Below are 115,343 nucleotides of genomic sequence, written 5' to 3' on the forward strand. Positions count from 1 at the left end.
TCCTCGATCTCTTCGAGCTCCTTCAGCCGGTGCAGGACCTGTTCCTGGCGCAGCACCGGCGCCTCGTCCCGGACGGCCTCGTCCGCGGTCTCACGCGTCACCACGGCCCGGTACCGGGGATCGGTACGCACCAGTTCGCGGTGGCCGCCGACCGCCGCGACGGTGTCGCCGTGGAGGAACACCACCCGGTCGGCGCGGTCCAGCAGCAGCGGAGAGGAGGTGAACACCACGGTGGTGCGGCCCTCCCGCAGCCCCCGCACACCCTCGGCGATCCGGGCCTCGGTGTGCGAGTCGACGGCCGAGGTCGGCTCGTCCAGGACCAGCACCTCCGGGTCCGCAACCAGCGACCGGGCCAGCGCGAGCCGCTGGCGCTGCCCGCCCGACAGGGACCGCCCGCGCTCCGTGATCCGGGCGTCCATGGGGTCGTCGGCGCCGAGCGAGCCCTGCACCAGTGCCGCCAGCACGTCCCCGCACCGCGCGGCGTCCAGCGCCTGGCGCGGGCCGACGGCACCGGACGCGGGCACGTCGAGCAGTTCGCGCAGGGTGCCGGAGAGCAGCACCGGGTCCTTGTCCTGCACCAGGACGGCGCCGCGGGCACGGTCCAGGGACAGCTCGTCGAGGGGGACCCCGCCGAGCAGCACCGGGGTGCCCCGCTCCGAGGCGTGTCCGCCCAGGCGCTCGGCCAGCCGTCCCGCCGCGTCCGGATCCCCGCAGACCACGGCGGTGAGCAGGCCCGCGGGGGCGAGCAGCCCGGTCGCCGGGTCGTACAGGTCACCCGCCGGGGCGGCCTCGCCGACCCGTGACCCCGTGGTGTCCGTGGCCCGCTCCAGCGACAGCACGCGCGCGGCCCGCCGTGCCGAGGGCCGCGAGAAGGAGTACGCCATCGCGATCTCCTCGAAGTGCCGGATCGGGTAGGTGAGCAGCATGACCGAGCTGTAGACGGTGACCAGTTCACCGACGGAGATCAGGCCGTCACCGGCCAGGCGGACGCCGTACCAGACGACCGTGATCAGCAGCAGGCCCGGCAGCAGCACCTGGATCGCGGCGATCAGCGACCACATCCGCGCGCTGCGCACGGCGGCGTGGCGCACCTCCTGGGAGGCCCGGCGGTAGCGGTCGAGGAACAGGTCCTCGCCGCCGATGCCGCGCAGCACGCGCAGCCCGGCGACGGTGTCGGAGGCGAGCTCGGTGGCCCGTCCGGCCTTCTCGCGCTGGACGTCCGCCCGCCGGGTGGCGCGGGGCAGCAGCGGCAGCACCGCGATCGCCAGCACGGGCAGCCCCACGGCGACGACGACACCGAGCGCCGGCTGGTAGACGACCAGGCCGGCGCAGACCAGCACGATCGTGACCGCCGCCGCGGTGAACCGGGACAGCGCCTCGACGAACCAGCCGATCTTCTCGACGTCGCCGGTGGAGACGGCGACGACCTCACCCGCGGCCACCCGGCGGGTCAGTGCCGAGCCCAGGGTCGCCGCCTTGCGGCCGAGCAACTGCTGCACGCGGGCGGCGGCGGTGATCCAGTTGGTCACGGCGGACCGGTGCAGGAAGGTGTCACCGACCGCGTTGCCCACGCAGGCCAGCGCCAGCAGACCGCCGGCCAGGGCGAGCCGCCCGCCGGAGCGGTCGACCGCGGCCTGCACGGCGACACCGACGGCGAACGGCAGCGAGGCGACGGAGACGAAGTGCAGCAGCCCCCACGCCAGCGAGGTGAGCTGCCCGGACAGCTGGTTGCGGAAGAGCCACCACAGGAATCGGGGGCCCGAGCGGGCGTCGGGCACCCCCGGGTCGGAGAACGGAAGGTCTTGGATCTGCATGGCGTCCCAGTGGCTCGGGTCAGGGGGCGGCGGGGGAGGGAGGAACCGGAGGATGAACGGCGCCGGTGAAGGGGTTCACGGGCAGGTCCGCTCGCCGTCCGTGGACGGCGAGCAGCAAACCGTGACAGGTTGACGCCGCCACGCACGGCGAGGCAAACGGTTTTCCACGCCACCGCACACAACCGGCAGCCCCCGGCCCGGACGTCACCGCACGGGCATCACGCGGACGCTCCACGGCACGGCGGGGCGGTCCTCCCGTCGATCAGGGTGTCCAGCAACTCGCCCAGTGCCTCGCGCTGTTCCCCGCCCAGCGGGGCCAGGATCTCCTCCGCCGCCGCCCTGCGCGCCGCGCGCAGTTCCCGCAGCGCCGCGCACCCGTCGTCGGTGAGCTCGATCCGGATGACGCGCCGATTGGCCGGATCCGGCACCCGCCGCACCTTGCCGCTCGCCTCCAGCCCGTCGACCAGCGTGGTGACGGCCCGCGGAACCACCTCCAGCCGCTCGGCCAGATCCGCCATCCGCGGCGGTGAGCCGTAGTGCCCCAGCGTGCGCAGCAGCCGGGACTGCGCCGGGGTGACACCGAGCTCTCGCCGCTCCAGATGGCGCTTCTGGATGCGATGCACCCGGCGGGTGAACCGAAGCAACTGCTCGGCCAGCCGGCCGTCGGGATCGGGGGCGGTCATGTCGGGAACATTATCAGGACGTCGTTCATTGTGAATATAGGTAACAATGAGCTAGGTTCCGCTCGACCCGGGGTACCTCCTCCGGGCGTCCGTCCCGAAGGAGACCATGCACCCCGATCACCGACCGGAGTGGATCCCGCCCGCCGACACCGACAAGCAACCCCGGCAGGTGCGGCGCGTCCTGAGCCTCTTCCGTCCCTACAGGGGCCGCCTCGCGGTCGTCGGCCTGCTCGTCGGCGCCGCCTCGCTGGTCTCGGTCGCCACACCGTTCCTGCTGAAGGCGATCCTCGACGTCGCCCTCCCCGAGGGCCGTACCGGGCTGCTCAGCCTGCTCGCGCTCGGCATGATCCTCAGCGCGGTCCTCACCAGCGTCTTCGGCGTGCTCCAGACCCTGATCTCCACCACCGTCGGACAGCGCGTCATGCACGACCTGCGCACCGCCGTCTACGGGCGGCTCCAGCGCATGTCGCTCGCCTTCTTCACCCGCACCCGCACCGGTGAGGTCCAGTCCCGCATCGCCAACGACATCGGCGGCATGCAGGCCACCGTGACCTCCACGGCGACCTCCCTGGTCTCCAACCTCACCAGCGTGGTCGCCACCGTCGTCGCGATGCTCGTGCTGGACTGGCGGCTGACGGTCGTGTCGCTGGTGCTGCTGCCGGTCTTCGTCTGGATCAGCCGCCGCGTCGGCAACGAACGCAAGAGGATCACCACCCAGCGCCAGAAGCAGATGGCCGCGATGGCCGCCACGGTCACCGAGTCCCTCTCCGTCAGCGGCATCCTGCTCGGCCGCACCATGGGCCGCTCCGACTCCCTCACCCACACCTTCGCGGAGGAGTCCGAACGGCTGGTGGACCTGGAGGTGCGGTCCAGCATGGCCGGCCGCTGGCGCATGGCCGTCATCACGATCGTCATGGCGGCCATGCCGGCGGTCATCTACTGGACGGCCGGCATCGCCCTGCGGACCGGGGGCCCGGAGGTCTCCATCGGGACCATCGTCGCCTTCGTCTCGCTCCAGCAGGGCCTGTTCCGCCCGGCCGTGAGCCTGCTGTCCACCGGCGTCCAGATCCAGACCTCGCTCGCGCTGTTCCAGCGCATCTTCGAATACCTGGACCTCCCCGTCGACATCACCGAGCGGGAGGACCCGGTGCACCTCGACCGGATCAAGGGCGAGGTCCGCTTCGAGAACGTCACCTTCGGCTACGACGGCAAGGGCGGCCCCGTCCTGGACGGCATCGACATCGCCGTCCCCGCGGGCGGCAGCCTCGCCGTCGTCGGACCGACCGGCGCCGGCAAGTCGACGCTCGGCCACCTGGTGCCGCGGCTGTACGACGTCACGGGCGGCAGGGTCACCATCGACGGGGTCGACGTCCGCGACCTCGACTTCGACACGCTGGCCCGCGCGGTCGGCGTCGTCTCCCAGGAGACCTACCTCTTCCACGCCTCGGTCGCGCAGAACCTGCGCTTCGCCAAGCCGGACGCCACCGACGACGAACTGTACGCGGCGGCCGAGGCGGCCCAGATCCACGACCACATCGCCTCCCTGCCGGACGGGTACGACACGGTGGTCGGCGAGCGCGGCCACCGGTTCTCCGGCGGCGAGAAGCAGCGCCTGGCGATCGCCCGTACCATCCTGCGCGATCCGCCGGTCCTCGTCCTCGACGAGGCCACCAGCGCCCTGGACACCCGGACCGAGGCCGCTGTCCAGCGGGCCGTCGACGCGCTGTCGGCCGACCGGACCACCATCACCATCGCCCACCGGCTGTCCACCGTGCGCGGCGCCGACCAGATCGTGGTCCTCGACTCCGGCCGCGCGGTCGAACGCGGCACGCACGCGGAGCTGCTGGGGCGCGACGGGCGCTACGCGGCCCTCGTCCGCCGGGACGCCCGACTGGAGCCGACAAAATGAAGATATGCCGGGTTTGTGACGTTCTGCGGGTTACCGTGCCCGCATGCAGACCAACACTCCGTCACGGAGCACGATCCGACTGACGCGCCGGGGCCGGTTCGCCCTCGCGACACTCGGGGCCGTCGTGGCCGGCACCGCCGTGGCGGTGCCGCTGCTGATCATGGACGGCGACGAGGAGAAGCGCCCGACGACCCTGATCGTCCCGGAGGGCTGGCGGGCGAGCCAGGTGTACGCCGCTATCGACAAGACCCTCGACCTGCCCGCGGGCACCACGAAGAAGTCCCTCGCCAAGGCGGACCTCAAGCTCCCGAACGAGGCCGAGGGCAACCCGGAGGGCTACCTCTTCCCGGCCACCTATCCGCTGCGGGAGGAACCCACCCCGCAGAAACTGCTGGCGCGGATGGTCGATGCGGCCAACAAGAAGTTCAACGGAGCCCCGATCGCCGCCGGCGCCCAGCGCAACGCGATGAACGTCTACCAGGCGGTCACCGTCGCGAGCATCGTCCAGGCCGAGGCGGCCACCAGGGCCGACATGGGGAAGGTGGCCCGGGTGATCTTCAACCGCCTGGAGCGGGGGATGCCGCTCCAGATGGACTCGACGGTCAACTACGCCCTGAACCGCACGACGCCGGACACGACGAAGGCCGACATCGAGGTGGACAGTCCCTACAACTCCTACCGGCGCATGGGGCTGCCGCCGACCCCCATCGACAACCCCGGTGAGGAAGCGGTGCGCGCCGCGATCAGCCCCACCCCGGGCGACTGGCTCTACTTCGTCACCGTCAAGCCCGGCGACACCCGCTTCACCGCCGATCCAGCGGAACACGAGCGCAACGTGGCCGAGTTCGACGCCCAGCGGAAGAAGGCGGAGGAAGCCGCGAGGAAGTGAGCCTCCCGCTCCGTCAGGCCGCGGCCGGCTCGTCCCGTGCGAGCAGCCGCCCGATGTCCCGTACCGCCGCGCGGCCCGCCCGGTTGGCGCCGATGGTGCTCGCCGAGGGGCCGTAGCCGACCAGGTGGACGCGCGGGTCCGCGACCGCCCGCGTGCCCTCGACCCGTATTCCGCCGCCGGGCTCCCGCAGCCGCAACGGGGCGAGGTGGTCGACGGCGGGCCGGAAGCCGGTGGCCCACAGGATGACGTCGGCCGCCACCCGCCGCCCGTCCGCCCACTCCACACCGTCCGGCGTGATCCGCTCGAACATCGGCCGGCGGTCGAGCACGCCGTCCGCGAGACCCCGCCGGATCGCGTCGTTGAGCGGCAGCCCCGTCACCGAGACGACACTGCGTGGCGGCAGCCCCTGCCGCACCCGCTCCTCGACCAGCGCCACGGCCGCCCGCCCGGCCTCCTCGTCGAAGGGGCCCTCACGGAAGACGGGGGGCCGCCGGGTCACCCACGTCGTGGCCGCCGCGTACGGGGCGATCTCCAGCAGGTGCTGGGTGCCTGAGGCGCCGCCGCCGGCCACGACCACCCGCTGCCCGGCGAACGCCTCTGGACCCGGGTACCGCGCGGTGTGCAACTGCCGTCCCCGGAAGGACTCCTGACCCGGGTAGCGCGGCAGGAACGGCCGGTCCCACGTGCCGGTGGCGTTGATCAGAGCCCGCGTCGCCCAGGTGCCGGCCGAGGACTCCACCAGCAGCCGCCCCCCGGTCCCCTCCCGCACCGCCCGCACGTCCACCGGCCGCCGCACCCGCAGACCGAAGGTCCGCTCGTAGCGGGCGAAGTACTCGCTGATCACCCCGGAGGAGGCCCGCGCCGGATCGGCACCGGTGAGTTCCATGCCGGGCAGCGCGTGCATCCCGTGCACCTTGCCGTACGTCAGCGAGGGCCAGCGGAACTGCCAGGCGCCGCCGGGCCCCGGGGAATGGTCCAGCACCACGAAGTCGCGGTCCGGCTCCCATCCGGTCCGCCGCAGGTGGTAGGCGCTCGACAGCCCGGCCTGCCCCGCCCCGATGACGACCACCTCGACCTCGCGCACATTGTTCACGCTTCTACCAACGCGCCGGAGGTCGTGGATCTTCCCGTCGCTCCCGCGCACCACCCGCCCCGTCGGCCAGGATGGGGGCATGTCCGATGCCTTCACCACCCGAGTCCTGAACGTCACCACCGGTTCCAGCGAGCGGATCGTCGACCTCACCGGCGACTGCGAGTCCTTCCTGCGGGAGGCGGCGGCCGGCCGCGACGGTCTGCTGAACGTCTTCGTGCCGCACGCCACGGCCGGGATCGCCGTCATCGAGACCGGCGCCGGCAGCGACGACGACCTGCTGGCCGCCCTGCACACACTGCTGCCCGCCGACGACCGCTGGCAGCACCGGCACGGCAGCCCCGGCCACGGCCGCGACCACGTCCTGCCCGCCCTCGTACCACCCCACGCGACCCTCCCGGTGGTCGGCGGACAGCTGGAACTGGGCACCTGGCAGTCGGTGTGCCTGGTCGACACGAACGTCTCGAACCACGACCGTCAGGTGCGGTTGTCGTTCCTCGGGTAGCCCTACGGCTTCCGTCACTGCATGAGTGGTTCCGGACGAGCCGAATGAGCGGGTGCGCCCACGCCGGCGGCCTCACTGGACGGATGGACCGGTTGGCGGACCCGGGCGTGGGCAGGCGGTGCGTCAGCCGCCACCGGGTGGTGTCCTGGTTCGTCGCCTTCCCTGTCCGATGGTCTCCTCGCGAAATGCGTTCCAGGTCCGGCTCGATCGCGTCGTCCTCGAGTGTCAGGAACACATGGTTGAAGAGAGGGGCGAGCGGCTCACGGATTCGTTCGCCGTTCGCCTGTGAGGTCCGCTGGTTCTCCCACCAGCCGCGTGCGAACTCAGGAGCGGCGCACGTGTCTTGTGTGAGTGCGTCGAGAAGCGCCGGCAACCGTGCTGCCGCGCTGTCCGAGGCGACTTCCTCGGGCCGGGGCCAGGCCCGGTTCCGCGGGGAGGGGCGGCAGCGGCGGCAGGCAGACCCGGGTGGCTTCCGGTGGACGCGCCGAACTGGCCGGACAGATCGGTACGCAGAAGGTCCGCCGTCCCCAGGGGCACGACAACGGCCGCGATCCGGCGGGTCAACGCCGCGTCGAGCTCAGCCCCCACAGGGACAGGGGTGATCGTCTTACCGCGCGGCCACACTCGCGAGAAGGCGCCGTCCGCGCCAGCACGCGCGAAACGGCGATCGACGGTTCTTGACCTTCCGGTCGAGTCCTCCTCGGAGCGCGAGCAGCACAAGAAAGTTGATGGTGAGGGGCAGGGGATCCTGCGATGCGGATGTGCCGCCGCCCGGGCGTGTACCTGCCCGACCGTTGTCAGTGCCGAGGTCTAACGTGATCGGTAACTGCTCATGAGGTCCCCGTGCAACGGGTGACGGGGGAGGAACAGCGCCATGCACCAGGACAGTGCCGACGAGGACCGGTTCGAGATGCCCGCCGCCTGGCTGCGGGCCCTGCCCGTGCTCCGGGCCGCCGCGAAGCCGGCCGAGGACGCGGTGGAGAGGGCCGCTCGCCGCTACGCGCAGGAGGCGGCCTGGTTCGAGGAGATGTTCTCCTCCTCCGGCAGTGACCCGGAGCTGGTGAAGGAGGGCCGGGCCCACCGGGAGGGCAGTCCCTCTCCGCTCGGAGCCGCCGTGGAGATCGCCGTCGGCTGGCACTACACGATGGCGGACGTGCTCGTCGACGCCTGCGTGACCGAACACGGCCTGCCGTTCGCCGCCCGTGCCGTCGTGGAGCTGGGAGGTGTCAACCCCCATTACATGCAGGCAGGTTCCCGACGGTACGATGCGGCGCTGCGGAGAGTGACCGGTTACCAGACCTACCACGTGTGGGAGACCGCCGCCCGTGTCCGGGACCTGCTCGCGGCGGTCGACGAGGAGACCCGACGGCGGACCGTCGAGGCCCTCGCCGGCCTCCGGGACAGCGCCGAGCGCCGCATCGTGGTCTCCTACCTGGTACCCGAGGAGCATGCCTGGGTGGACGAGTGCTGCGACGGCCCGATACCGAACGACTCCGTCCTGCGGCGCATGCTCCTTCTCTCCCTGTACCGGCCGGAGCAGATCGCCCGCATCGGCGAAGGAGCACGACTCGGCTGGAACGGCTGGAACCTCCAACTGCTCGCCACCCTCGCGAACCGGCTCGGTCCCGCCGTCGGGTCCCTTCTGGAGGACGCGTTCGACGGAGCCTACGGATCCGACGGACACCGGAACGTCGCGGGCTGGGCCGCCGAACTGCCCACCGACGACGCCTTCCGCCTGCTGCTGGAGAAGGGCGGCGACCGCAACGTCCGCCCCGCCCTGCTCGACGCCATGAACCGCTACCCGCGGCGGGCCCTGCGGCTGCTCTCCGGCGCCGCGGCGGGCGACAGCGAACACGCGTCCCTCTCCCGGATGCTGCTGCCCCTGCACGTGGTGACCCACCCGGAGCTCACGACGGAGACGTTGCCCGCCCTGCCCGAGGCGTCCGCAGCCGTCGTCGCCCCGCTGCTGAAGCGGGGCGAACGGGACGCACAAGCGCCTGCGGAGGCGCTCCCCGCCCTGCTGGTCGCCCCGCCGTGGACCCGGAAGCGCACCAGCCGCAAGGCCCGGGTGGCCCGCGACGTCCCCGGGGCGCCGCAGGCCGAGGTGGCCTGGAGGCCCGGGGAGCAGGAGGCCTGGGCGGCCACCGTCGTCGCCGAAACCCCCTGGTGGCGCGAGCACGACTGGTCCCGCGAGATCCGGCAGATGCAGCAGGGGACGTGGCGGGGCAACATCCACGCCGCCCGCCTCTTCGTCATCGGCCCCGAGGACGTCGTACGCCCACTGCTCGACGCCTTCGCCCCCGAGCACGTCTGGGACACCGAGAGCCACCTCAGGCCCGTCGCCGCCCGCCACGGCCTGCACGCCCTGCCGATGCTGAGCCGGCTCGCCGCCCGCTACCCGGCCACCGCCTGCGGCCTGCTGCTGCCCTACCGCAGCGTCGGGGTGGCCCGGCAGATGGCCGAGTGGCTGGTGCGCCGCCAGTCGCTGAGGCCCACGGTTCTCACCTGGCTCCGCCGCCACGGCCGGGCCGCGGCCGCCTTCCTCGTTCCCGACGCCGTCGGCCCGGCGGGCATGCCCCGCACCCACGCCGAACACGCCCTGAGGCAACTCGCCGCAGAGGTGGGCGCCGAGGCCGTGCGGGAGATCGCCGCCGGCTGCGGCGCCGAGGCCGAGGAGATCGTCACCGACCTCCTCGCCGGCGATCCGCTGGAGGCCGCCCTCCCGGCGAGGATGCCGGCCCCCTGCACCTGGGCCGACCCCGCCCTGTTCCCGCAGATCCGGCTCACCGGCGGCCGCGGCGCCCTGCCCGCCGACGCCGTCCGTCACGTGACGACCATGCTGCAGATCTCCAAGCCCGGTGACGTCTACCCCGGCCTCGCCACCGTCACCGAGCACTGCGACGCCGGCTCCCTCGCCGAGTTCGCCTGGGCCCTCTTCGAGACGTGGCGGTTCCACGGCATGCCGGCCAAGGACAGCTGGACCCTGCACGCCCTCGGCCTCCTCGGCGACGACGAGACCGTCCGCCGTCTCACCCCCCTCGTGCGTGCCTGGCCCGGTGAGAACGCCCACCACCGGGCCGTCGAGGGCCTCACCGTCCTCGCTGCGATCGGCACCGACACCGCCCTGCGCCATCTGCACGGCATCTCCCAGCGTGTGCCGTTCAAGGCCCTCAAGAAGCGGGCCCGGGAGAGGATCGACGAGGTCGCCGAAGGACTCGGCCTCACCACCGACCAGCTCGCCGACCGGCTGGTCCCCGACCTCGGCCTCGCCGACGACGGCAGCACCGTCATCGACTACGGTCCGCGCCGCTTCACCGTCACCTTCGACGAACAGCTCCGTCCCTGTGTCCGCGACGAGACCGGCAAGCTCCGCAAGGCCCTGCCGGCCCCGGGCGCCAAGGACGACCCGGAACTCGCCCCCGCCGAGCGCAGGCGGTTCGCCGCCCTCAAGAAGGAGGTCCGAACCATTGCCTCCGACCAGCTGCGCCGCCTGGAGGCCGCCATGGTCACCGGCCGCTCCTGGACCGCCGCCGAGTTCCGCGAACTGCTCGTCGAACACCCCCTTCTGCGCCACTTGGTGCGCCGCCTGGTCTGGCTCGGCGACGGCGACGGCATGGCGACCGCGTTCCGTGTCGCCGAGGACCTCACCCTCGCCGACGTCCACGACGACGCGTGGACCCTCCCCGCCGACGCCACCGTGCGCCTCGCCCACCCCCTCCATCTGGGAGACGAACTCGAGGCCTGGGCCGACCTCTTCGCCGACTACGAGATCCTCCAGCCCTTCCCACAGCTCGGGCGCCCCGTGCACGCCTTCACCGACGCGGAGGCCACCGGCCACCGGCTGACCCGCTTCGAGGGCGTCACCGTCCCCGTCGGCAAACTCCTCGGCCTCACCAAACGCGGCTGGGAACGCGGTACGCCAGAGGACAACGGCGTGGAACGCTGGTTCTCCCGCCCGATCACCCGCGACCGCCACCTCGTCATCGCCCTCGACGACGGCATCGCCGTCGGCATGGTCGACGCGTTCCCCGACCAGACCCTCAAGACCATATGGATCGACGTCGCCCCCGGTGACTACTGGGGCAGCCACACCTACCCGCACCGCCTCGGCGAGATCGACCCCGTCACCGCCTCCGAGATCCTCGCCGACCTGACCGACATCACCGCCAAGTGAGCCCCGCCATGACCACAGTGAGCGACCCGCACCCGCCCCGCCTGCAGCGCCCGCCCGCAGAAGTGCGCCACGCCGACGAACTCGCCGAGCTGCGTGCCGGGGACACCGGCCCGCGGCCGCCCGGCTGGCAGCTCAGCCTCCGTGCCGCCCTCCGCTTCGTGGTCGGAGACCGCGACGCCGGCATCAGCCGCAAGTTCGTCGGCAGCCCCTCGCTCGTCGAACGGGCCCTGGTGACCCTGGCCACCAACCGGGGCCTGATGCTCGTCGGCGAACCCGGCACTGCCAAGTCGCTGCTCTCCGAGCTCATCGCGGCAGCCGTCAGCGGCACCTCCACGCTCACTGTGCAGGGCGGCGCGGCCACCACCGAGGACCAGATCAAGTACTCCTGGAATTATGCCCTGCTGGTCTCCGAAGGCCCCTCCCGCCGCTCCCTGGTGCCCGCCCCCATGCTCCGCGGCATGGCCGAGGGACGCATCGTCCGCTTCGAGGAGATCACCCGCTGCCCCCTCGAGGTCCAGGACTGCCTGCTCTCCCTGCTCTCCGAACGCGTCGTCGCCATCCCCGAACTCGACGGCGACGACGGCATGGTCTTCGCCCGCCAGGGCTTCAACGTCATCGCCACCGCCAACACCCGCGACCGCGGCGTCAACGAGATGAGCGCCGCACTCAAACGCCGTTTCACCTTCGAGACGGTCTTCCCGATACCCGACCTCGACACCGAACTCGCCCTCGTCGAAGCCGAGTCCGCCGCACTGCTCCGCGAGTCCGGAGTCGAGCGGGCACCCGACCGGGACGTCCTCGAGGTACTGGTCGGTACCTTCCGCGAACTGCGCGGCGCACCCGGCCAGGGCGACCGGCCCTCCGCGGTGATGAGCACCGCCGAAGCCGTCTCCACGGCCCACGCCGTCGGCCTGCGCGGCTGGTTCCTGCGCGGCGAGGCCGGCAACGCCGCCGACATCGTCTCCTGTCTCGCCGGCACCGCCGCCAAGGACAGCCCCGAGGACCTCGCCCGCCTGCGCCGCTTCCTCGAACAACAGGCCCGCCTGCGCCGAGGCCCCCAGTGGCAGGCCCTCCACGAGGCCCGGCACCTGCTGGACCAACGGTGAGCACCGCCCGCGTCACCTTCCTGGGGGTGCGCCACCACTCACCGGCCTGCGCCGGCCTGGTCCGCCGCACGATCCGCGAACTGCGCCCCGCACACGTCCTGGTCGAGGGCCCCGCCGACATGAACGACCGGATCGGCGAACTGCTCCTCGGACACGAACTGCCCATCGCCGTCTTCAGCCACTACCGCGACACCGAACGGATCGCCACCTCCTGGGCCCCGCTGTGCGCGTACTCCCCGGAATGGGTGGCACTCACCGAGGGCCGTACCGCGGGCGCCGAGGTCCGGTTCATCGACCTGCCCGCCTGGCACCGCGCCTTCACCGACCGTCCCGACGGCGCGGCCAACCGCTACGCCGACGCCGAGGCCCGCTACAGCCGTGCCACCGAACGGCTCCGCGCCCGTTACCGGGTCGACACCGTGGACGCCCTGTGGGACCGCGTCTTCGAGATCGCCGATCCGGGCGGCCTGCAGGACCGCCTGGACGCCTACTTCGCCCTGGTGCGCGGCGACACCGAGGCCGACGACGGGGACCGCGCCCGCGAGCGGTACATGGCCTCCTGGGTCCGTGCCGCAATCGCACACGCCGGCGGCCGGCCGGTCCTGGTGGTGACCGGCGGCTTCCACCAGCCCGCCCTGCGCGCCCTCACCGCCGCCCCCGGCACGTCTCCGGGCGCGGAACCCGCCGCATGGCCCCCGGTGCCCGTCCCGCCCGACGGGGCCGCGGGCGGCAGCTTCCTGGTGCCCTATTCCTTCCGCCAGATGGACGCCTTCGCCGGCTACCAGTCCGGCATGCCGTCCCCCGGCTACTACCAGCACCTGTGGGACGAAGGCCCCGACGCGGCCGCGAAAACCCTCCATCGCACCGTCGTGGAACGGCTCCGCGCCCGCCGCCTCCCCGTCTCCACCGCCGCCCTGATCTCCGCCCACACCCTCACCGAAGGCCTCGCCGCCCTCCGCGGACACCCTCGCCCCGCCCGCGTCGACGTCCTGGACGGCCTCGCCGCCGCACTGATCACCGACGACCTCGACCAGCCGCTCCCCTGGAACACCGACGGCCCCCTGAGGCCCGGCGCCCACCCCGCCGTCGTCGAAACGGTCGTCGTCTGTACCGGCGACCGCACCGGCCGCCTCCACCCCGGCACCCCGCTGCCACCCCTGGTCCACCACGTGACTGCCGAGGAGATCCGCCTCGGCCTCGACGGCGACCGCACCCTCGACCTCGACCTCACCCACCCCCGAGGGCTCGAACGCAGCCGCTTCCTCCACCAGCTGCGCATCCTCGGCATCCCCGGCCACACGCGCCTCACCGGCCCCGACCACGGAGCCGACCTCCGCGACCACGAAACCTGGGAGCCCCGCCCCCGCACCGGCCGCGACGCCGCACTGACCGAGGCCGGCGCCTACGGAGCCCGCCCCGACGAGGCCGCCACAGCCCTCCTCGCCCGCCGCCTCCGCGACACCGGTACGGCCGCCGACGCCGGGACCACCGCCGCCCTCCTTTTCGACGCCGTCCTCTGCGGAGCCGGAACCCTCTCCCGCGACCTCCTGGACGGCCTCGCCCACCGGATCCTCACCACCGCCGACCCCGGCCCCCTCGGGCGGGCCCTCGCCGTGGTCCTGGGCCTCTGGCGCCATGACCGCGTCTTCGGTACCGCCCGCGACCCGCTGCTCGGCACCGTCCTCGACCACGCCGTCGGCCGGCTCTTCTACCTGGTAGAGGGCCTCCACGGCGGCCCGCCCGGCGTCGACGTCCCCCGCCTGCGCGCCCTGACCGCCGCCCGCGACGCCCTCCTCCACGCCGCACCCGCCCTCACTCTCACCCCGGAAACCGCCGCCGCAACCGCCGCCCGCATCGCCCGCGACCGGCACGCACCCGCCGACCTGCGCGGCGCCGCCCTCGGCCTGTGCCGCGCCCTCGGAGCCCTGGCCGAACCCGCCGGCGAGGCCGGAGCGTTCGCCGTCGCGGCCGACCCCGCCGCCCTCGGCGACTGGCTGGCCGGCCTGCTCGCGCTCGCCCGCGAAGAAGTCCTGCGGCCCGCCCCGAAGGGCGAACAGTCCCTGCTCGACACCCTGGACGGCGTCGTCACCACCATGACCGACGACGTCTTCCTCCACGCCCTGCCCGCCCTGCGTCAGGCCTTCGCCTTCTTCCCGCCCCGTGAACGCGAACGCGTCGCGCAACTCCTCCTCGACCGCCGGAACCTGCACGGCTCCGCCCGCACCCTGCTGCGCACCACCGCCGCCCCGCTGCTCCTCGCCCGTGCCGCGGCCCTCGAGGAACACACCGGCCTCCTGCTCGACCGGCACGCCCTCGGAGCACCCCGATGACCCCCGACGACCCCCGCGCGGGACTGGAACGCTGGCGGCTGATCCTCGGCGCCCCCGCCGAACGCCGCACCGGCGGCCTCGACGGCCCGGACGCCGCCCGCGACACCGCCCTCCAGTGGCTCTACGGCCGCGACGACGACCTCGCCCGCCGTGGTGAACGCCGCGGCACCGCCGGCGGCCGGGAGGGCGGCGACGGCCCCTCCACGCTCACCGTCGTCGACTGGCTCGACGACATCCACCGTCTCTTCCCCCGGGAGACGGTCGAACGCCTCGAACGCGACGCCGTGGAGACCTACGGCATCGACGAGATCGTCACCGATCCCGACGTCCTCCTCCGCGTAGAGCCCAGCACCAGCCTGCTGCGGGCCGTGCTGCGCACCAAACACCTGATGAACCCGCAGATCCTGGCCGCCGCCCGGCGCATCGTCGAAGCCGTCGTGCGCGACCTGACCGAGCGGCTGAGACCGGAGATCCGGCGCGCCCTCACCGGAGCCCGATCCCGCCGCCCCAGCCGAACCCCCCGCGCCCGGGACTTCGACTTCAGGGCCACGATCCGCGCCAACCTCGCCCACTACCGGCCCGAGGACCGCCGCATCCTCATCGAGCAGCCGCACTTCCACTCCCGCACCCGCCGCCACATCGAGCAGTGGCAGCTGATCCTCCTCGTCGACCAGTCCGGCTCCATGACCGGATCCGTGATCCACTCCGCCGTCACCGCTGCCTGCCTATGGGGCCTGCCCGGACTGCGCACCCACTTGGTCGCTTTCGACACGCAGGTCGTCGACCTCACCTCCGACGTCACCGACCCCGTCGAACTCCTGATGAAGGTCCAGCTCGGCGGTGGCACCGACATCGCCCGCGCCGTCGACTACTCCGCCGGCCTCGTCGACAACCCGCGCCGCACGATCGTCGCCCTGATCACCGACTTCTACGAGGGCGGCGACGCCCACCGCCTGACCCGCACCGTCCGCGACCTGACCGGACAGGGCGTCACCGTCCTCGGCCTCGCCGCCCTCGACGAGGAGGCCGCCCCCTCCTACGACCGCAACCTGGCCGGCCGCCTCGCCGGGGCCGGCGCACACATCGGCGCCATGACCCCCGGCCACCTGGCCGAATTCGTCGCCGAGAGAATGGCCCACGGAGGACGAACGGCATGACCCGCACCGACCTGCTCGCCCTCACCCCCGACACCCTCGCCGCCCTCGCCAACCGCGGCCTGGTCAAACGCGCCGCCAAGAACCTCGACGCCGGAGCAGGCCCCGACCTGGACGTCACCGGCGACCACACCGTGCACGGCTGCTTTCCCGACGGCACCGAGACCCGACTGCCGCCCGGCGCCACCCTGCAGGACGCCCACTGCAGCTGCGAGGCCACCGGAGTCTGCCGCCACCGCATCGCCCTCGTCCTCGCCTACCAGCGCACCGCGACCGCATCGGACACCCCGCCGCCTCTCACCGACTGGTCCCCCGGAAGCATCGACGACGCCGCCCTGGCCGAGGCCTTCGGCCGTCCCGCCCTCACCGCAGCCCGCCGCACCCGCGACCGCGGCTACCAGGCGGTCCTCCACCGCCCCACCCCCGCCGACCCCGTTCCCGCCGTCGAACTTCCCGCCTGCACCGTCCGCTTCCCGGTGCCCCACCGCCCCGGCTTCGCCGTCACCGACGCCGCCGAGCCGCTGCGCGGCGCGACGGTCGTCCTCGCCGTCTGGGCCTTCCGAGCCGCCGACACCGAGGGCGACGACCGAGTCACCGTCGGAGGAAGGGAAGGAACCCCGGACAACGGCGACAGCGCCCACCGCGCAGCCCTGGACCTCGTCGACGAACTCCTCGTCGAAGGCGTTCCTCAGGCCGGCCCCGTCCTGGACGGAACCCTCCGCCGTGCCGGCGCCGCCCTCACGGCCGCCGGCCGCCACTGGCCCGCCGCGGCCCTCGAGGGGATACGCCACCAGCTCGCCGAGCACGCGGTCCGCGGCGCCCGCCACGACCGCGAGACCCACGCCCTGCTCCTCGCCGAACTCCACGCCCGCCACCGCGCCGCCCTCACCGACCCCGCGGCCGTCCTCGGCACTGCCGAGACGGCCCGCACAGCGTTGCGCCGAGTCCGCCTCGTCTCCCTCGGCTGCCACGTCGACGGCTCCGCCCGCGACCGCACCGCCGACGTCTTCTTCGCCCACCCCGATGCCGGTATCGTCCTCGTTCTGCACAAACGCTGGGAGCTGCCCGACGGTCAGGCGCCCACCGGCCACGACCTCGGCTCCCGCAGGATCCTCGGTACAAACCTGCGCACCCTTGCCGCCGCCAACGTGGTCAGCGAGGCCACCTCCCGCACAGCCGGCCGCGCCGTGGAGATCTCCCGCGGCCGGATCGCCACCACGTCCGTCACTCCTGTCGGCACCGCCTGGGACGACCTGCCGCCCGGGCTGCTGGTCACCGACCTCGCCGCACAGTTCCCCGCCCCCGGTACCGTCCCTCCCCGTCTCGTCCGCCCTCGGGTGGAGGCCGAGTCCATGCGCGTCCTCGCCGTCGCGGAGGCCGGACCCGTGCGGTACGACCCGTCGGCTCAGCGCCTCGAAGCCGTCCTCCACGACCCGGCCGGCAACGAGGCCCTGCTGAGCACCGCGCACAACCCCCACTGCCCCGGCGCCCTGGACGCCCTGGCCGACGCCCTCGCCTCCGGCACCGCCGACCGGATCAGCGGTTCCCTCCGCCATGACCGGGGCAGGGTCCTCCTCGCCCCTCTCGCCGTCCGCACCTCCCGCGGCGTCCTCGTCCCCGACCTCGCCCCGGGCGACGGCGACACCGCCCTCCCCGTCGCCCTGCATCCCCCGGACGACCCCCTCACCACCGCCCTGGAACGGGCCCTCGCAGCCCTCGCCGAGGCCGCCCACCATGGCCTGAAGAACCTGACTGCCAGCGACCACGACATCCTCGAATCAGCAGCCGCCCTCCTGCACCGAACCGGTTTCCGCACCACCGCGGACAAGGTCTCCGCTGTGACAACCACCCTCCGCACCCACGGCCCGGCCCCCGCCACTTCCCACTGGCACACCGCCGTCATCCGCCTCGCCACAACCCTGGAACTCCACCGGACCGGCCCGTATGCGTGGTCGTGACGGGACATGATGGTGCGGTGCGTTCACGTTGAGCCCCAGCATCTTGTGCACGTCATCCTCGACCAGCTCTCGGTTCGGTGGGACAGGCCGGGTCCACGTGGGGCGTTCGCGGGGCGGGCGGCTGGTGGCGCCGACGCGGAGGCCGTCCAAAGGGTATGCGAGTGCTCAAGAGCGGCGGGCCCCGCGAGGACCGAGGGTCGCGACCAGCCTCTCTTCAGGGAGGCCGGCTGTTCTCGGGGTTGCCTTGCGGGAGGTTGGCGGACACGAACGTCTCGACCTCTGTCGAACCCTGGCCGGTTCATTGGGAATCACTGCACGCTTTCGGACAATCCGGCATCGACAGTGAGTGACAGAATGGATTATTCCGCCCATCGGGGCAAGCGAATCACGCATTGATGGGCGCATTTGTCCCTGGTGGGTGACGGGGCTGATTCGGGCACGTTTGCGCATGGCGTTCGTGGATAGTGCCAGCGGGATTGGTACTTCTCGTGGCAAATTGCGAGGCCTCGGCGGCCGCCGGGGCCGCCGTGTCTGTCTTCCCGCGTGGGGCGTCCCTGTCTCTTGTGTCAAGGAGCAGCGCGGTTGTTCTGTCGTGATTCAGGCGGCTGGGGGAATGGCGTGGGGCTGGAAGCAGGTGCCGTCGCGGAGCGTCGCGAAGAGCACGTAGGTACGGCGGGGGGCAGGACGCGTCGGGGCGTGCTTGTGCCGTCTCTCCTCGGCTTTCTCCCGCTCGCGGCGGGCCCTGGATGCCGGATTGCCGGGGACCGATGCCCGAGGTCCGTCACCGTCGCGGGGGAACGGTGGACGGCGCGGCCCGCGTTCTGTGAGCCGGCCGCATGACCCCGCGGGAGGGGGGTCTGCGCTTCCAGGTGCTGGGGTCGGTCGCGGTGCGTTGCGGTGATTCACCTGTCCGTCTGCCTGGCACCGTGGCACGCCGCGTGCTCACCGCGCTGATGCTGTCCCCCGGAGAAGTGCTCAGCACCCCCCGCCTCGCCAAGGCCGTCTGGGGCTCGTGCTGTCCGGCGACCGCCTCCAATCAGGTGCGCAAGGCGGTCGCCCAACTCCGCCAGTCGATACCGGGCGCGGGTGCGCACCTGCTGACAGACGGTCCGAACTACCGGCTGAGCGTCGGTCCGGCCGAGTCCGACCTGGTGGAGTTCAACCAGCGCCGCCTGCGGGTCCGCAAGCTCGCGGAGGGCGGAGCAGGTGAGGCCCAGCTCATCCAGGAACTTCAGACGGCCCTGTCCCTCTTCCGCGGTCCCGTCGCGGCCGACATCGTCGACGGCGACGAGGTGGAGAACGGCCTGATTCGCGCGGCCGCTCGGGTGGTGGAAGAGCGGCGGCTCGCGGTCCAGAAGGAACTGATCTCGCTGCGGCTGCACTCGTCGCCACCGGCGCTGGTGATAGAGGACCTCCGGGACCTCGTGGCGCAGCACCCGCTCGCGGAGGACCTGCGTGCACAGCTCATGCTCGCGCTGTCCCTCTCGGGGAGGCAGGCCGACGCGCTCGCCGAGTACGCCGAGATCCGCACCCTGCTCCGCGACGAACTGGGCATCGACCCCGATCACTCGCTGGCCCAGGTGCACGAAGCGGTGCTGTGCGGTGACGCGCTCGCCTTCCTGCGCTCCGGAGCCCCGCCCCGCGATTACGCACAGCCCCTCGCCACTGAGCTTGACGCGGGTAGATGTCACATGGCACCGCGGGTTCGGAAGGCACGCGTCCAGGCGACCTGCACCCTGCCCCACGGGCTGACCGACTTCGTCGGCCGCCGGGAGGAGGTGGACACCCTGCTGCGGACCGCCAGGGCGGGCTCCCGGGGCCCGGGGCCGCTGTTGATCTGCGTCGACGGCATGGGCGGCATCGGCAAGACGGCTCTCGCCCTGCACGCGGCCCACCAGCTGGCCCAGGACTGCCCGGACGGCCAGTTCTACGTCGACCTGCACGGGTTCAGTCCGTGCGAGCGGCCCCGCGAACCCGCCGAGGTGCTTCAGGTGCTGCTGGGCTCACTGGGGATCGAGGCGAAGCACATCCCGGCGGACCTGGACAACCAGGTGGCCCTGTGGCGCGCCCGGCTGGCCGGTTCCAAGGTGCTGCTGCTGCTCGACAACGCCGCGAGCGAGGCGCAGATCGTGCCGCTGCTGCCGCCGGGCAACGGTTCCCTCACCCTCATCACCAGCCGCCGTCGCCTCTACGGCCTCGACGGCACCGAGCCCTGTCCGGTCTCCCGGATGGGCGCGGGCGACTCCCGGGAACTCCTCGAACGGCTGCTGGGGAGAGAACTGGAGTTCGAGGCGACGGAACGGCTCGTCGCCTACTGCGGGGGGCTCCCGCTGGCACTGCGCCTGGCCGCCGCCAAACTGCGCAGCCGCCCCACCTGGACGCTGTCCCATCTGGTGGAGCGCCTGGGCGACACGCGCCGACGTGCCGTCGAACTCCAGGCGGGCGACCGGAGCGTCCGGTCGGTGCTCCAGCTCTCCTTGGACGCGCTGACCGAGGGGCAGCACCACGCCCTGTGCGTGATGGCCCTGGTGCCGGACGCGAGCATGGACCTGTACGAGGCGGCTGCCCTCCTCGGCACCGGTCCGGCCGAAGCCGAGCTGCTGCTGGAGGGCCTGCTCGACGTGAACCTCCTCGAACAGCCGCACATCGGCCGCTACGCCCTGCACGGGCTGGTGGCCGGTGTCACGACGGGCACGGGGGAGTTCGAGCGGCTCCTGCGCGGCGGCGGGCGACGCTCCGCGCTCCGGCGACTGCTCGCCCACCACCTGGCGGTCACCTCCCGAAGCCGCCATCTGCTCGAACGGCCTGACGACGGATCCGGTGCCGGGCCCGACGCCGTCCCCCACCTCCCCGAGATCAACAGCCGCAAGGAGGCGACGGGGATCTGCGAGCGGGAGCTGCCCGCGATGGTGGAGGTGCTGTGCGCTTCCGGGCACGAGGAGTTCTTCGGCCCGGCCGCGCAGCTCGCGCGCAACCTGCGGTTCGTCCTGTCGCCGGAGGGCGGCGGCTGCGAAGAAGAGGAGAGGGGCGGGGAGTACGACGGCGGGGCCACCGGTTCCCGGGAGGCCGAGGGGTACCGCAGGGCGCTGCTCGGTCTGGCAGCCGCCTGCCGGGGCATCGGCCTGCTGGAGCAGAGCGCGACGCTGACCGCCACGGCGATGAGCCCGGCCGGGGCCCGGGGCGTTCGTAACGGGAAGCACGTGCCGTAGCCGGGGCCGTCCGGTCCGCGCGGGTGCGGTGCGAGGTCCCGCGCGGGCGGCTCTCGGGGCTGGGCCCGTGCGGGCAGCCAGAGGGGCAGCGGTGCGGCCGGAGGCGGCAGGGCAGGAGAACGGCCGGGTCCGGGGCGTGGACGACCCCACGGTCGCGGAAGGGGCGGGAGTCAGGGTGCGGACGCCACCCGAGACCGCTCGGCCGGCTCGAACCTCACCGGAATACTGCGGTAGGCCCGGAAGGTGACGCTGGGCCGCCGCTCCACGACTCCCGCCGCGGCCGGCGTGGCCGGTGCGTGCGCCAGCCACCGCAGCACGGCGCGCCCCTCCACCTGGGCCAGTGCCGCGCCCAGGCAGTGGTGCACACCGCCGCCGAAACTGACGTGCGGATTGGGGTCACGGGTGATGTCGAGCCGCCCGGGGTCGGCGAACCGGGCCGGGTCATGGTTGGCGGACCCCAGCAGCAGCACCAGGATGCGTCCCGCGCGCACGGTACGGCCGTCGATCTCCACTGCTTCCTTCACGTAGCGCGCTGTGGCCTGGATCGGCGCGTCGTACCGCAGGAACTCCTCGACGGCCGGGACCGCCAGTTCCGGCCGTTCCCGCAACAGGGCCAATTGCTGTGGATGTTCCAGCAGCGCGGAGAAGATCGTGGAGATCAGGTTCGTGGTGGTCTCGAAGCCCGCGAAGAACAGGAACACCACGTTGTCGACGAGCGTCTCCCGGTCGAAGCCGGGATGCGTGCGCTGGGCGGCCAGCAGATTGCTGATCAGGTCGTCGGCGGGCCGCTTCGCCCGCTCGTCGACCAGCGCCGAGACGCAGTCGCGCAGCCAGGTCACCGCGTTGTGCGCCGCCGCCCGCTCCTCCACGGGCACGTACAGGGCGAACGCCTTGGCCAGCTCCACCGCGTGCGGCCGCACCGCGTTCCGGTCCACCTCCGGAATGCCGATGAGCTCGCAGACCACGGTGACCGGCAACGGGAAGGCCAGGTCGCCGACCATGTCCAGCACTCCGCTCCGGCCCGCCCGGTCCTGGGCCTCGGCCATCAGCCGGTCCACCTGGGCGGCGACGTACTCCTCGAGCCTGCGCATCAGCCTCGGGCTGAACGAGCGCTGCATGATGCCCCGCAGGAAGGTGTGCGCGGGCGCGTCCTGGTCCAGCACGATCCGCTTCAGGAACTCGTTCGCGGGCCCTGCCCCGGTGGAGAACTCGTGGTACTCCGGCGGGTACTCGTGCCCGAGCCGCCGGTCCTTGAGCAGCCGGCTGACGTCCTGGTGGTGCGACACCACCCACTGGCCGGCCGCGCCGCGGGCCAGCCGGCCGGCCGCACGGAGAGCGGCGTACACCGGGTAGGGGTCCGCGACCACGGCGGGATCGCGGGAGTCGAACTTGACGGGCAGCTCTCGCATGCGGGCCGGCACCTCCTGTGGCGTGCGTGCGGTGTCCGGTGAGCCTGACAGCCCGGGGGCGGGTGCGGAGGAACCTGTCGCCAGTCCTTCACCGCCGTCCGGCGCCCCGCACCGGGCTCGCAGACTGGACGGGCCAGGCAACCACCGGACCCGAGCCGCGCACCCGAGGGTGCCGGGAGGTGACGCAGCGTTGAACACCGTGCTGAACATGCCGCGCTTCCTGCTGGACGACGCGCGCGCCATGCGCGACCCCTACCCGGTCTACCGCCGCCTGCGCGAGTACGGTCCGGTCTGCCGGGGCGGTCCGGGGCAGTGGGTGTTCCCGCGGCACGAGGAGGTCTCCGCACTGCTGCGCGACCCCCGGCTCGGCCGGGAGTTCCCCGAGGAGTACCAGGCGGTGTCGGTGGGCGAGGGGCCGGCCAACGACTACCTGCGGCGCATCGTCGTCGACCGCGACCCGCCCGGCCACACCCGGCTGCGCCGGCTGCTCGTCAAGTCGCTCAGTCCGGCGATGGTGCGCGGGCTGCGCGAGCCCATCGCCCGGCTCGTCGACGGCTTGCTGGACCGGTTCGCCGACGAGCGCCGCTTCGACCTCGTCGCCGACCTGGCCGTGCCCGTGCCGATGACGGTGATGAGCGAGCTGCTGGACATCCCCCGCCCCGACCGGGCCGACATCGCCCGCCTCTCCACCTCGCTCGCCCAGGCCTTCGCGGTGTTCATCCCGCCGGAGAAGCAGCGCGAGGCGCATGGGGCCGTGGTCGAGCTGCGCGACTACATGGCCCAGCTGGTCCGTGAGCGCAGGCGCCGGCCCGGTGAGGACCTGCTGTCGCGGATGCTTGCCGCGGTCAAGGACGGCGAGGAACCGCTGACCGACGAGGAGATCATCGACAACGCGCTGTTCGTCTACTATTCGGGCTTCGAGACGACCACCAACGCCATCGCCACCGGCGGCGACCTCCTCGTGCGGCAGCCGCACACCCAGAGGCAGTTGCGGGAGGCCCCGGGCCTCGTCGGCAGCGCGCTGGAGGAGTTCATGCGCTACGACGCGCCCATCCACGCCACTACCCGGATGGCCCTGGAGCCGATCGAGATCGCGGGTCTGACGGTCCGCAAAGGACGCGTGGTGGTGCTGCTGCTCGCCTCCGCGAACCACGACGAGCGGGTGTTCCGCGACCCGGAACGGGCCGACTTGACGAGGTCGCCCAACCCGCACCTGAGTTTCGGCGGGGGAGTGCACCACTGCCTCGGCGCGGCGCTGGCCAGGGTGGAAGGGGCGGTGGTCTTCGAGCGGCTGGTCGCCCGGTTCGCGGACATCGAGTCGGCGGGCGAGGGCGAGTGGGAGCCCAGCGCGGGCGGCTTCCGCTTCCCCTACTGGGCCCACCGCAGCGTGCCGGTGGCGGTGCGGCCCGTCTGAGCCCGGTGGGGCAGGGAGCCCGCCGGCGCGGCGATCGCGGTCACCACGAGACCCGCACCGGCGGCCCATCGTCCGCGCAGGGACGGGAAGCCGGTGGCGGCCGGGGCGAAGACGGAGTCCGTCCGGCGGGCCCGGCGAGCACCGCCCGAGACCGGCCGCACCGCGAACGTGCCCCGCCCACGGCCGGGTTCGAGGACGACCTCGGCGTCGTCGAAACCCAGCCAGCACCCCATCGCGGGATACCAGACCTTGTAGTACGCCTCCTTGGCGCTGAAGAGGACCCGGCACCACGGCACGTCGGGCCAGGTCGCGCCCAGCTCGGCGAGATGGGCCCGCTCGGCCGCCGAGGTCACCTGCGCCAGCACCCGGGAGGGCAGCGGCGCGCACGGCTCGGCGTCGATGCCCACACCGCCGGCGTCCCGGGAACGTGCCACCGCCGCCGCCCGGTAACCCCGGCAGTGCGTCATGGAGCCGACCGTCCCGGCCGGCCACCGGGGCGCCCCGTCGGTGCCGCGCACCAGTGCGGCGGGCGGGACGCCCAGTTCGGTCAGACAGGCGCGCGCCACCCGCCGGACGGTGGTGTACTCCGCGCGGCGCGCGGGCAGCACATCGGCCACCTGCCGCCGTTCCGCCTCGTAGAGCGCGGGGCCGGTCAGCTCCCAGGTGCTCTCCAGGGCCGCCGCGTACGCGGGCAGCAGCGTCCGGATCACACCGGGGACGGCTGTCGTGCGGGCGGTGCCGAAGGCTCCCGTCGTACGGGCCGTACAGGGGTGCTCCGCCTCACCGGCCGCGCCGGAGAACTCCGTCCCACGGGTCAACGGGATGCCGCCGTCGCCCGCAGCGCCACCTTGTCGATCTTGCCGACCGGAGTGCGCGGCAGCACCGGCAGCTCGCGCACCTCGTCGGGCAGCTTGAACGCGGCCAGTCCCTTGCCCGCCAGGTACCGCTTGATCTCCATCAGCGAGGGTGTCTGCCCGGCCCCGCCGCTCGGGACCACGAACGCGAGGACGCCCTCGCCGAGTTCAGCGTCCGGCCGGGCCACCACCGCGGCGTCGTCGATGGCCTCGTGGCCGCGCAGGTGTCCCTCGATCTCGTCGGCCGACACCTTCTCGCCGCCCCGGTTGATCACGTCCTTGGCGCGGCCCACGATCACCAGGTTGCCCTCAGGGGTGAGCCTGGCCAGGTCACCGGTGCGGAAGAAGCCGTCGGGGGTGAACGAGGTGCGGTTCGCCTCCGGTGCGTTCCAGTAGCCGTTGATCGTGTACGGGCCGCGGGTGACCAGCTCGCCCACAGCGCCCGTCGGAACCTCGCGCAACTGCTCGTCGACGAGGCGCAGTTCGTCGAACTCCGACAGCGGGCGGCCCTCGGTTCCGTGCACCACTTCTTCCGGGTCGTCCAGGCGCGTGTACGTCAGCAGGCCCTCGCCGATGCCGAACCAGTTCGTGATGCGGCAGCCGAGCGCCGACTGCGCGCGCCCGGCGGCCTGCTCGTCGAACTTGGAACTGCCCACCTGGAGGACGACCCCCTTCATGTCCACCGGCCGTTTCGCGGCGACCTTCGACCACAGCGCCGCGAGGGCGGGCACCACGGTGGTGTGGGTGACGCCCTCCCGCTCGATCAGCGGGAACACCTCGTCGGGGGAGGGGCTCGCGGCCAGGACCGCCGTGCCGCCCACCAGCAGTGCGCCGAGCACTCCGGGGCATCCCAGGGCGGCGTTGTGCGCCGCCGGGTTGGCCGCCAGGTACACGCTCTCCGCGCCGAACTCCAGGGCCTGTGCGCAGGCGGCGATGTTGAAGAGGTAGTCGTCGTGCGTCCGCGGTATCAGCTTGGGCTTGCCGGTGCTGCCGCCGCTGAGCAGCAGGAACGCCACGCCCGAGGGATCGACCTCGGGCAGCGGCCCGCCGCCGGCGCCCTGGGCGCGGACCCGGGACAACGGGGTGAGGTCCTCGCTGTCGCCCGCCACGATCACCGTGCGGACGCCGGGCAGGGACGCGGCGTGCCGGGCGAGGGTGCGGTAGTCGAATCCCTGGAACCGGCCGGTGGTCACGTAACCGACCGCGCCGGAAGCCTCGATCAGGTGCCGTACCTCGCTCTCCCGGTGTCCCGGCAGCGCGAACACCGGGATGACGCCGGCCCGGAACAGTCCCACCGTGACGGTGAGGAACTCCACGACGTTCGGCAGCTGGACCATGACCCGGTCCCCGGGGTTCACGCCCCGGGCCAGCAGTCCGCGCGCGATGTCGTCGGCCTCGGCGCGCACCTCGCCGTGCGTGATGCGGCGTGTGCGGTCCACGGCCGCGGTTCGGCCGGGGAAGGCCAGTGCCGTCTCCGTCAGCGCGTTGCCCAGCGGCACTCCCCGCCAGATCCCGGCGGCCCGGTAGCGGGCGGCGTCCTCGTCGCTCCACGGCGTGAACTCATCCATGGCAGCCAGTGTTCCGGCCCGCCGCGCCGCGCCGGCCGGGACGAACAGAGCCGTGAAAGAGACGAAGGGCGCCACCGCGATCGCTCCTATCGTCACCAGCGTCGCCGACGAGATCCCGGCCCCCGGGACGCCCCGCCTAGGAGTGATGGATGAGTCGCCCCCGTACGCTGAACTGGCTCGACGCACCTCGCGACGACAGCGGTGTGGAGATGTTCGACGAGGCATCGCACACCTACCGGCCCTACACCGAACTCGCCGACGCCGCGCTCCGGATCGCGGGCGGGCTGATCGCGCGGGGCGTGCCCCGCGGGGCGGTGGTGCCGTTGCTGTGCTCGACCGGCCCCGACCTCGTCGCCGCCTTCTACGGGGTGCAGGCCGCCGGATGCGTGGTGAGCGTGCTGGCACCCCCCAACCGGATGTCGGGTGAGGCCGCCCGTGCCCACGTCCGCGCCGTCGTCGCCGCGGTGGACGCCGGCGCCGTGCTGGTCGACGCCGCCCACCACGACTACACCGTGGACGTCCTGGCCGAGACCGGGCCGGGTGCCCGGGTCCTGCTCCTGGAGGAGCTCGTCGCGGGCGATCCCGGCCGGCGGGACCCCGCCGATCAGGCTCTCGTCCAGTTCACCTCCGGCAGCTCGGGCCGCCCGCGCGGAGTGCGGATCAGCCACGCCGCACTCGACGCCAACACCGCCGCGATCCGTGCCTGGGAGCGGGCGGGGCGCGACGACTCCTGGTGTTCCTGGCTGCCGATGCACCACGACATGGGGCTCATCGGCTGCCTGGTGGTGCCCGTCTCCGGCAACAACCGGCTGGCGGTGTGCAGGCCCGAGACCTTCCTGCGCCATCCGCTGTCGTACCTCACCCGTTTCGACGCCCACCGGGTCGAGCAGCCCGCCACGATCACCGCTACCCCGGCGTTCGGCCTGCAGCGCATCGTGGACAAGATCGGCCAGGCCGACCTGGAGGGCGCCGACTTCTCCGGCACCCGGGCGGTGATCGTCGGGGCCGAACGCATCGACCCCGCGCTGGTGGCCCGCTTCACGGAATTGATGCGCCCGCACGGCCTGTCCCCGCACACCCTCACCCCCGCCTACGGGCTGGCCGAGAGCACCCTCGCCGTCACCGGAGTGCCCGTCGAGGAGGTGCCGCGCGCCGTCCTCGTGCACCGGGACGAGCTGCGGGTCGGAGCGAAGGTGAGTGTCGCGGACGGACGCGCGGACCGGGCGACGATCCAGGTGATGAGCTGCGGCCGCGCACTGGACGGCCTGACGGTGCGGGTCGTCGGCGAGGACGGGGAGCCGCTGCCCGAGGGCCACGTCGGCGAACTCGCTGTCTCGGGCTCCTCGTTGGCCGAGGGTTACCTCGCGGACGGCTCCGCCGAGGGCACCGCCTTCGTGGACGGGTGGCTCCTCACCCGCGACGTCGCCTTCCAGCTGGCGGGTGAGTTCTACGTGCTGGGCAGGCTCGGCGACAGCGTCAAGGTCCACGCCCGCTCGCTCTTCGCCGAGGACGTGGAGCTGATGCTCGGCAGGGCCGGACTCAACCTGAGCAGGGTCTGCGTCGTGCTCGGCGAGGCGGACGGTCGCCCGCACGCCGTGGCCGTGCTGGAAGGACTCGACACCCGGGCCGCCGAGGTGGCGGAGGACGTGCTCGCCGCGGCCTGCCCCGGCACCCGCCGGCACGTGGCCCGGGTGCCCCGGGGCGCGATCCCCCGTACCAGCAGCGGCAAGAGCCGCCGCCGTCAGCTCTGGCAGCGCCTCAGCCAGGAGCGCGTCTTCGACGCGGTGTCCGCCGCGACCGACGGCCCCGCCTGACCGGCCCCCGCACGCCCCTGCCCGACCGGCCCCAGAACAGGAGACCACATGTCCTACTCCAGTGAAGAGGTGCGCGAGACCGTGCTCGCGATCATCGAGCAACTCGCCCCCGAGCGGGAGCGGTTCGAGGCGGGCACGGACATGCGTCTGGTCGAGGACCTGGGGTTCCACTCCCTGGCCCTGCTGGAGATGGCGTTCGCGATCGAGGACGACTTCGATCTGCCGCCGATCGACGAGCAGACCGGACGTGCCATCCGGACCACCGAACAGGTCGTCGGCTACGTCCTGAGCCAGGTCGAGGTCCGGACGCCGTCGTGATCGCCCCCCACTCACCCGAGCACGACGACGTCACGAAGGAATGAAGGAGCTACGATGACCGAGGCGATCTTCCTCTCGGGCCTCACCAAGCGATTCGGCGAGCAGACCGCGCTCGACCGGGTGTCGCTGCGGATACCGGCCGGCACCGTGGTGGGCCTGCTCGGCCCCAACGGAGCGGGCAAGACCACCCTCATCAACTGCCTGACCACGCTGCTGCAGCCCGACGGCGGCACCATCCGCGTCCTGGGCCACGACTCCGCCGCCGACCCGTCCCTGGTGCGCGCCAACATCGCCGTCACCGGGCAGTTCGCCGCCCTCGATGAACAGATCAGCCCGCGCGAGAACCTGGTGTTCTTCGGCCGGCTCCTCGGCCTCGGCAGGGGCGAGGCCCAGCAGCGGGCGGGGGAGATGCTGGAGCGGTTCGAGCTGGGCGAAGCGGCGTACACCCCCGTCGGGTACCTCTCCGGCGGCATGCGCCGCCGCCTCGACCTCGCGGTGAGCCTAGTGGTCCCGCGGCCGGTGCTGGTGCTGGACGAACCGACCACCGGCCTTGATCCGCGCAGCCGCAAACTCCTGTGGGACATGGTCAGGGCCGAGGCCGCACGGGGGGTCGCCGTCCTGCTCACCACGCAGTACCTGGAGGAGGCCGACCAGCTCGCCGAGCGCATCGTCGTCATCGACAAGGGCCGGGTCCTCGCGGACGGCTCCTCGGACGAGCTCAAGCTCGACGTGGGCGGCCTCATGTGCCGCCTCACCCTGACCGACGCCGCCGGCACCGCGGCGGCCCGCCGGGCCCTCGACGACCTCCCCGGCGTGACGGCCGAGGGCGACAAGGTCGCCGTGCCCGTGGCACGCCCCGAGGACGTCGGCGCGGTGCTCAGCCGGCTGGACGGCAAGGGACTGCGGGTCGCCGACATCGAGGTCACCAAGCCGACGCTCGACGAGGTCTTCTTCGCCCTCACCGAGCCGATGGAGAAGGAGGCCGCCCGATGAGCACCACACCCGGCGTCGTGGCGGCGCCCGGCGCCCCGGCGCCCCCGGGCCGCCCGGCCGGCTGGCAGCACGACTTCCAGGTCCTCTTCGACCGGTTGCGGGGACGTTCGTTCTCCCGGGGCGGCCTGGTGGCCACCGTGGCGCAGCCGCTGCTCTTCTTCGGCATCTTCTACTGCACCTTCGCCGGAATGCTGGACGAGCGGGGCATCGAGTTCGGCCGCTTCGTCACTCCCACCGTCCTGGTCCAGGCCCTGATGTTCGTGGCCATCGGGAGCGCCACCGACCTGGCCGCCGACCGTTCCAGCGGCGTCTTCTCCCGCCTGCTGACCAGCCCGGTCGACATGCGCGCGATGAGCCTGGCGCATCTGGCCGTGGTGGCGCTGCAAGGTCTCCTGTCCAGTGTCGCCATCGTGCTCGCCGGGCATCTGGCGGGCTTCCGCTTCGACCACGGAGTGCTCGCCGCACTGGGCTTCGTGCTGTTCGCCGCGGCGTTCACCGTGGCCCTGTCGCTGGCCACGGCCACCATAGCGCTGCGCCTGCGCAACCTGGAGGCGCTCAGCGCGGTGCTCCACCTGCCGTACCTGCCGCTGCTGGTGCTCTCCACCGGCTTCGTCGAGGCGGACCTCTTCCCCGGCTGGCTCCAGCCGGCCGTCACGGCCTCCCCGGTGTCCGGAGTGATCGACGCGCTGCGCGCCCTGTCGACCGCCGAACTCACCTGGGGCGCGACCCTGCCCGGCCTCGCGTGGGTGGTGGGTCTCCTCGCCCTCTTCTCCTGGACCACGACCGTCGCCTTCAGGAAGGTGGCCATCCGATGACCGTGCAGCCGCCGGAGACGGCGGCACCGCCGGTGCCGCCGTCCTCCTCGCCCGACCCGGCCACCCTGGCCGGAGCCTCCGTCGTCATCGCCGGACGGGTGCTCCGCCAGTTCGTCCGGAACCGGATGATGATCATCGTCACCGTCGCCTTCCCGCTGCTTCAGCTCTTCATGCTGCTGGCCGCCTTCAGCGTGCTGGTGAGCGACACCCAGGACGTCGACTACGTGCGGCGCCTCGCCCCGCTGATCGTGCTCACCACGGCGTTCTCCTCGGTTCTCACCACGGCGATCGCCCTGTGGAGCGACATCCGCAGCGGGGTGTTCAACCGGCTGCGGGCGATGCCGCTGGACATGCGGGCGTACGTCCTCGGGCGGATCGGCGGCGACTTCGTACGGATCATGGGGGTGGCCGTCCTGGTCACGCTCGTCGCCCACACGGTCGGCTTCCGGTTCTCCCGGGGGCCGCTGGCGGTGCTCGGCTTCTTCGGGATCGTGGCGCTGTTCGGGATGATGTGCAGCGCGCTGGCCGTCGCCGTCGCCCTCGTCGCCCAGCACCCCGGCGTCATCGTGCGCTACGTCCAGATGCCCACGCTGGTGCTGACGCTGATGTCCAGCGGTTACGTACCGCTGGAGGCGTTCCCGGGCTGGATCCGGCCGGCGGTGAGCGTCAACCCGGTCTCGCTGGCGGCCGACGCACTGGCCGGACTCTCCCACCAGGGCGCGCTGACCGCACCGGTGCTCGGGACGGCCGCCTGGACCGTGGGCGTCACGGTGGTGTGCACGGCCGTCGCCACGCGCCGTTTCGCGATGCTCGTGAAGCGCGGCTGACCGTGGCGGACATCGTCGTACTGGGCGGGGGAGTGGCCGGTCTCGGGCTCGCGGTCTTCGCCGCCCGCCGCGGACACCGGGTGACGCTCGTCGAACGGGACGGCCCGCCCCCCGAGGGCGGGGCCCACATTGAGGTGGCCGACTGGGAGCGGCGCGGCGTGCCGCACGCCCGTCAGGGGCACGCCCTGCTGGGGCTGGGCATCGGGGTGCTGCGCGAGGAGTGCCCCGAGGCGCTGGCGGAGCTGACCGGCCGCGGTGCGGTCGCCGTGCCCCTGGAGACGGGCGGGGACGACCTCGGCCTGCTCAGCCGCCGGCTGGTCTTCGAGGCCGCGCTGCGCCGCCGTGCCGCTGCCGACCCCTCGGTCACGCTGCTGCACGACAGGGTCACCGGCCTGCTGAGCGCCGGAACGCCGCACGGTGTTCCCCATGTGCACGGGGTACGCCTCGCGGGGGGCGGCGACCTGGTCGCCGACGTGGTGCTGGACGCCACGGGCCGCAGGTCCTCGGTGGCCGCCTGGCTCACCGCGATCGGTGGCGCCCCGCCCCGGGAGACGGTCCAGTCGTGCGGATTCTCCTATATCGCCCAGGAGTTCGCGCTGGACGCGGGCGGTCGGTTCCCGTCGTTACGGGCCCCGGTGGTGCACGAACTCGACTTCGCCACCGTGCTGGCCTTCCCCGGCGACAACGGCCGCTTCCACCTGTCGACCGCCATCTCCTCCCACGACCCCGTACGGACCCGGCTGCTGGACCGCCCGGTCTACCTGCGGTTCCTGGCCAGCGTGGCCCGGGCGCGCGACTGGCTCGACGGAGCGACGCCGGTCGGCGGCCCGATGCCGATGGCCGGTCTGGAGAACCGCCGCCGGTCACTGGTCGCGGACGGAGCCCCGCTGGTCACCGGTTACGCGATGGTGGGCGACGCCTGCGTACAGACCAACCCCACCTTCGGACGCGGCGTGTCCCTCGCCCTGGCACACGCCAGGACCGTCGCCGACCGACTCGGCCGCCTCGACCAGGACCCGGCGCGCTGGGCCGTGGAAACTCACGAGGCCACCGAACAGTGCCTGGGGCTGTGGTTCGAGCAGCAGGTCGCCACCGACGCCGCCCGGCTCGCCGAACTCGCGGGTGGAGCGCACGACGACTCGCTGACCGCCCGCGTCCTCACCGCCCTCGCCGTCCTGCGCGAGGAGGACGCGCACGTGCGTGTCGCCGCCGAACGCGTCTACCACATGCTGCTCACCCCGGCCGAGCTGATGCGGGACCGCAAGGTGGCCCGCAGGGTGCTCGCGTTCCTGCGCGAGCACCCCGATCTCCGGCGCGAGCACGTCGGACCCAACCGTCAGGACTTCGAGCGCCTGGTCACCGGCTGAGCGCCCACAGAAGGGAACACCATGAAAGTCACCCTGCCCACGGACGTCACGCTGAGCTACGACATCTACGGCCCGGAGGACGGTCCCGTGGTCGTGCTCGTGCCCGGACAGCACCAGGCTTCCTTGTTCGAGACCATGCAGGTGCCGCAGCTGACGAAGGCCGGGTACCGCGTCGTCACCTTCGACCTGCGCGGTGTCCACCCCTCCGAGGAGACCCCTCCGCCGTACACGGTGGAACTGCTCGGGCAGGACCTGGCCGCACTCAACGAGGCGCTGGGGCTGGGCCCCTGTACCTACATCGGCTACTCGGTGGGCGCGATGATCCTGCTGGAACTGGCGATGAAACGCCCCGAGCTGATCGAGCGCGCCGCGCTCATCGGGGTCCCGTGGAAGCCCGGCAAGCTGCAGCAGGCCATTCAGGCCGAGGCGGTGGACCGGCTGAAGAACGGGCACAAGGTGCCGGCCCTGCTGGAGGGGACCTTCCGGGCGATGTACCTGTTCGGGCCGAGGGCGCTCAACCGCGACCAGTTCATCGCGCCCTACCTGGACGGGCTGGCGGGCCTCGCGGAGTCGGGCGGGCACGGCGCCATCGGGCACGCCGAGGCGAGCACCGCCTTCCGGCCCAGTGACGAGGAAGTGGCCGCGGTGCGGGTGCCGTTGCTCGTCGTGGGCATGGAACACGACATCGTCGCGCCTCGGCACCTGTCGCGGGAGCTGGCGGATCTGATCCCCACCGCCGAGTACACCGAGATACGCAATTGCGGGCACGCCTCCCTGCTGGAGAAGCCCACCGAGGTCAACGCGCTGGTCGCCGACTACCTGCGCTCGGGCAAGGTCGGTACCCCGCGCGGCTCGCGCCGGCTCTCCGAGGAGCGGACGGAGGAGAGCTGATCCTCCCGCGACGCGACGGCTCCCGGCCTCCGTGAGGCCGGGAGCCGTCGTCGTACCGCCTTACGGCCGGGCGGTGAGCCGGTACAGCCGGTGGAACGGGTGCCCCACGTCGATCACCCGGGTGTCCAGGCCGGCCTCGGCGGCGTACCCGCGCACGGTGTCCGGCCGCATCACCGTGCCCGTGGCCGCGCTCGGCGTCCGGCTCATCCCGACCGGCAGGCAGTGCAGCACGCTGACCGCGTAATGGAAGCGCTCGCTGTCCGGCGCCGACGGGGTGAAGCGCTCGCCGACGGAGGGCTCCATCAGCAGCACCGCACCCCCGGGCGCCATCAGCCGGCGGCAGGCCCGGAGCACGTCCACCGGCGCCGACATGTCGTGCAGGGCGTCGAACACGCACACCAGGGTGTGTCCTTCCGACCCGGGCCCTCCGGCCTCACCGGCGTCCCCGGCGCGGAAGCGGACCCGGTCGCTCAGACCCTCCGCGGGATCGGCGGCGGCGAGGTTCGCCTCGGCGTCCCTGATCGACGCCTCGTCCAGGTCGATCCCGTACACCTCGGCGTCGGGGAACATCCGGGCCAGCGCCAGCGTGGAGAGGCCGGAACCACACGCCACGTCGGCGATGCTGCTGCCCGGCACCCGCAGCCGGGCGTCGATGTCGGGCAGGTGGCGGCTGATCCAGCCGGGCAGGTGGTGCTCGAAGACACCGCGGTTCAGGCCCGCCTGCCCCCCGCGCAGGGCCTCGCCGTAGGCCGCGTACGGAAGGCCCCGGCGACCGCGGTAGGCGTCCACCAGCTGCGGCAGCACGGCCGCCATGCCGCCGATGGGCATCACGACCAGCGGGGCGATCCAGTTCGGGCTGCCGGCGTCGAGCAGCGCTTCCGCGTGGGCGGGCGGCAGCGCGAAACGCCGGGTCTCCGGCTGTGCGTCGGGTGCGTCGACGGTCAGCACACCGGCACAGGTCTGCTGTTCCAGCCACTCCCGGACCATCCGGGCGTCGAGGCCGCTCTCCTTCGCGACCTGTGCGGCCGTGGCGGGGCCGATGCGGCGCAGGGCTTCGTACAGGCCCAGTTCCAGCCCCAAGTAGCAGGTCATCAGTTCGGCCGCGGCGAGCCCGGCGCCGAAGAGCCGCACGGAGAACGCCTGCGTGGAGTCCGCCGCGGGCGTGGCCGGCTTGTCCCGCCCGGCGGGCGGCACGCCGGGTCCGGGAAGGGCGGAGGAGGGGGTGCGGAAGACGGGCGCCATGGCGGTCAGTGGTGGGCGAGGACGTTGACGACGTTGCCGTCGTGGTCCCGGTAGAAGAAGCGCCGTACGCCCCACTCCTCGTCCTCGGGTCCGTACAGGATCTCCAGGCCGGCGGCGCGGGCTCCCGCGAGTGCCGCGTCCAGGTCCTCCACCTCGAGGGAGGCCACCGGGTTCACCGGCCCGGTGGGGTCCTTGGTGATCAGGCTGACCTGCACGGAGTGGTCGGCCGGCGGAGCGAGGGTGACGATCCAGCCGTGATTCATGATCACTTCCATTCCGGTGACCCGGACGTGGGCTTGCACTGCGGAATCGAGCTCGCTCACCGTGAGCAGCGGCATCGCGCGGAGTACAGACATGTGCGCCAGCGTAACCAGCGCACCCCGCGGCCCCGGGGGCCTTTCCGCCCTCTTTCACCCCTGCGTCGCGGACCCTTCGGCCGCCGTACGTTCTCCTCGCATCGGCCTCCTTGCGCGCGAGGGCGCGCAGGCCGAACTCGCCACTGCCGAAGGAGGACTGACGTGGGACTCGTCACCGCGACCGGTACGGCCATCCCGGAATCCAGGCTCGCGGAGCTGGGTGAGGCGATCAGGGGCCGGATCATCACCGCGCAGGACGCCGACTATGACGAGCGCAAGCAGATCTGGAACGGCTACTTCCAGAAGAACCCCGGGGCGATCGTCCAGGTGGACGGCGCTTCCGACGTCGTCAGGGCCGTCAACTTCGCGCGGGAGAACGACATCGAGCTGGCCGTCAAGGGCGGCGGTCACTGCTTCGCCGGCACCGGCACCATCGAGGGCGGGCTGCTGCTCGACACCTCCCGCCTGCGCGGCATACGGGTCGACCCGGCCGAGCGCCGTCTGGTCGTCCAGCCCGGCCTGGAGCAGGGCGACGTCGACGCCGAGACCACCGGCTTCGGGCTCGCCGTCACCGGCTCCCAGGAGTCGTACATCGGCATCGGCGGCCTCACGCTGGGCGGTGGCCTCGGCTGGCTCGCCCGCTACCGGGGGCTGCTCGTGGACAACCTGGTCTCCGCTGACATCGTGCTCGCCAGCGGCGAGCTGGTGACCACCACCGCCCAGGACCACCCCGACCTGTTCTGGGCGATCCGGGGCGGCGGCGGCAACTACGGCGTGGCCACCCGCTTCGAGTTCAACCTGCACCCGCAGGGCGACTGCATGGCGGGGCTGCTCGCCTTCCCCATCGACCAGACGGTGGACGTGGCCCGGCGGCTCGACGAGTTCAACCGGACCGCCCCCGACGAGCTGACCACCTCCTTCGCCTTCCTCACCGCTCCGGGCGGCGCACCGGCGATCGGCCTGGGCTTCGTGCACGCGGCCCCCGACGACTCCACCGAGGACCTGATCGGCCGGATGCGCGGCCTCGGCACCGGCGCGCTCCTCGACCACTGCGGGTTGATGCCGTACGTGGCCGTGCAGCGGATGCTCGACGAGAACACCGTCGCCGGTCACCGGTACTACCCGCGTTCGTTCCTGCTGCCCGAACTGCGTGACGAGCCGCTGCGGATCCTCGCCGACGGGTTCGTCAACGCCCCGTCCGAACGGAGCCTGGTCGGCGGCGGCCTGATGGGCGGTGTCATGTCGAACGTACCGGCCTCCGAGACCCCCTTCCCGCACCGCGAGGGCTACCTGACCAGCATCCTCACCTCCTGGACCGATCCGGCCAAGGACGAGGAGGCCGTCGAGTGGACCGAGAAGGTGTACGCCGAACTCCTGCCCTACACCACCGGCGCGGTCTACGCCAACCACCTGGGCGCGGACTCCGCCGAGCGCATCGAGGACGCCTACGGCTCCAACTACGAGCGGCTGACCCGGATCAAGGCGGTCTACGACCCCGAGAACTTCTTCCACACGAACAACAACATCAAGCCGGCGAGCTGAGCCCGGCGGGCCCGCCCGCGGGGCGGGTGGGCCCCCTCCGCACTCCGTACGACGGCGCCCGGACCCCTGCACGAGGTCCGGGCGCCGTCACGTGCGCGCGGATCCGGTCAGCCGGCCCGCCGGATGACGCTCACGCCCTCGCGCACGGTGAGCACGCTCTGCCGCACCCGGGGGTCGGCCGCGACGTGCGCGTTGAACGCGCGCATCGCGACGGTGTCGGGCTGCTGGTCCCGCTCGTTGGCGACGCCGCCGAACTGGAGGACGTTGTCGGCCAGGAGCAGTCCGTGCGGGGACAGCTTCGGCAGCACCGCCTCGTAGTAGTCGATGTAGCCGGGCTTGTCGGCGTCGACGAAAACCAGGTCGAAGGGGCCGGGCAGGTTCCCGACCGACGTCAGGGCCGGCCCCTCCCAGAGGCGGATGCGCTCCGCCCAGGGGGAGGCCGCGAAGTGCTTGCGCGCGATCGAGGCGTGCAGCGGGCTCAGTTCACAGGTGTGGAGCTCGGCGTCCTCCGGCATCGCCTGGGCCATGCAGAGCGCGGAGTAGCCGGTGAAGGTGCCGATCTCCAGGATGCGGCGGGGCCGCAGGGCGAACACCACGGAGGCCAGGAACTCCCCCTCCAGACTCCCCACCATCATGGCCGGCAGGTCCGTCTCGGCCTCGGTGTCGGCGACCAGGGCGGCCAGCCAGGACGGCGCGGGGGAGGAGACCTCCTCGGCGTACTTCTCCACGACCGGTCGTACGATCATCCTCGGTTCCTTCCCGCGGGGTCGGTGTGGGCGTGCCGGTCGTGGCCGTGCAGCCGTCGGGCCAGCCAGTGCGTCAGCTCCTCGCGGGCGGGCCCGCGCAGGTAGAAATGGCCGCCCGGGAACGCGGTCAGCTCGGTCTGCGCCGAGGTGGCCTGCGCCCAGGCCGCCGCGTCCTCCGCGTCGACCTCGGGGTCCCCGGTGCCGTAACAGACGCTCACCGGTACCGAGAGGTCGCGGCCGGTCCCGGGACGGTAGGTGCCCACCAGGCGGTAGTCCGCGCGGAGCATCGGCAGCATCATCTCGCGCAGGCCCGGCAGCTGGAGCAGCCGTGCGTCGGTGCCGCCGAGCCGGCACACGTCGGTCCACAGCTGCTCGTCGTCCAGGTGCTTGTCGTCCGGGCGCTGCCGGGCCGGCCCCGGACGACCGGAGACGACCAGCCGCTCCGGGAGCGCCTCGCCCGCCGTGCCGAGCATCCGGGTGACCTCGTGCGCGACGGAGGCGCCCATGCTGTGCCCGAAGAACCACACGGGCTTGTCGTCCAGCTGGGTCAGCGCCTTGGCCAGCGGCTCCACGAGGCCGGGCATGTCGGTGCAGCAGGGCTCGCCCATGCGGTCCTCCCGGCCGGGGTACTGCACCACCATGCCCTCGACGTCCTCGGGCAGGTCGCGCACCAGCGGGCGGTAGAAGCTCGCCGCCCCGCCGCCGTGCGGGAAGAACACGAGGCGCCGCACGGCTTCGGGCCGGGGGAAGTAGCCGCGCAGCCACGGGTTGGGGACATCGGTGCTCACGGGACCTCCAGCAGATCCGAGGCGGCGAGGAGTTCCGGCGGCGCCTTCGGGTGGCGCAGTCGTACCGGCCCGCAGGCTTCGCTCACACGCATCGCCAGCTTCGCCAGGGCCACGTGGTACTGCACGTGCCCCCGGCTGTCGGCGCCCGACCGGACCTCGTCCCAGGTCGCGGCGACGGCCCGTGCCGTGGCCTGCGGCCACAGTTCGCGCAGCACCTCGCTGTACGAGGCACCCTGCGCCGGACCCAGGTGTTCCACGCTCGGCACCCGCAGGTGCGGGGCGGCGGAGTCGCCGAAGCGCACCAGTTCCTTCATGTCGCCCGGCATGTGCGGGCGCATGCTCCACTGCACCGGGCCGTGCGTGTTGACCAGGGTGAGGTGCCCCCCGTCCGTGCCCAGGGTGATGCGGTGGAAGAGGTGGCTGTAGTTGTCCGGGTCGGAGGGCACCAGCTCGTTCTGGAGCCGGAAGGACATCGGAACGCCGGCGAAGCGGCCGGTGAGGCTCCGGTACGGTGCCTCCGGCGCCTGAGGGGGTGCCCCGTCGACGCCGTGCGGGCGGATCGACCCCAGCGCCCGGCCCAGGATGTCGAAGACCGTGTAGAGCACCTGGAAGGCGCAGGTCACGTCGAGGAACAGCGGCTGCTGCCGGGCCACCAGACCGCGGGCGGCGCCGATGAACCGGCGCACCGGCTCCACGTGCGGATAGTGGGTGTTCAGCCGGAACACCACCCCCGACTCGGTGGCAGCGCGCAGGCACGCCACCAATTCGTCGGGGTGCAGAGGGTGTTCCTGCAGCACGTGCACGCCGCGGCGCATCAGCGCCTGGGAGAGCCGGGGCCCGGGGCCGCCGTTCATCACCCCGCCGACGACCACACAGGCCAGGTCGACGTCGTCGGGCACCTCCTCGACCGTGGACCACAGCGGTACGCCGTGGTGTGCGGCGCAGGCGCGGCTGCGGGCACTGCCGGACGCGAGGATCCCGGCCAGCTCGAAGCCGAAGTCCGGCCGCTCGAAGGCCGCCAGGTAGGCGCGGCCGAAGCCGGTGCCGGCCACCAGGACGCGCGGGCGGGTCACAGCTCGCCCTCCTCCATGGCACGGGCCGCGAGGATCGGCCGGTCGAGAACCTCCAGCAGCCCGACCGCGGGCTCGGCCCGCAGGGCGGCGAGCACGGTCGTGGCGTCGAGCACGTCGGAGCCGAAGTGCACCCCCGGGCCCGTTGTGCCGTCGAGCACCGCCAGCACGGCCAGCGCACTGGCGAGGCCGGTCAGGGCGTACGTGTCACCGGCGCGCAGGGCCAGGCTGCGGGTGGCCGGGCATCCGGTGTCATCGGTGCCGGTGACCTCGAACAGCATGAGCTGGAACGGGTTCCTGCCGAACAGGTCGAGTGCCGCGGCACGGGTGAGCTCCTCGGCCGCCTCGGCGAGAGCGGACTCGCCGCGCATCGCTCCCTGAAGCCTGCTCAGACAGTTCATCATGTGCGCGCCGCCGTCGAAGACGTTGTACCAGTCGATCTCCGTGAGCCCGGTGATCTCGGGGAGCCGCGCGGACTCGAAACTCAGGTAGGGGTAGACGTCCACCCGGTGGTGCGCGTAGGGCAGTTCGACGCCGGTGCGCGGCTCCAGCTCGCGCTCCACGCGGATGCCGCCCCTGATCGCGCCGCGGGCCTCCCCGTACGCACCGCCCATGGACAGCAGGTAGTCGGCGGCTCCGGCCGGGGTGAGCCGGTCCATCGTGCCGACGTAGGCCGTCAGCCGGTGCGGGCGGCTCAGGGTGGAGCACAGGTGGCGGGGGAGCAGACCGGTCAGGCCCGGCTGCATGCCCGCGGTGATGACGGCGGTACCGGTGAAGGTGCCCGGCCGGGTCAGTGCCTCCAGCAGCGGCTCGTCACCGCCCGGGTCGACGTAGTCGGCGCCGGCCGCCGCCGCGGCCCAGGCCACCCGGTCCAGGACCTGGTAGGACGGGCCCGCGCAGTTGAGGACGACGCGCGCGCCGCGGCAGAACCGGGCCAGCGACCGGCCGTCGTACAGGTCCACCTCGACGGCCTCGCCGCGCAGACCGGACTTGGCCAGCAGGGTTTCGGCCTGGCTGCGGTCGCGCCCGCCGAGCCGTACGACGGCGTCGGGAAGGCGGTCGGCGATGGCCCGTACGGCGGCCGCGCCGACGGCGCCGTAGGAGCCGACCACCGCGACCGACGGGGTGCTGTGCTCGCTCACGCGTTCTCCTCATCGGGCAGATCGATCACGTCGGAGGTGACCAGTTCACGGCAGGTGTAGTGGTCGCCCGGCACGGTCTGCCGCAGGACTCCGCCCACGCAGACCGACTCCCACAGCGCGGTCATGTCGGCGGCCATGGTGGGCCAGATCGGGGACTCCTCGCCGTGCACCAGCAGCCGGGCCTCCCCGGTGTACAGACCTGGGTCGTGGGCGACGACGCAGGCCGCCAGCGCCCGACCCCGCGCGAGGCGTTCGGCGAGTTCGTCCGTGCCGAGCCCCAGAGCCCCGGCGAGCCGGGCCAGCCGCTCCTCGCGCGGGAGCGCGCCGAGCGCGGCGGCCGTCTCGCCCACGGCTCGCAGCTCCGGCTCGATCCGGTCCGCCAGCGCGGTCGGCGCACCGGGCGGAATGTCACCGGCGGGGGCGAGCGCGGCGAGCGCCGACCCGAGCGCGCGGACGTCCGGGTAGCCCAGGGCGGCCGGGTCCTGCCCGTGGTCCAGGCAGAACAGCGCCTCCTCGAGGACGTCGTCGCGGACGGTGGCGGGCAGCGGGTAGCTGCTCAGCACGGTCAGCCCGCACACCGGGGTGCCGAGCTCGGCCAGCTGCTGGGCGACGGTGAGCGCCAGTACACCCCCGCTGTGCGCGCCGACCAGATGGAACGGACCCGGGCTCAACACCCTGACCCGCGCCACGATCTGCTGCGCCACGTCGTCCAGGCTCTGCCCCTCGGCCACCCGCACCGGCGGCACCACCACCACCGGGTCGAGCGTTCCGAGGCCGTCGGCGAGGCGCTCCGCCTGGCCGCCCAGCCCGTCGCCGACCAGGACGTGCACCGGGTTGCCGAGAGCGTCCGCCGTCCCGGTCAGCACCAGCTCGTCACCGGATGCGCCCTCCTCGGACAGGTCCTGTCCCCGCTGGAGGAACGCGGACAGCTCACGCACCGACGCCCCGCCCAGCAGCTCGCGCAGCAGCTCGTCGAAGAAGACCTCGGCGGCGGCCGGCACCTGCTCGCGCAGCGCCGTGACGAGCTGGGCGGCGAGCAGCGAGTCCCCGCCCAGCGCGTAGAAGTTGGTGTCGAGCGGCACCTCCGACTCGCGCAGTACCTCCGCGTACACCGCGGCGACGCCCAGTTCCAGTTCGCCGGCCTCGCGCACGCTCTCCCCGGCGACCGCGGCGCCCGCCGCGTGGTGCTCCCCGGCCCACCGGGCCAGGGCGGCGCGGTCGACCTTGCCGTTGTCGGTCAGCGGCAGCGCGTCCAGAACCTCGAAGCGCGACGGGATCATCTCCGCCGGGAGCCGCTCGGCGAGCCGCCGGGCCAGCTCCTCGGTGTCGAGCGGCTCCCGGTCGGTCTTGAAGCGGGCCGCGAAGACGTGCATTCCGATGCGGGCCAGCTCGTCCTCGGGTGCCGGGACGCACAGCTCCAGGTCGCCCCCGGCCTCGGCCAGCAGGTCGTACCACTGTTCGCGGCCGATGAAGGTCTGGTCCTTGCCGTGGCGCACGTCCTGGAAGTCCCCGGCGGTGGCGTCGAAGAGGAACTCCATCGAGGTGAGGATCTGGTAGTTGTCGCGCGTCGTCTCGATGAAGACCAGCCATCCGCCGGGCACCAGCGCCTCGCGCATCCGGCGCAGGACCGCGCGGGCGTCCTTCGCGTAGTGCATGACGTTGCCGCACAGGATCACGTCCACCGAGTTCGGCATGACGCCCTGGTGGCGGTACGGCTCGTTGAAGTCGAACAACGCGTAGTCCACCCAGGGATGTGCGGCGAACCTCTCACCGGCCTTGTTCAGGAAGAACTGCGACACGTCGCTGAAGGTGTAGCGGACGTTCTCGCCGTCCAGCGCCGGAATGGTGTCGACGCTGGTGCCGCCGACACCCGCGCCGACCTCCAGCACCCGCAGCGGACGGCCGGAGGTGTTGCGCCGGGCCACGCCCAGCACGGTGGAGGTGGCGAGCCGGTTGAGGTAGCGGGAGAGGAACCCCTCCATGTAGGCGGCCTCGTGGATGCTCAGGTCGCCCTCGGGGAACAGCATCCGCAGCGGGTCCCGCTCGCCGCGCATCAGCTCCGGCAGGTGGGTGGCGGCGAGCTTGAAGTAGTTCACCAGCTCGGGACGGTCGTTGGCCTCCGGCAGCAGCCGGTCGACCTCGGCCCACGCCTGCTCGACGTCTTCGGGGGTGACCAGGCGCGGACAGCCGAAGGTGCCGTCCGCGGCCCGCTCCAGGTAGCCGTTCTCCACGCAGGCGGCCAGCCAGCGGCGCACCAGCCGCTCGTGCTGGGGGGCCACCCTGGCCAGCCGCATGATCTCGGAGGTGCTGTGGCGCGTGGCGGTGTCGGGCCACACGCCTTCCTGGCGCAGGACGTCGACCATGCGGCGCAGCGCCGCGTCGTCGAGCACGGCCGCGAACTCGACCACCTTCGCTACGTCCACCCCGTCGCGGATCTCCTCGGCCGCCGCGAGCACCTCGGGCACCAGGGCCGTGTCCACGGCGTGGCCGGCCGGGTCGGCGGGCGAGGGCGAGACGAAGGCGACCAGTCTGCGGTCGTTGCGCTCGCCCTGCGTGGTCAGCGCCACCGCGTCGACCTGCGGATCGGCGGCCAGGGCCGACTCCACCTCGGCCAGTTCGATGCGGTGGCCGCGGATCTTGACCTGCCGGTCGTCGCGGCCGATGAACTCCAGAGTGCCGTCGGGCAGGTAGCGGGCGAGGTCACCGGTGCGGTACACCCGCTCGCCGTCCGGCAGCGCGAAGAAGCTCGCCGCGGTCTTCTCCGGGTCGCCCAGGTAGCCCTTGGCGAGGCCGGTGCCGGCGATGTACAGGTCGCCCACGACGAGGTCGGGGCTGGGCCGCAGGAGCGGGTCGAGCACGTGGAAGCGCTGGTTCTCCAGCGGAGTGCCGTACGGGATGCTCGGAGCCGCCGTGTCGACCTCGCCGATCGGGTGGAAGATCGACCAGATCGACGCCTCGGTGGCGCCGCCGAGACTGTACAGCTCCACCCGGGGCAGTCGTGCGCGGACGGCGTCGGGGAGCGTCACGGGTATCCAGTCCCCCGACATCATGCCGAGGCGCACGCTTGCGCAGTCGTGGCCGTCGCCGCGCAGGTACTCCTCCAGCAGCATCATCTGGGCGGGCACCGTGTTCAGCACCGTCACGCCGTGCCCGGTGATCAGCTCGGCCCAGTGCGAGGGGTCGCTGCGCCGCTCCGGGTCGGGAAGCACGAGGGTGCCGCCCCGGCCGAGGACGCCGAAGACGTCGAAGACCGACAGGTCGAAGCCCAGGCTCGACAGCCCCAGCGCGACATCGTCCCCGCCTATCCCGAACCTGCGGCACACGTCGTCCAGGGTGTTGACCGCCGCGCGGTGACTGATCTCCACGCCCTTCGGCTCACCGGTCGAGCCCGAGGTGAAGATGACGTACGCCGAGTCGTCCGGGGAGACCTCGACCTCGTCGGGAGCGGCCGTGGGCAGCCGGTCCACGTCGATACGTCCGACGTCTGCGGGCAGTTCGCCGCCGACCGTGCTGTGCGTGACCACCAGGCCGATCCCGGCGGACTCGATGATCTTGTTGCGCCGGGCGTCGGGCTGGCCCGCCTCGACCGGCACGTACGTGCCCCCGGCCAGCAGCACCCCGAGCGCCCCGGCGACCTGCTCCCAGCCCTTCTCCAGCACCACCGCGACCCGCTGGTGCGGCCGGTGGCCCCGCGCGGTGAGCGCGGCGGCCACGGCGCCGGCCCGGCCGCTCAGCGTCGCGTAGTCGACGCTTCCGCGGTGGTCGATCACCGCTGCCGCGTCCGGGCGTCGGCGGGCCGTGTCGAGCAGCGCCCGGTGCAGCAGCGCGTCGCTCACGGGCCGGGCGGTGTCGTTGACCGCCGCGCGCCGCCGTGCCTGGTGTGCGGGCAGGGTGAGCGGGTCGCCCTCCCACGCCTCGTCCCCGTCGGCGAGCCGGTGCAGGAGGTCACGGAACGCGGCGAACATGTCGTCGAGGACCGGCTGGGGCACGGTGTCGTCCCGCACGTCCCAGTTGACGAGCAGCGCCCCTGCGGCCTCCATCGCCTGGCAGTCGACCCAGACCTGAGGCGTCTGACTGATGCCGTTGCGGATCTGGGAGCGCATCATGCCCCGGGGGGCGAGACCGTCGGAGAGTCCGATGGCGCTGGTGAACACCACCGGCATCATCGAACCCTGCTGGCCCCGGCGGCGGGTCAGCTCGCGCAGCACCTCCACGCCCGAGAACAGCCGGTGGTCGAGGTCCTCGAAGAGCTGCTCGCCCGCCCTGCGGGCACGTCCGGCGAAGGTGTCGGCGCAGCCGCCGTCGACGGCCAGCAGTTCGACGGAGGTGAAGTCGCCCACGATGTCGCCCACGTCCGGGTGCAGCGGCAGCCGGCTGAGCACCGTCACGTCGAGGGTGAACCGGGGGCTGCGGCTCCAGCGGCCGATCACCTCGGCGTACGCGGCCATCACGGCTGTCGAGGCGGAGACCTGCTGTGTCCCGGCACGGGTCTTGAGCGCCGACCACAGCGCGGGTTCGAGCCGCAGCTCGCGCCGGGTGAATCCGGCCGCACCGTGCCGGCTGGGCCGGTCGACCAACGGCAGTTCGGGGGCGGGCGGCAGGCTGTCCAGGCGCGCCGTCCAGTAGTCGCGGTCGCGCTCGTACGCGGGCCCCTGGCGCACCGCCCGTTCCGCCCGCAGATAGTCGCGGAACGAGATCCCGGGGGCCGCGAGAGCGGCGTCGGGGTCCTCGTAGAACGTGCCGAACTCGTCCAGCAGCCGGTAGATGCTCACGTAGTCCGCGATCAGGAAGTCGATGGAGAAGTGCAGGACGGCCCGGTCGGTGAACTCGGTGACCTCCAGCGAGTACAGCGGGCACGCGGTGACGTCCTTGGACTCCGCGGAGAGCCGGCCGCGGACCTCGCGGAGGACCTCCTCGCCCGCAGCCGCGGGCAGCGCGGTCGCGTCGTGCCAGCCGATGACGGGGGCGGGCGGGTCCTTCAGCACCCGCTGGTAGCCGTCGTAGTCGATGATCACCCGCAGCATCTCGTGCCGGTCGACCACCCGCTGCCAGGCCCGCAGCAGCCGTTCCCGGTCGAGGGCGGGGAACTCCAGCTCGCCGTAGGCGTGACAGGGCACCGAGCCGTACTCGAAGGCGCCCCGGCGGCCCAGCAGGTAGGCCGACTGGACCTCGGTGAGCGGGAACGGCTCGTGTGCCGCGTCGGGATCGGGTCGCACCTGCTGCGGGCTGCGCTCGCGCAGCACCCGGAGCACCTCCTCCCGGCAGCCGGAGAGCAGGGCACGGCGCTCGGGGGTCATGCTCCCTTCCGGGCCCCGGAAGCGGAGTTTGCCCTCGTCCTCCCACAGGTGCAGTCCGGCCTGTTCGAGTTCGCTGATGATGTCGGCGGCGGTCACAGGACACCTTCTTCCAGTCGGACGGAGGCTTGGCGCGGGTGGCTGCCGGCGATCTCGGCGTCGAGGACGGCGGCGATCCCGGCGATGGTGGGGTGGTTGAAGAGCTGGCGCAGCGAGAGCTCCACACCGAAGCGCTTGGCGAACTGCTGGATGATTCGGGTGGCGGTGAGGCTGTCGCCGCCGAGGCCGAAGAAGTTGGCGCTGCGGCCCACCCCGGGGGCCTCCAGCAGATCGGCCCACACCTCGGCCACCGCGCGTTCGGTGTCCCCCCGCGGACGGTCGTCCGCCGCGGGCTCCTGCGCCGCGTGACGCAGCCCGTACAGCCGCGCGACGGCGGCGCGGTCCACCTTGGCGTTCGCGTTCAGCGGCAGCCGCCCGACGACGGTGAGGTGTTCGGGGAGCATGTGGGCGGGCAGGTGCGCGGCCAGCGCCGCCAGCACCTCCGCCGCGGCCGGTGCGGGATCCGCGCCCTGCTCCGGGGTGACGACCGCGGCCAGGCGGTGCACCCCGGCGCCGGCGTCGACCCACGCCACCGCGTGCAAGACGCCGGGCAGTTCGCGCAGCCTGGTCTCGATCTCGCCGAGTTCGATCCGGTGCCCGCGCACCTTCACCTGGTGGTCGCGCCGGCCGAGGAACTCCAGGATCCCCGAGGGGTGGTAGCGGCCCAGGTCGCCGGTGCGGTACCACCGCTCGCCCCCGGCCGTGACGAAGGAGGCCGCTGTGCGGTCCGGGTCCCCGCGGTAGCCGAGCGCCACACCGGAGCCCCCGATCCACAGCTCGCCGGGCACGAAGTCGGGCCGGTCCCGGCCGTGTGCGTCGACCACGCGGAAGCGCTGGTTGGCCAGCGGACGCCCGTACGGGATCGACACCCACGCGGGATCGACGGCGGTCACCTCGTGGGCGTTCGACCAGATCGAGGCCTCGGTGGCACCGCCCATGGCGACGAGCAGGGCGTTCGGGGCGCTCGCCCGCAGCCGGTCGCACAGGTCCAGCCCGACCCAGTCGCCGGAGACGATCGCCACGCGCAGCCCCGGCAGGCCCGTGCCCGACTCGCAGGCCACCAGCAGCATGTCGAGCAGGGTGGGCACCGTGTTCCAGACGGTGACGTGGTGTTCGGCGGCGAGACGGGCCCAGACGGCGGCCTCCCGCCGGACGTCCTCGGTGAGGGTCACCACGGTGCCGCCCGCCGCGAGCAGTCCGAACAGGTCGTAGACGGACAGGTCGAAGTCGAGTGCCGAGACCTGCAGGACCACGTCGGCGGGTCCTACGCCGTAGCGGGCGTTGACGTCGTCGATGGTGTTGGCGGCGGCCGCGTGGGTGATCTCCACCCCCTTGGGCTCACCGGTGGAGCCCGAGGTGTAGATGACGTAGGCGAGCTGTCCCGGGTCGACCGGCACCGGCTCCGCGAGCGGTGCGGCCGCCGACGCCTCGGCCACCGGCACCAACCGCACCGCCTCGTCCCAGTCCCCGCCGGGCTCCGGGCCGTCCGTGACCAGGGCCAGGCGCGCCCCGGCGGACCGCACGATCCGGTTGCGGCGCGCGGCCGGCTGGCCCTGTCCCACCGGTACGTACGCGCAGCCCGCGGCCAGCACGCCGAGCACGGCGACCGCCTGGTCGGGCCCCTTCGGCAGTGAGACGACCACGGTGTCGCCCGGCCGCGCCCCGAGTGACACCAGGTGTCCGGCGACACCGAGGACCCGGCCGGCCAGCTCGGCGTAGGTCAGGGTCTCGCCGGACGGTGTGCGCACCGCGACGGCGCCGGGGGTGCGGCGGGCGGCGTCGAGGACCGGCTCGTGCAGTGTCCGGGCGGGGCGGGTCACGGCGGTGGCGTTCGCCTCGGCGCGGACCTTCGCCTGCGCCTCGGGAAGGGCGACGGGCGGGGCCGGGCGGGACCAGTCGCTGTCGGCGAGCGCCACCAGCAGGCGGCGCATCGCCTCCAGGGCCGCCGGGATCACCCCGGGACTGTAGAGGCCCTCCACGTGGTCCCAGTTGACGGCGAGTCCGCCGTCGCGCTCCACCACCTGGCAGTCCAGGGCGACCTGCGGGCTCTGGGAGAGCCCGCGGCGCAGCTCGCCGAAACCGAAGGACAGGTCCTTGAAGTCCGCGCTCACCCCGAGCGTGGAGGTGAACACCACCGGCATCAGCATCTGCCCGCCCCCGGAGCGCCGGGCCAGCTGCTGGAGCACCCAGGTGGTGGAGACGTTGCGGTGCTCGATGCCCTTCCACACCTGTTCCTGCAGCCGGCGCACGGTGCCGGCCCAGGACCCCCCGGGACGGCTGTGGTGGCCGAGCAGCATCAGCGAGGTGAAGTCGCCGACCACCTGGTTCACCTGGGGATGCACGTCCTGCCGGTCGAAGACCGTCAGGTTGAGCGTCAGCGAGGTCTCCTCGCTCCACACCGCCAGCACCTCGGCGAAGGCGGCAGCCACGACCGTCGACGCGGTCAGCCCCTCGTCGGCCGTGCGGCGGCGGAGCTTCGCCCAGGTCGCCGGGTCGACGCGGAACTCGTCCCGCACGAACCGCGGCCGGTCGATGTGCTCGGGGTCCAGGGCCGTGGGCAGCGCCGGAGCCGGGGGCAGCTCCTCGATCGCCTGCAGCCAGTACTTCTCGTCCCGCGCCTTGGCGGCGGGATCGGTCCGCTGGGCGAGCAGGTAGTCGCGGAAGGACAGCTCCAGTGCCGGGAGTTCCCGGCCGGGGTCGGCGTACAGCGTGTTCAGCTCGGTGAAGATGGTCATGATCGACAGCGCGTCGAGCACCACGTAGTCGAATCCCACGCCGAACACCGTGCGTCCGTCGTCCCGTTGCACGGCGCGCACGTCGAACAGCGGCCAGGAGGTCACGTCGAGCACCTGCTGCGCCATGTTCTCCAGCGCGTCGACCGCCTCGTCGTGGTCGGCCGCGGTGGTGCGGGTGACGGTGAACCGGTAGTGCGGCACCTCGGGCAGGATGTGCTGGCCGCCCTCGCCGTCCAGTACGGCGCGCAGCATCTCGTGCCGTCGCACCAGCGTGTTCCAGGCGGCCTCCAGCCGGTCCAGGTCGACCTGGTCGCTCTCGAACTCCCAGTACCAGTAAGAGGCGACGCCGCCGAGTACGAAGTCGGGGTCGCGGCCGAGCCAGTAGGCGCGCTGCACGTCGGTGAGCGGGAAGGGCTTGTACCGGTGCTCCGGGTCGGCCGGGACCGTGGCGGGGGCCTGCGCCTCGGTGCGCGTCAGCGTCCGGGCGAAACCGCTCACCGTGGGACGGGTGAACAGGTCGCCGAGCCTGGCCTCGTACCCGTGCCGGCGCAGGGCTGCCAGCAGGCGGGCGGCCTGCAGGCTGTCACCGCCGATGTGGAAGAAGTTGGTGTTCCGGCCGAGGGGCCCGCATCCGAGGAGGTCCGCCCACAGCGCGGCGACCGTCTCCTCCGCCGCGCCGCGCGGGGCGTCCGCCGCGCCGCCGGTGATCCGCTCGCCCACCGTCGCGGCCAGCAGCCGCCCCGCCTCGGCGCGGTCGACCTTGCCGTTGCGGCTCAGGGGCAGTTCGCCGACGGCCACCACCCGGGCGGGGACCATGTACGCGGGCACCTGCCGGGCGGCGGTGGCCAGCACTTCCTCGGTGTCGACCGTGCTCGGGGCGACCAGGGCGTACAGCGTGCCGCCGTGCTCGGCGAGCGGCGTCACCACGGCGTCGCGCACCCCGGGATGCAGGCCCAGCGCGCGTTCGACCTCTCCGAGTTCGATCCGGTAGCCGTTCACCTTGACCTGGAGGTCGGCGCGGCCGAGGAACTCGATCACGGCCCCGGGCCGGTAGCGGGCCCGGTCGCCGGTGCGGTACCAGCGCGTGCCGTCCGCCTCCACGAACTTCGCGGCGGTCAGCTCCGGTGCGCCCACGTACCCCCGGGCCACCCCGGCCCCGCCGATCCACAGCTCCCCGGCCACCCAGTCGGGGCGGTCGCCGCCGTGCTCGTCGACGATCCGGCAGCACTGGTTCGGCAGCGGCACGTTGTACGGGATCGAGACCCAGGAGGGATCCACCTCGGTGACCTCCTGGACGGTCGAGTGGATCGCGGTCTCCGTGGTGCCGCCCAGGACCACGAACACGCTGTCCGGGCGCAGCGCGTGCACCCGGCCCGGCAGGTCGAGTCCCGCCCAGTCGCCGCCGACGAGCTGCAGCCGGAAGGGCCATCCGCCCGGCTCCGGCCGCGACGAGGCCGTGGTCAACGCCATGTCGAGCAGCGCGGGCACGCAGTTGAGGACGGTGGCCCGGTGCTCGGCCGCCCTGCGCAGCCACGTCTCGGGGGAGCGCCGTTCCTCGTCGTCCACCAGGACCAGCGCGCCGCCGCAGGTGAGGGGGCCGAAGATGTCGTAGACGGAGAGATCGAAGTCGAGCGCCGACAGACACAGGGTGCGGTCGGCGGGGCCCATCCGGTAGCGCTCGTTCAACGCGGCCACGGTGTTGTGGGCCGCCGAATGGGTCAGCTCCACGCCCTTGGGTTCCCCGGTCGAGCCGGACGTGAAGATCACGTAGGCGGGGGCGTCCGGCGGAACGTCCACCGGACGCTCGAGCGACGGCAGTCCGCGGTCGGTGCCGCACCGTACGTCGATGTGCGGGATCCGTCCGTCGGCCGCGTCCCGGGCCGGACCCGCGGTCACCGCGCACCGGGCGCCGGACAGCGACTCCACGGTGCGCCGCCGTGCCTCTGGCTGTTCCGTCCCGACCGGCACGTACGCCGCGCCCAGCGCGTGCACCGCCAGCACCGCGACCACCTGGTCGACACCCTTGGGCAGGGTGATCACGACCCGGTCGCCCGCGGTGACGCCGACGGTGCGCAGGACGTGGGCCAGCCGCAGGGCCCGCTGGGCGAGTTCCCCGTACGTCAGCATCCGGCCGGCGCCCCAGAGCGCCGCCGGCGCCCCGCCGCGCTCGGCCGCCTGCCGGAAGAACTCCTCGTGCAGCGCCCGGCGGGGCAGGTCCGCGCGGGTGTCGTTGGCGCCGCGGCGGGCCTGGAGCTGCGGTGCGGGCGGTCGCACCGGCAGGCTCTCCCACCAGGCGCTGGGCTGCGAGGCGAGCAGCCGCACCCGGTTGACGAAGGCCTCGAACATCGCCTCGGGAACACCGGCCTCGAAGAGGTTCTCGGCGGTCTCCCAGTTGATCAGCATGCCGTTGTCGTGGTCGATCACCTGGAGGTCGATCCACACGCCCGACGTCTGCGAACTCATCCACACCGGGGTGCCGAGCACCGCACGGGTCGCCCCGTCGAAGAGCTCACCGAGGCTGAGCGCGCTGGTGAACACGACGCCCGCCCGCCGGTTCGCCCCGGCGGTGGTCCTGGCGAGGTCGCGCAGCACCGAGGTGCCGCCGTATGCCGCGTGCGCGGCATCGTGCCGGTACTGCTCCTGCACCGTGCGGGCGCGCTCGACGAAGGCGCGGCGCGTGTCGGGCGCCACCTGGAGCAGCAGCAGGTCGGTGAAGTCCCCGACGATCCGGCCGACGTCCGGGTGCACCTGGATCCGGTTCAGCACCGGCAGGTTGAGCAGGAACTCCGACTCCTCGCTCCAGGCCGCCAGGACGTCCGCGTAGGCGGCGGCGACGGCCATCGACACCGTCAGGCCGTTGCTGCGGGCGTGCTGGGCGAACCGTTCGTACGTCTCCGGAGCCAGCCAGGCGTGCCGCCGGACCGTGTGCACCCGCTCGATCCGCTCCGGCGGCGCGGCCAGCGGCAGCCGGGGCGCCTCGGGCAGGTCCTCGGCGCGGTCGCGCCAGTAGGAGACGTCGGCCGGGCGGGGCTCCCGGCCGCGCTCGGTGACCAGGCGGCGGTACTCGGGGAAGGTCAGGGCGGGCTGCGCGGGCACGCCGGACGGGTCCTCGTAGAAGCGGGCCAGGTCGCCGACGACGATCCGGAAGCTCGACGCGTCGCAGACGACCATGTCGATGTCGAGGAAGAGCCGGCCCTTCCCGGCCGGCAGCAGCGCCAGCCGCACGTCGAGCCCGCCCCCCTCGGCGAGCGGCAGCGTCTGGTGCGACAGGGTCTCGCGCAGTCGCGCCAGCCGCTGTTCGCGCTCCGGGCGCTCCAGACCCCGCAGGTCGACGACCTCGTCCAGTCCCCGGCACTCCGGCAGGATCCGCTGGCCCCCCTCGCCGACGGCCGCCCGCAGCATGGGGTGCCTGCGGCGCACCGCGGCCACCGCGCCGTCCCAGCGCGCCACGTCGGCGGTGACGTCGAACTCGAAATAGAAGTGCGACCCGGTGTTCAGTGGCATGCCCGGCTGACGGCCCGACCAGTAGGCGTGCTGCATCGGGGCCAGCGGGAACTCACCCGTCCCGGCGGCCGTGCCCCGCTCCGCCTCCGGGCGCGGACCCGTGCCGTCGTCGGTCCCGGACAGCAGCGCGGCCCAGGCGCGCACGGTGGGTTCCTCCACCAGGTCGCCGAAGGTCACCTCCACACCGGCCTCCTGCCAGGAGGCCGCCAGGCTCATCGTCCCGAGGGAGTCCAGGCCGAGCGTGACGAGGTCCTCGTCGAAGCCGATGTCCGCGGCCGGGAGTTCCAGCCGCGCGGCGACGGCGTCGCGGATCTCCTCGGCGGACAGCCTGCGTCCCGCCGTCACCTCACTGGTCATCGTGGCCTCCCGTGCGCTGCCGGGGACGCGCCCCGGCCTGGTCGGTGTGGGGCGCCGCGCTGCGGGCGGCGGTCGTGCAGATGTCGACGTACGCGGCGAGCAGCGACTCGGCGAACTCCGGGTCGAAACGGTCGGGGTTGTAGAACAGCAGCACCCGCACCGTGTCCCGGTCGGGCACGGCGACCAGCTCCAGCTCGAAGCGGGTGGCGACGTCGTCGGGCACCAGGACCTCGAGGCGCAGCCCGCCGGCCCGGGTCGAGTACACCGGGTCCGCCATCATCTGGAACACGACGTCGTCGAGCCGGCGGTCGGTGCCGCCCAGACGGATCGGCAGCATCTGGAACGGCAGCGCCTGGTGGACGAACGCCTCCATCACCGTGCCGTGCGTGGCCCGCAGGTGCGCGGCGAAGTCATCGCCGGTGAGCCGGGTCCGCAGCAGCACCATGTTGGCCAGGAACCCCACGGTGCGCCGGTGTTCGGCGCCGCGGTTGGCGAACAGGGTCGCCACCGCCAGGTCCTCGGTGCCGCTGACCGACTTCAGGGCCCGGTAGTAGGCGGTGAGCAGGGCCACGAACATCGTCGACCGCTCCCGCTTGGCCAGGGCGTCCAGCGCGGCCACCGTCGGCGCGTCCAGGACGTGCTGCACGAGCCTGGTGTCGCGCGGCGCGCCCGCGGTGGCCGGCCGGATCGGCAGCGGGGGCAGCGTCACGTCCTTCAGCCGCTCGCCCCAGAAGGACCTCAGCCGCTGCCCGGAAGGACCGGCCAGGGTCTCGCGCTGCTCCTCGGCGAACCGTGAGTAGGCGGGGGCGTCGCCGCAGGGCTTGCCCTCCAGCGCGGCGCACAGGTCCTCGAAGATCACGTTGCAGGACCACGAGTCGGTCACCATGTGGTGCATGTTGAAGCAGAGCACGTGGTGGTCCTCGGCCAGCCGCCACAGGGTGATGCGCACGGCGCTTTCGGTGGCGTCGATCCGGGTGCCCAGTTCCCTGGCCACCTCCCGGTCGGCGCACGCCCCGGGGTCCGGCTCGCCGGTCAGGTCCACCTCGTGGATCCGCGGTGACAGGGCCGGGTGCACCAGCGCCTTGAGGCGGCGGCCGCCGCCGGTGAAGGTGGTGCGCAACGCCTCGTGCCGGGACGTCACACGGTCGACCGCCTCCCGGAGCCGGTCACGGTCGAGCGGGCCGCGCAGCCTGCACAGCACCGGGCAGTTGAGCGCGCCCTCCTCGCCCCGGTAGCGGTCGAGGAACCACAGCAGCGTCTGGCCCACGGACGGGCGGATCTCGGTGACTGTCACGTCCGGCAACGTAACGACGGTCGTCGCCCGCGCGGCCGCCGCTGAAAGAAAGCTGAGAGGACCTTCACGTTCCTTTCCGGGCACGCGGGCCCCGCCCCGCGTCCGGGTCAGGGTGGGGACACCTGTGTCGCGCGCGGCGCCCCCGCGGGGCGCCGGACCCATCCGGCGACACCGTCACACAGGAGGTCGCTCGATGCCAGCCAACCCCTTCGAAGACCCGGACGCGGGCTACCTGGTCCTGTGCAATCAGCGCGGCCAGCGGTCGCTGTGGCCCGCCCGGCTGCCGGCCCCCGCCGGATGGCTGGTGGAACTGCCCGCGACCTCCCGCGCCCGCGCCCGCGCCCACGTCGAACACGTCTGGCCGGACGTACGCCCACGCCCGTCCGCGGCGGCCGCTTCCACCGCCGAAACCCTTCCCGTGCTCTTCGAACGGGTGGTGGCCGGGCACCGGGAACTGCCCGCGGTCGAGAGCGGGAGCACCACCTTGACGTACGACGAGCTGGCGGCCCGGGTGAACCGGCAGGCCCGGCGGCTGATCGCGGCCGGTCTGGGCCCCGGCGATCTCGTCGGGATCTGCGTGCCCCGCGGTACCGATCAGGTGGTGGCGGCACTCGCCGTGGCGACCGCCGGAGCGGGCTACGTCCCCCTGGACCCGGGCTATCCCCCCGCACTGCTGCGCCACATGACGGCCGACTCGGGGCTGCGGGCCCTGCTGCACACCGGCCCCCCGCCGATGGACGTCACCGGTCTGGAAACCCTCGACCTGACCACCCCCGACCCCACTGTCCGTCCGGCCCGGCCGGTCACCGACGAGGAGCGGCGGCGGCCGCTGCAGGTCGACGACACCGTGTACGTCATCTACACCTCCGGCTCCACCGGGACGCCCAAGGGCGTGGTGGTCCCGCACGCGGGCATGGCGGCGCTCGCCGAGGCGCAGCGGCACTGGATCGGCCCCGGCCCCGGTGACCGGGTGCTGCAGTGGGCCTCGTTCAACTTCGACGCCGGCTTCTGGGACCTGACGCTGGCCCTGCTGTCGGGGGCCACCCTGGTGCTCACCGACGACCGGGCGGTGCTGCCCGGCGAGGAACTGCGCCGTACCCTGATCGACCGGCGGATCAGCCACGCGGTGCTGCCTCCCGTCGCGCTCACCGCCACCGACCCGGACGGCGTCCTGCCCGGTGGGGTGGTGGTCTCCACCGGTGACTCCTGCACCCAGGCGCTGGTGGCCGGGTGGGCGCCCGGGAGGCGCATGTTCAACGGGTACGGGCCCACCGAGATGACCGTGGGAGTGACCATGGCGGGGCCGGTGCGGCCGGGCGAGCCGGTCAGTATCGGTGAACCGTGGCCGGGCAACGAGGTCCGGGTGCTCGATGTCGACCTCCGGCCCTGTCTGCCCGGCGAGGAGGGCGAGCTCTACCTGGTGGGCGAGGGCGAGGCCCTCGGATACCTCAACCGGCCCGCCCTGACCGCGGAGCGCTTCGTCGCGGACCCGTACGGCGAGCCCGGGAGCCGGATGTACCGCTCGGGCGACCTCGGCCACCGGGACAAGGACGGCATGCTCTACTTCACGGGTCGCGCCGACCGCCAGGTCAAGCTGCGTGGCTTCCGGGTCGAACTGGGGGAGGTGGAGGCGGCGCTGGAGTCGTGCGAGGGAGTCCGCCTCACGGCGGTGGTCGTGACCGGCGAGGTGGACTCGGCACGCCTGGTCGCCTTCGTGGTGCCCGGCGCGGACCCGGCCGACGACCTCGCGGAGGAACTGCGCGGGCGGCTCGCCGCGCGGCTGCCCGCGCACATGGTGCCCTCCCGCGTCGAGGTGGTGGCGTCCCTGCCGATGACCAGCAACGGCAAGATCGACCGGCGTGTCCTGGAGCAACGGGCCGCCGGACCCGCCGCCGGCGCCGCGGCACCGCCCGGCGGGCCGGCTGCCGCCGATCCGTCCGACCCGGTGGCCGCGCTGTGCGCACTGGCCGCCAGGGTGCTGGAGGTGCCTGCGGTCGCGCCGGACGACAACTTCTTCGACCGGGGCGGGCATTCGGTCCTGGCGGTGCGGCTCGCCAAGGCCGTACGGGACGAATGGGGGATGAACCTGCCGGTGCGGGCCGTCTTCGAGCGGTCCACCATGGTGGAACTGGCCGGCCTGCTGACCCGGGACTGACCCGGGACGGAGCACGACCGGGGCCGGGGCAGCCCGCGCTCCCGGCCGGCGTGGGCCGGGAGCGTGGACCCGGCGGGCGGCCCCCTTCCCGGTGAGGGGTACCTGAAGGGGGCGGACGCGGCTCAGTCGAGCCGCAGGCGCAGGGCGCTGTGGCCGAACAGGAAGGTGGAGTAGACGCGCGGCGGTTCCGCCAGGATCTCGATCCGGTTCACCCGGCGGACCAGCGAGTCCAGCACGGCGGACAGCTCCAGTCGGCCGAGGAAGGCCCCCAGGCAGAAGTGCGGGCCGTGCCCGAGCGCGAGGTGCGGGTTGTGCTCCCTGCCGACGTCGAAGCCGCGGGGCCGCGCGAAGACCTCGGGGTCGTTGTTGGCCGAGATGTTCCACAGGGTGACGATGTCGCCCGCCGACACCTCGGCATCCCCGATGCGCAGGTCGACGGTGGCCGTGCGGGCGAAGTGCATGGCCGGGGTCACCCAGCGCAGCACCTCCTCCACCGCCGTCCGCACCGCCGCCTCGCCGGTGCGCAGCCGACGCCACTGCTCCTCGTGGGTGCCCAGCGCGTGCAGGGCGCCGATCGTGGTCACCCGGGTGGACTCGTCGCCCCCCAGGATCAGGCTGTAGCAGTTGAGGGCGAGATCGTCCTCCGTCATCGGCTCGCCCTCCACCCGGGCGCCGGCGATCATGCTGATCACGTCCTCGCCCGGACGGCGGCGCCGCTCGCGGACCACGTCCACGAAGTACGACAGGATCTCGTTGCGGGCCTCCAGCGCGTCGAAGGGGTCGTCCTCGGCGCTCTCCGACGACAGGGCGCGCTTGTTCCAGCCCAGCAGCGAGGGCCGGTCGGCCACGGGCAGTTCCAGCAGATCACACACGGTGTTGAGCGGCAGGTGCTCGGCGATGTCCCGTGCGGCGTCGGCCTCGCCCGCACCGACCACGGCGGCCACCAGGGCGTCGGCCCGCTGCCGCACCGCCTCCTCCACGTGCCGCAGCACCCTTGGCGAGAAGGCACGCAGCATCACCTGGCGCAGCTCGCGGTGGCGGGGACGGTCCATCACCGCAAGCATCCGCCCGCCGGCCGAGTCGCCGCCGCTCAGCAGGACGTCCAGCACCGTTCCCCGGGCCGAGCTCAGCCGGTCCGCGTCCTTGTAGCAGGCCTGGACGTCCCGGTGCCGGGCCACCGCCCAGAACCCGGGGCGGCCGTCCGCGGGGGGATGCCAGCGCACCGGATCACTGCGCCGCATCCGGTCCCAGTACGCGTACGGGTCGTGCTCGACGAACGCCTTCGGGTCGGCGAGGTCGAGAGCCGCTCCGGAGGCGTCGTCGGGGCCGTCGGATACGGCGGTGTCGTGGGAGGAGGCCACCGGGATACTCCTTTCGACCCGGACTTCGGGCCTGCACGAGGGGCTCGGCCAGGACACCGGGCCGGTACGGGGTGCTCGTTTCTCGTCTCCGGCTCCGATCCTCACCTCCCGCGCCCGCGCCCGAGGCGGCGCTGAATGAATGACGAAGGTTTCCGCGGCGGCCCTGGGCGTGCGTGCGATTCTCACATCCGAGGCGGCGAAGGGGAGATCGGCCATGGGAGTGCACCGCGGATCCGTGCGCACGCTGTCGAGCACGCAACGGCCCGCGCTCCGGCTGCTCGGGCTGCCGCACTCCGGTGGCCGCGCGGAGAACTTCTCCGGCTGGCGGGACGCGCTCCCCGCCGCGTTCCCCGGGACCGCGGTGGAACTGTGCGCCGCGCAGTACCCCGGGCACGGCGACCGGCTGGCGGAACCGCCGGGGGAGGGGGTCGGCGCGATCGCCGAGGAGATCGTCGCCGACCTGGCCCGGCTGCCGCCGGCGGACCTGATGCTCTTCGGCCACAGCTTCGGTTCGGCCGTCGCCTGCGAGGTGGCCCGCCGGTGCCCCGGGGCGGGCATCGACGTCGTCCTGCTCGTCGCGTCCAGCGCCTGGGCCCCGGGGGACCCGGCCCGGCCCCCTCGTGACGAACACCTGCTGCCCGACGAGGAGCTCTGGAGGCGCCTCGTCGCCCTCGGGGGCATCGACCCCGACATCGCGTCGCAGACCGAGCTCCGTGACCTGCTGCTCCCCGCGATGCGCGCGGACATCGCCGCCCACGAGCGCTACCTCAGCTGCCCGGACCCGGTGTCGTTCCACTGCGACGTGCACGTCTGCATGGCCCGGGGAGATCCCCTCGTCCCGGTTCTGGCCGGCCGCCACTGGGGCCGTCTCACCTCCGGGAACACGAGCATCGACATCAGACACGGAGCCCATTTCCACGTCTTCGACGACCCCGCAATGCTGCTGGAGGACCTGGCGCGGCGGGTTCCCACCCACACGAAGGGAAGCGGTTCGGCGCATGAGTAGTCCTTGGGCAGGTCTGCGGTTGGTCGTCACCGGCGGCGGTTCGGGCATCGGGGCCGCCGTGGTCGCCCGCGCGACCGGGCTGGGCGCCGACGTCCTGGCGGTCGGCCGGCGGGCCGACCGGCTGGCGGAGATGACGGCGAAGGCGCGGACCGAAGGGGCGGGCACCGCGGTGCCGTTCGCCGCGGACGTCACCGCCCCCGATGCCGCCGCACGGATCGCGGAGCGCGCCGGGGAAGCGCTCGGCGGTGTCGACGCCTTGGTCAACAACGCCGGGCACGCGGTCTTCGACCGCCTGGAGGACGCCGCCGAGGCGGACCTGCGGGAGATGATCGACACCAACCTGGTAGCTCCCGCCCTGCTGACCCGGGCGCTGTTGCCCCTGCTGCGTGCCAGCCGGGGTTGCGTGGTCAACGTGTCCTCCGTCGGCGGCGTCCTGGCGATGCCGAACCGGTCCTTCTACGGGGCCAGCAAGGCCGCCCTGAACTCCCTGACCAGGTCGCTCGCCGTGGAACTGGCACCCGAGGTCCGGGTGAACGCGGTGCTGCCGGGCCCGGTCGACACGGACCTGTGGGACCTGGCGGCGGGCGAGGGCGCGGACGCCCTGCGCGAAGGAGTCGTGGCCGGCACCCCTCTGGGACGGTTCGGTCTGGCGTCGGAGGTGGCGGCCTGGGTGTGCCACCTCGTCGACCCCGAGACCTCGTCCTGGATCACCGGCTCCCTGGTGCACGTGGACGGCGGGCGTACGGCCTGAGCCACAGCCCAGCAGCACCACCCGGCCGGCCCGGTCCGGCCGGTCCTGCCATCAGCGGAAAGGCATGAATCAGATGACGCAGACAGCTTCACCGTGGTTCGCCCCGGCCTCGGCGATCCCCTCCTCCTGGCTGTACGAGTCCTTCCGGATCGCCAACGAGCGCGAGCGGGAGCACCCCGGCCAGATCAAGCTGCACGTGGGCGAGCCCGCCTTCGGCCCGCCGGACTCCGTCGCCAAGGAGTTCGCCGACGCCGTCCTGGACGGCCGGGCCCGCTACATCGACGTGCAAGGGCTCACGGAGCTCCGTGAGCGTCTCGCGGGCAAGCTCGACACCGTCAACCGCATCGATACCGAGCCCTCCCGGCTCTTCGTCACCCCCGGGTCGTGCCAGGGGCTCAGCGCCCTGATGCGCTGTCTCGCCGGTTCGGGAGCGGAGATCCTGATGCCGGAGATCCACTGGCCGGTGCATCTGCAGCAGGCCCTTCTCGCCGGATTCCGCCCGGTGTTCTACAAGCTCGACGCGCACTTCTCGCCCGATCCCGAGTCGATCCGGCAGATGGCCACCCCCGAGACCCGGGTGCTGCTGCTCAACACCCCCTCGAACCCCACCGGTGCGGTCGCCGACCTCCCGCTGCAGCAGACCCTGTACGAAATCGCCGACGAGCGGGGCTGGCAGATCATCAGCGACGAGGCCTACGAGGACTTCGCCTTCTCCGGCCCCCACCTGTCGATCGCCGCGCTGGAGCGCGACCGCCCCGCGACGCAGCGCATCGTCAACAGTGTCTTCACCTTCTCCAAGGGGCCGGCGATGACCGGCTACCGGCTCGGCTACGTCGCGGTGTCGCGGCCGGAGACGGCCGCCGCCATGCGCGCGGTCCAGGAGTCCTGCATCATCGCCCCCAACGCGCCCGTCCAGTACGCCGGACTGGCCGCCCTGGACGCGTCGGGTGCCCTCAGCGGCAACCACGACTTCGTACGGGGGAACCGGGACGCCGCGCTCGCCCCGCTGGTCGACGAAGGGCTGCTGCCCGCACTGCCCGGCGGCGGCTGGTACGCCATGGCCGACGTCTCCTCCACCGGTCTGACCGGCGAGGAGTTCAGCGCCGAACTCATGCTCCGTCACGATGTCGTGGTGGTCCCCGGCAGCGGGTTCTCCGCACGGCCCGAATTCGCTCCGGACGGCACGATGCGACCGCTGAAGCCCGGCGGTGTCGCGTCCGGCCTGGTCCGGATCGCGTTCTGCGTCGACCGGGAGCAACTCGTCACCGGGGTGGAACGTCTGGTCGCCCTGGTCCGTGAGAAGAGGCAGCAGTGATACCCACCGAGGTGACCTACGCCTCCTACCTGAAGCTCGACCAGCTGCTGGCCCTCCAGCAACCGCGCGCCTCCGAGGACGACGCGGACCTCACCACGGTGCTCTCCGAGCAGTTCTTCATCGTCAGCCACCAGACCTGCGAACTGTGGCTGAAGCAGATCCTGGGCGACCTCGCCGCCGTGGAGGGCCACTTCCTGACGATGACCACCGCGGGTCTGGAGCGGTCCGTGGACCTGCTCTACCGGTCCAGTGAGCTGCTGCGCCTGCTGCACGAGCAGCTCATGGCGCTCGAACGGCTGCCGTTGGAGGACTTCGTCCAGTTCCGGCAGTACCTCGGCACGGCCAGCGGAGCGCAGTCCAGCCAGTCCCACGAGCTGGAGCGGGTGCTCGGCAGCGCCAGCCGGTCGGGATCGCTGTTCCTCGCCTTCCGTTCCGGGCTGGAGCGGATCGGTGCCGACCTGGAGGAGATCGTCGCCGCGGGTGTGGAGGCGGGGTCGTTCCACCGGGTCGTCGAGGCGATGCTGAGGATCGGCAACGGCTACTTCCAGTGGAAGATCGGGCACGTGGGCCTGGTGATGAAGATGATCGGGGAACAGCGCGGCACCGCCGGCACCTCGGGGGCGGCGCATCTCATGGGCCGCGCCACGATGCCGTTCACCGAACTCCACGAACTGCGCGGCAAGGTGCACGAGCGTCGGCGCCGGCAGACAGGCTGACCGCGGTGGGAGCAGCACCCCGGAACGCGCACGCGTGCGCGTTCCGGGGCCGGCCGGATCAGGTGGCGGCCTCCAGGATGTAGCCCCGCCCCCACACGGTGCGCAGACTCAGCCGGATGCCGTCCAGCCGCTGGCGCAGCCGCATGATGTGCAGGTCTATCGCGTTGCTGGTGACCTCCTCGTTCCTGATGCCGCCCAGGGCATCCTTCAGCGTGTCCCGGCGGACGAGATGGCCGAAGTCGGCCAGGAAACACCGCATCATCTCGCTCTGCGCCTCGGACATGGGCACCGACTGCCCGCCGTAATAGAGCACCCCGGTCGGATCCAGCGCGGGCATGAAGTCGGTTCCGGTGCGCCGCTGCAGGGTGTGGACGCGGGCCGCCAGGTCGAGGCGGGCCACCGGCGGGCGCACCCAGTCCTCGGTGGGGGAGATGTCGCTCGGCGGCGCCGTCTGGCCCTCCACGACCAGCAGACACGGCAGTCCCGCCTTGCGCAGCTGGTCCCGTTCATGGTTCTGCACCGGCCAGCGGAGAAACTTGACTTCTTGTCGGCGAACGAGCGTTGCCATGGCCGTACCCCCGTTTTCCCGTGACACGTGACGACTCGTGTTCGAGGGCCGACGGCTGCGTCGGGGCATGCGCGCGTCCCTCTGGCGCCGCCGCCGGAGTGCCGGCCGATGGGACCGAGGAGCTGGTCCGGGACGCTCACGAGACGTTCTGCTGCCTGGCTTCGACGCCGGTTCCCACGTGACGTCGTCACCGGCCCCCGCAACCTCGATCCTGCCGGGTCCCGATTCCAGGTCGATGCCGGGTGGATTCCGACTCGGCGAGGACTCGATTCCGCCACGCGCCGCCTGCCGCTTCCCGGCGCACCGAGGCCCACCTACCACGAGGTGGTCGGCTCCGGGTCAAGCCGGGGACCGGTGCCGCGGAACTCCCCGTGGGCGGCCGGTTCCCGATGGTCTTCGGCCCGCGTGGCTTCTTCGAGTGGCGGGTGCCGGGTGCCGGGTGATGCCGACGGGGGCGGTGATGACACCCGAGCGGTGGGCCACCCGGGTGATACGCGACCTGATGGTGCCGACGGCCACCAGGCAGGGGGTGCACAGGAACACGAGGTCTGTTTCTGCCGGCCTTCGCCGTGGCCCGTGCGGGTCGACCGAGACGCGTGCGGGCGCGGCAGACCTCAGGGCCTCCTGCCGCCGCCTCGTTTCAGCGCAGCTCGCCGGTGACGATCCACAGGTGACCGAACGGGTCGCGCAGGCGTCCCTCCCGTTTGCCGTACGGGCGGTTCTCCACCGGTACGACCACGGCGCCGCCTCCGGCGACCATCCGCTCGGCGACAGCGTCCTGGTCGGTGAACTCCGCCTCCAGGAGGACCGGGGAGCCGCCGACGTCGTCCGGCGAGAGCCAGCCCCACTCGGGCACTGCCGGGGACAGGGAGAGCGGGGAACCGCCGATCTGCAGGACGACGACCATCACGCGGCCGCTGTCGTCCTGGGCGCGGAAGACCTCCTCGGCGCCCATGGCCTTCTGGTAGTAGGTCGCGGCGGCATCGGGGTCCGGGACGATCAACCGTGGCGTCAGACTCATGGGGCGACTCTATATTCCCCCTGCGGCGATCCGCAGGGGTGATTCGACCAGTTCGAGCCATGTGTCGCGGCCGCCCTTCCGTGCGGGCGGCCGCACCGGGCGCCCATGAGCGGAGCCCGCACCGCGGCAGCGGAGCCCCGCCCGCGACCCTGGCTGCACGACCTGTGGCACCGGTCTGCTGCCCTCCCGGCGTGTCTTCCGCCACTCCAGGTGACAACGGCACTACAGGCGAGGCGAGTTGTCTTTACGGTGGTGGGCGGTGGATCGTGGGTGCTTCGTTCGGGGACGAAGGGAAGCGGGGCCATGGCCGCGGAGTGGCGGAGCGACGTTCTGGCGACTGCGCAGGTGCGGATACGCTCGGTCGACGGAGAGGTGGCCGGGGCCGGTTTCCTGGTCGCCGCGGACCTGGTGTGCACCTGCGCACACGTCGTGGAGGAGGCCTTCGACCTCCCGGAGCCCGTGGACGAAGCGCCGGGCGGGTCGGTGAACCTCGACTTCCCGCTCCTGTCCTCCCGTCCCCGCGCGCGGGCGAGCGTCGTCTCCTGGCGTCACGGGGGAGCCGATGTCGCCCTGCTGCGGCTCGACCGGTCCGTCGAGGGGGCGAGGCCGGCGGGGCTCGTCGACGGCACCGCGGTCTGGGAGCATCCGTTCCGGGTGTTCGGACACCCGGATGGGGCGGATCACGGAGTCTGGGTGCTGGGCACCCTGCGCGCCGGCCAGGGGACGGGCCTGCTGCAGATGGAGGCGCACCTGCCCGGACCCCGCGTCACGGAAGGGTTCAGCGGGTCCCCGGTGTGGGACGACACCCAGGGCGGGGTCGTCGGAATGACCGTCGCCGCTCACCGGGGGGAGAGCACCGCGTATCTGCTGCCGTCGGCCGATCTGGTCGACGAGCACACCATGCCGGCGCGTTGCCCGTTCCAGGGACTGGAGTCCTTCACCGAGGAGCAGTCGGAGTTCTTCCACGGCCGCGACGCCGACACCGACCGGGTGATGGAGGCCCTGCACCAGAGGCCGGTGGTGCTGGTGGTGGGGCCCTCCGGATGTGGGAAGTCCTCCCTCTTGCGAGCCGGGGTGCTGCCCCGGTTACGGGACGAAGGTGTCAGTGCCTCCGAGTTGCGTCCCGTCCAGGGCGCTCGGGCGACCTCGATTCTCGCCCGTGCCCTGACCGATGTCCTGGAACCGGGACTCGGCGAGGTCGAGCGCCTCACCAGGGCCGAGGCGCTGGCCCGGCTGCTCGCCGACGGTGACGACGTCCTCACGGAGCTGCGTGTCCGGTTGGCGGCCCGCGTCCCGAGCGCCGGGCACGTGATCTTCGTGGACCAGCTCGAGGAGTACGCACGGGCCGTGCCGGCCGAGGCGCGCGAGCTGTTCCGCATGCTCTCCGGCCTCGCCGGCCGGCCCGGCGAGGCCGCCCTGTGGGTCCTCGCCACAGCGCGTCCCGATTCCCTGGACGTCCTGGTGACGGCTGGTACGTCCGACGTCGTCAGTGATGCCGTGCAGTTCCTCGCACGAGAGCTGCGCGGTGTTCCCGAGGGACTGGTCCAGGAGCAGGCTCTGAGCCCTGACGGCCGCTTCTTCGCCGCCGCGAGCTCCTCCGACGTGGTGCACCTGTGGCGGCTGGACGGTTCCCTTCGCCCCGAGCCGCTGGCCGTAGTCCGCGAGTCGGCCGGGACAGTGAACGGCACCCTGGATTTCAGCAGCGACAGCAAGCGACTGCTGCTGACCGTGAAATCCTCGTCCGGCTGCTCTCCGCTCCCCACGTGCCCGCCCGCGTTCGCCGAGGCATGGGAGACCGCATCGGGTGCTCGCATCCGCGTGCCGGACGGGCTCGTGCACGGGAGAGGAGCGCAGGAAGCGGCGTTCACCTCCGACCCGGATTCCGTTGCGACCATCAGCTACACGTCCGGCCTGGAGGGTAAGCGGATCGAGATCAGGGACCTTCGCACGGCTCGGCTGCGGTACACCGCCACCGTGGGCAACAGCCTGGCCTCCGATGCCAGGCTGGGGGCCGGTGGCGAACTCCTCATCATCCAGGACGGGGACACCTCGTACTCGCGGTCCCTCGGGACCACCCCGGGCCGGCGCACCGAACTGCCCGACGTCTCAGGGCTCATGGACCGCACCCAGCGTTTCCACGTGCCGTCGGACGACTCCTCGAACGGCACCGACGCAGGACTCTACGACGAGAGGATCCTGACCGACCTCGGCACCGGGCGAGCTCGTATCGCCCGCATTCCGAGCGCTCGAGACAAGGACCTCTCCGGCGCCGGCCTCGCGGTGGTACCCCGCCGAGACGGTGAGGTGGTCGTCCTGGCGCCGCTCGGTACGGCGCTCCTGATCGTGCGCGCCGAGCGGTACGACCACGGACAGATCACCACCACGCAGAACGATCCGGTCACCAGCATTTCCCCCGACCGGAGGTTCGTCGCCATCGCGGACCGGCGCAGCCTGCAGGTCGTCGACCTGTCCGGCACCCGGCGGCAGTCCGTGTCGCTTCCCTTCCTCACTGACGCGGCGTCCTGGGTGCCCTCCTGGACCGCGGACTCGCGGCGGGTCGTGGTGTGGAACAGGCAGGGCAATCTTCTCGCCGCGTACCCGGTACGGAACCTGAAGGACAGGGTGCCACTCGACGGCGTGCTGCCCGAGACTAAGGCAGCGGCGAAGGCAGAGGGCCACCAAGGGGGCGAGGTGGAGGAACTCGCCGCCCTGGGCGGCAGCGAGATGGCCCTGCTGACGGTCGACGGTCGCCTCGCCCGGGTGGACGCCGCCGAGGGGGGCCTCCTGACGCGGCCGATCCCCGCCTACTCGGATCCGGACCGGGCCGGCGACGGTACCCTCGACGACATCTTCACCCGGGGCCGCATCGTGCCCCGGCCGCACCACCCCGGTCAGGTCGCGGTGGTGACCCGGCCCGGCGCCGGCTTCGGTGACGTCCTGCTGTGGGACCTCCGGGCCCCCCGGCACGTCAGGACCCTGACCGGGCTCGCGATCCGAGCGCCGTTCTTCACGACCGACGCCCCGTCCGCCGGTCCGCTCGCCTTCGACAGGCGCGGTTCTCGTCTCGCCGTCCAGAACAGCGGCGGAGAGGTGCGCGTATGGGATGTCGACGCGGGCAGGGAACTGCCCGGCAGCGCGTCCGGCTCCGCGGACGGACACTTGATCGGCGTCAGCGACGAGGGCCAGGTCCTCACCTCCCGCGACGGCCGAGTGACGATCCATGACCTGGCCGATGCCGGCAACTCCACCACGCTGCACCTCCCCGACGTAGCTGCGGCTTCCGTGCGGGGAAGCCGCCTGACGGTGTACCTCGGAGGGGTGCAGGGGTCCTTCACCTTGCGCCGCCGGACCTTCGAGCTGAATCCCGAGGCACAGTTCCGGGCCCTGTGCGCGGTCGCGGGCCGCGACTACACACCCGCCGAGCGCACACTCCTGCCGGACGGGACCCCGGAACAGCCGCCCTGCGCCTGACCTGGAGACGCGGGAGGATCCCGCGGCCGAATCAGGCAACTCCGCTGTCCGGCCGGGGTCCTACCCGCACAATGACCGGCATGGACGATTCTCAGGATTTCGCGCTCTCGGACGGAACCACGGTTCGTTTCCTGGTCGAACCCGCGGGGCGTCCCGTCGCCGACGCGGAGGGGGCACCCGACGGCATCGGACCGCTCGTCCCCGTCGCCAGGCGCAGGCGGGCGGACGCCACCGTCGCTGCCGCGCTTCGCACGACGCTGCGACCCCTCGGCTCGCTGGTCCAGGACGTGCACGACGCGGTCACTACGGGGGCGACCCCGCCCGCCGAGGTGTCCGTCACCTTCGGTGTTCAGCTCGGACACGACCTCAGACTCGGCATCGTCAGCGGAAGCGGGCAGGCACATCTGACGGTCACCGCCACCTGGGCCCCGGAACAGAGCCAGGCACCCGGGGCCTGACAACGCCGGGGCTCCCGGTCGCCCTCCGGTCCCGGTGCGAGGAGGCCACCACCCGGGCCCGTTCACCGCCCCGACGGCCGGTGCGGCTCAGCTGCCCCGGCCGGCACCGGCCGTGAGGCACGGGAGCCGGACCTCACGGATACGCAATCAATCCGGAGCGGGATCCAGGGCCCCCGCGAGCTGCTGGCGCGAGTGCACCCCGGTCTTCTGCAGGGCCCGGGCGACGTGCTGCTCCACCGTGCGAGGGGACAGGTGGAGCGTGGTGGCGATCTCGCGGTTGGACATGCCCGCCGCGGCGAGTTCGGCGACCTCGCCCTCCCGGGGCGACAGCACGTCGCCGTAGCGCGGGCGGCCCGGCGGGCGGCGTTCCGCGGACGGCTGGTGACGGCGCAGTTCGGCGCGGGTGCGGGCGGCGTCCCAGGTCGCGCCGAGGGCGTCGAAGGTCGCGGCGCAGTCGGCGAGGGCGGCCACCGCGGAGGTATCGCCCTCCTCGAGCACGAGGGCGCAGCGGGCGGCGCTCGCGGAGGTCAGGGCCGCGTGGTAGGAGCGGGGCAGCGCCCGGTAGGCGGCTGCGCTCCGCCCGTAACGGGCCGCGGCCTCGGCCGGCTGCCCCGTGTGCTCGGCGAGAACCCCGAGGGTCCAGGCGAGGGCGGCGTCGGCCGACGGAGCGTCACGGCCCTCCAGCCCCGCGGCGAACTCCTCCACCATCGCCTCCGCGGCGGCGCTGTCCCCCGCTCTCAGGGCCGCCTCCACCGCCCAGGGGGCCAGTTCGGCACCCCAGGCCCAGATCCCCTTGGCGCGCAGGCGCCCCCACGCCGCCTCCGCCTCGGCGGCCGCGCCCGCGATGTCGTCGTGCGCGAGGGCGAGCCGGATCAGCGCACCGGACACCGTCGCGGAGATCGGCACCGGGCCGGTGTCCAGATCGGCCGCGCCGGGGCCGGTCAGATGGTCCAGGGTGTCGGCCCACTCCCCGCGGGCGAGCGCCAGCAGCCCCAGGACCATCCGGGCGTCGGAGGCGAGGTAGGGCATGTCGCCGGACTCCTCGACGAAGGCACGGCACCGCTCCGCGAGCCCGGACCAGCTGCCGGTCGCCCAGTCGACGACCAGGGCGCAGCCGCGGCCGGTCTGTTCGGCGTAGGCGGCACCGCTGCGGGCGGCCAGTTCGACACCCTCGGCGAGCAGGGCACGCGACCTGTCGTAGTGGCCCAGCCACACCACCGCGTCCGCCGCGTTGCACAGACCCCGGGAGGTCTGCTGCCGGCAGCCGATCAGGTCACTGTCGCGGGGCAGCTGCTCGATGAGCGGCCAGGCCGCGGGGTCACCGCCGTTGAGCAGGACACTCACCCGGTTCGCGGCCACGGCCGCCTGCACCACCGGGTCGCCCGACTCCTCGGCCACCGACACGGCCCGCTCGATCCAGGCGACGTTCTCGGCGAAGGACGCGTCGGGTCCGTACGGCATGGCCAGCGCCGACATCGCCCGGGCCAGCGGGACCGGCTCCCCGGCCAGATCCTCCACCGCGCGGGCGAGTTCGTCCCGCCCCTCCATGACCTCGCCCATCTGGTTGCACAGCAGCAGCCCGAGGTCCAGACGGATCTCGCCGCGCACGGCCGGCGGCAGACCGGGATCGGCCACGATGTGCCGCAGCACCTTCAGCGTCTCGTCGGAGCGCAGACCCACCACGGCACAGCGGGCCAGCAGCCGGGCAGCCCGGGAACGGGCCTGCTCGGGGACCGGCCCGGTGGCGAGCGCCGACTCCAGCAGACCCACGGCACGCTGCTGTTCCCCGGCGGCCTCCAGCTGCAGGGCCGCCCGCTCCACGGCGTGCAGCCAGCCCCGTTCGTCGCCGCACGCCCGACGGTGGCCGGCCACCCGCTCCCACGGAACGGGCTGGCGTCCGGCGAGCAGCTGTCCGGCCCGCCGGTGCAGCTCCTCGCGCGGCGGACCGGTCGCCACGCGGCGGACCGCGGCCGCGGCGAGCGGTGAGCCGAAGCCGTACCGGCCGTCACCGCGGTCCTCGAGCACGGCGGCCCGCAGGGCGGCGGCCAGGGCGTCGGCGCCGCTCCGTCCGGGAAGACCGGCCACGGCGGCGAGGTCGCGGGAGGTGGCGGGCTCGTCGAGGACGGCGGCGGCGAGGACGATCCGCCGGTGCTCCTCCGGCACGGCGGCCGTACGCCGCAGCGTCAGGATGTCGAGCCGGGGAGGTGTCCCGAGCCGGTCGAGGCCGAAGGAGGGCGGCCGGCCGACGGAGGCCGGGTCCGCCGCGAGCAGGTCGAGCAGGTCCGCCACGGTCTGCGCGACACCGCCGGAAACGCGGTGCAGGGCGGCGGCCAGCCCCGGCGGGCAGCGGTCCGTGCCCAGGGCGGTGACCGCCATCCGTCCCACCTCGGCGGGGCCGAGCGGCCCCAGGACATGCCGTACGACGGTGAGGCCGGCGGGGAAGTCGGTGTCGGGTCCGAGGACGAGACCGGGCGCTCCGAGCTCCTCGGGACGGTAACTGAGCACGCACGCGAAGTGGGCGGGCGGGGCGGCGAGCAGGGCACGCAGCCGGGCGGTCTCCTCGGCGGGCGCCCGGTGCACGTCCTCCACGACGAGGAGCTCGGGCCCGGCACCGGCCGGCGCCTCGCCGGGCGGTGTCCGCCGCACCGGTCCGGCCGCCACCGCGCCGAGCCGGTCCACCAGACGGGTCTTGCCCGTGCCGGCCGCGCCCTCGACCAGCAGCAGCACCGGCCGGCCGGCGCCCTGCGGGTCGAGCGTCGCGGTGAGCCGTCTGCGCAGGGTTCTCTCGGCGTCGTCCGCCGTCCCGGCGCTGTGCGGCATGGTTCGTCACCCCGTTCCACGCGTGTTCCCGGTTGTTTGCGTATCCGTACTCAGTCTGCCCTGATTGCCCTTCACTGCGGGAGGAGGGCAGCGTGGGAACCCGCAAGGTCGGCCGCGCAGAAGGGAGCCCGGCGTGCGAAACGTGAGGGAGCCGGGTCCGGCCGGGACGGTCCTCGAGGCGGCCGGACCGGTGGGACGGGACCGGCAGCACACGACGGTGCGCAGGACGCCACGGCACGCAGACGGGTTCTTGGTGGCGGCGGTCTTTCCCGCGGCCGCGGGAGCGGTGCCGCGACTGCGGCGGCTGGTGCGGGCGGTGGTCCACCGCCACGGGCTGCCCGCGGGTGTGGAGGAGGCGCTCACCGTGATCGTGAGTGAACTGGCCACCAACGTCGTCCTGCACAGCGGCAGTCCCGACCTGGAGGTGATGTTCGAGGCCGACGCCGCCTCCCTGACCGTGGGGGTGCGCGACAGCGGACGCTGGCGGCAACGGCCCGCGCCCCGCTGTGAGCCCGTCGACATGGACGCGCCGTTCGGCCGCGGCCTCGCCCTGGTCGACGCCTACGCGGTGGAGACCTCGGTGCTGCGGTCCGCCCACGGCACCCTGGTGCGGGCCGTGATCGCCCTGTGAGGCGGCGCCGGCACGGCGGACCCGTTTCCCGCGACCGTCTCCGCGCTCACCGAGGCCCGTCCCGCCCGTGCGGTCTCACCGCTCGGCACGGACGACGACGACCGGGCAGTCCGCGTGGTGCAGCAGCGCCTGACTGACCGAACCGAGCAGCATCCCGGCGAAACCGCCGTGTCCCCGGGCCCCCGTCACCACCAGCTGGGACTCCCGCGTCGCGCCGAGCAGGGCGTGACGCACCCGGGCCCGCTCCAGGCGCGAGACCACCCGCACCCCGGGATGGGCGGCCCGCCACGGCGCCACCGCTTCCTCGAGCAGCCGCTCGTGCCGCTCCCGGAGCCGGTCGAGGTCCACCACCACGGTCGGCGGATCGCCCGGACTCTCGTACGGCGTCTGTTCGCTCCAGGTGTTCCACACGTGCATCGCGACCAGCGGGGCCCCGCGCAGCGCGGCCTCGGCGAAGGCGAAGGACGCGGCGGCCGCGCCGGCCGGCGAACCGTCCACGGCGAGCAGAACCGGTCCCCTCGGATCCTCCCGGCCCCGTACCACCAGCAGCGGACCGTGCCCGTGCGCCGCCAGCTGCACCACCGTCGACCCCAGCAGCAGGCCCCCGAACGCGGTGTGGCCGCGCTCGCCGACCACCGTCAGGACCGCGTGCCGCGACTCGCTGCGCAGCACCGTCAGCGTCTCGCCCGACGCCACGGTCCTGGCGATCTCCAGCCCGGGCGTGCGTTCGTGAGCGCGCTGCTCCGCCTGCGCCAGCACACCGTGGATCATCGGGTCCAGGTCGGCCGGCCGGCTGAAGGCGTGCACGATCCGCAGCCGCGCGCCGCGCAGCCGCGCCTCGTGTGCCGCGACATCCACCGCGACGAGACTGGACGGCGAGCCGTCCACTCCCACGATCACCGTGTCGTCCACTTCACACTCCCGTCCCCGCGGCGCGCTCCGAGTACCCACGACGCGGGCCCGGCACGCGTCGTCGCGCTGTCCGGGAAGAAGGCTTCCAGCTGCGGAAACACGGTCTCCGCCGGCATCTTCTCCGGCACGCCGGCGCCCTGTCCATCCGTGGCAACACCCATGTTCCGGCCGTTTGGCGGGATGGCACCATTACCCCCGTGGGGGCCGATCACCAGTGTCGCGGCGCGGCCGGTCGAGCCATCCCGCACCGGACGACATCAGAAGAATCGGGAAGGGGACGGGCTGTGCCTGCTCCACGGATGAGCGCGACGCCGCTGCCGGGCATCGGCGTGAAATACGACCTCACCACGCGTGAGCACGAGCACCTGTCCGTGATCGCGCACCGCGACGGTGCCCGTACGGTCAACGTCTACCGTTCCGACGACCCGGACGCCTGCGCCCGGTCGCTGCGCCTGACCGTCGCCGAGTCGGCCGCGCTCATCGACGCGCTGATGCCCGACCACCACAGCCCCAACCTGCTGCACACCACCGACCTCGGACTGGTCGCCGAGCGCGTCGAGCTGTCCTCCGTCTCCCACTGGAACGGGCGGCTGCTGGGCGAGACCCGGATGCGCACCGACACCGGGGTGTCCATCGTGGCCGTGCTGCGGCGGGCGGAGGCGATCCCGTCCCCCGCCCCGGACTTCCGGCTGGCCGGAGGGGACACGCTGATCCTGATCGGCACCCGCGAGGGCATCGACGCCGCCGCCGAGATTCTCGGGCGGGAGTGAGCGCGTGCACTCTTCCGCGATCTTCCTGATCGAGTTCGGCGCGATCATCCTCGGCCTCGGCCTGCTGGGCCGCCTCGCCGGACGCCTGCGGTTCTCCCCGATCCCCCTCTACCTGCTGGCCGGCCTCGCCTTCGGTGAAGGCGGGCTGCTGCCGCTCGGCGCGAGTGAGGAGTTCGTGGCGATCGGCGCCGAGATCGGCGTGATCCTGCTGCTGCTCATGCTCGGCCTCGAGTACACGGCCAGCGACCTGGTCTCCAATCTCAAGACCCAGTACCCGGCCGGCCTCGTGGACATGGCGCTGAACGCCCTGCCCGGCGCGGCCCTGGCCCTGCTCCTCGGCTGGGGCCCGGTCGCGGCCGTCGTCCTGGCCGGCGTCACCTGGATCTCCTCCTCCGGTGTCATCGCGAAGGTCCTCGGCGACCTCGGACGGCTCGGCAACCGGGAGACCCCGGTCATCCTCAGCATCCTCGTGCTCGAGGACCTGGCGATGGCCGTCTACCTGCCGATCATCACCGCCCTGCTGGCCGGCGTCAGCCTCGCCGCGGGCAGCGTCACCCTGGCCATAGCGCTGGGCGTCGCCGGGCTGGTGCTGTTCGTCGCCGTCCGCTACGGACGGGTCATCTCCCGCTTCGTCTCCAGCGACGACCCGGAGAAGCTGCTGCTGGTCGTGCTGGGACTCACCCTGCTGGTCGCGGGACTGGCCCAGCAGCTCCAGGTGTCGGCCGCCGTGGGCGCGTTCCTGGTGGGCATCGCCCTGTCCGGCGAGGTGGCCGAGGGCGCGCACAACCTGCTGGCGCCGCTGCGTGACCTGTTCGCCGCCGTCTTCTTCGTCTTCTTCGGGCTGCACACCGACCCGCAGTCCATCCCGCCGGTGATCCTCCCCGCCTTCGCGCTGGCCGTCGTCACCGCGCTGACGAAGATCGCCACCGGGTACTGGGCCGCCCGCCGGGCCGGTATCTCCCCCAAGGGCCGCTGGCGCGCGGGCGGCACGCTGGTCGCCCGCGGCGAGTTCTCCATCGTCATCGCCGGCCTCGCGGTCACCGCGGGCATCGAGCCGGACCTCGGTCCGCTGGCCACCGCGTACGTCCTGGTCCTGGTGGTCCTCGGACCGCTCACCGCCCGCTACACCGAGCCGGTCGCGCTGGCGCTGACCGCACGCCGTACGGCCAAGGCCGACATCGTGCCCGTACGGAGTGCGACGCCGCCGGCCGCGGAGACACTGGAGCCCGTGGAGGACGGCGGCGTCGAACGCTGAACGCCGGGCCCCGTCCGCCCGGCCCGGGCGGACGGGGCTTCCCGCGCGGGGGCCGTCCCTCTAGTTCTCCAGCCGAACCGGCATCAGCAGCGAGAAGGTGCTCTCGTCGTCCGGCCGGCGGACGGCGAGGGGCGCCGTCGGAGCGCCCGACTCCAGGACCAGCCGGTCGCGCGCTCCCGCGGTCAGCGCGTCCAGCAGGAACGCCCGGTTGACGGCGATGAGGCCGTCCCCGGCCGCCCCGTCCCCGGCGACGGTGACCGATCCGTCGTCCGCGACCGCCAGCACGGTGAGGTCGTCCGCGGTCCCGTCCTGCTCCCGCACGGGACCGGTGCGCACCGCCTCACGGAACGCCGGCACGTCCAGCACGGTGCGCCGCCCCTCCGGGAGACGGACCAGGCGCCGGTAGTCGGGGAAGTCGTGGCCGAGGCACGGGCCGGCCGTCTGCCGGTCCCCCGCTTCCAGGGTCACCCGGTCACCGTCCACGGCGAGCCGCACGTCCCGGCTCCCGTCCAGCAGCGCCCGCATCGCGTCGGCGAGCGGAAGCGGCACGGTCACCTGCACACGGGACCCGTCGTGCCCTTCGGCGGGGGTGTGGGCCACGGCCATCCGGTAGCGGTCGGTGGCCACGACGTGCAGCGTGCCGTCGTCGATGTCGCGGTGGATCCCGCTGAGCATCGGCAGTTCCGGGTCGGTGCCGGCGGCGAACCGGACCGCGTCCAGCGCGGCGGCCAGTTCCGGGCCGGACAGGGACAGCCGGACGGCGGTGTCGGTGCGGAGCGAGGTCATGGGGTTCTCCCTTTGGTCCAGTAGGGCGCGGAGTGCGGAGAACTCCTCGCGGGCACCCGACAGCCCCTGTTCCAGCCGGCGCAGGTGCGCCTGCAGGAGCTGCCGTACGAGATCGGTGTCGGCGCCCGTCCAGCCGGCCAGAACCAGCCGGATGTCCGCCAGCGGCATGCCGGCCCGGCGCAACCGGGCCAGCAGCCGGGCCTCGTCCAGCTGCCCGGGGGCGTACCAGCGGTAGCCGCTCACCGGATCGACCCGGTCGGGGACCAGGACGCCGGTCCGGTCGTAGAACCGCAGGGCGCTCACGCCCAGTCCGCTCTCCCGGGCCGTCTCGCCAATGCTGAGCATCTCGTTCTCCACACCCGAAACCCTGGTCCCTCGACCAGGTCGAGGGTCAACTCCGGCCCGTCACCTCCCGCCCGGCGCACGATCCATGCCGTGCCCAGGGTGCCGTGCCCGCCCCGCCCTTGCGGCCGTGCGGGTGACGGCTTCACCCCGCCGGGCGGACCCGGAGCCGTCGGGCGTACCACCGGCGCACGAGGGCGCGTTGCTCCGGCATGGACAGCACTGGGACGGCGCGGCGCCTTCTCGGGCCCGACGCCGCGCGCCGGCCGTACGCCGAACTCACCAGCGGATACGCGGGGCACACGCCCATCTACACGGCGCTGGTCGCCGAGTGGCGGGCCAGGGGGCACACCGTCCCGGAGCGCCGCGAGGGTCTGCGGGCGTCCTTCGCCGCCCCGACCGTGAGCGAGGGAGCGACGGTCCTGTCCGTGCCCTTCCTTGTGCCGTCACCCCTCCTCGGGCCGCCGGCCGGGGACGAACCGCTCACCAGCCCGGCCCCCCCGACTCCGCGCTGACCGGTGCCAGCACGGCGAGCGTGCCGGTCGCCCGGCGCAGCGCCAGTTCCAGCGGGGCGGGGGAGTGCAGGGCACCGGTGCCGTCCGGCGGGACGAGCCACTCCAGCCGTCCCGCGGGCCGGTACGGCGGCGGTACGGCGACCCAGGACCCCCTGCCGACGTGCCGCACCCCGCATCCCACCCACTCGCTGACCGGATCGGGCGGAAGGAAGAAGCCCACCCTGCGGGCCGTGACGTCCACCAGCGTGGGCCCGGGTGCCTTCAGCGGGTCCCGCCAGAGGATGTCCAGGGCGAGCAGGCCGAGCCGGTCGGGCACGCTGAGCACGTCCCAGTACCGGCCGGCCGCGAGCAGCGCGGTCCCCCTCCCGTGATCCCACTCGCGCTTGCACTCCTGCGGATCCGTGGCCGCCGCGGCCAGCCACTCGACGGCTTGCTTCCACATGACGCTGTGCATGTCCCCACCCCGGGCGCGGTCGGCCGCGCCGCTCCGGGCGCGTGCGGTACGGGCCATGGTCGTGGATATGTCCGACCATCGGAAGGGTGGCGCGGGCTGGCGTTCGCGCACGGCGCGCTCCGACGCGGAGACACGGACGCCCCCGCAACCGGGAGAACCGGCCGGGGGCGACCGCGGCGGAGGGTGCGGCAGAGGTCAGCCGTCCCGCTGCGCGCGCTCGGCGTTCCGCTTCTTGATGCGTACCGCTTCCTTGCGGACCTCGGCCTGGGTGGTCCGCTCCCGCTCCAGCCACTCGGGGCGCTCCTGCTTGAGCGTCTCGATCTGCTCGGTGGTGAGGGCCTCGGTGACTCCCGCGCGCGCGAGACCTGCGATGGACACGCCCAGCTTCGCCGCGACAACCGGCCGGGGGTGGGGACCGTCGCGCCGCAGGTCCCGCAGCCACTGCGGCGGGTCCGCCTGGAGCGCGTTCAGCTCGGCGCGTGAGACGACGCCCTCCCGGAAGTCGTCGGGGGTGGCCTCGAGGTACACACCCAGCTTCTTCGCCGCGGTCGCGGGCTTCATCGTCTGGGTGCTCTGGTGTTGCGTCATGGCGTCCAGGGTATCGAGCGTGTGCGCGACCGCCGACCACGGCCGGTAACCTGGCCAGGTGACAGGCTCGGAAGTCTCCCCCTCGTTCCGGCTCGTGTACGTACCCGGCGTGATGCCCGGCAAATGGGTGGGCATCTGGAACGAGCGGCTGCCCGACGTCCCGCTGGACCTCACCCAGGTGCCCGCGTCGACGGCGCGGGAACTCCTGCTGGGCGGCGACGCCGACGCGGGTCTCGTCCGGCTGCCCGTCGACCGTACGGTGTTCAGCGCGATCCCCCTGTACACCGAGCAGACGGTCGTCGTGGTGCCGAAGGACCACGTCGTCACGGCCGTCGACGCGGTCACCCCGGAGGACCTGGCCGACGAGATCGTCCTGCACCCCCTCGACGACGTGCTCGAGTGGGAGAGCCTGCCCGGCCGGCCCGCGCTGGAACGGCCCGCGACCACGGCGGACGCGGTCGAGCTCGTCGCGGCCGGGATCGGTGTGCTCGTGGTCCCGCTGTCCCTCGCCCGACTCCACCACCGCAAGGACCTCACCCACCGGCCGCTCGAAGCATCTCCCGTGTCGGGCGTGGCGCTGGCCTGGCCGGAGGCGGCGACGACGGACCGGGTGGAGGACTTCATCGGGATCGTCCGCGGCCGCACCGTCAACAGCACCCGGGGCCGCCCGCAGCAGCCGGCGCAGGAGAAGAAGCGCGAGCGGACCGACGCCGCCGGCAGCCGCCGGCAGCAGCCCGGAGCGTCCCGGGGGGCCGGCAGGTCGGGCGGCCGGGGCCGCGGACCGGGCACCGGGGGCACGACGAAGAACCCGCGGCGGGGCAGGCCCCGCCGCGGGTCGTGACCGTCAGGATCACATCCCTACTTGACCGTCGAGGACGGTGAGGGTGCCGGGGACACCGTGTTGAGGTCCTTCAGCCCTTCGGGGATCTCCAGCACCAGGACGGGCGCGCCCGCCTGCGGCGCGGGCGGGGTCACCTGCTCCGCCGGCATCTTGGGCGGGCTGGTCTGCTGGAAGTTGACCTGCTCGTGGTTGACCAGCCCCGTCTTCTCCAGCACCGTGATGTGGTCGAGCACCGTGTCGTTGGCCTGGTCGGCGAGCTGCCGCACGAGGGTGTTCCTGGTGTTGGCCCGGATGTTGGCGATGGCCGGGAAGATCTGCCCGTGCGTCACGCGCATGATGTTCACCGCCGTGGAGTCGAACTCCTTGCCGGTGGTGGCCCTGATGGTCTCCACGAAACCCTGCTGCTGCGGTGACGCCTGGTTCGGCAGTGTGATGCCGAGCTCCAGGGAGATCTTGCGGCAGGACTCGTCGAGCCGTCCGTGCCCGACGACCAGGTGCTCGCCCGCCTCCTTCATCTCCGGCGTCGTCCCCCGCTCCATCGCCAGCAGCCCCAGGGGGTGCTCCCACAGCCCGGCCGCGCGGACCTTGACCACGAAGTCGCGGTCCGCCTCGGTCAGCGGGCCGTAGTTGGTGTTGGCCACCACCCGGTCCGGCTTGGTCGACGTGTTCTGAACGCCCAGCATGGTGGGATAGGCGAGCGCGGTGAGGGTGAGAATCATGGCTCCGCCCACGAACGCGGTTCCTGCCGTGCTGCGCGAGATGCGCATCGTGCCTCCTGGGATCGAACGGCCCAACAGCAGGAGGTACGGACGCCGGACGCGAGGCAATCACCGTTCGGGAAAGAATTTTCGGACACACTGCGGTGGGCGCGAGCTGCCTGCCGAGCCGCCCTTGCCGCCTCGGTGCCGTCGGCGGGGCCTGGCAGACCGGCCTCCACCCAGGTGCTTACCACCGTCCGTACGCGCGTGACCAGCGCTTCCTTGGCGCGGAAGGGGACACCGGACCGGATTGCCGTCCGGCAGCGTCACGCCCTTGGGCGGGGTGGGCGACACCGGAGTCCGACGTGCCGAAGATCACACCCGGCGGTCAGGGGCGGCGGGCGGACTCCACCAGCCAGGCGTGCGCCGCCCGCGCCGTGAACTCCTCCTGCCCACCCCGCACCAGCAGGGTGGCGGTGGCGAACTCCGGCGCGCCGGCCTGCGCGGCGACATAAGGGAGGGCGATGCAACGCATCCCGGCGGCGTGCGCGGCGGCGGCGCCGGGGGCCGCGTCCTCGACCACCACGCAGTCGGCCGGATCAGCGCCGAGCCTGCGCGCCGCCTCCAGGAACACATCGGGAGCCGGTTTGCCGCGGGGGACCTCGTCGGCCGAGACCACGGTCCGCAGATGCGCGCCCAGTCCCGTGCCGGCCAGGATCGCGCCGATCGCCTCCGGCGTCGAACCCGACGCCACGGCCATCGGCACTCCCTCGGCCGCCAGCAGCTCCACGAACGCGCGCATCTCGGGGAACACCCGGGTCGAGGCACCGGCCAGCTTCAGGTAGTGGCGGTTCTTCACCTCGACCAGCTCCTCCACCGGGGCGGACAGCCCGTACCGCCGGCGCCAGTCGGCGACCGTCTCACGCGTGCTGATCCCGACGTACCGCTCGTGCTCGGCCCAGGTGAACTCCGGGACCCCGTACTCGGCGAGGGTGCGACGGCCCGCCTCGTAGTAGTTCGGCTCGCTGTCCACGAGCGTTCCGTCGAGATCGAAGAGGACCGAGAGGCGGGCGAGGGTGCTCATGGGGACAGCATCGCAGGGCTCACCTGCGCACCGTCCGGCCGACCGACTCCACCAGCGGCAGCAGCCGGTGCGCGACGCGCTCGCGCAGCGCCACCTCGCTGCGGGTGCGGACCACCCCCGGCAGACTGATCAGCTTCTGGACCACGTCCTCCAGATGCGCGTTGTCGCGCGCCACCACCCGGGTCAGCAGGTCCCCGCCGCCGGTGATGGAGAAGGCCTCCACGATCTCCGGCACGGCCGCCAGGGCGTCGCCCACCTCGTCCAGATGCCCCTGGGTGACCTCGATGTGCACGAACGCCAGCACCGGGTGGCCCAGCGCGGCGGGGGAGAGGGCGGGGCCGGTGCCGGTGATCACCCCCTCACGTTCCATCCGGTCGAGCCGGGCCTGCAGCGTGCCCCGGGCGACCCCGAGGATCCGCGCGTACTCCCGCACGCTGGTGCGCGGCCGCTCCAGCAGCAGCCGCAGGATGCGGGTGTCGAGCTCGTCCACGGCCATGAGGTTCCCTCCCGGGGGCGGCCATTGGCACGGCGATGGCCGGAGAAGTGCCGTGAGAACTGTACCAATGGCGCATCCTGACGAGAGCCTGTTGAGCCACTGGCGGCAGGGATGCTGATATGGAGAGGTCGATGGCGCTGCGGACTCCGCGGCGCCTTTCTCATGCCACGGATTCCGGAAGGCGGAAAGCAGTGCTGAAGAGGGTGTTCACGGCGCCGGACCCGGGCCGGGTGCGGCTGCGCTTCGCGGCGCGGGCCGTGCTCGGCATCGCACTGGCCGTCGTCGTCTGCGGCCTCGCCGGGCACACGCTCACCGGTGTCGTCACCGGCGGGCTCGCCGCGCTGCTCGCCCTGTTCACCGTCACCGACGCCACCGTCCGCGGGCAGGCCGTCACCACCGCGCTGCTGCCCGCCGCCGGCCTGCCCGTGCTCGCCGCCGCGGCCCTGCTCCACGACCAGCCGGTCGCCCGCGACCTCACCTTCCTCGCCGTGGTCGGGCTCGGGGTGTACGCGCGGCGCTGGGGCCCCCGCGGGCACAGCCTCGGGGTCTTCGCGTTCATGACGTACTTCGTGGCGCAGTTCCTGCACACGAGGCCGGACCAGCTGCCCGAGCTGTACGCCTCCGTCCTGCTGTCCGTGCTCGCCGCGGCCGTGGTGCGCTTCGGAGTGTGGTGCTACGAGCGCCGGCTGCCCCCGGCCGTCGTACCGGCGCCACCCGCCGGCACCGGACTGGCCCGGGTGACCACCCGCCAGGCCGTCCAGGCGACCGCCGGGGCGGGCTTCGCCCTGGTCGTCGGCCAGCTGGTGTCCGGACAGCGCTGGTACTGGGCGGTCGGCGCCGCCTGGTGGGTCTTCGTCAACACCACCTCGCGCGGCGAGACCCTGGTGCGCGGCTTCCGGCGCGTGCTGGGCACGTTCATCGGCATCGGGCTCGCGCTGCTCGTCGCCGTCCCCGCCCACGGCGACGGCCCGCTCACGGCCCTGGTCGTCGCCGCCGGCGTCTTCGGCATCTTCTACACGGCCGCCGTGTCCTACACCTGGATGATGCTCTGGGTGACCGTGCTCGCCGCCATGCTCTACGGCCTCCTGGGCGTCCTCACCCCCGGGCTGCTGGCACTGCGGCTGGTGGAGACCGGCATCGGCGCGCTCGGCGCCGCGCTGGCGGTGGCGTTCGTCCTGCCCGTGACCACGCACAGCGTCACGGACGTCTGGATCCAGCGGGCGCTGCGCTGCGTCCACGCGTGCACCGCGCAGGCCGCGGCGCGACTGGCCGGGGCCGCGGACGCCGACCCGGCGCCCGCGGTGGCGGAGCTGGAGCAGCTGCTGGACCGGGTGCGCCTGTCCGTCGCCCCGCTGGTGCACCCGCTGAACCCGGTGCTCGCCCGCAAGCGGCGCGCCCGCCGGGTGCTCGGCCTGCTCGACGACTGCGCCCGCGAGATCCGCGGCCTCGTCGCCGTCGCCGCCGACCCCGAGGCCTCGCACGACGCCCGGCTGACCGCCGCCTGCCGGCGGGTGGAGGCCGCGGTCGAGGCGCTCACCGGAGGCCGGGACGTCGAGGTACGGACCGCCCCGGCGGAAGCCGGACCCGCCCTCGCCCACCTCCACGGCCTGGAACGCGCCCTCGCCGACCTCGCCGCTCCCCTGCGCACGCCGTCCCGCTCCCCGCTCCTCGGGGCCTGACCCGAGGCACCGCATCCGGCGCAGGGCACGGCGAGCAGGACGACCGGTGCCGCCGGCCCCGACGTGAGCCCTCGACTGTTACCGTCCTCCCGGTCGGCATCGCAGGAGAGGGGACAGCCGTGGCGGACGGCAGCGGGCGGGCGTTCATCGGGTCGTTCACGGCGGCGGGAGGCCCCGGCATCGTCACCGCCGCCGTCGACCCCGGCAGCGGCGCGCTGACCCCTCTGGGCGCCCTGGATGCCGTACCCGACCCGTCCTGGCTGACCCTGTCGGCCGACGGTCGCACGCTGTACGCGGTCAGTGAGACGGCCGACGGCGCCGTGGCCGCGTTCCGCGTCACCGGGGACGGCCCGATGCCGGCCGGACGTGAGGTCCCGGTGGACGGCAGCGGACCGACCCACCTCAGCCTCTTCGCGGGGCACCTCCTCACCGCGAACTACGGCTCCGGCAGCATCAGCGCCGTCCCGGTCCGCGAGGACGGCACCCTCGCCCGGTCCGTCGCCGCAGTCCTCCGGCACAGCGGCTCCGGCCCCCACCCGCAGCGCCAGCAGGGCCCGCACGCCCACCAGGTGCAACCCGACCCGAGCGGACGCTGGGCGGTCGGCGTCGACCTCGGCACGGACTCGGTACGGGTGTGCGCGATGGCCGACGGCACCCTCGTGCCGCACCGGGAGACCGCCCTGCGCCCGGGCTCGGGACCGCGGCACCTCGCCTTCCACCCCGGCGGTGCGTACGCGTACGTCCTCAACGAGCTCGCCCCGACCCTCGTCGTCTGCCGCTGGGACGCCGCCGTCGGGGCCCTGAAGCCGCTCGCCGAGGTCCCGGTGCTGCCCGGCGCACCGGCGGGCGACGCATACCCCTCCGGGGTGGCCGTCTCGGCCGACGGGCGCTTCCTGTGGACCGCCACCCGCGGCGAGGACGTCCTGTCCGTGTTCGCGGTGGGGGAGCGCGGCGCGGCCCTCACCCCGGTCACCACCGTGTCCTGCGGCGGCCACTGGCCCCGAGCCGTCACGGTGGCCGACGGCGTCCTGTACGTCGCCAACGAGCGCTCCGGGGACGTGACCTGGTTCGCGCTCGACCCGGACACCGGCGTACCGCGGCGCGGCGGCTCGCTGCCGGTGCCGGCCGCGTCCTGCGTGGTGGTCACCCGCTGACCGGGCCGGACATGACGAAGGGCCCGCTCCGTTTCCGGAGCGGGCCCTTTCGGCGTCCTGCGGGAGCCGGTCCGCGTCAGCGGGCCGGGGTGTTCTGCGCCTGCGGCGGGGCGATGCCCAGGGCGGTGGTGTACTTGGCCAGGGCCAGCTTGCCGATCGCCGGGTACGGGCCGAGCGCCTCGGCGGCGGAGCAGCCCGCCTCCCTCGCGGCCTCCTCGAGCAGGCTCGCGTCGATCTCCGGGCCGATCAGGTACGGCGCGAGCGCCAGCTGCTGCGAACCGGAACCGCGCAGCTGCTCGGCCACGGAGGCGATGGAACCCTCCTGGTCCAGGGCCGCCGCCATCACCGGCACGGCGAGGCGCGCGGCAAGCAGCATGCCGGTGATCCCGGCCGCCTGTACGGCCTCGTCACCGCCCACGGAGGCCAGGATGATGCCGTCCGCGGCGGTCGCCACGGTGAACAGCCGGGCACGGTCGGCGCGGGCCAGACCGGCCTCCGACAGCCGCACGTGCAGCGCCTCGGCGAGCAGCGGGTGCGGACCCAGCACGTCGGTCAGCTCGGCGGCGACCCTGCTGTCCATCACGGCCTGGCGGACCTGGCGCAGCAGCGAGCTGTCCGGGCCGGCCAGCAGGGGCACCACGACGGCGACGGGACCGTCGGGCTCCCGGACGTCCATACCCGCGGCACGGGCCTGCTCGAAACGGGCCGTGCGCTCCTCGGCCGCGTGCGCGAGCACGGACGACAGCGAGGGGAACTCCCCGTCACCGTCGAGGTAACCGATCCGGGCGTCCAGACCGGGCAGCTCGGAACGGGCGATGCTCACGACCTCTTCGGCGAGCGAACGGGTGGCACTGCTGGGCGCACCCGGCACGGCGAGGACGAGCGCGGGCGCGTCCTCGGGAGCCACCAGCGGCTCGGGACGGCGGTGCCGCCCGGGCTGGCGGGGGCGCGGCATTCGTACTGGCAGGCCGGACGCGGGCCCAGTGGGGGTGCTCATGTTGCGGCATGTTAGTGCTTTCCCGGCTGCCCCTGTTCGGGGAGGGGGCAGGTGAGCGGTATCCGTCCGGTTTTGTCTGATGAGTTACGTACGGGCGTCGCCCGCGCGTGTGCTGACCTCCCCCGCCGGGCCGGTGACGCACAGCATCGTCGCGTGCTCCGGGAGGGCGAACGAACCGGTGGTCAGGGCCTCGGCGATCCGCACCGCCCCGGCGAGGGGGTCCCCCTCCGCGAGGATCCGCCGTGCGCCCGGCAGGCGCCGCGCCAGTTCCTCCTCCACCGGGACGAGCAGCGCGGCTCCCATGCGGAACAGGCCCCCGGTGAGACCGACCGCCGGCTCGCCCTCCGCCGGGCAGACGGCCGCCGCGGAGTCGGCCATGTGGCGGGCCGCCGCCCGCAGGATGTCCACGGCGACAGGATCACCGCCGGTCGCGCACTCGCCGACCCGCGGCGCGAAGGACGCGAGCACGGCGGGCCGGTCGGTCCGCGGGTACAGCCGGCCCGGCAGCCCGGTCACGGGCCCGAAGACCTCCTCCGCGCTCGCCCTCAGCCGCGCCGAACCGCCCTCCCGGCCGTCGTGGGCGCGCAGCGCCGCCTCCAGACCCGCCCGCCCGATCCAGGCGCCGCCGCCGCAGTCACCGAGCAGGTGCCCCCAGCCGTCCGCCCGGCGCCAGCCCGTCAGATCGGTGCCGGTCGCGATGAGACCCGTGCCGGCGGCGATCACCGCACCGGGCCGCGTTCCCAGGGCGCCGACGTACGCGGTGATCGCGTCGGCCGCCAACGCCAGCCTTCGCACACCCAGTTCACGGGCGAGGGCGCCCGGCAGCTGCGCGCGCAGCGCGTCCCCCAGGCCGGCCATCCCGGCCGCGCCGACGACGGCCGTCCGGAGGTGCCCGATCCCGGCTTCGGCGCACAGCGTCCGTGCGACGGGCACCAGGTGTTCCAGGAGGTGCCCGGGGTCGATGCCCCGCGGCCCGGTCCGTACCGGTACGTCCGAGGCGGCCCGGGCGAGCGGCCCCCGCCCGGCGTCCCCGACGACGACCCGCAGGCCGGAGCCGCCGGAGTCCACGGCGAGGTAACCGGTCACGGTCAACGAACTCCCCTTCCCTCGGCCGCACGACGAGGACGAAGAGTAGCGTCCGGAGGGTGGGCCCGCCCGGGAGCAGCCGGGGAGCAGCCGGGTGTGAGCCGGCGCCCCGTTGTCGCTAGAGTCCGTGCGTGGCACCAAGACCTTTGCATGAACTGGTGGAAGCGGGCTGGGCGAAGGCCCTCGAACCGGTGGCCGACCGCGTCGCGGCGATGGGGGACTTCCTGCGCTCCGAGATAGCGGCAGGGCGCACCTACCTGCCCGCGGGCGCCCATGTCCTGCGCGCCTTCCAGCAACCCTTCGACGACGTACGGGTCCTGATCGTCGGTCAGGACCCCTACCCGACGCCCGGCATGGCGATCGGGCTGAGCTTCGCGGTGGCGCCCGAGGTGCGGTCCCTGCCGGGAAGTCTGGAAAACATCTTCCGGGAGATGCATGCGGACCTGGGCCTGCCCAGGCCGTCGAACGGCGATCTGACCCCGTGGACCGAGCAGGGTGTGCTGCTGCTCAACAGGGCGCTGACCACGGCCCCGCGCAAACCGGCCGCCCATCGGGGCAAGGGCTGGGAAGAGGTCACCGAGCAGGCGATCCGCGCGCTGGCGGAGCGCGGCAAGCCCCTGGTGTCCATCCTGTGGGGGCGGGACGCCCGCAACTGCCGTCCGCTGCTCGGTGATCTTCCGGCCATCGAGTCGGCCCACCCGTCACCGATGTCGGCCGATCGCGGTTTCTTCGGCTCCCGCCCGTTCAGCCGGGCCAACGACCTGCTGGTCCGCCAGGGCGCGCAGCCGGTGGAGTGGCGCCTGCCCTGACCCGGGGACGCTGACGGGCCGGGGCCGCCGGTCACGGCGCGCGGCGCTGGAACCGGGTCCGCGGCCGGCCGCCTGCCGGCCTGTGGACCCGGTTCCTGTGGACCCGGTCCTGTGGTCCCGCGGCGCGGATCAGCCCACGACCGCCGCCCGCACGCACAGCACGTCCGGCAGGTGCGACGCCAGTTGCCGCCAGCTGTCGCCGTCGTCGGCCGACGCGTACACCTCGCCGTTGCGGTTGCCGAAGTAGATGCCGGCCGGGTCCGCGCCGTCGTGGCACATCGCGTCGCGCAGCACCGTGCCGTAGTGGTCCTCCTGGGGCAGCCCGGCCGAGAGCGGCTCCCAGTGCGCGCCCGCGTCCGCCGTCCGGTAGACCCGGCAGCGCCGGCCGGCCGGGACCCGGTCGGAGTCGGCGGTGATCGGGAACACGTACGCCGTGTCCCCGCGGTGGGGGTGGGCGACCACCGCGAAGCCGAACGTCGACGGCAGTCCCCCGCCGATGTCCGTCCAGTGCCCGCCCGCGTCGTCGCTGCGGTACACCCCCCAGTGGTTCTGCAGGTACAGCCGGTCCGGGTCCGCCGCGTCCCGGGCGACCTTGTGCACGCACTGGCCGAACTCCGGGTCCGGGTCCGGCAGGAAGACCGCGGAGACCCCGGAATTGGACGGGGCCCAGCTCCTGCCGCCGTCCAGGGTGCGGAACACCCCCGCGGTGGAGACGGCCACCGTCACGGTCCGCGGGTCGCGCTCGTCGGTGAGCACGGTGTGCAGGCCCTCACCGCCGCCACCCGGCACCCACTTCGATCGCGTGGGGTGCTCCCACAGCGGCCGGATCAGCTCGAAGCTCTCCCCGCGGTCCTCCGAGCGGTACAGCGCCGCCGGTTCCGTGCCCGCGTACACCACGCCGGGTTCGGCGGCGGCCGGGTGCAGCTGCCAGACCCGCTCCAGCGAGGCACCCGTGTCCTGGGGGAACTTGACGGCCGGCCGGGCCGGTTCGGTCCAGCTGCGGCCCAGGTCGTCGGAGTGGAACACCGACGGGCCCCAGTGGGCGCTGTCCCCGCCCGCCAGCAGCCGGGGGCTCGCTCCGCGGGTGTCGATCGCGACCGAGTACACGGCCTGCGCGTTGAAATACGGGCTCTCGTCGAACTCCCAGGCGCCGCCCCGTCGGCGCCCGATGAACAGGCCCTTGCGGGTACCCACGGCGAGCAGTACCTCGGTCATGCCGATCACCTCCGCGACGTCGCCCTCGACGTCTCGACAACGGACACCGGCCAGTCTGCACCCCACCACTGACAGTCACCTCCGGATCGTGCTGCGTCGCAGGTCGCGCCGTGTGCCGTCCGGTTGCCGACCCCGTTCTGCCGCCCGCCCTGCCGCCCGACGACTGGCCGGGCGAGGCGCCGCGGGCCGCGTACGCCGGCTACCGGCGCGAGGTGGCGGGGGAGGTCCGGTCCCGCGTGGACGGGGGTGAACGCGCGGGGGAGCGGCCGGCCGTACGGGGTGCAGCGCGCTGCACCCCGTACGGCCGGCGCCCGTGGGGGGAGGGGCTATCGGTAGGTGATGTCGGAGGACGCGTACTTGCAGTACGTGCCGTCGGGGCCCGAGCCGTTGCTGCTCGGCTCCTTGCCGGTGTTGTTGCCGATGTACTTCTGGCAGGGAACGATCTTCTTGCTGCTGTCCCCGATGATCGTGATGTTCCTCAGGGTCGCGCTGTCGCCGTAGTTGGTATTGATGCCGGCGATCCTGCCGCCCTTCCAGTTCACCTCGATGGTGTTGAGGTTGATGGTCCGCTTGTACTGCGTGGAGCAGTTCCCGCAGGAGCGGACGAAGGTGCCGAAGTTCTTGACCGCGAAGTTCGACACGTTCAGCGTTCCCGCGCCGTTGAACTGGAAGACCTTGTCGCCGGCCTCCTTGGCGCCGCCGCCGCTGACGGTGTAGACCGACCCGGACGACTTGCCCTTGAACGTGGCCGCGTCCTCGCCGACGTCCTCCCACCAGACGTTCTGCAGCGTGCAGGAGCCCTTGCAGTGGATGCCGTCGGCGGCGGGGGCGCCCAGGATGACGTTCTTCAGGACCGCGCCGTCCGCCAGTTCGAGGATCGGGCCCTGGTCCTCGTCCTGACTGCCCGAGCCCAGGTCGCCGGTGCCGTAGAGGCGCTTCATCGCGTAGTCCTTGGTGCCGGACACGGCGATGGTGGAGGAGACGCCCTGGCTGCCGTTGGGGGTGGGCCAGGTGGCGGCGTTCGCCGACGAAGCCCCGGTGGTCATGACCATGCCAAGCGAAAGGCCCAGGGTGGCGAGTGCGCCCGTCAGTGCGCGCCCGCGGGCGCGCGGTCGTGTCGCGGAAGTCATGTCGTTCCTTCTGTTGTGGTGTGGGGGTGCGGGTCGTCCACAGGAACTGCATTCACAGGTATGTCCATCGAAAGGACCGTTCGAACCCTCCGGTCATGTCGATGAACGGAAGGTAGACGGTAAGCGCTTTCTAGTCAACGGTGGGCGTGCATCACATTCGGACAGGCGCGCGCATGCGGATGGCCCGGAGCGCGACAGGCGCTCCGGGCCACCCGGCTCCCACCCGGCCGGCGGGATCCGGTCGGTCAGACGGAGAGGTGGTACTGGTCCGGCACGTGGACCGTGCCCCCCAGCTCACGGGCGGCGTGGCGGGCCCACGAGGGGTTGCGCAACAGCTCCCGGCCGAGGAGCACCGCGTCCGCCTCGCCGGCCGCGAGGATCTTCTCCGCCTGTCCGGCGTCGGTGATCAGGCCCACGGCGGCGACCGGCATCGGCGTCTCGCTCCGCACCCGTGCGGCGAAGGGGACCTGGTAGCCGGGCCCGGTCGGAATGCGCGCGCCGGAGGCGTTGCCGCCGGTGGAGACGTCGAGCAGGTCGATGCCGTGGGCGTGCAGGTCGGCGGCGAAGCGGACGGTGTCGTCCGCCGTCCAGCCGGACTCCTCCAGCCACTCCGTGGCCGAAACGCGGAAGAACAGCGGCTTGTCGTCCGGCCAGACCTCACGCACGGCGTCGACCACCTCGAGGGCGAAGCGTGTCCGGTTCTCGTACGAGCCGCCGTAGGCGTCCGTGCGGTGGTTGGAGTGCGGGGAGAGGAATTCGTTGATCAGGTAGCCGTGGGCGCCGTGGATCTCGACGATCTCGAAACCGGCGGCGAGCGCCCGGCGGGCGGCGTCGCGGAACAGGCCGACGGTCTCCCGGATCTGTTCGGTCGTGAGTTCGTCGGGCACCGGGTGCTCCCGGTCGAAGGGGAGCGGGCTCGGTGCCACCGGCTGCCAGCCGTGAGCCTTCGGTCCGACCGGCCCGCCACCCTTCCAGGGCCGGTCGGTCGACGCCTTGCGGCCGGAGTGCGCGAGCTGGATGGCGGGGACGGTGCCCCGGGAGGCGAGGAACCCGGTGATCCGGCGGAAGGCCTCGACCTGTGCGTCGTTCCAGATGCCGAGGTCGTACGGCGAGATGCGGCCCTGTGGCGACACGGCCGTGGCCTCGACGACGATCAGGCCCGTGCCGCCGGCCGCGCGGGCCGCGTAGTGGGCGAAGTGCCAGTCGTCGGGGACGCCCGCTCCGGGGCCGTCCGGTGCTGCCGAGTACTGGCACATCGGGGCCATCCACACCCGGTTGGGGATGGTCACGTCGCGCAGGGTGTACGGCTCGAACAGCGTGCTCACGGTGGGCTCCATTCGGTGTGGACCGGGCGAGGTGCGGGTCGTACGATAGGCATCGTAGTACGGCGGATGTCAAACTACGAGGGTTCTCGTACAATGGGGTTTCCTCCCGGAACGAAGGTGGAGCCGCCGTGACGACCGCAGTCCCCGTCCCCAGCAGCCGCGACCTGCCGCACCCCACGCGCGGGGAGATCCGGCTGGAGGGCGTGCTGCACGCCCTGTCCGACCCCGTCCGGCTGCGGATCGTCCGCGAGCTCGCCGCCGAGGGCGTGGCGCTGTCCTGCTCGCACTTCGACCTGCCGGTCAGCAAGTCGACGACCACCCACCACTTCCGGGTGCTGCGCGAGAGCGGCGTGATCAGGCAGAACTACGAGGGCACCGCCAAGATGAACGGCCTGCGCCGCGACGACCTGGACGACCTCTTCCCGGGCATGCTCGACTCCCTGCTCACCGCGGCGACCCGCCAGGCCGGCCGCCACAGCGAGGTGTGACGGGCCCGGACGGCCGGGGAGGTCCGCCGCGTCGTCCCGTGGGCTGCTTGGGCCCGCCCGCGGGGAAGCGCGCCGGGTGCCCCGCGACGGTCCCCGGGGGCGCAGGGGCGCGTCGTCCGAGACGGTTCGGACGGATGCCTCCTCCGGACGCCGGTGCCCTGAAGCCGCCGTCACCGGCCGTCGCACCGCTCCTCGTGCGACCCCGGTGCGGGCACCTCCGGGGACCGGAGCCGGGCGAGCCGAAGAGGGTTCCGCCCGTCCGGGGGGACGGACGAGAAGCCGGTCGCGCCCCGGGAGGCCGGTGCAGGCCGGCTCACGGTCCGGGGGGTCGGGTACCGGCCGCTCGGGCGGCCGACCGCAGGGTCTCCCAGTCGGGGAGTTTGACGACGCCGCGGCCGAGGGAGGCGCCCAGCCGGGCCTCGGCCCGTTCGATCGCCCGCCATCCCTGCCACCCGACCGGCTCGACGCCCTCGGCCCGCAGCGCCGTGAGGGGATCGCCGGGCAGGTCGCGGTCCGTGAGCAGGGCGGCGTCCGCCAGCAGGGACGTCACCGTCTCCTTCGCGCAGGACCGGTTGGTGCCGATGACGCCGGTCGGTCCCCGCTTGATCCAGCCCGCCACGTACTCGCCCGGAGCGACGGTGCCCCCGCGCAGGACCCGCCCGGCGAGATGCGGCACCGTCCCCCGGTTCGCGTCGAACGGCAGCCCTTCCAGCGGCACCCCGCGGTACCCCACCGACCGCAGCACCAACTGCGCCTCGATCTCCTCGAACCGCCCGGTGCCCGTGACGCCCCCGTGGCCGTCCGGCACCGTCCGCTCGAAGCGCACCGCCCCCACCCTGCCCTCCCGGGCCACCAGTTCGGCCGGGCGGAGGAAGAAGCGCAGGCGGATCAGCCGCCGCACGCCGGTCTGCCCGGCCGTCCCGGTCGCCCAGCCGCGCAGCACCTCGACGTTGCGGCGCTGCGGACCGGGCAGCGCCGAGGGGTCCGTGTACGCCGGGTCCAGCGCGGACTCGGCCGGGTCCACCACGACGGCGGTGTCCGGCAGCGTCCCCAGTTCGCGCAGTTCCTTGGTGGTGAAGCGGGCCTGCGACGGTCCACGCCGGCCCACCATGTGCACGCGGGTCACCCGGCTCGCCGTGAGTGCGGCCAGGGCCGCGTGGGGCATGTCGGTGGCGCTGAGTTCCGCCGCGCCCCGGGCCAGCATGCGCGTGACGTCCACGGCGACGTTCCCCACGCCGATGACCACCGCCGACCGCACTCCGTCCAGGAACCCGCCGTACACCGCGTCCGGGTGCGCGCTGTACCAGGACACGAACTCGGTCGCCGACCAGCTCCCCGGCAGATCCTCGCCGGGGATGCCCAGCCGCCGGTCGGTCGCGGCGCCCACGCAGTACACCACCGCGTGGTAGAGCTCCCGCAGCCGCCCGGCCGGCACCCCCTCCGGACCGACCTGGACCCCGCCGAGGAACCGCACGCGTTCGTGCTCCAGCACCGCGCGGAGGGTGCCCTGCAGGGACTTGATCTTCTCGTGGTCCGGTGCCACGCCGTAGCGGACCAGGCCGTACGGACACGGCAGCCGGTCGAGGACGTCGACGCGTACCGAAGGGTCCTGCTGGACGAGGCTCTGGGCGGTGTAGCACCCGCTCGGCCCCGAACCGATCACGGCGACACGCAGCACGGCGGAACTCCTCACCCCGCGGGATCGACCGGAGATCGCTGATGTCTTCCAGCATGGCACCGGTCGCGCTCCGCTGACAGGGTGCCGTCGGCCGCTCGGGGTGCGTGTTCCCGCGGAGGGAACTGATCACCCCGTTACGTTGCGTGTGTGCTCGAGGCAGCTTCTCTTCATCTTTCCGATCGCTCTCCCGCGGAGGGTGCGGTGTCCGTGTGGCCCGCGTGGGAGGTGCGCGAGGGGGAACGGGCGACGCGGTGGCTCCATGTGCGGCTCGCCTTCGGCGACGGGGCCAGGATCGACGCGCTCGCGACGGTCTGCGACGGATGGGTCTGTGTGGAGGACGTGCAGGCCCGCCCGGCGCTCACCCTGGAGGACCTCGCGGTGTTCGCCGACTGGATCGAGGGCCCGCTGGCGCACGCCTGCGGGGAGGGCGCCGGGCCGGATCCCGGAGGCGAGGCCGGTACGGGGGCGCATCGCCACGACGGCTCCGGACGGCCGCGAGGTCCCGAGGCGTGGGGCTGCGTGGCACGGGTGTACCGGGAGGCGCGGGAACGCGGCGTGGATCCGGTCCTCGCCGTGATGGACGAGACCGGGTGCAGCCGGCGCGGCGCGCTCCGGCTCATCGGCCGGACACGCGACGCCGGTCTGCTGCCCCCGCGGCGAGCCCGCCGCTGAGCGGCGCCGCTCAGCGGCGGGCTCGCCCCTCGGGGCCGGCGGTCACCCGCCGGCGGCCGTCACAACAGGTCGCGCATGCGGCCGATCTCACTCGTCTGCTGGGCGACCACGTCGTCCGCCATCTCCTCGATCCAGATGTTGTTGCCCTGCCCCTTCACCTCGGTGGACATGGTGATCGCCCCCTGGTGGTGGGTGATCATCAGGGTGAGGAAGAGCTGGTCGAACGCCGCGCCGTCGGCCGCGCGCAGCTGCTCGAGCTGGGCCTGCGTGGCCATGCCGGGCATCGTCGCGTGGTCGTGCCCGTGCCCGTCGTCCCGCTCGGGTTCGTCGTGGCTCTTCAGCCAGCCCTTCATCGCCTTGATCTCCGGCTGCTGGGCGGCGGAGATGCGCTCGGACAACGTGACGATCCGCGGCGACTCGGCGCGGTCCGCCGCGAGGTCCGTCATCTCGAGGGCCTGCGCGTGATGCTCGATCATCATCCGCGCGTAGGCCACGTCGGCGGAGTTGGGGGAGTCGTCCTCCGCGCGCTGCCGCGAGGCCTCCTCGGCCGACAGGGTCCGGTTCTCCTCCCCGGGCTTGCCGGGCGCGATGACCGAAGGCCCGCCCGCCGCGGACGACTTGGTCTCCTCGTCGCCGAAGTCGCAGCTCACGAGCCCGAGTACGGCCAGGGCGGTCAGCCCGGCGGTGAGGACGGACAGGCGTGGCACACGGCGGTAGTGCACAAGGACCTCCTGTGGCTGGCGGTGCCCCCGGAGAGGAGCGGGGCGGGACGCCTCGTGAGCGTCGACGACCGTCCTAGCACGATTCCCGCGCACCATTGATCAGAAAACTCTGTTGCGATGGCGTTGCCCCCTGTTGGTATGAGCATGTCCAAGACGATACTGCCGGAGCGAAATCCGTTCCGACGTGAACGGAACCAGGGAGGAAAACAGTGATCCTGTTGAGAGGTTCCCGAACCCGGCGCAGACGCCTCGGAGTTGCCGCGGCAGCCGGTGGTCTGCTGGCCGCCCTGCTCACCGCATCGCCGGCCGCCGCGATTCCCGACCCCGGGGACTCGCCCGCCGCCCAGAAGGAGGTCTCGCGCAGCGACCAGGCCGAGGCCCGCAGGGCCATCGAGAACGGCGAGATACCGGGCCAGGACGAGGTCGTCCACTCCGACAACATCCGGCACGTGGCCAACGTCCCCAAGGACGCGTTGTCCGGCACCAATTCGGACCTGGCCTTCCAGGGCCGGTACGCGTTCGCCGGCAACTACGACGGCTTCCGCATCTTCGACATCAGCAACCCCAAGGCGCCCAGGACGGTGGCCCAGGTCCTGTGCCCCGGATCGCAGAACGACATCTCCGTCTCCGGTGACCTGCTCTTCCTGTCCACCGACTCCTCGCGCAGCGACAGCAGTTGCAACAGCACCACGCAGCCGGCGACCGAGAAGTCCTCGTGGGAGGGGATGAAGGTCTTCGACATCAGTGACAAGCGCAATCCGCGCTACGTCGCCGCCGTCGAGACCGCCTGCGGCTCGCACACCCACACCCTGGTGCCCGAGCGCAAGAACGTCTACGTCTACGTCTCCTCGTACTCGCCGAACGCGGCGTACCCCGACTGCCGGCCGCCGCACGACGGCATCTCCGTGATCAAGGTGCCGCGCAAGGCCCCGCACAAGGCGGCCGTCGTGGGATTCCCGGTGCTGTTCCCGGGTGAGGGTCCCGACGGCGGCGGCAACCCGGGGGCGCCCACCAACCCGGGTGTCTCCAAGACCACCGGCTGCCACGACATCACCGTCCTGCCCTCGAAGGACCTGGCCGCCGGTGCCTGCATGGGCGACGGCATCCTGTTCTCCATCAAGGACCCGGAGCGTCCCCGGGTGGTCGACCGGGTGCAGGACAACGTCAACTTCGCGTTCTGGCACTCGGCGACCTTCAACCAGAAGGCGAACAAGGTCGTCTTCACCGACGAGCTGGGCGGTGGCGGCGGTGCCACCTGCAACGCGGAGATCGGCCCGAACCGCGGCGCGAACGGCATCTACGACATCGTCGGCAAGGGCGACCGGAGCAAGCTGGTCTTCCGCAGCTACTTCAAGATCCCGCGCCACCAGGCGGACACCGAGAACTGCGTGGCCCACAACGGCTCCCTGATCCCGGTCCGGGGCCGGGACCTGATGGTCCAGGCCTGGTACCAGGGCGGTGTCTCCGTCTGGGACTTCACCAACTCCTCCGAGCCCAGGGAGATCGCGTACTTCGAGCGAGGGCCGCTGACCACCGACCGCATCACCACCGGCGGCTCCTGGTCGGCGTACTACTACAACGGCTACATCTACTCGAACGACATCGCCAAGGGCTTCGACGTCCTGAAGATCGACGACCGGCGCACGGACCCGGCCCGCTCGGTCCGCATGAGTGAGCTCAACGTGCAGACGCAGCCGGACTACTTCGACTGAGCCTCCGGCTCCGTCGCGAAGAACCGGGCCGTGTCCGTCCGGTCCTTCCCGCACGTCCCGCCGGACGCTCCGGTGTCCGGCGGGACACCCGACTCCCAGTCGAGCCCGTAACGCTTGAACAGCTCCGCGCGCAGTACGGGCACGGGCATCGGCGCGCCCGGCATCACGGCCGCGTACACGGCGCCCATCAGCAGGGCGCGCATCATCGGGTAGTCGGTCCCGATGTCCTCGGAGCCGTGCCGGGCGACGGTGTCGCTCAACAATTCGGCCAGGCGGCGCTGTTCCGGGCAGGGCAGGAAACCCTCGGCCTGGAGCAGACCCGCCATGTGCTGGCGCATCAGCACCGGCCGTTCCCGTGCCAGGCCGAGAATCGCGTCGATGGCCCGCGCCATCCGCTCCCCGCCGTCCTCGGTGCGCGGCTCGCGCTCCAGGGCCTCCTCCAGGGTGCGGTGCATCAGACGGTGCACGGCAGACTGGACGAGCTGGCGTTTTCCCGGGAAGTAGTACGACACCAGGCCCCGCGCGGAACCCGCCCGGTCGGCGATGTCGCCGAGGGTCGTCGCCTCGTACCCGTGCTCGCCGACCAGTTCGACGGCGGCGTGCAGCAGCCGCTCTTTCGAACGTCTCCGCAACTCTTCGTTGACCAGGGCGCTGCGCGGGGACATGCTGGACTCCTGCGTTGACTGGTTGCCAGCCAACTATACTCAGCGCGTCGGACGGGCCTTGGGGCCCGTTCCGGGCTGCCGGTCATCTTGGGCGACGCGGGGGATCGCCCAAGATGGCCGGTGCCGGCCCGGGTGTGCGTGCGCCGGCGGGCGCCCGGTGAGTTCGGGCCCGGCGCTCGCGGGGAGCGGCGCCGTCCTCCGAGGTGGCGGGGCGCCCGCGGTCATCCGGCGGTGCGCGGGTGGCGCTGCCGGTGGACGACCACCGCCACGGTCACCACCAGGGCGCCCAGCAGCCAGCCGCCCAGCACGTCCGTCGGCCAGTGGACGCCGAGCCAGACGCGGGTGAGGCCGACACCGGTCACCGAGACGACCGCGACGGTCACCGCCGTACACCACAGGGCGCGGCCCGCGCCGTGACGGTGCACGAGCCACAGCAGGAGCCCGCAGACGACCGTCGCCGTCATGGCGTGGCCCGACGGGAAGGCCGCGTAGTGCGCGGAGTCGACCGGGTCGGGCCAGACGGGGCGGGCCCGGTCCAGTGCGGCCTTCAGTCCCTGCTGCACGGCCGTCGCGGCGGCCACCGTCAGCACCAGCCACCCGGCGGTCCACCGGTCCGCGTACCGCCACACCAGCAGGCCCGCCGCCACCGCGCACAGCACACGCATCGTCCACGGGTCCCAGACCCAGTCCGTCAGGATGCGGGCGGCCCCGGTCAGCCCGGGTTCCGCCACCGCCCAGCGGTGGGTGGTGCGGGCGATGTCGCCGTCCAGGCCCAGCAGCGGTCTCCACTCGACGGCGACCAGCGCCAGGAGCAGCGCCGCAGACAGCGCCAGCGCTCCCGCGGGCAGGCCCGCGGGACGGTGCCGAGGGGGTCTGGGCGGGGAATCGGTGTGGGGGGTGTGCATGGGGCGATCCTTGCGGACCGGCGGCATCCGGGGCCAGTCCTGTCACCGCCGCAGGACCCTGCTCGGTCCGCGGACTATCCCAGTGCCCGCAATCCCGGCACGAACGCCACCAGGACGGGGACCACCGGCACCAGTGACGCCACCGCGGTCAGCCGCAGCCGCCGCCCCGCGCTCAGCCGCTCGGCGGGAGTGAGCAGCCGGTGCACCCGGGCCGGCACCTGGGACCGCGGGTCCGGGCAGGGCCCGAACACCCCGCGGTGCTCGTTCAGTTCGACGAGGGCGAGGGCCGTGGCCAGCCGGCCGACGCGCCGGGAGGCCGTGTCGTCGGCGGCGAGTTCGACCAGCCGGTGCATCTCGTCGCGGAACGCCGCGAACACCGGGACCTGGGGGAACCCGGCCGCCAGCGCCGAGGAACAGTTCAGCAGCCAGTCGTGCCGGGCCCGGGCGTGCCCCTTCTCGTGGGCCAGGACGGCGTCCAGCTGTCTGCCCTTCAGACGGCGCAGCGCGGCCGTGGTGACGACCAGCCGGGGCGGGCTGCCGGGCAGCCACCACGCGTCGGGCCGCTCCCCCTCGAGGACGACCAGACGGTCGGAGCCCGGCTCCTCGCCGGGCAGTACCGGGGCCCGCAGACGCAGTCGGTCCCGCCGGGACCGACGCCTCGCGCGTGCCCGCACGACCTCCCTGACCAGCATCGCGGCGCTCCACAGCCCGCCGCACGCCAGTGCCACCGCGGTGGTCGCCGCCCACATCCCCGCCGTGCCGGGGGAGTACGCCTCCACGACCGCACGCGGCGCGGTGGCGAACACGCGGCCGCCCACCGCCTGCCATGCGGCCGCCGCGCTGAACGTCATCGACAGGGCACAGCACAGCAGTACGGCCGCGATCACGCACTGCCACGCCCACAGCGCCACGACCGGTTCGCGGTCCGGCCAGTCGGCCCGGGACAGCAGCCGGGGACCCGTGACAGCGGTCAGGACGCCGAGCATCAGCAGGACCGCGGGGAGGATCATGTCCGCAGCCTATGAGCGCGGGCCGCCCGGGGGTACGGCCCAACGGCCGAAGTGACGCAGACAACGGTCCCGGATCCAGCGGTGCCTCACATCATCAGCAGCATCGCCACCATCCCGATCGCCATGGACAGCCGGCAGGCCCGCGCCACGTCCGGCCGGTCGCCCCAGCCGGCGCCCGCCGCGGCCCCCGGCGCGGGCACGGGCACCAGGCGGGCCCCCGTCGCCAGCACGTACCCGGCGAAGTAGAGCAGCAGGGTCCCGGTCACCAGGGGGACACCCGAGCCGCCGTGCCCGCCGCCGGGGGCGGCGGTCATGGCCACCGCCATGTACACCATCGCCCCGGCTCCCACCAGGTGGTGCAGGTGGCGGGCGCCCGCGCGGGAGGTCCACAGCGCGTGCAGCCCCGCCGCGGCGAACACCACCGCGAGGGCCGGCCAGGACCAGGACGGCGGGGCGAGCACCGTGGTGGGCACGGCCATGACGGCCATGCCGAACCCCATCAGGGCCTCGCCGCCCGCGGCCCGGCGCTGTTCCTCCACGCGGCTGCGCATCCGCAGCAGACAGTAGGCACCGGTCGCCGCGCAGAGCGCGACCAGCAGCCAGCCGGACGACGCCGGTCCGTGCACGCGAACCTCCCCCTCGACCCGTACGGCGGTCGGTCAGGGGATGCCCGCCCCCGGCGACGGGCACGCGGGCGCACTGGGGTGCACGGGGAGCGTTCGGGGGAGCACAGCAGGTCAGCGACGTATTTTACGAATAAATTATCTGCTAATCTTGCTCCTCGTGAGCAGTTCCCTCCCCACCCACCGCGTCCGGCGTCTCCCGCTCGCCGGCGCACTGCGTCTCGGGCGGCCCTCCGAGATCTGGTTCAAGCCCGCGCTCAGCGTGGTCGTCGCGGTCGCCCCGCCCACCCTGCTGCTGGCGGGGCTCGGCCGGCTCGACCTGGCGATGTACACCATGGCCGGGTCGCTGTGCGCCCTGTACGCCCACAACCGCCCGTACGCCGCCCGGGCCAGGGCGCTGGGGTGGGTGGTGCTCGGCATGCTCGGCGGCCTCGCCGTGGCGCTGGTCGCCGCCTCGCTCACCGAGGACGCCGTCGTCCTGGTCACCGTCGGCGCCGTACTGGCCGCCGCGCAGAAAGCGCTGTGCGACGCCACCCGCGTCGGCCCGCCCGCCCACGTGATCCTCGTCTTCGTCAGCTCCGCCGCGCTGTTCATGCCGGGGACCCTCGGCCAGGTCCCCGGCCACCTCGCGCTCGCCGCCGCGGCGGGCGTGTGGGCGTGGCTGGTCGGCATGGCGCCCGTGCTGGCCCGGCCGCACGGTCCGGAGCGCCGGGCCACCGCCCAGGCCCTGAGGTCCGCCGCGGCGTACGCCGAGACGGCGGACGCCGGGGAGGACCACCCGCGCGCCCGCGCCGACGCCTACGCCGCCGTCCGGGCCGCGTGGCAGTCGCTGCAGGCCGCGGGGAACCGCCCCTCGGTCACCCGCAGGGGGCTCGAACGACTCGTGGTAAGCGCCGAGGTCGCCCTCGCCGCGCCGGCCGACGTCGACCCCGGGCGTCTGCGTGACTGGGCCCGCGCCCTGCGCGGCACCGGCCCGGTTCCGGTCCCCGACGACCCCTGCGCGGCCGACGACGAACTTCGGGGCGTGGCCGCGGAACGCGCCGTCGCGCCCCGCTCCCTGTGGAGCATGCTCGGACCGCTCACTCCGATCGCCGTCCGCACCGCGCTCGGCTGCGCGCTCGCCGGCTACGCCTCTCTGGCCGTGGGCGTCGGCCGGCCCTACTGGGCCCTGGTCACCGCCGCCTCGCTCTACCAGGCCAACCTCACCCTCACCTGGAGCCGGACCGTCCAGCGCGTCGTCGGCAACCTCGTCGGCGTCCTGGTCTTCGCCGCCGTCGCCCCGGTCGCCCACCTCGGCCCGCTCGCCCTCGTCCTGTGCTGCCTCGTCCTCAATTTCGGCGCGGAGGCGTTCATCAGCCGCAACTACTGGCTCGGCAGTGTCTGTGTGACCCCCCTCGCCCTGCTCGTCACCGAGTTCCCCGGTCACCAGCCGACCGGCGAGCTGGTCGGCGACCGCGTCGTGGACACCCTCGTCGGCGCCCTGGTCGGCTTCGCCGCGGCCGTGCTGGTGACCAACCGCAGGGCGGGCGACCGGGTCGAGGAGGCGCTCACCACCGTCGACCGTGCCCGTGAGGACGCCGCCCGTCTGCCGGCCGGGACGCAGGTCGCACCCGCGGCCCTGGACGCCGCCCGCCGCCACCTCGCCGCCGCCCTGGCAGACCTGCGGGCCGCCGCCGACGCCGCGGCCGGCGAGTGGTGGCAGCGCGCGGTGCCCCAGGAGCGGGTCGTGCTCGCCGAGCAGTCGGGACACCGTACGCTCGCGGCGACGGTACGACGCCAGGGGCTGCTCCCCGGCACCAGCACGCACACGGAGGACGTACGGCCATGACGGCGACCGAAGGACCATCGGCGACCGGTGACGAGGGATCCCGGGACACCGGCGCCGACCTGCCGGGCCGGCGGGGCGACACCGTCGCCGCGGTCGTCCGGCAGTGGCGGGCCGTCCACCCCGACCTGGACACCGGCCCCATGGAAGTCATCGGCCGCATCAACCGCTGCGCAGCCCTGCTCCAGCAGGCGGAGGACGCCCCGCTGCGCCGGGCCGGGCTGTCCCGCGCGGAGTTCGACCTGCTCGGCGCGCTGCGCCGCACCGGACACGAGCTGACCCCGAGCGAGCTGGCCCGCGAGACCTTCTCCTCGGGCGCCGCGGTCACCAAACGCCTCAAGCAGCTCAGCGAACGCGGGCTGGTGGAGCGCCGCGGCGACACCCGTGACCGCCGGGTCGCCTTCGTCCGGCTCACCGACGCCGGACGTGACACGGTCGACGGCATCCTGCCCGCGCAGCTCTCCTACGAGACGGCCGTACTGTCCGGCCTGGACGGTCCGCAGCTCGGTGAGCTCGCCGCCCTGCTCGGAGCACTGCTCGGGCAGTTGGAAGGGCGGCTGGGCGCGCTGCGCGCCTGAGGACTCGGCGGACCGCCCGAGTCCGTTTTCCGCCCGTCGCGCCGTGCGGAACGACGGCGGCTGCCCGGACCGGCGGCTGCCCGGACCGGCGGACATCCGACGCGGGCCCGCCCGCGGCCCGCGTGCCCGGACAGCCCCCGGCGCTCCTTCCGCCCCCGCGCTCCCGGTGCGCGGCCAGGCCGTCCTCAGATGCCCGGCCGGTAACGCAGCGGATGATCGGACGGAATCTCGACCAGGACGATCGGGATCCCGTCCGGATCCTCGATCCACATCTCCACCAGACCCCACGGCTCCCGCACCGGAGGCCGGACGATCCCGACGCCCTTGGCCACCAGTTCCCCGTGCGCCGCCGTGAGGTCCTCGACCTGCAGCCACAGCCGGACGTCCGGGGAGGCGGGGGTGGAGGTGTCGGAGCGTCCGGAGAGCTCCAGGAAGCCCCCGCCGAGGAAGTAGACGGTGCCCCGGTCCGGGCCGGTGCCGAACTCGCGGTGGACGGCGAGGCCCAGCTGTCCGCCGTAGAAGGCGCGGGAGCGGTCGGGGTCGGTGGGGCGGAGCAGGGTACGGCTGCTCAGTACGTGCACCATGCGGCCGAGCGTAGTGCCCGGGTTAGTCTCGTCCCCGTCCGAACCACGCCGGAAGCGGCGCACACGAACCAGGGGACCCGGCCATGTCATCCGCCACCGATTCCGTCCTGACCTTCCGCGACGCCACCGAAGCCGATGTGGACGCGCTCGTCGCACTGGTCGAGTCGGCGTACCGGGGAGAGCCCAGCCGGGCCGGGTGGACCACCGAGGCGGACATCCTCCAGGGGCAGCGGACCGACCCCGAGGGTGTGCTGGAGGTCGTCAGGTCGCCGGACAGCCGGCTGCTGACGGTGGAGCGCGAGGGCCGCATCGTCGCCTGCTGCCAGCTCGAACACCGCGGCGCGTACGCCTACTTCGGCATGTTCGCGGTCAGCCCCGCTCTCCAGGGCGCCGGACTCGGCAGGACGATCATCGCCGAGGCGGAGCGCCGGGCGCGCGGGACCTGGGGCGTGGACGAGATGCACATGACGGTGATCTCCGTGCGCGAGGACCTGATCGCCTGGTACGAGCGGCGCGGCTACCGCCGTACGGGAAGGATGACTCCCTTCCCGTACGGTGACGAGCGCTTCGGCATCCCGCAGCGCGACGACCTGCAGTTCGAGCTGCTGGTGAAGGAACTGGCCTGAGAGCCGTACGGCGCCCGGCCGCTCACGCGGTGAAGCGGCCGGTGCGCTTGATCTCCGGGTAGTCGGTGGTCGCTCCGTCGAGCCGCAGGGCCCGGACCAGTCTGAGGTGGTCCTGGGTGTTGACCACCCAGCCGATCACCGCGAGGTCCGCCTTCCGCGCCCGTTCGGCGATCTCCAGGGTGAGCCGGCGGATGTTGAGACAGACGGACGAGGCGCCGGCCGCGACCGCGCGGTCCACGACGCCGGTGTCGTACCGGCTCGCGATGAGCGCCGTGCGCACCCCGGGCACCAGCCGGGCGACCTCGGTGATCGCCTCGTCGTGGAACGACGAGACCTCCACCCGGCCGGCCAGCCCCCGCTCGTTCATCACGGCGGCCAGCGCCCTGGCGGCCCGCACGTCCTTGATCTCGGCCTGGAGCGGGGCCCGGACGGCGTCCAGGACCTCCTCGAAGAGGGGGACGCGCTCGCCGCGCCCCGCGTCCAGGGCGCGCAGTTCGGCGACCGTCTTGCCGGCGACGGCGCCCGTGCCGTCGGTGGTGCGGTCCACGTCCGTGTCGTGCATGACGACGAGCGCGCCGTCCTTGCTCAGGTGCAGATCGAGTTCGATGACGTCGAGGCCCGCCTCCTGGGCGGCGACGAAGGACCGGAGGGTGTTCTCGGGCTCGACACCCATGACTCCGCGGTGACCGATGGTGAGGAAGTTCAAGACTCGACTCGCTTCCGTCGACGGCGGCGGGGGACCGCGTCCCTACGGCCCTCCTGGACCGTATCGCCTGTGCCCGCCGCGTCCAGAGGCTGAACACCGGTGGCACACAGCACCGCCCACTCGGGTGTTCGGCAGGAAAAAATGCGGTGAAGACCGGGGTGCGGCAGGATAATTTCCGGAGGTCCCCCTTGCTGGGAGAAAGCCGCTATGTATACGGTCTCCTTACGAGAGGTTTTCTTGTGGAGGATGGGACATGACGGAGATTCTTGTGCAGGTGGGTGCGGAGGGGCAGGTTCCTTCGGCGACCAGGGTGGTCGAGCACCCGGCGTGGCCCGTGCTCAAGGATGCCGTGGAGCGGATCCGGCCCTGGCAGTCCAAGGACGGGTCGATCGACTTCGACGCCGACGGGTCCCCGGCCCGCGCCGACGCCGCGAACGCGGTGCGCACCGTGATCGGTGCCGTCGAGGAGCTCTCCCCGCTGCTCCCGCACGGCCGTGCCTACCATGAGGCGCTGGCCAAGGACCTGGCCCGCTGGGCCGACGGCGGCTTCGAGGTGCCCGACTTCCTCGACTCGCTGCTGGCCTTCCAGCCCGCCGCGAACCGCGAGGACGGCCTCCAGCACCTGGTCGTCTTCCCGATGTACACGCAGAACGGCAACCCCGACCGCAATCTCGAGGCGGTCGTGCTGCGCATGGTCTGGCCCGACTGGCTGGCCGAGCTGGAGCGCACCCGCTACGACAACCCGCTGTTCTGCGGCATCACCTTCGAGGACTTCACCTCGGGCTACGACACCAACTCCGCGGTGCTCTTCCCCGAGACCATCGCCGTGCGCGAGGCCCCCGAGCGCTTCACCTGGGGCGGCATCTTCTGCGACCGCGAGGCCGCCCGCTTCCGCCGCGTCACCGAGGCCGCCGTCGACATCCTGGGCCTGGAGCTGCCCGAGGACGTCGCCGCCATGGTGCACGACCAGAAGCGCTGCGAAGAGGCGTTCGTGCTCTGGGACATGGTCCACGACCGCACCCACAGCCACGGCGACCTGCCGTTCGACCCCTTCATGATCAAGCAGCGCCAGCCGTTCTGGATGTACGGCCTGGAGGAGCTGCGCTGCGACCTCACCGCCTTCAAGGAGGCCGTGAAGCTCGCCGGCGACGGCGTCCCGCAGGCCCGTGACGTCCAGGTGGCGGTGCTCTTCGACCGCATGTTCCGCTTCCCCGTCACCGGCGAGCGGACGCGCAACTACGACGGCCTCGGCGGCCAGCTGCTCTTCGCCTACCTGCACAAGCACGATGTCGTCCGCTGGACCGACAACAAGCTGAGCATCGACTGGGAGCGCGCCCCGCAGGTCACCAACCAGCTGTGCGCCGAGATCGAGACGCTGTACCGCGACGGCATCGACCGTCCCAAGCTCGTCCACTGGTTCGCCGGGTACGAGCTGGTCTCCGCCTACCTCTCCCCGCACCCGGGCTCCAAGTGGGCCAAGGGTCCCGACGCCCTCGACCTGACGCTGCCGCCGCGCAAGCTCGTCGATGACGTGCTTCCGGACGAGTTTCCGCTGAGCATGTTCTATGAGGCTCTGTCCAAGAAGCTGAAGAACGTGATCGCCTCCACCAGGGGCATCACCGCGGACAGCGCCGAGCGGGTCGCCGCGTGAGCGATCTCGTTCACAACACTGCTCAGGAGGCGAGAATCATGGGGAACGGGGCGCTCGACGGTGCGGTGATCGCGGTGGCCGGCGCGGGAGGACCCGCGGGACGTGCGGCACTGCTCAGGCTGGCCGAGGCGGGAGCGACGGTCGTCGGCTCGGACAACGATCCGCAGCGGCTGGCGGAAGCGGTCGACGCGGCGCGCTACGCGCACGGCGGCGCCACCGTCACCGGTGACACGGTCGACCTGCTGGACCTGGACTCCACCCGCGAGTGGGCCGCCCGCACCGAGAAGGAGTTCGGCCGCGTCGACGGTCTGGTCCACCTCGTCGGCGGCTGGCGCGGCAGCGAGACCTTCACCAAGACCAGCCTCGACGACTGGGACTTCCTGGAGCTGCTCCTGGTGCGCACCGTGCAGCACACCAGCCTCGCCTTCCACGAGGCGCTCCAGCGCAGCGACCGCGGCCGCTACGTCCTGATCAGCGCCGCCGGCGCCACCAGGCCCACCGCGGGCAACGCCGCGTACGCGGCCGGCAAGGCCGCCGCCGAGGCGTGGACGCTGGCCATGGCCGACTACTTCCGCAAGGCCGGGGGTGAGCAGGGGCCGACGTCGGCGGCTGCGATCCTGGTCGTGAAGGCGTTGGTGCACGACGCGATGCGCGCCGACCGCCCCAACGCGAAGTTCGCGGGCTTCACGGACGTCAAGGACCTCGCCGAGGCCGTCGCCGGCGTCTGGGACAAGCCCGCCGCGGAAGTGAACGGAAACCGTCTGTGGCTGACCGAGAAGCCGTGAACCCACCGAGGACCGACGCGCGTCGTCATCACGACCCGGACGTCCGCGGTTTCGCCAGCGACAACTACGCCGGGGCCCACCCCGAGGTGCTCGCCGCCCTGGCCGTGGCCAACGGCGGGCACCAGGTCGCCTACGGCGAGGACGCGTACACCGAGAACCTCCAGCAGCTGATCCGCAGTCACTTCGGACCGACGGCCGAGGCGTTCCCGGTGTTCAACGGCACCGGAGCCAACGTGGTGGCGCTCCAGGCGGTCACCGACCGCTGGGGCGCGGTGATCTGCGCCGACAGCGCCCACATCAACGTGGACGAGGGCGGCGCCCCGGAGCGGGTCGGGGGCATCAAGCTGCTCACCGTGCCCACCCCGGACGGCAAGCTCACCCCCGAGCTGATCGACCGGGAGGCGTACGGCTGGGACGACGAGCACCGCGCCATGCCGCAGGTCGTCTCCATAGCCCAGGCCACCGAACTGGGCACCGTCTACACGCCGGACGAGATCCGCGCCATCTGCGAGCACGCCCACGCGCACGGCATGAAGGTGCACGTCGACGGCTCCCGGCTGGCCAATGCCGCCGCCACGCTGGACGTGCCGCTGCGCACCTTCACCAACGCGGCCGGTGTCGACCTGCTCTCGCTGGGCGGCACCAAGAACGGCGCCCTGTTCGGCGAGGCGGTCGTGGTGCTGGACCCGGACGGCATCCGGCACTTGAAGCACCTGCGGAAGCTGTCCATGCAGCTCGCCTCCAAGATGCGCTTCGTGTCGGTGCAGCTGGAGGCCCTGCTGGCCCGGGACCTGTGGCTGCGCAACGCCCGCCACGCCAACGAGATGGCCCAGCGCCTGGCGGAGGGCGTGCGCGCCGTCCACGGTGTCGAGATCCTCTACCCGGTGCAGGCCAACGCCGTCTTCGCGCGGCTGCCGCACGAGGTGAGCGAGCGCCTGCAGAAGCGCTTCCGCTTCTACTTCTGGGACGAGGCGGCGGGCGACGTGCGGTGGATGTGCGCGTTCGACACCACCGAGGACGACGTGGACACGTTCGTGGCGGCGTTGAAGGAGGAAATGGCCCGCTAGCCGTGCATGCATAGGTATGCGGTTGACCGGAAATACATTGACTGCCGGTCGACCGCATACCTATGCTCCGACGCCATGCAGCTCATCCAGGAAAACCCGGACCTCTCCGCATACTTGGCCGCCGACGAGGCGATCGACCACCATCACCCGCTGGTCCGCGAGACAGCCGCGCGGCTTGCGCGGGGAGCCGGAGACTCGTATGAGTATGCGCGGGTGGCGTTCGACTACGTGCGCGACGCGATCGCGCACTCGCAGGACTCCGGCGACCTCCGGGTCACCTGGCGCGCCTCCGACGTCCTGGAGCGGCGCACCGGCATCTGCTACGCCAAGGCGCACGCGCTGGCCGCGCTGCTGCGCGCCGAGGACATCCCGACCGCACTGTGCTACCAGTACCTCGGTGTGGTCCACGGTCTGGTCGCCGTGCGGTTCCGCGGCGGCTGGCACCGGCAGGATCCGCGGGGCAACAAGCCGGGGGTGGACGCGAGGTTCTCCCTGGAGGGTGAGGAACTGGCCTTCACACCCGACCCGGCGTCGGGGGAGCGGGATCACCCGGTCCTGTACGCGGCGGCGCATCCGACCGTACTGGACGCGCTGCGCTCCGCCCCCGACCGTCCCCACCTCTGGCGGACACTGCCCACCGTCCTCTGACGGGAGCGCGACGGCGTCGGTGGCGGGCGGAGTGACAGCCGCCGGACGAGGCGGGCGGCGGCTGTCGGCGTGACGGGCGGGACGTCAGTGGGTTCCGGACTGGCGGAGCTGTTCCGGGGTGGGGGCCGTGCCCCCGAGGTGCGCCGGCATCCACCACGTGTCGTCCGGCCCGTTCGGCCGCACGGGATAGGCCCGCTGCGCCGCCTCCAGCAACTCCTGCACCCGCTCACGCAGCTGACGGGTGATCGCGCCCGCGTACTTGTCCTTGGAGGCCTCGATCGCCTCACCCACCCGCATGGTGATGGGTGTGTGGCTGCGCTTGAAGTTGCGCGGGTGGCCCTTGGTCCACAGCCGCTGCGTACCCCACACCGCCATCGGGATCAGCGGCACGCCCGCCTCCTGCGCCAGACGCGCCGCACCCGACTTGAAGCTCTTCAGCGTGAACGACTGCGAGATGGTCGCCTCCGGGAAGACGCCCACGATCTCACCCGAGCGCAGCGACCGCAGCGCGTGCTCGTACGCGGCCTCGCCCTGCCCGCGGTCCACCGGGATGTGCTTCATGCCGCGCATCAGCGGACCGGAGACACGGTGCCGGAAGACCGACTCCTTCGCCATGAAGCGGACGAGCCGCTTCTGGGGGAGTGCCGCCAGTCCGTTGAAGACGAAGTCGAGATAGCTGATGTGGTTGCTGACCAGTACGGCGCCGCCCGAGCGCGGGATGTTCTCCGACCCCTGGCAGTCGATCTTGAGGTCCCACACCTTGAAGAGGGTGCGGGCGAAGCCGACGACGGGCCGGTAGACGAGTTCTGCCATGGGCGGGTAGGAACCCTTCCTTCTCTGCCTGGGAAGGAAGCTCCCAGTCGAAAGTTACGGAGCCGTAGGTTTACGGGCTTGTCGCAGATGGTGCCCGAAGAACGGCTGGTGAACCAGTCCTGGTGCCCTTCGCGGGCGAGATTCTCGTCACGTCCACCTGATCGACCTCGGTTTTCGTGTGACGCCGGGGAATGCCGGGGGGCCGGCGGACGCTGGGAAGGGCTGACGGCGGACACATGGCGGGAGAGGGCGAGTGCGGAATCGGGACGACGACGGACGGCCGCGGGCGCACCCGGACGCGGTGGCCGGACTGGGTGTGGAACGGGGGGAGCGCGCCACCCTCGTGCAGTTCTCCAGCGCCTTCTGCGCGCCCTGCCGCGCCACGCGCCGCGTGCTCGGCGAGGTGGCGGCCCTGGTGCCGGGCGTGACCCACGTGGAGATCGACGCCGAGGCCCGCCTGGATCTGGTACGCCGGCTGGGCATCGTCAGGACGCCCACGGTTCTGGTCCTCGACGCGGCCGGCCGGGAGGTCCGGCGCGCGACCGGCCAGCCGCGCAAGGCCGACGTCATCGCGGCGCTCGGAGAGGCGGTGTGAGCGCCGCCGGGGAACGACCGTGAGGCATCTCCCACATCACGGGACCGACTTGACTGTGTATGCCACACGTAGTCAGCCTGGCCCGATGTCCTGGCAACTCCTTGACCCCCCGCGGGTACCCGGCCCCCCGGCGGCCGCCCGCGCCGCGCGCGTGCGCCGACCGGGCCGGTGAGCAGCCGCGAACCCGCTCGTCACCTCTCGCGGAAGGACAGTTTCATGACGGCCATGCCCGGCCTCGGTACCGCCCGGCCCGCCTCGCCCGAGCTGCTGCGCTCCGTCTTCCGCCGGCACGCCGCCGGCGTCGCCGTGATCACCGCGTGCGGTCGCCGCGGCCCGGTCGGCTTCACCGCCACCTCGCTCGCCTCCGTCTCGGCCGAGCCCCCGATGCTGTCCTTCGGGGTCGGTGCGGGAAGCTCCAGCTGGTCCGTGATCGCGACGAGCGACCACGTGGGTGTGCACGTGCTCGGGGAGCACCAGCAGGAACTGGCGGCGACCTTCGCGCGCAGCGGCGCCGACCGCTTCGGCCCGGCCACCGCCTGGCGGGAGGGGCCCGAGGGCGTCCCGGTGCTGGACGACGTACCCGCCTGGATGGTGTGCGAGGTGGTGGCACGGGTGCCCGCCGGGGACCATCGGATCGTGATCGCCGAGGTCCTGCTGGGCGACTCCACGGGCCACGGCCGTCCGCTCCTCTACCACCAGGGGCGTTTCCACGGGCTGCGCGACTGAGCCGGGGGTCCCTCCTGGTCGCGGGCGGTTCGAGTTCCGGTTACGCTGCGTTGCGAAGGTCACAGTTCAAAGCGCTTGCTTAGCGGGAAGGGACTGGGTGTACTGACGAGTAATATTTCGTTCGGAGCGTGGGTCGCCCCGACCGTGATCGCCCGCTTCAGGCGCCTATGCTGCCTGCAGGCAGGCAGCCAGAAATGACGATGCAGTAGGAGAGCCGGCGTGAGCTTGAGGATCGTTGTCACTGTGAAGTACGTGCCCGACGCCACTGGCGACCGGCACTTCGCCGATGACCTGACCGTCGACCGTGACGATGTGGACGGTCTGCTCTCCGAGCTGGACGAGTACGCGGTCGAGCAGGCGCTGCAGATCTCGGAGAACTCCGACGACGACGTGGAGATCACCGTTTTGACGGTGGGCCCGGAGGACGCCAAGGACGCCCTGCGCAAGGCGCTGTCCATGGGTGCCGACAAGGCCATCCACGTCGAGGACGACGACCTGCACGGCACCGACGCCATCGGCACCTCCCTGGTCCTGGCCAAGGCCGTCGAGAAGGCCGGCTACGACCTGGTCATCTCCGGCATGGCCTCCACCGACGGCACCATGGGCGTCGTACCGGCACTGCTCGCGGAGCGCCTGGGCGTGCCGCAGGTGACCCTGCTGTCCGAGGTGTCCGTCGAGGACGGCACCGTCAAGGGCCGCCGTGACGGCGACGCCGCCTCCGAGCGGCTCGAGGCCTCCCTCCCCGCGGTCGTGTCGGTCACCGACCAGTCGGGCGAGGCGCGTTACCCGTCCTTCAAGGGCATCATGGCGGCGAAGAAGAAGCCGGTTCAGTCCTGGGACCTGTCCGACCTCGACATCGACGAGGACGAGGTCGGCCTGGAGAACGCCTACACCACGGTCGACTCCGCGGCCGAGCGTCCGGCCCGCACCGCCGGCACGATCGTCAAGGACGAGGGCGAGGGCGGCAAGCAGCTCGCCGAGTTCCTCGCGAGCCAGAAGTTCATCTGAGCTACGAGGCTCAACTCCCCGCCCCTCATACTTCGCAAGCAGGAGAGAAGAAGTCCCATGGCTGAAGTTCTCGTCTACGTCGACCACGTGGACGGTGCCGTCCGCAAGCCCACCCTGGAGCTGCTGACCCTGGCCCGCCGCATCGGCGAGCCGGTCGCCGTCGCGCTGGGCAACGGCGCCGCGGACACCGCCGCCACCCTCGCCGAGCACGGCGCGGTCAAGGTCCTCACCCACGAGGCCGCCGAGTACGCCGACTACCTGGTCGTGCCGAAGGTGGACGCCCTCCAGGCCGCCCACGAGGCCGTCTCCCCGGCCGCCGTGCTGGTGTCCTCCTCCGCCGAGGGCAAGGAGATCGCCGCCCGTCTGGCGCTGCGCCTGGGCTCCGGCATCATCACCGACGCCGTCGACCTGGAGGCCGGCGACGAGGGTCCGGTGGCCACGCAGTCGGTGTTCGCCGCCTCGTACACCACCAAGTCCCGTGTCTCCAAGGGCACCCCGGTCATCACGGTGAAGCCGAACTCGGCCGGCGTGGAGGCCGCCCCGGCCGCAGGCAGCGTCGAGGCCCTGAGCGTGTCCTTCTCCGCCCAGGCGACCGGCACCAAGGTCACCGGCCGTACGCCGCGCGAGTCGACCGGCCGTCCGGAGCTGACCGAGGCCGCGATCGTGGTCTCCGGTGGCCGCGGTGTCAACGGCGCGGAGAACTTCGCGATCATCGAGGCGCTCGCCGACTCCCTCGGCGCGGCCGTCGGTGCCTCGCGTGCCGCCGTCGACGCCGGCTGGTACCCGCACACCAACCAGGTCGGTCAGACCGGCAAGTCGGTCTCGCCGCAGCTCTACATCGCCTCCGGTATCTCCGGCGCGATCCAGCACCGCGCGGGCATGCAGACCTCGAAGACCATCGTGGCCGTCAACAAGGACGCCGAGGCCCCGATCTTCGACCTGGTCGACTACGGCGTCGTCGGCGACCTGTTCGACGTCGTCCCGCAGCTGACCGAGGAGATCAAGACCCGTAAGGGCTGATCACCCGAGGCCCGGGCCGAGGCCCCCGCGACCGCACCCCCGGTGCGGTCGCGGGGGCCTCGGCGCGTCGCAGGGGCAGCGATGCCCGCACCGGCCGATGATCGCTCGGGAACCGTCCGTCCGCCGCGTCCGCCGCGACTGCCGCGACTGCCGCGACCGTCGCGCGGACGCCCGGCGCACCGTGATGCCCGTCGTGGCCAGGATCCAGCGGCGAGGGCGCCCGGAGCGGGCCGGCTCACGGGGGCGGCGGTGTTGACCGGCCGGAGCGCCGCCCGATACCTTCGTTCAACACATTGTTGATGCCGTTCGCGGAACCGCGGGAGGCTGGGGATGGGTCAGGGCCGGCAGGAGCGGGTGGTGACCAGTCTCGCGGGCGCCGTCACCGAGCGGATCGGCGCCTCCCTCGCGCCGGTCGACGCGGACCTCGAGCGCCGCTACCCCGGAGACCCCGGCACCCGCCAGCCCGTCCACACCGTCTACGTCCCCGGTGACGCCTTCGCCGCCGACACCCCGCGCGCCTGGGGCGACCGGGCCCTCGCCGCCCTGGACGAACACGCCCCCGACGCCGCGTCCCTCGCAGCCGTCCTCGGACTGGACCCCGCGCTGGCCGAGGACGTGTACGGCCGTGTCCGGGCCAAACTGGAACGCGAGCCGGTGGAGGACCTGCGCGTCGACTTCGAGGACGGCTACGGCAACCGCCCGGACGCCGAGGAGGACGAGGCCGCGGCCCGCGCGGCGCGGCTCGTCGCCGAGGCGTACGCGCAGGGTGCCGCCGCCCCGTACACGGGCATCCGCGTGAAGTGCATGGAGGCCGCCGTGCGCGACCGGGGCATCCGTACCCTCGACATCTTCCTCACCGGCCTGATGGACGCCGGCGGCCTGCCCGACGGGCTGGTGCTCACCCTTCCCAAGGTCACCTACCCCGAGCAGGTCGCCGCCATGGCCCGCCTCCTCGGCGCCTTCGAGGAGGCGCGTGGTCTGGAGCCCGGCCGGATCGGCTTCGAGATCCAGATCGAGACCAGCCAGTCCATCCTCGCCGCCGACGGCACCGCGGCCGTCGCCCGCATGATCCAGGCCGCCGGGGGCCGCGCCACCGGCCTGCACTACGGGACCTTCGACTACAGCGCCTGCCTCGGCGTCTCCGCCGCGTACCAGGCGAGCGACCACCCGGCCGCCGACCACGCCAAGGCCGTCATGCAGGTCGCCGCCGCCGGCACCGGTGTACGCGTCTCGGACGGCTCCACCAACGTGCTGCCCGTCGGGCCCACCGAGCGGGTCCACGACGCCTGGCGCCTGCACTACGGCCTCACCCGCCGCGCCCTCGCCCGCGCCTACTACCAGGGCTGGGACATGCATCCCGGTCACCTCCCCACCCGGTACGCGGCCGTCTTCGCCTTCTACCGCGAGGGCTTCGAGCGGGCCGCCACCCGCCTCGCCCGCTACGCCGGCCGGGCCGGCGGTGATGTCCTGGACGAGCCCGCGACCGCCAGGGCCCTCTCCGGGTACCTGCTGCGCGGCCTCGACTGCGGCGCGCTGGACACCGTCGAGGTGGCCCGGACGGCCGGCCTGGCCCGCGCGGACCTGGAGGGCTTCGCCTCGCCCGGGCGGGGCGGCCGCAGGGATCCGGCCGGGTAGCGGCCCGGTCCCCGCCCGTTTGCCTGATCTATCGAATCTCGATAGATTCCCATCGTGGTTCGGGTGAAGGAGGGGCGATGGGACGACTGACCGTGCTCGCGCTGCGCGCCGTGATCGTGGCGCTGCTGGCGGGGTCGCTGGGTGTGCAGGCGGTGATGGTGCCGCTGCTGGCGAGCGACCTCGACGGGCTGGACGCGGAGTACTCCCACCTGCGCGTCCCGCTCCTCGTCATCGTGGTCCTCACCGTGATGACGGCGCAGACCGTCCTGGTCTGCGTCTGGCGGCTGGTGACCATGGCCCGCCGGGGAACGGTCTTCTCCGACGCCGCCTTCCGCTACGTGCACGTCGTCATCGGCGCGTTCGTCGCCGCGGCCCTGCTGGTGTTCGCGCTCGGAGTGCTCCTGGCGCCGGGCGAGGCGGTCGCGCCGGGCGTCGTGCTGCTGGTCGGCGGAGCCGGCCTCGCGGTCCTGGGGATCGCGCTGATCGTCCTCGTCCTGCGGATGCTCCTGGCGCAGGCCGTCGCCCGCGACGTCGAGGCGTCGCGGATGCGGGCCGAACTGGCCGAGGTGATCTGATGCCGATCGCCGTCGACATCGACGTGATGCTGGCCAGGCGGAAGATGTCCGTGGGGGAACTCGCCGAACGCGTCGGGATCACCCCGGCCAACCTGGCCGTGCTCAAGAACGGCCGCGCCAAGGCCGTACGCTTCACGACCCTCGCCGCCCTCTGCGAAGTGCTCGAATGCCAGCCCGGCGACCTGCTGCGCTGGGAGCCCGAGGAGGCGACGGCCCCTCCCCCCGTCCGTTCCGCCTAGGGCCTGTTGCGAAAGTGGATCTTGGTCGTGGATGATCACGCCCTGTGGGACGTGGTGATCTGACGAATGGACAGTGGGCCCGGCTTGAGCCGTTGTTGCCGCAGGGCATCAAGCCGGGCCGTCCGCCGGTGTGGACGCGACGGCAGCTGATAGACGGCATTCGGTGGCGGACCCGTACCGGTGCTCCCTGGCGTGATGTGCCGGAACGCTACGGGCCCTGGGAGGGGGTCTACGACCTGTTCCGGCGCCGGCAGCGCGATGGCACCTGGGCCAGGTTCGTCACTCAGCTCCAAGCTCAGGCGGACGCGAAGGGCCTGATCGCCTGGGACGTGAATATCGACTCCACCGTCTGCCGGGCCCACCGGCACGCCGCCGGGGCCTCGAAAAAGGGGATCTGCAAAAGGAACCGCCCGGCGGCATCGCCGTTGAGCCGGCCGACCATGGTCTCGGACGTTCCCGAGGCGGCCTGACCACCAAGATCCACCTCGCCGTCGAGCAGGGGCAGAAGCCGCTGAGCGTCGTCATCACACCGGCCAGCGGGGTGACCCGCCGCAATCCGAGCCGGTCCTGGAAGCCATCCGGGTACCTCGCCTTGGTCCGGGCAGGCCCCGCAGGCGGCCGGACCGGGTGCGGGCCGACAAAGCGTACGACTCCCGCCGCACCGGGCCTACCTGCGCAGACGCGGGATCAAGGCGACCATCCCGGTCCCCGCCGACCGCGTCCGCAACCGCCAGAAGCTCGGTGCCCGAGGCGGTCGGCCGCCGAAGTTCGACAAAACCGACTACCGCGAGCGGCATGCCGTCGAGTGCGGGATCAACGGCCTCAAGCGCCACCGGGCCGTGGCCACGAGATACGACAAGCTCGCCGTCCGCTACGAGGCGACCGTGTTGGTTGCAGTCCTCAACGAGTGGCTGTGACCAGCACTTTCCCGACAAACCCTAGTCGACCCTGACCACGTACTTGCCCCGCACACCGCCCGCCTCCAGCGCCCGGTGTGCGGCCGCTGTCTCTTTCAGCGGGAAGACCGTGTCCACCGCCGGCCGCAGCTTCCCCTCTGTCACCTGGCGGGCGAGGTCGTCGAAGAGCGCACGTTCGGGGTTGCCGCTGAAGAAGCGCACCCGGCCGCGTCCGTGGACGGCGCTGGCCGCGATGTAGCCCAGCGAGGCGGCAGGCCGCGTCAGGTCGAAGGCGATGGTGACCATGCGTCCGCCCGGCTTCAGCATCCGCCGTACGGTACGCAGGTCGGTGCCCGCCGTGTCGAGGACCACGTCGAACAGTCCCAGTTCCGCAGGGGACACGGTCCGGTGGTCGACGGCGTGGTGGGCACCGAGCGTACGGACGAAGTCGAGGTTGGCAGCGCGGGCCAGGGCCGTGACCTCGGCACCGTACGCCTGTCCCAGCTGGACGGCGGCGTTGCCGACGCCGCCCGCCGCGCCCCGTACAAGCAGCCGTTCGCCGGGGCGCAGTGCGGCCTTGTCGCGGAGGGCCGTGACGGCCGTGGTGGCCACCGGCAGCGCGGCAGCGGCCACGAGGTCCAGTCCGTCCGGGACCCGGCCGAGCCGCTCGGGCCGTACCGTCACGTACTCGGCGGCGCTGCCGAATCCGGAGCTGCGGCCCAGGACGCCCCACACCTGGTCGCCGACCGCTACGCCGGTCGCGCCGGTGCCGAGTGCGGCGATCTCGCCAGTGAAGTCCAGCCCGATGCGCTGCGGGAACTTCCGGCCGGTGACGAGGCGGGCCCGACCGGAACGGGCCGCCAGTTCGCCGCCGTTCACGCTGAACGCGCGCACGCGCACGAGGACCTCGCCGGGTGCCGGTCCGGGACGTGGCACCCGGCCCACATACAGCACCTCGGGGCCGCCGAAGCGGTCGAACAGTACGGCTTTCATCATGCGGTCGTCCATCGTTGCGTTCTCACCTTCGCCACCAGTGGCCGTGCGGGGGATCGTGGCGCCGAGCGTAGGCTGGCAAACGGACGAGATCGTCCATTTGACCGGAGGTGAGAGACAGCGGTGGGGGAATCCTCTCGGATCGCGGGGCAGGACAGTCTGCGGGCGGACGCCCGGCGCAACCGGCGGCGCATCCTTTCGGCTGCCCGCCTGGTCTTCGCCGAGCACGGCATCGACGCGCCCATGGCGACCGTGGCCCGGCGGGCGGGGGTCGGCGTGGCGACGCTGTACCGGCGTTTCCCGACGCGGGACGCCCTGGTGCGGGCCGCGTTCGCGCACCAGATGGACACCTGTGCTCGGACGCTCACCGAGGCGCTGGCCGACCCCGATCCGTGGCAGGGCTTCCAGCGACTGGTCGAGACGGTCTGCGAACTACAACGGGAGGAACGGGGCTTCCCGGCCGCATTCGTCGCGGCCTTTCCGGACAGCACGCGAGAACACGCGCGGGTACGGGAACAGGTCGAGCAGGACTTCATGACCCTGGTCCGCAGGGCTCAGGCGGCGGGCGTGCTGCGGGCCGACTTCCACCCCTCCGACATTGCCGTGGCCTTGTTGTCCCACTGCGGTCTGGTCACCGCATTGCCGGGTGACCGTGCGGCGTCCCGGCGTCTGGTGGCGTACTTGCTCCAGTCGTTCCGCGCCGAGGCGGCCCACGGAGCGCTGCCAGCGCCGAGCGCACTGTCGCTGCGCAGTCTTCCGCTCGCAGCCCACGGCTCCCAGGGACAGCGGTCCTCCGGAACCTGATACGAAGCGGCGCCTGCCGCGAGGCCGTCGTTCGGGCGACCGCGCCACTTTCGCAACAGGCCCTAGGCCGGACGCCGTGCGTGGTGCGGCCACGGGGACGAAGGACACCGCCGGCGTCCGGGGTGACGCCGTCTAGGGCGGTGCCGACGGCGCCCCGGAGTCCGGTCCACCGTGCCGATGGGCGCCCGTGTACCGCTCCAGACCGCAGGACGTCACCATCCTCCGCTGCGCGAACAGCCGGGTGCCCCGCGCGCACAGCTCACGGTCTGCGCGGGCCCGCGCGCTGAACTCCTCCGGCGACGCGCCGAACAACTCCCGCAGTCCCGGCACACGGTCCAACAGGTCGGTGAGCAGCGGACGCTGGCCCGGATGGGCGCGCGGCGCGCCGGTGCCGTCGTGCAGCACGCCGTGGCGGTTGACGTACACGTACGCCCCGGGCAGTGTCGAGCCGTCGGCGAGTGCGATCCGCACACCGGGCGCGGGCAGCCAGACGCGCCGGAAGTTGCCGTCCGGCCGCGGCACCCCCTCGCTCGCGTCGATCACGGCGAGCTGCCGGGCGTCGAGCCAGAGGACGAACAGCTCCCGCACCCGTCCCGGAGCGGCGACCGGCGAGTTGGACACGTATCCCATGCGGCTGACGTGCGCCGAGACACCGATGCCGACGCCCGTCACCCTCGCCCGCACCATCGGCAGCGGCGTGATGATCCCCGACTCGGCCATCTTGTGCCGCAACTGGCCGGGACAGGCGTTGGAACCCACCGCGAGCACCGGCACCCGGTCCTCGAAGACCAGACGCTCCAGCGGTACCAGCCGGTCCCCGTCGAGCGTCCCGGACTCGCGCGGCCACGCCCCCGGATACAGCAGCGGATGCTCGCGCGGGGCCTCGTCCAGGCCCAGCGCCCGCAGGGTGCGGTCCTCCGCCACGCCTGCCGCCCCGCTCAGTGCGCCGGCGGCAGCTCGCCGGAGCCGCGGGTGATCAGCCGGGTGGGCAGCTCGACGCGCTCCGGGGCGAGCAGGGTTCCGTCCAACTGGCGGAACAGCCGCTCGGCGGCGGTCCGGCCGAGGGCCGCCGCGTCCTGGGCGACGACCGTGACGCCCGGCTGGAGCAGGTCGGCGAGCTCGATGTCGTCGAAGCCGACCAGGGCGACCGGGCGGGGGTGCCCGGCCAGCACCCGGATCACGGTGACCGTCACCCGGTTGTTGCCCGTGAAGATCGCGGTGACCGGCTCCGGGCCGGACAGCATCTCCGTGGCCGCCCGGCGCACCCGCTCCGGGTCGGTGACACCCAGCGACATCCAGGAGTCCTCCACCGGTATCCCCGCGTCCTCCATGGCGGTCCGGTACCCGCGCAGCCGCTCGGCCGCCGTGTGGATGCGGGGCATGTCGCCGATGAAGCCGATCCTGCGGTGCCCGTGCGCGATGAGG

94 protein-coding genes and 1 pseudogene (2 of these 95 running past the window's edge) are annotated in these 115,343 nt (G+C 73.0%); 52 read left to right on the forward strand and 43 right to left on the reverse strand.

Going from position 1 to position 115,343, the window contains the following annotated elements; genetic code table 11:
- Positions 1-1,814, reverse strand: partial view of an ABC transporter transmembrane domain-containing protein gene (locus ACZ6A9_RS18145; protein ID WP_468986296.1) — the 5' portion only. It extends 10 nt beyond the left edge of the window; the window shows 1,814 of its 1,824 coding nt (coding positions 1-1,814); the start codon lies at positions 1,812-1,814; the stop codon falls past the left edge of the window.
- A 218-nt stretch (positions 1,815-2,032) separates the two neighbouring features.
- On the reverse strand, positions 2,033-2,497 hold the full coding sequence (locus ACZ6A9_RS18150) for a MarR family winged helix-turn-helix transcriptional regulator (RefSeq protein ID WP_468986301.1): 465 nt from the start codon (positions 2,495-2,497) through the stop codon (positions 2,033-2,035).
- A gap of 106 nt (positions 2,498-2,603) precedes the next feature.
- On the opposite strand from ACZ6A9_RS18150, the gene ACZ6A9_RS18155 reads away from it, so the two are divergent.
- Positions 2,604-4,406, forward strand: coding sequence for an ABC transporter ATP-binding protein (locus tag ACZ6A9_RS18155; RefSeq protein WP_468986304.1), 1,803 nt, complete (start codon positions 2,604-2,606; stop codon positions 4,404-4,406).
- A 43-nt stretch (positions 4,407-4,449) separates the two neighbouring features.
- Positions 4,450-5,295, forward strand: coding sequence for an endolytic transglycosylase MltG (gene mltG / locus ACZ6A9_RS18160; protein ID WP_468986309.1), 846 nt, complete (start codon positions 4,450-4,452; stop codon positions 5,293-5,295).
- Between the two features lie 13 nt (positions 5,296-5,308).
- Here mltG and ACZ6A9_RS18165 read toward each other — a convergent pair whose 3' ends face one another.
- Positions 5,309-6,388, reverse strand: a complete 1,080-nt coding sequence (locus ACZ6A9_RS18165) for an NAD(P)-binding domain-containing protein (RefSeq protein WP_468986312.1) — start codon at positions 6,386-6,388, stop codon at positions 5,309-5,311.
- A 79-nt stretch (positions 6,389-6,467) separates the two neighbouring features.
- On the opposite strand from ACZ6A9_RS18165, the gene ACZ6A9_RS18170 reads away from it, so the two are divergent.
- From ACZ6A9_RS18170 to ACZ6A9_RS18200, 7 genes are all read left to right on the forward strand, one after another.
- A complete protein-coding gene (locus tag ACZ6A9_RS18170; RefSeq protein WP_468986314.1) occupies positions 6,468-6,890 on the forward strand; it encodes a secondary thiamine-phosphate synthase enzyme YjbQ in 423 nt (140 codons plus the stop codon).
- Between the two features lie 874 nt (positions 6,891-7,764).
- On the forward strand, positions 7,765-11,064 hold the full coding sequence (locus tag ACZ6A9_RS18175; RefSeq protein ID WP_468986317.1) for a DUF4132 domain-containing protein: 3,300 nt from the start codon (positions 7,765-7,767) through the stop codon (positions 11,062-11,064).
- A gap of 8 nt (positions 11,065-11,072) precedes the next feature.
- Positions 11,073-12,170, forward strand: a complete 1,098-nt coding sequence (locus ACZ6A9_RS18180) for an ATP-binding protein (RefSeq protein WP_468986319.1) — start codon at positions 11,073-11,075, stop codon at positions 12,168-12,170.
- Positions 12,167-14,500, forward strand: coding sequence for a DUF5682 family protein (locus ACZ6A9_RS18185; RefSeq protein ID WP_468986322.1), 2,334 nt, complete (start codon positions 12,167-12,169; stop codon positions 14,498-14,500). The genes ACZ6A9_RS18180 and ACZ6A9_RS18185 overlap by 4 nt, the downstream gene beginning before the upstream one ends.
- Positions 14,497-15,657, forward strand: a complete 1,161-nt coding sequence (locus tag ACZ6A9_RS18190; RefSeq protein WP_468986325.1) for a VWA domain-containing protein — start codon at positions 14,497-14,499, stop codon at positions 15,655-15,657. Before ACZ6A9_RS18185 ends, ACZ6A9_RS18190 begins: the two co-directional genes overlap by 4 nt.
- Positions 15,654-17,612: a hypothetical protein gene (locus ACZ6A9_RS18195; protein ID WP_468986329.1), complete on the forward strand. Its 1,959-nt coding sequence runs from the start codon at positions 15,654-15,656 to the stop codon at positions 17,610-17,612. Before ACZ6A9_RS18190 ends, ACZ6A9_RS18195 begins: the two co-directional genes overlap by 4 nt.
- A gap of 926 nt (positions 17,613-18,538) precedes the next feature.
- Positions 18,539-20,821 (forward strand): AfsR/SARP family transcriptional regulator, encoded by a 2,283-nt coding sequence (locus ACZ6A9_RS18200; protein WP_468986332.1) that lies wholly within the window; start codon positions 18,539-18,541, stop codon positions 20,819-20,821.
- Positions 20,822-20,991: 170 nt separating this feature from the next.
- Here ACZ6A9_RS18200 and ACZ6A9_RS18205 read toward each other — a convergent pair whose 3' ends face one another.
- A complete protein-coding gene (locus tag ACZ6A9_RS18205) occupies positions 20,992-22,230 on the reverse strand; it encodes a cytochrome P450 (protein WP_468986335.1) in 1,239 nt (412 codons plus the stop codon).
- Between the two features lie 199 nt (positions 22,231-22,429).
- On the opposite strand from ACZ6A9_RS18205, the gene ACZ6A9_RS18210 reads away from it, so the two are divergent.
- Positions 22,430-23,644 (forward strand): cytochrome P450, encoded by a 1,215-nt coding sequence (locus tag ACZ6A9_RS18210; protein WP_468987217.1) that lies wholly within the window; start codon positions 22,430-22,432, stop codon positions 23,642-23,644.
- Here ACZ6A9_RS18210 and ACZ6A9_RS18215 read toward each other — a convergent pair.
- Together ACZ6A9_RS18215 and ACZ6A9_RS18220 are read right to left on the reverse strand one after the other, a co-directional pair.
- Positions 23,599-24,462, reverse strand: a complete 864-nt coding sequence (locus ACZ6A9_RS18215; protein WP_468986336.1) for a 4'-phosphopantetheinyl transferase family protein — start codon at positions 24,460-24,462, stop codon at positions 23,599-23,601. The two genes, ACZ6A9_RS18210 and ACZ6A9_RS18215, sit on opposite strands and share 46 nt — an antisense overlap.
- Positions 24,459-26,066 (reverse strand): (2,3-dihydroxybenzoyl)adenylate synthase, encoded by a 1,608-nt coding sequence (locus ACZ6A9_RS18220; RefSeq protein ID WP_468986340.1) that lies wholly within the window; start codon positions 26,064-26,066, stop codon positions 24,459-24,461. The genes ACZ6A9_RS18215 and ACZ6A9_RS18220 overlap by 4 nt, the downstream gene beginning before the upstream one ends.
- Before the next feature lie 149 nt (positions 26,067-26,215).
- Between ACZ6A9_RS18220 and ACZ6A9_RS18225 the strand changes: the two genes are divergently transcribed.
- From ACZ6A9_RS18225 to ACZ6A9_RS18255, 7 genes are read left to right on the forward strand one after another with little or no spacing between them, the layout of a single operon-like run.
- A complete protein-coding gene (locus ACZ6A9_RS18225) occupies positions 26,216-27,880 on the forward strand; it encodes an AMP-binding protein (RefSeq protein WP_468986342.1) in 1,665 nt (554 codons plus the stop codon).
- A gap of 48 nt (positions 27,881-27,928) precedes the next feature.
- The gene (locus ACZ6A9_RS18230; protein WP_468986345.1) at positions 27,929-28,198 is read left to right on the forward strand and encodes an acyl carrier protein; all 270 of its coding nucleotides are present in this window, start codon (positions 27,929-27,931) and stop codon (positions 28,196-28,198) included.
- A gap of 54 nt (positions 28,199-28,252) precedes the next feature.
- A complete protein-coding gene (locus ACZ6A9_RS18235; protein WP_468986350.1) occupies positions 28,253-29,191 on the forward strand; it encodes an ATP-binding cassette domain-containing protein in 939 nt (312 codons plus the stop codon).
- The gene (locus ACZ6A9_RS18240) at positions 29,188-30,006 is read left to right on the forward strand and encodes an ABC transporter permease (protein ID WP_468986352.1); all 819 of its coding nucleotides are present in this window, start codon (positions 29,188-29,190) and stop codon (positions 30,004-30,006) included. The genes ACZ6A9_RS18235 and ACZ6A9_RS18240 overlap by 4 nt, the downstream gene beginning before the upstream one ends.
- Positions 30,003-30,833: an ABC transporter permease gene (locus tag ACZ6A9_RS18245; RefSeq protein WP_468986356.1), complete on the forward strand. Its 831-nt coding sequence runs from the start codon at positions 30,003-30,005 to the stop codon at positions 30,831-30,833. The genes ACZ6A9_RS18240 and ACZ6A9_RS18245 overlap by 4 nt, the downstream gene beginning before the upstream one ends.
- Positions 30,834-30,835: 2 nt before the next feature.
- A complete protein-coding gene (locus tag ACZ6A9_RS18250; RefSeq protein WP_468986358.1) occupies positions 30,836-32,200 on the forward strand; it encodes an NAD(P)/FAD-dependent oxidoreductase in 1,365 nt (454 codons plus the stop codon).
- Positions 32,201-32,221: 21 nt separating this feature from the next.
- Entirely contained in the window at positions 32,222-33,091 is an 870-nt protein-coding gene (locus ACZ6A9_RS18255) for an alpha/beta fold hydrolase (protein ID WP_468986361.1), read from the forward strand.
- 60 nt (positions 33,092-33,151) lie between these two features.
- On the opposite strand, the gene ACZ6A9_RS18260 is transcribed toward ACZ6A9_RS18255, so the two are convergent.
- Both ACZ6A9_RS18260 and ACZ6A9_RS18265 read right to left on the reverse strand, forming a co-directional pair.
- Positions 33,152-34,333, reverse strand: a complete 1,182-nt coding sequence (locus ACZ6A9_RS18260; RefSeq protein ID WP_468986365.1) for a class I SAM-dependent methyltransferase — start codon at positions 34,331-34,333, stop codon at positions 33,152-33,154.
- Positions 34,334-34,338: 5 nt separating this feature from the next.
- Positions 34,339-34,689 carry a VOC family protein gene (locus ACZ6A9_RS18265; protein WP_468986371.1) on the reverse strand — a complete coding sequence of 117 codons (351 nt, stop codon included), beginning with the start codon at positions 34,687-34,689 and terminating at the stop codon, positions 34,339-34,341.
- A 162-nt stretch (positions 34,690-34,851) separates the two neighbouring features.
- On the opposite strand from ACZ6A9_RS18265, the gene ACZ6A9_RS18270 reads away from it, so the two are divergent.
- Positions 34,852-36,231, forward strand: coding sequence for an FAD-binding oxidoreductase (locus ACZ6A9_RS18270; RefSeq protein ID WP_468986374.1), 1,380 nt, complete (start codon positions 34,852-34,854; stop codon positions 36,229-36,231).
- Positions 36,232-36,338: 107 nt separating this feature from the next.
- On the opposite strand, the gene ACZ6A9_RS18275 is transcribed toward ACZ6A9_RS18270, so the two are convergent.
- Genes ACZ6A9_RS18275 through ACZ6A9_RS18305 form a run of 7 tightly spaced genes read right to left on the reverse strand, consistent with a single transcriptional unit; the run spans position 36,339 to position 53,260 of the window.
- Entirely contained in the window at positions 36,339-36,977 is a 639-nt protein-coding gene (locus ACZ6A9_RS18275; RefSeq protein ID WP_468986377.1) for an O-methyltransferase, read from the reverse strand.
- Positions 36,974-37,765 carry a thioesterase II family protein gene (locus ACZ6A9_RS18280; RefSeq protein WP_468986381.1) on the reverse strand — a complete coding sequence of 264 codons (792 nt, stop codon included), beginning with the start codon at positions 37,763-37,765 and terminating at the stop codon, positions 36,974-36,976. The genes ACZ6A9_RS18275 and ACZ6A9_RS18280 overlap by 4 nt, the downstream gene beginning before the upstream one ends.
- Positions 37,762-38,838 carry a Gfo/Idh/MocA family oxidoreductase gene (locus ACZ6A9_RS18285; RefSeq protein WP_468986386.1) on the reverse strand — a complete coding sequence of 359 codons (1,077 nt, stop codon included), beginning with the start codon at positions 38,836-38,838 and terminating at the stop codon, positions 37,762-37,764. The genes ACZ6A9_RS18280 and ACZ6A9_RS18285 overlap by 4 nt, the downstream gene beginning before the upstream one ends.
- A complete protein-coding gene (locus ACZ6A9_RS18290; protein WP_468986390.1) occupies positions 38,835-39,977 on the reverse strand; it encodes a saccharopine dehydrogenase NADP-binding domain-containing protein in 1,143 nt (380 codons plus the stop codon). The genes ACZ6A9_RS18285 and ACZ6A9_RS18290 overlap by 4 nt, the downstream gene beginning before the upstream one ends.
- A complete protein-coding gene (locus ACZ6A9_RS18295) occupies positions 39,974-45,370 on the reverse strand; it encodes an amino acid adenylation domain-containing protein (RefSeq protein ID WP_468986392.1) in 5,397 nt (1,798 codons plus the stop codon). Before ACZ6A9_RS18295 ends, ACZ6A9_RS18290 begins: the two co-directional genes overlap by 4 nt.
- Complete coding sequence (locus ACZ6A9_RS18300; protein WP_468986395.1) at positions 45,367-51,966, reverse strand: amino acid adenylation domain-containing protein; 6,600 nt, start codon at positions 51,964-51,966, stop codon at positions 45,367-45,369. The genes ACZ6A9_RS18295 and ACZ6A9_RS18300 overlap by 4 nt, the downstream gene beginning before the upstream one ends.
- Positions 51,956-53,260, reverse strand: a complete 1,305-nt coding sequence (locus ACZ6A9_RS18305; RefSeq protein ID WP_468986397.1) for a condensation domain-containing protein — start codon at positions 53,258-53,260, stop codon at positions 51,956-51,958. The genes ACZ6A9_RS18300 and ACZ6A9_RS18305 overlap by 11 nt, the downstream gene beginning before the upstream one ends.
- A 193-nt stretch (positions 53,261-53,453) precedes the next feature.
- Between ACZ6A9_RS18305 and ACZ6A9_RS18310 the strand changes: the two genes are divergently transcribed.
- Complete coding sequence (locus tag ACZ6A9_RS18310) at positions 53,454-55,415, forward strand: amino acid adenylation domain-containing protein (RefSeq protein WP_468986401.1); 1,962 nt, start codon at positions 53,454-53,456, stop codon at positions 55,413-55,415.
- A gap of 122 nt (positions 55,416-55,537) precedes the next feature.
- Here the strand turns inward: ACZ6A9_RS18310 and ACZ6A9_RS18315 are convergent, their stop codons facing one another.
- Complete coding sequence (locus tag ACZ6A9_RS18315) at positions 55,538-56,776, reverse strand: cytochrome P450 (protein ID WP_468986404.1); 1,239 nt, start codon at positions 56,774-56,776, stop codon at positions 55,538-55,540.
- A 214-nt stretch (positions 56,777-56,990) separates the two neighbouring features.
- Between ACZ6A9_RS18315 and ACZ6A9_RS18320 the strand changes: the two genes are divergently transcribed.
- The 4 genes from ACZ6A9_RS18320 (at position 56,991) to ACZ6A9_RS18335 (ending at position 60,564) form a co-directional block, all read left to right on the forward strand.
- Positions 56,991-57,782 (forward strand): thioesterase II family protein, encoded by a 792-nt coding sequence (locus ACZ6A9_RS18320; RefSeq protein WP_468986406.1) that lies wholly within the window; start codon positions 56,991-56,993, stop codon positions 57,780-57,782.
- The gene (locus ACZ6A9_RS18325; RefSeq protein ID WP_468986409.1) at positions 57,775-58,533 is read left to right on the forward strand and encodes an SDR family NAD(P)-dependent oxidoreductase; all 759 of its coding nucleotides are present in this window, start codon (positions 57,775-57,777) and stop codon (positions 58,531-58,533) included. The genes ACZ6A9_RS18320 and ACZ6A9_RS18325 overlap by 8 nt, the downstream gene beginning before the upstream one ends.
- A gap of 73 nt (positions 58,534-58,606) precedes the next feature.
- The gene (locus ACZ6A9_RS18330) at positions 58,607-59,848 is read left to right on the forward strand and encodes a pyridoxal phosphate-dependent aminotransferase (protein WP_468986412.1); all 1,242 of its coding nucleotides are present in this window, start codon (positions 58,607-58,609) and stop codon (positions 59,846-59,848) included.
- Positions 59,845-60,564 carry a tryptophan 2,3-dioxygenase family protein gene (locus tag ACZ6A9_RS18335; RefSeq protein ID WP_468986414.1) on the forward strand — a complete coding sequence of 240 codons (720 nt, stop codon included), beginning with the start codon at positions 59,845-59,847 and terminating at the stop codon, positions 60,562-60,564. Before ACZ6A9_RS18330 ends, ACZ6A9_RS18335 begins: the two co-directional genes overlap by 4 nt.
- Positions 60,565-60,622: 58 nt before the next feature.
- On the opposite strand, the gene ACZ6A9_RS18340 is transcribed toward ACZ6A9_RS18335, so the two are convergent.
- Together ACZ6A9_RS18340 and ACZ6A9_RS18345 are read right to left on the reverse strand one after the other, a co-directional pair.
- The gene (locus tag ACZ6A9_RS18340; protein ID WP_468986417.1) at positions 60,623-61,084 is read right to left on the reverse strand and encodes a helix-turn-helix domain-containing protein; all 462 of its coding nucleotides are present in this window, start codon (positions 61,082-61,084) and stop codon (positions 60,623-60,625) included.
- Positions 61,085-61,772: 688 nt separating this feature from the next.
- On the reverse strand, positions 61,773-62,153 hold the full coding sequence (locus ACZ6A9_RS18345; RefSeq protein ID WP_468986421.1) for a VOC family protein: 381 nt from the start codon (positions 62,151-62,153) through the stop codon (positions 61,773-61,775).
- 303 nt (positions 62,154-62,456) lie between these two features.
- On the opposite strand from ACZ6A9_RS18345, the gene ACZ6A9_RS18350 reads away from it, so the two are divergent.
- Together ACZ6A9_RS18350 and ACZ6A9_RS18355 are read left to right on the forward strand one after the other, a co-directional pair.
- A complete protein-coding gene (locus tag ACZ6A9_RS18350) occupies positions 62,457-65,624 on the forward strand; it encodes an nSTAND1 domain-containing NTPase (RefSeq protein WP_468986424.1) in 3,168 nt (1,055 codons plus the stop codon).
- 80 nt (positions 65,625-65,704) lie between these two features.
- Positions 65,705-66,082: a CU044_2847 family protein gene (locus ACZ6A9_RS18355; protein ID WP_468986428.1), complete on the forward strand. Its 378-nt coding sequence runs from the start codon at positions 65,705-65,707 to the stop codon at positions 66,080-66,082.
- Between the two features lie 147 nt (positions 66,083-66,229).
- Here ACZ6A9_RS18355 and ACZ6A9_RS18360 read toward each other — a convergent pair whose 3' ends face one another.
- The gene (locus tag ACZ6A9_RS18360; protein WP_468986431.1) at positions 66,230-68,902 is read right to left on the reverse strand and encodes a helix-turn-helix transcriptional regulator; all 2,673 of its coding nucleotides are present in this window, start codon (positions 68,900-68,902) and stop codon (positions 66,230-66,232) included.
- 133 nt (positions 68,903-69,035) lie between these two features.
- Here ACZ6A9_RS18360 and ACZ6A9_RS18365 point away from each other — a divergent pair, with 133 nt between their 5' ends.
- Entirely contained in the window at positions 69,036-69,533 is a 498-nt protein-coding gene (locus tag ACZ6A9_RS18365; protein ID WP_468986435.1) for an ATP-binding protein, read from the forward strand.
- A gap of 75 nt (positions 69,534-69,608) precedes the next feature.
- Here ACZ6A9_RS18365 and ACZ6A9_RS18370 read toward each other — a convergent pair whose 3' ends face one another.
- Positions 69,609-70,445, reverse strand: coding sequence for a universal stress protein (locus tag ACZ6A9_RS18370; protein WP_468986437.1), 837 nt, complete (start codon positions 70,443-70,445; stop codon positions 69,609-69,611).
- Positions 70,446-70,744: 299 nt separating this feature from the next.
- Here ACZ6A9_RS18370 and ACZ6A9_RS18375 point away from each other — a divergent pair, with 299 nt between their 5' ends.
- Positions 70,745-71,215 (forward strand): cation:proton antiporter regulatory subunit, encoded by a 471-nt coding sequence (locus ACZ6A9_RS18375; RefSeq protein ID WP_468986440.1) that lies wholly within the window; start codon positions 70,745-70,747, stop codon positions 71,213-71,215.
- A gap of 4 nt (positions 71,216-71,219) precedes the next feature.
- Positions 71,220-72,470: a cation:proton antiporter gene (locus tag ACZ6A9_RS18380; RefSeq protein WP_468986444.1), complete on the forward strand. Its 1,251-nt coding sequence runs from the start codon at positions 71,220-71,222 to the stop codon at positions 72,468-72,470.
- Positions 72,471-72,530: 60 nt separating this feature from the next.
- On the opposite strand, the gene ACZ6A9_RS18385 is transcribed toward ACZ6A9_RS18380, so the two are convergent.
- Positions 72,531-73,601: a DNA polymerase III subunit beta family protein gene (locus ACZ6A9_RS18385; protein ID WP_468986446.1), complete on the reverse strand. Its 1,071-nt coding sequence runs from the start codon at positions 73,599-73,601 to the stop codon at positions 72,531-72,533.
- Between the two features lie 209 nt (positions 73,602-73,810).
- Between ACZ6A9_RS18385 and ACZ6A9_RS18390 the strand changes: the two genes are divergently transcribed.
- The gene (locus tag ACZ6A9_RS18390; protein ID WP_468986449.1) at positions 73,811-74,113 is read left to right on the forward strand and encodes a hypothetical protein; all 303 of its coding nucleotides are present in this window, start codon (positions 73,811-73,813) and stop codon (positions 74,111-74,113) included.
- Here the strand turns inward: ACZ6A9_RS18390 and ACZ6A9_RS18395 are convergent.
- Positions 74,082-74,567: a hypothetical protein gene (locus ACZ6A9_RS18395; protein ID WP_468986451.1), complete on the reverse strand. Its 486-nt coding sequence runs from the start codon at positions 74,565-74,567 to the stop codon at positions 74,082-74,084. The two genes, ACZ6A9_RS18390 and ACZ6A9_RS18395, sit on opposite strands and share 32 nt — an antisense overlap.
- A 195-nt stretch (positions 74,568-74,762) precedes the next feature.
- Positions 74,763-75,155, reverse strand: a complete 393-nt coding sequence (locus tag ACZ6A9_RS18400) for a DUF5997 family protein (RefSeq protein ID WP_468986453.1) — start codon at positions 75,153-75,155, stop codon at positions 74,763-74,765.
- 58 nt (positions 75,156-75,213) lie between these two features.
- Between ACZ6A9_RS18400 and ACZ6A9_RS18405 the strand changes: the two genes are divergently transcribed.
- Entirely contained in the window at positions 75,214-75,996 is a 783-nt protein-coding gene (locus tag ACZ6A9_RS18405; protein ID WP_468986455.1) for a LysR family transcriptional regulator substrate-binding protein, read from the forward strand.
- A gap of 17 nt (positions 75,997-76,013) precedes the next feature.
- Here the strand turns inward: ACZ6A9_RS18405 and ACZ6A9_RS18410 are convergent, their stop codons facing one another.
- From ACZ6A9_RS18410 to ACZ6A9_RS18420, 3 genes are all read right to left on the reverse strand, one after another.
- Positions 76,014-76,763: a DUF4142 domain-containing protein gene (locus ACZ6A9_RS18410; RefSeq protein WP_468986459.1), complete on the reverse strand. Its 750-nt coding sequence runs from the start codon at positions 76,761-76,763 to the stop codon at positions 76,014-76,016.
- Between the two features lie 319 nt (positions 76,764-77,082).
- A complete protein-coding gene (locus tag ACZ6A9_RS18415; RefSeq protein WP_468986464.1) occupies positions 77,083-77,778 on the reverse strand; it encodes an HAD family hydrolase in 696 nt (231 codons plus the stop codon).
- Between the two features lie 19 nt (positions 77,779-77,797).
- Positions 77,798-78,274: an Lrp/AsnC family transcriptional regulator gene (locus ACZ6A9_RS18420; protein ID WP_468986469.1), complete on the reverse strand. Its 477-nt coding sequence runs from the start codon at positions 78,272-78,274 to the stop codon at positions 77,798-77,800.
- Between the two features lie 191 nt (positions 78,275-78,465).
- Between ACZ6A9_RS18420 and ACZ6A9_RS18425 the strand changes: the two genes are divergently transcribed.
- On the forward strand, positions 78,466-79,953 hold the full coding sequence (locus ACZ6A9_RS18425; protein ID WP_468986472.1) for an FUSC family protein: 1,488 nt from the start codon (positions 78,466-78,468) through the stop codon (positions 79,951-79,953).
- A gap of 119 nt (positions 79,954-80,072) precedes the next feature.
- A complete protein-coding gene (locus ACZ6A9_RS18430; RefSeq protein WP_468986476.1) occupies positions 80,073-81,107 on the forward strand; it encodes a lactonase family protein in 1,035 nt (344 codons plus the stop codon).
- Between the two features lie 76 nt (positions 81,108-81,183).
- Here the strand turns inward: ACZ6A9_RS18430 and ACZ6A9_RS18435 are convergent, their stop codons facing one another.
- Entirely contained in the window at positions 81,184-82,104 is a 921-nt protein-coding gene (locus ACZ6A9_RS18435; RefSeq protein WP_468986479.1) for a sirohydrochlorin chelatase, read from the reverse strand.
- An 84-nt stretch (positions 82,105-82,188) separates the two neighbouring features.
- Positions 82,189-83,196, reverse strand: coding sequence for an N-acetylglucosamine kinase (locus ACZ6A9_RS18440; protein WP_468986481.1), 1,008 nt, complete (start codon positions 83,194-83,196; stop codon positions 82,189-82,191).
- A gap of 125 nt (positions 83,197-83,321) precedes the next feature.
- On the opposite strand from ACZ6A9_RS18440, the gene ACZ6A9_RS18445 reads away from it, so the two are divergent.
- On the forward strand, positions 83,322-83,999 hold the full coding sequence (locus ACZ6A9_RS18445) for a uracil-DNA glycosylase (RefSeq protein WP_468986484.1): 678 nt from the start codon (positions 83,322-83,324) through the stop codon (positions 83,997-83,999).
- Between the two features lie 129 nt (positions 84,000-84,128).
- On the opposite strand, the gene ACZ6A9_RS18450 is transcribed toward ACZ6A9_RS18445, so the two are convergent.
- The 3 genes from ACZ6A9_RS18450 to ACZ6A9_RS18460 all read right to left on the reverse strand — a co-directional run bounded on the left by ACZ6A9_RS18450 (position 84,129) and on the right by ACZ6A9_RS18460 (position 87,669).
- Entirely contained in the window at positions 84,129-85,283 is a 1,155-nt protein-coding gene (locus ACZ6A9_RS18450; RefSeq protein WP_468986486.1) for a WD40/YVTN/BNR-like repeat-containing protein, read from the reverse strand.
- Between the two features lie 257 nt (positions 85,284-85,540).
- Entirely contained in the window at positions 85,541-86,344 is an 804-nt protein-coding gene (locus tag ACZ6A9_RS18455) for a pectate lyase (RefSeq protein WP_468986490.1), read from the reverse strand.
- A 245-nt stretch (positions 86,345-86,589) separates the two neighbouring features.
- On the reverse strand, positions 86,590-87,669 hold the full coding sequence (locus ACZ6A9_RS18460; protein ID WP_468986494.1) for an NADH:flavin oxidoreductase/NADH oxidase: 1,080 nt from the start codon (positions 87,667-87,669) through the stop codon (positions 86,590-86,592).
- 128 nt (positions 87,670-87,797) lie between these two features.
- On the opposite strand from ACZ6A9_RS18460, the gene ACZ6A9_RS18465 reads away from it, so the two are divergent.
- On the forward strand, positions 87,798-88,157 hold the full coding sequence (locus ACZ6A9_RS18465; RefSeq protein WP_468986499.1) for an ArsR/SmtB family transcription factor: 360 nt from the start codon (positions 87,798-87,800) through the stop codon (positions 88,155-88,157).
- 313 nt (positions 88,158-88,470) lie between these two features.
- Here ACZ6A9_RS18465 and ACZ6A9_RS18470 read toward each other — a convergent pair whose 3' ends face one another.
- Complete coding sequence (locus tag ACZ6A9_RS18470) at positions 88,471-89,835, reverse strand: FAD-dependent oxidoreductase (RefSeq protein ID WP_468986502.1); 1,365 nt, start codon at positions 89,833-89,835, stop codon at positions 88,471-88,473.
- Positions 89,836-90,036: 201 nt separating this feature from the next.
- Here ACZ6A9_RS18470 and ACZ6A9_RS18475 point away from each other — a divergent pair, with 201 nt between their 5' ends.
- Positions 90,037-90,507, forward strand: coding sequence for a DUF6214 family protein (locus ACZ6A9_RS18475; RefSeq protein WP_468986506.1), 471 nt, complete (start codon positions 90,037-90,039; stop codon positions 90,505-90,507).
- 59 nt (positions 90,508-90,566) lie between these two features.
- On the opposite strand, the gene ACZ6A9_RS18480 is transcribed toward ACZ6A9_RS18475, so the two are convergent.
- The gene (locus ACZ6A9_RS18480; protein WP_468986508.1) at positions 90,567-91,229 is read right to left on the reverse strand and encodes a DUF305 domain-containing protein; all 663 of its coding nucleotides are present in this window, start codon (positions 91,227-91,229) and stop codon (positions 90,567-90,569) included.
- 209 nt (positions 91,230-91,438) lie between these two features.
- Between ACZ6A9_RS18480 and ACZ6A9_RS18485 the strand changes: the two genes are divergently transcribed.
- A complete protein-coding gene (locus ACZ6A9_RS18485) occupies positions 91,439-92,941 on the forward strand; it encodes an LVIVD repeat-containing protein (protein WP_468986512.1) in 1,503 nt (500 codons plus the stop codon).
- On the opposite strand, the gene ACZ6A9_RS18490 is transcribed toward ACZ6A9_RS18485, so the two are convergent.
- From ACZ6A9_RS18490 to ACZ6A9_RS18505, 4 genes are all read right to left on the reverse strand, one after another.
- Positions 92,929-93,606 (reverse strand): TetR/AcrR family transcriptional regulator, encoded by a 678-nt coding sequence (locus ACZ6A9_RS18490; protein ID WP_468986515.1) that lies wholly within the window; start codon positions 93,604-93,606, stop codon positions 92,929-92,931. The two genes, ACZ6A9_RS18485 and ACZ6A9_RS18490, sit on opposite strands and share 13 nt — an antisense overlap.
- A gap of 221 nt (positions 93,607-93,827) precedes the next feature.
- On the reverse strand, positions 93,828-94,511 hold the full coding sequence (locus ACZ6A9_RS18495) for a phosphatase PAP2 family protein (RefSeq protein WP_468986517.1): 684 nt from the start codon (positions 94,509-94,511) through the stop codon (positions 93,828-93,830).
- A 74-nt stretch (positions 94,512-94,585) separates the two neighbouring features.
- Positions 94,586-95,521: a M56 family metallopeptidase gene (locus ACZ6A9_RS18500; RefSeq protein WP_468986520.1), complete on the reverse strand. Its 936-nt coding sequence runs from the start codon at positions 95,519-95,521 to the stop codon at positions 94,586-94,588.
- Positions 95,522-95,607: 86 nt separating this feature from the next.
- The gene (locus ACZ6A9_RS18505) at positions 95,608-96,147 is read right to left on the reverse strand and encodes a DUF5134 domain-containing protein (protein ID WP_468986523.1); all 540 of its coding nucleotides are present in this window, start codon (positions 96,145-96,147) and stop codon (positions 95,608-95,610) included.
- Between the two features lie 157 nt (positions 96,148-96,304).
- Between ACZ6A9_RS18505 and ACZ6A9_RS18510 the strand changes: the two genes are divergently transcribed.
- Both ACZ6A9_RS18510 and ACZ6A9_RS18515 read left to right on the forward strand, forming a co-directional pair.
- A complete protein-coding gene (locus ACZ6A9_RS18510) occupies positions 96,305-97,972 on the forward strand; it encodes an FUSC family protein (RefSeq protein ID WP_468986526.1) in 1,668 nt (555 codons plus the stop codon).
- On the forward strand, positions 97,969-98,547 hold the full coding sequence (locus ACZ6A9_RS18515; protein ID WP_468986529.1) for a MarR family winged helix-turn-helix transcriptional regulator: 579 nt from the start codon (positions 97,969-97,971) through the stop codon (positions 98,545-98,547). The genes ACZ6A9_RS18510 and ACZ6A9_RS18515 overlap by 4 nt, the downstream gene beginning before the upstream one ends.
- A 185-nt stretch (positions 98,548-98,732) precedes the next feature.
- On the opposite strand, the gene ACZ6A9_RS18520 is transcribed toward ACZ6A9_RS18515, so the two are convergent.
- On the reverse strand, positions 98,733-99,131 hold the full coding sequence (locus ACZ6A9_RS18520) for a VOC family protein (protein ID WP_468986532.1): 399 nt from the start codon (positions 99,129-99,131) through the stop codon (positions 98,733-98,735).
- An 83-nt stretch (positions 99,132-99,214) separates the two neighbouring features.
- Between ACZ6A9_RS18520 and ACZ6A9_RS18525 the strand changes: the two genes are divergently transcribed.
- Positions 99,215-99,757 (forward strand): GNAT family N-acetyltransferase, encoded by a 543-nt coding sequence (locus tag ACZ6A9_RS18525; protein ID WP_468986535.1) that lies wholly within the window; start codon positions 99,215-99,217, stop codon positions 99,755-99,757.
- Positions 99,758-99,779: 22 nt separating this feature from the next.
- Here the strand turns inward: ACZ6A9_RS18525 and ACZ6A9_RS18530 are convergent, their stop codons facing one another.
- A complete protein-coding gene (locus tag ACZ6A9_RS18530) occupies positions 99,780-100,463 on the reverse strand; it encodes a glycerophosphodiester phosphodiesterase (RefSeq protein WP_468986538.1) in 684 nt (227 codons plus the stop codon).
- Positions 100,464-100,716: 253 nt separating this feature from the next.
- Here ACZ6A9_RS18530 and ACZ6A9_RS18535 point away from each other — a divergent pair, with 253 nt between their 5' ends.
- The 4 genes from ACZ6A9_RS18535 (at position 100,717) to ACZ6A9_RS18550 (ending at position 104,614) form a co-directional block, all read left to right on the forward strand.
- Positions 100,717-102,114, forward strand: a complete 1,398-nt coding sequence (locus ACZ6A9_RS18535; RefSeq protein ID WP_468986541.1) for a DUF6421 family protein — start codon at positions 100,717-100,719, stop codon at positions 102,112-102,114.
- A gap of 38 nt (positions 102,115-102,152) precedes the next feature.
- Positions 102,153-102,899 (forward strand): SDR family NAD(P)-dependent oxidoreductase, encoded by a 747-nt coding sequence (locus ACZ6A9_RS18540; RefSeq protein WP_468986544.1) that lies wholly within the window; start codon positions 102,153-102,155, stop codon positions 102,897-102,899.
- Positions 102,896-103,966 (forward strand): threonine aldolase family protein, encoded by a 1,071-nt coding sequence (locus tag ACZ6A9_RS18545; protein ID WP_468986547.1) that lies wholly within the window; start codon positions 102,896-102,898, stop codon positions 103,964-103,966. The genes ACZ6A9_RS18540 and ACZ6A9_RS18545 overlap by 4 nt, the downstream gene beginning before the upstream one ends.
- A gap of 75 nt (positions 103,967-104,041) precedes the next feature.
- A complete protein-coding gene (locus ACZ6A9_RS18550) occupies positions 104,042-104,614 on the forward strand; it encodes a transglutaminase domain-containing protein (protein ID WP_468986549.1) in 573 nt (190 codons plus the stop codon).
- Positions 104,615-104,698: 84 nt separating this feature from the next.
- Here ACZ6A9_RS18550 and ACZ6A9_RS18555 read toward each other — a convergent pair whose 3' ends face one another.
- Positions 104,699-105,427, reverse strand: coding sequence for a lysophospholipid acyltransferase family protein (locus ACZ6A9_RS18555; RefSeq protein WP_468986553.1), 729 nt, complete (start codon positions 105,425-105,427; stop codon positions 104,699-104,701).
- 253 nt (positions 105,428-105,680) lie between these two features.
- Here ACZ6A9_RS18555 and ACZ6A9_RS18560 point away from each other — a divergent pair, with 253 nt between their 5' ends.
- The 8 genes and pseudogenes from ACZ6A9_RS18560 (at position 105,681) to ACZ6A9_RS18595 (ending at position 112,142) form a co-directional block, all read left to right on the forward strand.
- The gene (locus ACZ6A9_RS18560; RefSeq protein ID WP_468986556.1) at positions 105,681-106,022 is read left to right on the forward strand and encodes a thioredoxin family protein; all 342 of its coding nucleotides are present in this window, start codon (positions 105,681-105,683) and stop codon (positions 106,020-106,022) included.
- Positions 106,023-106,238: 216 nt separating this feature from the next.
- Positions 106,239-106,748 (forward strand): flavin reductase family protein, encoded by a 510-nt coding sequence (locus ACZ6A9_RS18565; protein WP_468986558.1) that lies wholly within the window; start codon positions 106,239-106,241, stop codon positions 106,746-106,748.
- A 219-nt stretch (positions 106,749-106,967) separates the two neighbouring features.
- Positions 106,968-107,756 (forward strand): electron transfer flavoprotein subunit beta/FixA family protein, encoded by a 789-nt coding sequence (locus tag ACZ6A9_RS18570; RefSeq protein ID WP_190096737.1) that lies wholly within the window; start codon positions 106,968-106,970, stop codon positions 107,754-107,756.
- A 57-nt stretch (positions 107,757-107,813) separates the two neighbouring features.
- On the forward strand, positions 107,814-108,776 hold the full coding sequence (locus ACZ6A9_RS18575; RefSeq protein WP_468986563.1) for an electron transfer flavoprotein subunit alpha/FixB family protein: 963 nt from the start codon (positions 107,814-107,816) through the stop codon (positions 108,774-108,776).
- Positions 108,777-109,106: 330 nt separating this feature from the next.
- Positions 109,107-110,411 (forward strand): DUF6986 family protein, encoded by a 1,305-nt coding sequence (locus ACZ6A9_RS18580; protein ID WP_468986566.1) that lies wholly within the window; start codon positions 109,107-109,109, stop codon positions 110,409-110,411.
- A 77-nt stretch (positions 110,412-110,488) separates the two neighbouring features.
- On the forward strand, positions 110,489-110,986 hold the full coding sequence (locus tag ACZ6A9_RS18585) for a DUF2975 domain-containing protein (RefSeq protein WP_468986569.1): 498 nt from the start codon (positions 110,489-110,491) through the stop codon (positions 110,984-110,986).
- Positions 110,986-111,225 carry a helix-turn-helix domain-containing protein gene (locus tag ACZ6A9_RS18590; RefSeq protein WP_468986572.1) on the forward strand — a complete coding sequence of 80 codons (240 nt, stop codon included), beginning with the start codon at positions 110,986-110,988 and terminating at the stop codon, positions 111,223-111,225. The genes ACZ6A9_RS18585 and ACZ6A9_RS18590 overlap by 1 nt, the downstream gene beginning before the upstream one ends.
- A gap of 44 nt (positions 111,226-111,269) precedes the next feature.
- A pseudogene (locus ACZ6A9_RS18595) lies at positions 111,270-112,142 on the forward strand (IS5 family transposase).
- Positions 112,143-112,163: 21 nt separating this feature from the next.
- Here the strand turns inward: ACZ6A9_RS18595 and ACZ6A9_RS18600 are convergent.
- Complete coding sequence (locus ACZ6A9_RS18600) at positions 112,164-113,129, reverse strand: NAD(P)-dependent alcohol dehydrogenase (RefSeq protein WP_468986574.1); 966 nt, start codon at positions 113,127-113,129, stop codon at positions 112,164-112,166.
- 108 nt (positions 113,130-113,237) lie between these two features.
- Here ACZ6A9_RS18600 and ACZ6A9_RS18605 point away from each other — a divergent pair, with 108 nt between their 5' ends.
- Positions 113,238-113,918 (forward strand): TetR/AcrR family transcriptional regulator, encoded by a 681-nt coding sequence (locus ACZ6A9_RS18605; protein WP_468986576.1) that lies wholly within the window; start codon positions 113,238-113,240, stop codon positions 113,916-113,918.
- A gap of 132 nt (positions 113,919-114,050) precedes the next feature.
- On the opposite strand, the gene ACZ6A9_RS18610 is transcribed toward ACZ6A9_RS18605, so the two are convergent.
- Both ACZ6A9_RS18610 and ACZ6A9_RS18615 read right to left on the reverse strand, forming a co-directional pair.
- Positions 114,051-114,842 carry a hypothetical protein gene (locus ACZ6A9_RS18610; RefSeq protein ID WP_468986578.1) on the reverse strand — a complete coding sequence of 264 codons (792 nt, stop codon included), beginning with the start codon at positions 114,840-114,842 and terminating at the stop codon, positions 114,051-114,053.
- Positions 114,843-114,856: 14 nt separating this feature from the next.
- Positions 114,857-115,343, reverse strand: partial view of a LacI family DNA-binding transcriptional regulator gene (locus tag ACZ6A9_RS18615; protein WP_468986581.1) — the 3' portion only. Its footprint extends 611 nt past the window's final position; 487 of the gene's 1,098 nt are visible here — the last part of the coding sequence; the start codon falls outside the window, past its right edge; it ends in the stop codon at positions 114,857-114,859.

The organism is Streptomyces sp. NPDC041124, from assembly GCF_055592385.1.

Bases quoted from the DNA above. Each gene is read 5' to 3' on its own strand.
- ACZ6A9_RS18350 (WP_468986424.1), top strand. From the start codon at position 62,457: ATGGCCGCGGAGTGGCGGAGCGACGTTCTGGCGACTGCGCAGGTGCGG.
- ACZ6A9_RS18520 (WP_468986532.1), bottom strand. From the start codon at position 99,131: ATGGTGCACGTACTGAGCAGCCGTACCCTGCTCCGCCCCACCGACCCC.
- ACZ6A9_RS18435 (WP_468986479.1), bottom strand. From the start codon at position 82,104: ATGAGCACCCCCACTGGGCCCGCGTCCGGCCTGCCAGTACGAATGCCG.
- ACZ6A9_RS18390 (WP_468986449.1), top strand. From the start codon at position 73,811: ATGGACAGCACTGGGACGGCGCGGCGCCTTCTCGGGCCCGACGCCGCG.
- ACZ6A9_RS18590 (WP_468986572.1), top strand. From the start codon at position 110,986: ATGCCGATCGCCGTCGACATCGACGTGATGCTGGCCAGGCGGAAGATG.
- ACZ6A9_RS18235 (WP_468986350.1), top strand. From the start codon at position 28,253: ATGACCGAGGCGATCTTCCTCTCGGGCCTCACCAAGCGATTCGGCGAG.
- ACZ6A9_RS18525 (WP_468986535.1), top strand. From the start codon at position 99,215: ATGTCATCCGCCACCGATTCCGTCCTGACCTTCCGCGACGCCACCGAA.
- mltG (WP_468986309.1), top strand. From the start codon at position 4,450: ATGCAGACCAACACTCCGTCACGGAGCACGATCCGACTGACGCGCCGG.
- ACZ6A9_RS18395 (WP_468986451.1), bottom strand. From the start codon at position 74,567: ATGCACAGCGTCATGTGGAAGCAAGCCGTCGAGTGGCTGGCCGCGGCG.
- ACZ6A9_RS18540 (WP_468986544.1), top strand. From the start codon at position 102,153: ATGGGGAACGGGGCGCTCGACGGTGCGGTGATCGCGGTGGCCGGCGCG.
- ACZ6A9_RS18375 (WP_468986440.1), top strand. From the start codon at position 70,745: ATGAGCGCGACGCCGCTGCCGGGCATCGGCGTGAAATACGACCTCACC.
- ACZ6A9_RS18355 (WP_468986428.1), top strand. From the start codon at position 65,705: ATGGACGATTCTCAGGATTTCGCGCTCTCGGACGGAACCACGGTTCGT.
- ACZ6A9_RS18320 (WP_468986406.1), top strand. From the start codon at position 56,991: ATGGGAGTGCACCGCGGATCCGTGCGCACGCTGTCGAGCACGCAACGG.
- ACZ6A9_RS18325 (WP_468986409.1), top strand. From the start codon at position 57,775: ATGAGTAGTCCTTGGGCAGGTCTGCGGTTGGTCGTCACCGGCGGCGGT.
- ACZ6A9_RS18245 (WP_468986356.1), top strand. From the start codon at position 30,003: ATGACCGTGCAGCCGCCGGAGACGGCGGCACCGCCGGTGCCGCCGTCC.
- ACZ6A9_RS18495 (WP_468986517.1), bottom strand. From the start codon at position 94,511: ATGCACACCCCCCACACCGATTCCCCGCCCAGACCCCCTCGGCACCGT.
- ACZ6A9_RS18600 (WP_468986574.1), bottom strand. From the start codon at position 113,129: ATGGACGACCGCATGATGAAAGCCGTACTGTTCGACCGCTTCGGCGGC.
- ACZ6A9_RS18345 (WP_468986421.1), bottom strand. From the start codon at position 62,153: ATGAGTCTGACGCCACGGTTGATCGTCCCGGACCCCGATGCCGCCGCG.
- ACZ6A9_RS18255 (WP_468986361.1), top strand. From the start codon at position 32,222: ATGAAAGTCACCCTGCCCACGGACGTCACGCTGAGCTACGACATCTAC.
- ACZ6A9_RS18535 (WP_468986541.1), top strand. From the start codon at position 100,717: ATGACGGAGATTCTTGTGCAGGTGGGTGCGGAGGGGCAGGTTCCTTCG.
- ACZ6A9_RS18555 (WP_468986553.1), bottom strand. From the start codon at position 105,427: ATGGCAGAACTCGTCTACCGGCCCGTCGTCGGCTTCGCCCGCACCCTC.
- ACZ6A9_RS18420 (WP_468986469.1), bottom strand. From the start codon at position 78,274: ATGGCCGTGGACGAGCTCGACACCCGCATCCTGCGGCTGCTGCTGGAG.
- ACZ6A9_RS18580 (WP_468986566.1), top strand. From the start codon at position 109,107: ATGGGTCAGGGCCGGCAGGAGCGGGTGGTGACCAGTCTCGCGGGCGCC.
- ACZ6A9_RS18205 (WP_468986335.1), bottom strand. From the start codon at position 22,230: ATGCGAGAGCTGCCCGTCAAGTTCGACTCCCGCGATCCCGCCGTGGTC.
- ACZ6A9_RS18220 (WP_468986340.1), bottom strand. From the start codon at position 26,066: ATGGATGAGTTCACGCCGTGGAGCGACGAGGACGCCGCCCGCTACCGG.
- ACZ6A9_RS18585 (WP_468986569.1), top strand. From the start codon at position 110,489: ATGGGACGACTGACCGTGCTCGCGCTGCGCGCCGTGATCGTGGCGCTG.
- ACZ6A9_RS18155 (WP_468986304.1), top strand. From the start codon at position 2,604: ATGCACCCCGATCACCGACCGGAGTGGATCCCGCCCGCCGACACCGAC.
- ACZ6A9_RS18170 (WP_468986314.1), top strand. From the start codon at position 6,468: ATGTCCGATGCCTTCACCACCCGAGTCCTGAACGTCACCACCGGTTCC.
- ACZ6A9_RS18150 (WP_468986301.1), bottom strand. From the start codon at position 2,497: ATGACCGCCCCCGATCCCGACGGCCGGCTGGCCGAGCAGTTGCTTCGG.
- ACZ6A9_RS18240 (WP_468986352.1), top strand. From the start codon at position 29,188: ATGAGCACCACACCCGGCGTCGTGGCGGCGCCCGGCGCCCCGGCGCCC.
- ACZ6A9_RS18265 (WP_468986371.1), bottom strand. From the start codon at position 34,689: ATGTCTGTACTCCGCGCGATGCCGCTGCTCACGGTGAGCGAGCTCGAT.
- ACZ6A9_RS18175 (WP_468986317.1), top strand. From the start codon at position 7,765: ATGCACCAGGACAGTGCCGACGAGGACCGGTTCGAGATGCCCGCCGCC.
- ACZ6A9_RS18385 (WP_468986446.1), bottom strand. From the start codon at position 73,601: ATGCTCAGCATTGGCGAGACGGCCCGGGAGAGCGGACTGGGCGTGAGC.
- ACZ6A9_RS18550 (WP_468986549.1), top strand. From the start codon at position 104,042: ATGCAGCTCATCCAGGAAAACCCGGACCTCTCCGCATACTTGGCCGCC.
- ACZ6A9_RS18180 (WP_468986319.1), top strand. From the start codon at position 11,073: ATGACCACAGTGAGCGACCCGCACCCGCCCCGCCTGCAGCGCCCGCCC.
- ACZ6A9_RS18490 (WP_468986515.1), bottom strand. From the start codon at position 93,606: ATGTCCCCGCGCAGCGCCCTGGTCAACGAAGAGTTGCGGAGACGTTCG.
- ACZ6A9_RS18515 (WP_468986529.1), top strand. From the start codon at position 97,969: ATGACGGCGACCGAAGGACCATCGGCGACCGGTGACGAGGGATCCCGG.
- ACZ6A9_RS18575 (WP_468986563.1), top strand. From the start codon at position 107,814: ATGGCTGAAGTTCTCGTCTACGTCGACCACGTGGACGGTGCCGTCCGC.
- ACZ6A9_RS18500 (WP_468986520.1), bottom strand. From the start codon at position 95,521: ATGATCCTCCCCGCGGTCCTGCTGATGCTCGGCGTCCTGACCGCTGTC.
- ACZ6A9_RS18225 (WP_468986342.1), top strand. From the start codon at position 26,216: ATGAGTCGCCCCCGTACGCTGAACTGGCTCGACGCACCTCGCGACGAC.
- ACZ6A9_RS18360 (WP_468986431.1), bottom strand. From the start codon at position 68,902: ATGCCGCACAGCGCCGGGACGGCGGACGACGCCGAGAGAACCCTGCGC.
- ACZ6A9_RS18300 (WP_468986395.1), bottom strand. From the start codon at position 51,966: ATGACCAGTGAGGTGACGGCGGGACGCAGGCTGTCCGCCGAGGAGATC.
- ACZ6A9_RS18190 (WP_468986325.1), top strand. From the start codon at position 14,497: ATGACCCCCGACGACCCCCGCGCGGGACTGGAACGCTGGCGGCTGATC.
- ACZ6A9_RS18400 (WP_468986453.1), bottom strand. From the start codon at position 75,155: ATGACGCAACACCAGAGCACCCAGACGATGAAGCCCGCGACCGCGGCG.
- ACZ6A9_RS18310 (WP_468986401.1), top strand. From the start codon at position 53,454: ATGCCAGCCAACCCCTTCGAAGACCCGGACGCGGGCTACCTGGTCCTG.
- ACZ6A9_RS18195 (WP_468986329.1), top strand. From the start codon at position 15,654: ATGACCCGCACCGACCTGCTCGCCCTCACCCCCGACACCCTCGCCGCC.
- ACZ6A9_RS18230 (WP_468986345.1), top strand. From the start codon at position 27,929: ATGTCCTACTCCAGTGAAGAGGTGCGCGAGACCGTGCTCGCGATCATC.
- ACZ6A9_RS18260 (WP_468986365.1), bottom strand. From the start codon at position 34,333: ATGGCGCCCGTCTTCCGCACCCCCTCCTCCGCCCTTCCCGGACCCGGC.
- ACZ6A9_RS18415 (WP_468986464.1), bottom strand. From the start codon at position 77,778: ATGAGCACCCTCGCCCGCCTCTCGGTCCTCTTCGATCTCGACGGAACG.
- ACZ6A9_RS18330 (WP_468986412.1), top strand. From the start codon at position 58,607: ATGACGCAGACAGCTTCACCGTGGTTCGCCCCGGCCTCGGCGATCCCC.
- ACZ6A9_RS18565 (WP_468986558.1), top strand. From the start codon at position 106,239: ATGACGGCCATGCCCGGCCTCGGTACCGCCCGGCCCGCCTCGCCCGAG.
- ACZ6A9_RS18410 (WP_468986459.1), bottom strand. From the start codon at position 76,763: ATGCGCATCTCGCGCAGCACGGCAGGAACCGCGTTCGTGGGCGGAGCC.
- ACZ6A9_RS18275 (WP_468986377.1), bottom strand. From the start codon at position 36,977: ATGATCGTACGACCGGTCGTGGAGAAGTACGCCGAGGAGGTCTCCTCC.
- ACZ6A9_RS18455 (WP_468986490.1), bottom strand. From the start codon at position 86,344: ATGACTTCCGCGACACGACCGCGCGCCCGCGGGCGCGCACTGACGGGC.